This is a genomic window from Domibacillus iocasae (assembly GCF_001750285.1).
GTDB classification, from domain to species: Bacteria; Bacillota; Bacilli; order Bacillales; family Domibacillaceae; genus Domibacillus; species Domibacillus iocasae.
On record NZ_MAMP01000012.1, the window covers coordinates 57,672 to 171,218 of the forward strand.

129 protein-coding genes, 1 tRNA gene, 2 pseudogenes, 1 riboswitch and 1 other annotated feature (1 of these 134 cut by a window edge) are annotated in these 113,547 nt (G+C 41.0%); of the genes and pseudogenes, 82 read left to right on the top strand and 50 right to left on the bottom strand.

All coding sequences use genetic code 11. The features are described 5' to 3' along the window. Positions 1–212: 212 nt before the first annotated feature. A complete protein-coding gene (locus BA724_RS04770; protein ID WP_069937531.1) occupies positions 213–707 on the bottom strand; it encodes a L,D-transpeptidase family protein in 495 nt (164 codons plus the stop codon). A 719-nt stretch (positions 708–1,426) separates the two neighbouring features. Here BA724_RS04770 and BA724_RS18490 point away from each other — a divergent pair. Next, the gene (locus tag BA724_RS18490; protein ID WP_169818497.1) at positions 1,427–1,600 is read left to right on the top strand and encodes a hypothetical protein; all 174 of its coding nucleotides are present in this window, start codon (positions 1,427–1,429) and stop codon (positions 1,598–1,600) included. A gap of 228 nt (positions 1,601–1,828) precedes the next feature. Beyond that, positions 1,829–2,158 (top strand): hypothetical protein, encoded by a 330-nt coding sequence (locus tag BA724_RS04775; protein ID WP_245676147.1) that lies wholly within the window; start codon positions 1,829–1,831, stop codon positions 2,156–2,158. 237 nt (positions 2,159–2,395) lie between these two features. Here BA724_RS04775 and BA724_RS04780 read toward each other — a convergent pair whose 3' ends face one another. The 5 genes and pseudogenes from BA724_RS04780 to BA724_RS18500 form a co-directional block, all read right to left on the bottom strand. Continuing rightward, a complete protein-coding gene (locus BA724_RS04780) occupies positions 2,396–3,145 on the bottom strand; it encodes a TraR/DksA C4-type zinc finger protein (RefSeq protein ID WP_069937532.1) in 750 nt (249 codons plus the stop codon). A 323-nt stretch (positions 3,146–3,468) separates the two neighbouring features. Then, positions 3,469–3,817 (bottom strand): annotated as a pseudogene (locus BA724_RS17850) (cupin domain-containing protein); the annotation flags it as partial. A gap of 147 nt (positions 3,818–3,964) precedes the next feature. Beyond that, positions 3,965–4,132, bottom strand: coding sequence for a hypothetical protein (locus BA724_RS18495; RefSeq protein ID WP_169818498.1), 168 nt, complete (start codon positions 4,130–4,132; stop codon positions 3,965–3,967). Positions 4,133–4,398: 266 nt separating this feature from the next. Beyond that, positions 4,399–4,620: a DUF2188 domain-containing protein gene (locus BA724_RS04785; protein ID WP_069937533.1), complete on the bottom strand. Its 222-nt coding sequence runs from the start codon at positions 4,618–4,620 to the stop codon at positions 4,399–4,401. Positions 4,621–4,819: 199 nt separating this feature from the next. Beyond that, positions 4,820–4,978: a hypothetical protein gene (locus tag BA724_RS18500; protein WP_169818499.1), complete on the bottom strand. Its 159-nt coding sequence runs from the start codon at positions 4,976–4,978 to the stop codon at positions 4,820–4,822. A 119-nt stretch (positions 4,979–5,097) separates the two neighbouring features. Between BA724_RS18500 and BA724_RS04790 the strand changes: the two genes are divergently transcribed. From BA724_RS04790 to BA724_RS04810, 5 genes are all read left to right on the top strand, one after another. Continuing rightward, positions 5,098–5,400, top strand: a complete 303-nt coding sequence (locus BA724_RS04790) for an IDEAL domain-containing protein (RefSeq protein ID WP_069937534.1) — start codon at positions 5,098–5,100, stop codon at positions 5,398–5,400. Between the two features lie 300 nt (positions 5,401–5,700). Further along, positions 5,701–5,883 (top strand): hypothetical protein, encoded by a 183-nt coding sequence (locus BA724_RS04795; protein ID WP_069937535.1) that lies wholly within the window; start codon positions 5,701–5,703, stop codon positions 5,881–5,883. Between the two features lie 123 nt (positions 5,884–6,006). After that, on the top strand, positions 6,007–6,246 hold the full coding sequence (locus tag BA724_RS04800) for a WGxxGxxG family protein (RefSeq protein WP_069937536.1): 240 nt from the start codon (positions 6,007–6,009) through the stop codon (positions 6,244–6,246). Between the two features lie 148 nt (positions 6,247–6,394). Then, positions 6,395–7,021 (top strand): MBL fold metallo-hydrolase, encoded by a 627-nt coding sequence (locus BA724_RS04805; protein WP_069937852.1) that lies wholly within the window; start codon positions 6,395–6,397, stop codon positions 7,019–7,021. 46 nt (positions 7,022–7,067) lie between these two features. After that, complete coding sequence (locus tag BA724_RS04810; RefSeq protein WP_141719873.1) at positions 7,068–7,922, top strand: STAS domain-containing protein; 855 nt, start codon at positions 7,068–7,070, stop codon at positions 7,920–7,922. Positions 7,923–7,987: 65 nt separating this feature from the next. On the opposite strand, the gene BA724_RS04815 is transcribed toward BA724_RS04810, so the two are convergent. Continuing rightward, a tRNA-Tyr gene (locus BA724_RS04815) sits at positions 7,988–8,058 on the bottom strand. 133 nt (positions 8,059–8,191) lie between these two features. Then, positions 8,192–8,422 (bottom strand): hypothetical protein, encoded by a 231-nt coding sequence (locus BA724_RS04820; RefSeq protein WP_069937537.1) that lies wholly within the window; start codon positions 8,420–8,422, stop codon positions 8,192–8,194. Positions 8,423–8,570: 148 nt separating this feature from the next. Here BA724_RS04820 and BA724_RS04825 point away from each other — a divergent pair, with 148 nt between their 5' ends. From BA724_RS04825 to BA724_RS04835, 3 genes are read left to right on the top strand one after another with little or no spacing between them, the layout of a single operon-like run. Beyond that, the gene (locus BA724_RS04825) at positions 8,571–8,819 is read left to right on the top strand and encodes a spore coat associated protein CotJA (protein WP_069937538.1); all 249 of its coding nucleotides are present in this window, start codon (positions 8,571–8,573) and stop codon (positions 8,817–8,819) included. Continuing rightward, a complete protein-coding gene (locus BA724_RS04830) occupies positions 8,767–9,075 on the top strand; it encodes a spore coat protein CotJB (RefSeq protein WP_083256074.1) in 309 nt (102 codons plus the stop codon). Before BA724_RS04825 ends, BA724_RS04830 begins: the two co-directional genes overlap by 53 nt. Positions 9,076–9,099: 24 nt before the next feature. Continuing rightward, positions 9,100–9,669, top strand: a complete 570-nt coding sequence (locus BA724_RS04835) for a manganese catalase family protein (RefSeq protein ID WP_069937540.1) — start codon at positions 9,100–9,102, stop codon at positions 9,667–9,669. Between the two features lie 52 nt (positions 9,670–9,721). On the opposite strand, the gene BA724_RS17855 is transcribed toward BA724_RS04835, so the two are convergent. Continuing rightward, the gene (locus tag BA724_RS17855) at positions 9,722–9,823 is read right to left on the bottom strand and encodes a YjcZ family sporulation protein (RefSeq protein WP_141719874.1); all 102 of its coding nucleotides are present in this window, start codon (positions 9,821–9,823) and stop codon (positions 9,722–9,724) included. 146 nt (positions 9,824–9,969) lie between these two features. Here BA724_RS17855 and BA724_RS04840 point away from each other — a divergent pair, with 146 nt between their 5' ends. From BA724_RS04840 to BA724_RS17860, 4 genes are all read left to right on the top strand, one after another. After that, complete coding sequence (locus tag BA724_RS04840) at positions 9,970–10,560, top strand: YiiX/YebB-like N1pC/P60 family cysteine hydrolase (protein WP_069937541.1); 591 nt, start codon at positions 9,970–9,972, stop codon at positions 10,558–10,560. A gap of 269 nt (positions 10,561–10,829) precedes the next feature. Beyond that, positions 10,830–11,084, top strand: a complete 255-nt coding sequence (locus tag BA724_RS04845) for a hypothetical protein (RefSeq protein ID WP_069937542.1) — start codon at positions 10,830–10,832, stop codon at positions 11,082–11,084. 51 nt (positions 11,085–11,135) lie between these two features. Next, complete coding sequence (locus BA724_RS04850) at positions 11,136–11,336, top strand: hypothetical protein (RefSeq protein ID WP_069937543.1); 201 nt, start codon at positions 11,136–11,138, stop codon at positions 11,334–11,336. 162 nt (positions 11,337–11,498) lie between these two features. Further along, positions 11,499–11,843, top strand: coding sequence for a hypothetical protein (locus BA724_RS17860; RefSeq protein WP_083256076.1), 345 nt, complete (start codon positions 11,499–11,501; stop codon positions 11,841–11,843). Here the strand turns inward: BA724_RS17860 and BA724_RS04855 are convergent. Both BA724_RS04855 and BA724_RS04860 read right to left on the bottom strand, forming a co-directional pair. Beyond that, entirely contained in the window at positions 11,770–13,239 is a 1,470-nt protein-coding gene (locus BA724_RS04855; protein WP_069937544.1) for a recombinase family protein, read from the bottom strand. The two genes, BA724_RS17860 and BA724_RS04855, sit on opposite strands and share 74 nt — an antisense overlap. 366 nt (positions 13,240–13,605) lie before the next feature. Further along, a complete protein-coding gene (locus tag BA724_RS04860; protein WP_069937545.1) occupies positions 13,606–13,995 on the bottom strand; it encodes a hypothetical protein in 390 nt (129 codons plus the stop codon). A 244-nt stretch (positions 13,996–14,239) separates the two neighbouring features. On the opposite strand from BA724_RS04860, the gene BA724_RS18505 reads away from it, so the two are divergent. Beyond that, positions 14,240–14,398, top strand: coding sequence for a hypothetical protein (locus BA724_RS18505; RefSeq protein ID WP_169818500.1), 159 nt, complete (start codon positions 14,240–14,242; stop codon positions 14,396–14,398). Positions 14,399–15,632: 1,234 nt separating this feature from the next. On the opposite strand, the gene BA724_RS04865 is transcribed toward BA724_RS18505, so the two are convergent. Further along, positions 15,633–15,929, bottom strand: coding sequence for a spore coat protein (locus BA724_RS04865; protein WP_069937546.1), 297 nt, complete (start codon positions 15,927–15,929; stop codon positions 15,633–15,635). After that, entirely contained in the window at positions 15,926–16,132 is a 207-nt protein-coding gene (locus tag BA724_RS04870; protein ID WP_069937547.1) for a hypothetical protein, read from the bottom strand. The genes BA724_RS04865 and BA724_RS04870 overlap by 4 nt, the downstream gene beginning before the upstream one ends. Before the next feature lie 151 nt (positions 16,133–16,283). On the opposite strand from BA724_RS04870, the gene BA724_RS04875 reads away from it, so the two are divergent. The 11 genes from BA724_RS04875 to BA724_RS04925 all read left to right on the top strand — a co-directional run bounded on the left by BA724_RS04875 (position 16,284) and on the right by BA724_RS04925 (position 25,497). Then, positions 16,284–16,490: a spore coat protein gene (locus BA724_RS04875; protein ID WP_069937548.1), complete on the top strand. Its 207-nt coding sequence runs from the start codon at positions 16,284–16,286 to the stop codon at positions 16,488–16,490. An 18-nt stretch (positions 16,491–16,508) separates the two neighbouring features. Continuing rightward, on the top strand, positions 16,509–16,868 hold the full coding sequence (locus BA724_RS04880; protein WP_069937549.1) for a spore coat protein: 360 nt from the start codon (positions 16,509–16,511) through the stop codon (positions 16,866–16,868). Positions 16,869–16,897: 29 nt separating this feature from the next. Beyond that, complete coding sequence (locus BA724_RS04885) at positions 16,898–18,034, top strand: alcohol dehydrogenase catalytic domain-containing protein (protein ID WP_069937550.1); 1,137 nt, start codon at positions 16,898–16,900, stop codon at positions 18,032–18,034. A gap of 361 nt (positions 18,035–18,395) precedes the next feature. After that, positions 18,396–18,689 (top strand): Dabb family protein, encoded by a 294-nt coding sequence (locus tag BA724_RS04890; protein WP_069937551.1) that lies wholly within the window; start codon positions 18,396–18,398, stop codon positions 18,687–18,689. A gap of 67 nt (positions 18,690–18,756) precedes the next feature. Next, positions 18,757–19,521 (top strand): STAS domain-containing protein, encoded by a 765-nt coding sequence (locus BA724_RS04895; RefSeq protein WP_069937552.1) that lies wholly within the window; start codon positions 18,757–18,759, stop codon positions 19,519–19,521. Between the two features lie 87 nt (positions 19,522–19,608). After that, the gene (locus BA724_RS04900; RefSeq protein ID WP_069937553.1) at positions 19,609–20,088 is read left to right on the top strand and encodes a site-2 protease family protein; all 480 of its coding nucleotides are present in this window, start codon (positions 19,609–19,611) and stop codon (positions 20,086–20,088) included. A 138-nt stretch (positions 20,089–20,226) separates the two neighbouring features. Beyond that, the gene (locus BA724_RS04905; protein ID WP_069937554.1) at positions 20,227–21,414 is read left to right on the top strand and encodes a DNA polymerase IV; all 1,188 of its coding nucleotides are present in this window, start codon (positions 20,227–20,229) and stop codon (positions 21,412–21,414) included. A 95-nt stretch (positions 21,415–21,509) separates the two neighbouring features. Continuing rightward, positions 21,510–22,844, top strand: coding sequence for a D-serine ammonia-lyase (locus tag BA724_RS04910; RefSeq protein WP_069937555.1), 1,335 nt, complete (start codon positions 21,510–21,512; stop codon positions 22,842–22,844). A 63-nt stretch (positions 22,845–22,907) separates the two neighbouring features. Beyond that, complete coding sequence (locus BA724_RS04915) at positions 22,908–23,924, top strand: ABC transporter ATP-binding protein (RefSeq protein ID WP_069937556.1); 1,017 nt, start codon at positions 22,908–22,910, stop codon at positions 23,922–23,924. Beyond that, positions 23,917–24,708, top strand: coding sequence for an ABC transporter permease (locus BA724_RS04920; RefSeq protein ID WP_069937557.1), 792 nt, complete (start codon positions 23,917–23,919; stop codon positions 24,706–24,708). The genes BA724_RS04915 and BA724_RS04920 overlap by 8 nt, the downstream gene beginning before the upstream one ends. 3 nt (positions 24,709–24,711) lie before the next feature. Next, positions 24,712–25,497: an ABC transporter permease gene (locus tag BA724_RS04925; RefSeq protein ID WP_069937558.1), complete on the top strand. Its 786-nt coding sequence runs from the start codon at positions 24,712–24,714 to the stop codon at positions 25,495–25,497. A 41-nt stretch (positions 25,498–25,538) separates the two neighbouring features. Here the strand turns inward: BA724_RS04925 and BA724_RS04930 are convergent, their stop codons facing one another. The 3 genes from BA724_RS04930 to lexA all read right to left on the bottom strand — a co-directional run bounded on the left by BA724_RS04930 (position 25,539) and on the right by lexA (position 28,527). After that, positions 25,539–26,300: an SDR family NAD(P)-dependent oxidoreductase gene (locus BA724_RS04930; protein WP_069937559.1), complete on the bottom strand. Its 762-nt coding sequence runs from the start codon at positions 26,298–26,300 to the stop codon at positions 25,539–25,541. 350 nt (positions 26,301–26,650) lie between these two features. Beyond that, positions 26,651–27,466 carry a methyl-accepting chemotaxis protein gene (locus BA724_RS04935; RefSeq protein WP_069937560.1) on the bottom strand — a complete coding sequence of 272 codons (816 nt, stop codon included), beginning with the start codon at positions 27,464–27,466 and terminating at the stop codon, positions 26,651–26,653. 443 nt (positions 27,467–27,909) lie between these two features. Continuing rightward, positions 27,910–28,527 carry a transcriptional repressor LexA gene (gene lexA, locus BA724_RS04940; protein ID WP_069937561.1) on the bottom strand — a complete coding sequence of 206 codons (618 nt, stop codon included), beginning with the start codon at positions 28,525–28,527 and terminating at the stop codon, positions 27,910–27,912. 155 nt (positions 28,528–28,682) lie between these two features. On the opposite strand from lexA, the gene yneA reads away from it, so the two are divergent. The 5 genes from yneA (at position 28,683) to BA724_RS04965 (ending at position 32,438) form a co-directional block, all read left to right on the top strand. Next, complete coding sequence (gene yneA, locus BA724_RS04945; RefSeq protein ID WP_169818501.1) at positions 28,683–28,994, top strand: cell division suppressor protein YneA; 312 nt, start codon at positions 28,683–28,685, stop codon at positions 28,992–28,994. Between the two features lie 6 nt (positions 28,995–29,000). Further along, positions 29,001–29,657: a YneB family resolvase-like protein gene (locus BA724_RS04950; RefSeq protein ID WP_069937562.1), complete on the top strand. Its 657-nt coding sequence runs from the start codon at positions 29,001–29,003 to the stop codon at positions 29,655–29,657. 74 nt (positions 29,658–29,731) lie between these two features. Continuing rightward, positions 29,732–29,965, top strand: a complete 234-nt coding sequence (locus tag BA724_RS04955; RefSeq protein ID WP_069937563.1) for a DUF896 domain-containing protein — start codon at positions 29,732–29,734, stop codon at positions 29,963–29,965. A 120-nt stretch (positions 29,966–30,085) separates the two neighbouring features. Next, the gene (gene tkt / locus BA724_RS04960) at positions 30,086–32,089 is read left to right on the top strand and encodes a transketolase (RefSeq protein ID WP_069937564.1); all 2,004 of its coding nucleotides are present in this window, start codon (positions 30,086–30,088) and stop codon (positions 32,087–32,089) included. Positions 32,090–32,222: 133 nt separating this feature from the next. Further along, positions 32,223–32,438 carry a YneF family protein gene (locus BA724_RS04965; RefSeq protein ID WP_046178984.1) on the top strand — a complete coding sequence of 72 codons (216 nt, stop codon included), beginning with the start codon at positions 32,223–32,225 and terminating at the stop codon, positions 32,436–32,438. 536 nt (positions 32,439–32,974) lie between these two features. Here BA724_RS04965 and BA724_RS04975 read toward each other — a convergent pair. Continuing rightward, positions 32,975–33,769 carry a VLRF1 family aeRF1-type release factor gene (locus tag BA724_RS04975; RefSeq protein WP_069937566.1) on the bottom strand — a complete coding sequence of 265 codons (795 nt, stop codon included), beginning with the start codon at positions 33,767–33,769 and terminating at the stop codon, positions 32,975–32,977. 568 nt (positions 33,770–34,337) lie between these two features. On the opposite strand from BA724_RS04975, the gene BA724_RS04980 reads away from it, so the two are divergent. The 4 genes from BA724_RS04980 (at position 34,338) to BA724_RS04995 (ending at position 37,715) form a co-directional block, all read left to right on the top strand. After that, positions 34,338–34,766, top strand: a complete 429-nt coding sequence (locus BA724_RS04980; RefSeq protein WP_046179023.1) for an acyl-CoA thioesterase — start codon at positions 34,338–34,340, stop codon at positions 34,764–34,766. A gap of 264 nt (positions 34,767–35,030) precedes the next feature. Then, a complete protein-coding gene (locus tag BA724_RS04985) occupies positions 35,031–35,270 on the top strand; it encodes a hypothetical protein (protein ID WP_169818502.1) in 240 nt (79 codons plus the stop codon). Positions 35,271–36,372: 1,102 nt separating this feature from the next. Continuing rightward, positions 36,373–36,648, top strand: a complete 276-nt coding sequence (locus tag BA724_RS04990) for a YqhV family protein (RefSeq protein ID WP_211272212.1) — start codon at positions 36,373–36,375, stop codon at positions 36,646–36,648. Between the two features lie 542 nt (positions 36,649–37,190). Continuing rightward, a complete protein-coding gene (locus tag BA724_RS04995; RefSeq protein WP_069937569.1) occupies positions 37,191–37,715 on the top strand; it encodes a hypothetical protein in 525 nt (174 codons plus the stop codon). A gap of 27 nt (positions 37,716–37,742) precedes the next feature. Here BA724_RS04995 and BA724_RS05000 read toward each other — a convergent pair whose 3' ends face one another. Beyond that, entirely contained in the window at positions 37,743–37,922 is a 180-nt protein-coding gene (locus BA724_RS05000) for an aspartyl-phosphate phosphatase Spo0E family protein (protein WP_069937570.1), read from the bottom strand. Positions 37,923–38,095: 173 nt separating this feature from the next. Between BA724_RS05000 and BA724_RS05005 the strand changes: the two genes are divergently transcribed. Both BA724_RS05005 and BA724_RS05010 read left to right on the top strand, forming a co-directional pair. After that, a complete protein-coding gene (locus BA724_RS05005; protein ID WP_069937571.1) occupies positions 38,096–38,803 on the top strand; it encodes a cytochrome c biogenesis CcdA family protein in 708 nt (235 codons plus the stop codon). Between the two features lie 23 nt (positions 38,804–38,826). Beyond that, positions 38,827–39,330 (top strand): CcdC family protein, encoded by a 504-nt coding sequence (locus BA724_RS05010; protein WP_069937572.1) that lies wholly within the window; start codon positions 38,827–38,829, stop codon positions 39,328–39,330. Positions 39,331–39,352: 22 nt separating this feature from the next. Here the strand turns inward: BA724_RS05010 and BA724_RS05015 are convergent, their stop codons facing one another. Then, on the bottom strand, positions 39,353–39,778 hold the full coding sequence (locus BA724_RS05015) for a DUF2621 domain-containing protein (RefSeq protein WP_069937573.1): 426 nt from the start codon (positions 39,776–39,778) through the stop codon (positions 39,353–39,355). Between the two features lie 129 nt (positions 39,779–39,907). On the opposite strand from BA724_RS05015, the gene BA724_RS05020 reads away from it, so the two are divergent. From BA724_RS05020 to BA724_RS05040, 5 genes are all read left to right on the top strand, one after another. Beyond that, on the top strand, positions 39,908–41,029 hold the full coding sequence (locus tag BA724_RS05020; RefSeq protein ID WP_069937574.1) for an exonuclease SbcCD subunit D: 1,122 nt from the start codon (positions 39,908–39,910) through the stop codon (positions 41,027–41,029). Continuing rightward, positions 41,026–44,133, top strand: coding sequence for an AAA family ATPase (locus BA724_RS05025; RefSeq protein ID WP_069937575.1), 3,108 nt, complete (start codon positions 41,026–41,028; stop codon positions 44,131–44,133). The genes BA724_RS05020 and BA724_RS05025 overlap by 4 nt, the downstream gene beginning before the upstream one ends. Before the next feature lie 102 nt (positions 44,134–44,235). Then, complete coding sequence (locus BA724_RS05030) at positions 44,236–44,832, top strand: SCO family protein (protein ID WP_245676148.1); 597 nt, start codon at positions 44,236–44,238, stop codon at positions 44,830–44,832. Positions 44,833–45,000: 168 nt separating this feature from the next. After that, positions 45,001–45,180, top strand: a complete 180-nt coding sequence (locus BA724_RS05035; protein WP_069937576.1) for a hypothetical protein — start codon at positions 45,001–45,003, stop codon at positions 45,178–45,180. A 188-nt stretch (positions 45,181–45,368) separates the two neighbouring features. After that, entirely contained in the window at positions 45,369–46,595 is a 1,227-nt protein-coding gene (locus BA724_RS05040) for a PucR family transcriptional regulator (protein ID WP_069937577.1), read from the top strand. 10 nt (positions 46,596–46,605) lie between these two features. On the opposite strand, the gene BA724_RS05045 is transcribed toward BA724_RS05040, so the two are convergent. The 3 genes from BA724_RS05045 to BA724_RS05055 form a co-directional block, all read right to left on the bottom strand. Continuing rightward, positions 46,606–47,310, bottom strand: coding sequence for a L,D-transpeptidase family protein (locus BA724_RS05045; RefSeq protein WP_245676150.1), 705 nt, complete (start codon positions 47,308–47,310; stop codon positions 46,606–46,608). 63 nt (positions 47,311–47,373) lie between these two features. Further along, entirely contained in the window at positions 47,374–48,897 is a 1,524-nt protein-coding gene (locus BA724_RS05050; protein WP_069937578.1) for a solute symporter family protein, read from the bottom strand. Then, positions 48,894–49,244 (bottom strand): DUF485 domain-containing protein, encoded by a 351-nt coding sequence (locus BA724_RS05055; protein ID WP_069937579.1) that lies wholly within the window; start codon positions 49,242–49,244, stop codon positions 48,894–48,896. The genes BA724_RS05050 and BA724_RS05055 overlap by 4 nt, the downstream gene beginning before the upstream one ends. Before the next feature lie 219 nt (positions 49,245–49,463). On the opposite strand from BA724_RS05055, the gene BA724_RS05060 reads away from it, so the two are divergent. The 3 genes from BA724_RS05060 to BA724_RS05070 all read left to right on the top strand — a co-directional run bounded on the left by BA724_RS05060 (position 49,464) and on the right by BA724_RS05070 (position 53,293). Then, a complete protein-coding gene (locus BA724_RS05060; RefSeq protein ID WP_069937580.1) occupies positions 49,464–50,966 on the top strand; it encodes a hypothetical protein in 1,503 nt (500 codons plus the stop codon). A gap of 105 nt (positions 50,967–51,071) precedes the next feature. Then, entirely contained in the window at positions 51,072–52,583 is a 1,512-nt protein-coding gene (locus BA724_RS05065) for a glycine betaine uptake BCCT transporter (RefSeq protein ID WP_069937581.1), read from the top strand. A gap of 110 nt (positions 52,584–52,693) precedes the next feature. Beyond that, the gene (locus BA724_RS05070) at positions 52,694–53,293 is read left to right on the top strand and encodes a lytic transglycosylase domain-containing protein (protein WP_069937857.1); all 600 of its coding nucleotides are present in this window, start codon (positions 52,694–52,696) and stop codon (positions 53,291–53,293) included. Positions 53,294–53,381: 88 nt separating this feature from the next. On the opposite strand, the pseudogene BA724_RS19205 reads toward BA724_RS05070, so the two are convergent. Continuing rightward, positions 53,382–53,471: pseudogene (locus BA724_RS19205) on the bottom strand (L,D-transpeptidase); the annotation flags it as partial. A 291-nt stretch (positions 53,472–53,762) separates the two neighbouring features. Next, the gene (locus BA724_RS17865) at positions 53,763–53,867 is read right to left on the bottom strand and encodes a YjcZ family sporulation protein (RefSeq protein WP_083256080.1); all 105 of its coding nucleotides are present in this window, start codon (positions 53,865–53,867) and stop codon (positions 53,763–53,765) included. 533 nt (positions 53,868–54,400) lie between these two features. Here BA724_RS17865 and BA724_RS05075 point away from each other — a divergent pair. Continuing rightward, positions 54,401–55,243: an STAS domain-containing protein gene (locus BA724_RS05075; protein ID WP_069937582.1), complete on the top strand. Its 843-nt coding sequence runs from the start codon at positions 54,401–54,403 to the stop codon at positions 55,241–55,243. Positions 55,244–55,425: 182 nt separating this feature from the next. On the opposite strand, the gene BA724_RS05080 is transcribed toward BA724_RS05075, so the two are convergent. Further along, the gene (locus tag BA724_RS05080; RefSeq protein WP_069937583.1) at positions 55,426–55,713 is read right to left on the bottom strand and encodes a hypothetical protein; all 288 of its coding nucleotides are present in this window, start codon (positions 55,711–55,713) and stop codon (positions 55,426–55,428) included. 169 nt (positions 55,714–55,882) lie between these two features. Here BA724_RS05080 and BA724_RS05085 point away from each other — a divergent pair, with 169 nt between their 5' ends. The 4 genes from BA724_RS05085 to bluB all read left to right on the top strand — a co-directional run bounded on the left by BA724_RS05085 (position 55,883) and on the right by bluB (position 61,790). Continuing rightward, the gene (locus tag BA724_RS05085) at positions 55,883–56,824 is read left to right on the top strand and encodes a magnesium transporter CorA family protein (protein ID WP_069937584.1); all 942 of its coding nucleotides are present in this window, start codon (positions 55,883–55,885) and stop codon (positions 56,822–56,824) included. A 151-nt stretch (positions 56,825–56,975) separates the two neighbouring features. Beyond that, positions 56,976–59,702, top strand: a complete 2,727-nt coding sequence (gene acnA / locus BA724_RS05090; RefSeq protein WP_069937585.1) for an aconitate hydratase AcnA — start codon at positions 56,976–56,978, stop codon at positions 59,700–59,702. Positions 59,703–59,797: 95 nt separating this feature from the next. Next, positions 59,798–59,945, top strand: a riboswitch (cobalamin riboswitch). 155 nt (positions 59,946–60,100) lie between these two features. Next, complete coding sequence (cobT, locus tag BA724_RS05095; RefSeq protein ID WP_069937858.1) at positions 60,101–61,135, top strand: nicotinate-nucleotide--dimethylbenzimidazole phosphoribosyltransferase; 1,035 nt, start codon at positions 60,101–60,103, stop codon at positions 61,133–61,135. A 10-nt stretch (positions 61,136–61,145) separates the two neighbouring features. After that, positions 61,146–61,790: a 5,6-dimethylbenzimidazole synthase gene (gene bluB / locus BA724_RS05100; RefSeq protein ID WP_069937586.1), complete on the top strand. Its 645-nt coding sequence runs from the start codon at positions 61,146–61,148 to the stop codon at positions 61,788–61,790. Between the two features lie 35 nt (positions 61,791–61,825). Here bluB and ggt read toward each other — a convergent pair whose 3' ends face one another. From ggt to BA724_RS19120, 3 genes are read right to left on the bottom strand one after another with little or no spacing between them, the layout of a single operon-like run. Continuing rightward, entirely contained in the window at positions 61,826–63,511 is a 1,686-nt protein-coding gene (ggt, locus tag BA724_RS05105; RefSeq protein WP_069937587.1) for a gamma-glutamyltransferase, read from the bottom strand. Next, the gene (locus tag BA724_RS19115) at positions 63,512–64,108 is read right to left on the bottom strand and encodes a M20/M25/M40 family metallo-hydrolase (protein ID WP_342669986.1); all 597 of its coding nucleotides are present in this window, start codon (positions 64,106–64,108) and stop codon (positions 63,512–63,514) included. Then, entirely contained in the window at positions 64,072–64,665 is a 594-nt protein-coding gene (locus BA724_RS19120) for a M20/M25/M40 family metallo-hydrolase (protein WP_342669987.1), read from the bottom strand. The genes BA724_RS19115 and BA724_RS19120 overlap by 37 nt, the downstream gene beginning before the upstream one ends. A gap of 118 nt (positions 64,666–64,783) precedes the next feature. On the opposite strand from BA724_RS19120, the gene BA724_RS05115 reads away from it, so the two are divergent. Next, positions 64,784–65,206: an acyl-CoA thioesterase gene (locus BA724_RS05115; protein WP_069937588.1), complete on the top strand. Its 423-nt coding sequence runs from the start codon at positions 64,784–64,786 to the stop codon at positions 65,204–65,206. Further along, positions 65,206–65,511, top strand: coding sequence for a hypothetical protein (locus BA724_RS05120; RefSeq protein WP_069937589.1), 306 nt, complete (start codon positions 65,206–65,208; stop codon positions 65,509–65,511). The genes BA724_RS05115 and BA724_RS05120 overlap by 1 nt, the downstream gene beginning before the upstream one ends. On the opposite strand, the gene BA724_RS05125 is transcribed toward BA724_RS05120, so the two are convergent. Beyond that, positions 65,504–65,809, bottom strand: a complete 306-nt coding sequence (locus BA724_RS05125) for a HesB/YadR/YfhF family protein (RefSeq protein WP_069937590.1) — start codon at positions 65,807–65,809, stop codon at positions 65,504–65,506. The two genes, BA724_RS05120 and BA724_RS05125, sit on opposite strands and share 8 nt — an antisense overlap. Before the next feature lie 360 nt (positions 65,810–66,169). Between BA724_RS05125 and BA724_RS05130 the strand changes: the two genes are divergently transcribed. Beyond that, entirely contained in the window at positions 66,170–67,720 is a 1,551-nt protein-coding gene (locus tag BA724_RS05130; protein ID WP_069937591.1) for a flagellar assembly protein A, read from the top strand. Positions 67,721–67,730: 10 nt separating this feature from the next. On the opposite strand, the gene plsY is transcribed toward BA724_RS05130, so the two are convergent. After that, a complete protein-coding gene (gene plsY / locus BA724_RS05135; protein ID WP_069937592.1) occupies positions 67,731–68,348 on the bottom strand; it encodes a glycerol-3-phosphate 1-O-acyltransferase PlsY in 618 nt (205 codons plus the stop codon). A gap of 230 nt (positions 68,349–68,578) precedes the next feature. Here plsY and parE point away from each other — a divergent pair, with 230 nt between their 5' ends. The 5 genes from parE to BA724_RS05160 all read left to right on the top strand — a co-directional run bounded on the left by parE (position 68,579) and on the right by BA724_RS05160 (position 76,031). Continuing rightward, positions 68,579–70,555, top strand: a complete 1,977-nt coding sequence (gene parE, locus BA724_RS05140) for a DNA topoisomerase IV subunit B (RefSeq protein WP_069937593.1) — start codon at positions 68,579–68,581, stop codon at positions 70,553–70,555. Between the two features lie 3 nt (positions 70,556–70,558). After that, the gene (parC, locus tag BA724_RS05145) at positions 70,559–72,979 is read left to right on the top strand and encodes a DNA topoisomerase IV subunit A (RefSeq protein WP_069937594.1); all 2,421 of its coding nucleotides are present in this window, start codon (positions 70,559–70,561) and stop codon (positions 72,977–72,979) included. Between the two features lie 446 nt (positions 72,980–73,425). Then, the gene (gene mscL, locus BA724_RS05150) at positions 73,426–73,803 is read left to right on the top strand and encodes a large conductance mechanosensitive channel protein MscL (protein ID WP_069937595.1); all 378 of its coding nucleotides are present in this window, start codon (positions 73,426–73,428) and stop codon (positions 73,801–73,803) included. A 138-nt stretch (positions 73,804–73,941) separates the two neighbouring features. Further along, positions 73,942–74,814 (top strand): TetR/AcrR family transcriptional regulator, encoded by an 873-nt coding sequence (locus BA724_RS05155; RefSeq protein WP_069937596.1) that lies wholly within the window; start codon positions 73,942–73,944, stop codon positions 74,812–74,814. A 17-nt stretch (positions 74,815–74,831) separates the two neighbouring features. Then, on the top strand, positions 74,832–76,031 hold the full coding sequence (locus BA724_RS05160; RefSeq protein WP_069937597.1) for an MFS transporter: 1,200 nt from the start codon (positions 74,832–74,834) through the stop codon (positions 76,029–76,031). Between the two features lie 80 nt (positions 76,032–76,111). On the opposite strand, the gene BA724_RS05165 is transcribed toward BA724_RS05160, so the two are convergent. Continuing rightward, a complete protein-coding gene (locus tag BA724_RS05165; RefSeq protein WP_069937598.1) occupies positions 76,112–76,735 on the bottom strand; it encodes an HAD hydrolase-like protein in 624 nt (207 codons plus the stop codon). A 157-nt stretch (positions 76,736–76,892) separates the two neighbouring features. Between BA724_RS05165 and map the strand changes: the two genes are divergently transcribed. Beyond that, entirely contained in the window at positions 76,893–77,636 is a 744-nt protein-coding gene (map, locus tag BA724_RS05170) for a type I methionyl aminopeptidase (protein ID WP_069937599.1), read from the top strand. Positions 77,637–77,751: 115 nt separating this feature from the next. Next, positions 77,752–78,765, top strand: coding sequence for a metal ABC transporter solute-binding protein, Zn/Mn family (locus tag BA724_RS05175; RefSeq protein WP_069937600.1), 1,014 nt, complete (start codon positions 77,752–77,754; stop codon positions 78,763–78,765). A 20-nt stretch (positions 78,766–78,785) separates the two neighbouring features. On the opposite strand, the gene BA724_RS05180 is transcribed toward BA724_RS05175, so the two are convergent. Further along, the gene (locus tag BA724_RS05180; RefSeq protein ID WP_245676153.1) at positions 78,786–79,382 is read right to left on the bottom strand and encodes a YitT family protein; all 597 of its coding nucleotides are present in this window, start codon (positions 79,380–79,382) and stop codon (positions 78,786–78,788) included. 110 nt (positions 79,383–79,492) lie between these two features. On the opposite strand from BA724_RS05180, the gene BA724_RS05185 reads away from it, so the two are divergent. The 8 genes from BA724_RS05185 (at position 79,493) to BA724_RS18510 (ending at position 84,248) form a co-directional block, all read left to right on the top strand. After that, positions 79,493–80,869 (top strand): aldehyde dehydrogenase, encoded by a 1,377-nt coding sequence (locus tag BA724_RS05185; RefSeq protein WP_069937859.1) that lies wholly within the window; start codon positions 79,493–79,495, stop codon positions 80,867–80,869. Positions 80,870–80,929: 60 nt separating this feature from the next. Next, entirely contained in the window at positions 80,930–81,412 is a 483-nt protein-coding gene (locus BA724_RS05190; RefSeq protein WP_069937602.1) for a hypothetical protein, read from the top strand. Between the two features lie 148 nt (positions 81,413–81,560). Then, positions 81,561–81,761: a cold-shock protein CspD gene (gene cspD, locus BA724_RS05195; protein WP_046176144.1), complete on the top strand. Its 201-nt coding sequence runs from the start codon at positions 81,561–81,563 to the stop codon at positions 81,759–81,761. Positions 81,762–81,983: 222 nt separating this feature from the next. Next, the gene (locus tag BA724_RS05200; RefSeq protein WP_069937603.1) at positions 81,984–82,334 is read left to right on the top strand and encodes a hypothetical protein; all 351 of its coding nucleotides are present in this window, start codon (positions 81,984–81,986) and stop codon (positions 82,332–82,334) included. Positions 82,335–82,476: 142 nt separating this feature from the next. After that, on the top strand, positions 82,477–82,782 hold the full coding sequence (locus BA724_RS05205; protein ID WP_069937604.1) for a hypothetical protein: 306 nt from the start codon (positions 82,477–82,479) through the stop codon (positions 82,780–82,782). A 54-nt stretch (positions 82,783–82,836) separates the two neighbouring features. Further along, positions 82,837–83,469, top strand: coding sequence for a metal-dependent hydrolase (locus tag BA724_RS05210; protein ID WP_083256082.1), 633 nt, complete (start codon positions 82,837–82,839; stop codon positions 83,467–83,469). Positions 83,470–83,592: 123 nt separating this feature from the next. Continuing rightward, on the top strand, positions 83,593–83,997 hold the full coding sequence (locus tag BA724_RS05215; RefSeq protein WP_069937605.1) for a sporulation protein: 405 nt from the start codon (positions 83,593–83,595) through the stop codon (positions 83,995–83,997). 113 nt (positions 83,998–84,110) lie between these two features. After that, complete coding sequence (locus tag BA724_RS18510) at positions 84,111–84,248, top strand: hypothetical protein (RefSeq protein WP_169818503.1); 138 nt, start codon at positions 84,111–84,113, stop codon at positions 84,246–84,248. Positions 84,249–84,341: 93 nt separating this feature from the next. On the opposite strand, the gene BA724_RS05220 is transcribed toward BA724_RS18510, so the two are convergent. From BA724_RS05220 to yfkAB, 4 genes are read right to left on the bottom strand one after another with little or no spacing between them, the layout of a single operon-like run. Continuing rightward, positions 84,342–84,623, bottom strand: coding sequence for a DUF6509 family protein (locus BA724_RS05220; RefSeq protein ID WP_069937606.1), 282 nt, complete (start codon positions 84,621–84,623; stop codon positions 84,342–84,344). Positions 84,624–84,642: 19 nt separating this feature from the next. Then, positions 84,643–86,010 carry an aminotransferase-like domain-containing protein gene (locus tag BA724_RS05225; RefSeq protein ID WP_069937607.1) on the bottom strand — a complete coding sequence of 456 codons (1,368 nt, stop codon included), beginning with the start codon at positions 86,008–86,010 and terminating at the stop codon, positions 84,643–84,645. Then, on the bottom strand, positions 85,994–86,533 hold the full coding sequence (gene msrA, locus BA724_RS05230) for a peptide-methionine (S)-S-oxide reductase MsrA (protein ID WP_069937608.1): 540 nt from the start codon (positions 86,531–86,533) through the stop codon (positions 85,994–85,996). Before msrA ends, BA724_RS05225 begins: the two co-directional genes overlap by 17 nt. Next, on the bottom strand, positions 86,530–87,657 hold the full coding sequence (yfkAB, locus tag BA724_RS05235) for a radical SAM/CxCxxxxC motif protein YfkAB (protein ID WP_069937609.1): 1,128 nt from the start codon (positions 87,655–87,657) through the stop codon (positions 86,530–86,532). The genes msrA and yfkAB overlap by 4 nt, the downstream gene beginning before the upstream one ends. A 619-nt stretch (positions 87,658–88,276) precedes the next feature. Here yfkAB and BA724_RS05240 point away from each other — a divergent pair. Then, entirely contained in the window at positions 88,277–88,843 is a 567-nt protein-coding gene (locus tag BA724_RS05240; RefSeq protein ID WP_069937610.1) for a hypothetical protein, read from the top strand. Positions 88,844–88,944: 101 nt separating this feature from the next. Next, positions 88,945–89,274, top strand: a complete 330-nt coding sequence (locus BA724_RS05245) for a hypothetical protein (RefSeq protein ID WP_069937611.1) — start codon at positions 88,945–88,947, stop codon at positions 89,272–89,274. 33 nt (positions 89,275–89,307) lie between these two features. Here BA724_RS05245 and BA724_RS05250 read toward each other — a convergent pair whose 3' ends face one another. The 3 genes from BA724_RS05250 to BA724_RS05260 all read right to left on the bottom strand — a co-directional run bounded on the left by BA724_RS05250 (position 89,308) and on the right by BA724_RS05260 (position 92,595). Next, positions 89,308–90,549, bottom strand: coding sequence for a glutamate-5-semialdehyde dehydrogenase (locus BA724_RS05250; RefSeq protein WP_069937612.1), 1,242 nt, complete (start codon positions 90,547–90,549; stop codon positions 89,308–89,310). Between the two features lie 11 nt (positions 90,550–90,560). Next, the gene (gene proB / locus BA724_RS05255; protein WP_069937613.1) at positions 90,561–91,676 is read right to left on the bottom strand and encodes a glutamate 5-kinase; all 1,116 of its coding nucleotides are present in this window, start codon (positions 91,674–91,676) and stop codon (positions 90,561–90,563) included. Positions 91,677–91,720: 44 nt separating this feature from the next. Next, positions 91,721–91,928, bottom strand: a binding site (T-box leader). A 31-nt stretch (positions 91,929–91,959) separates the two neighbouring features. Continuing rightward, positions 91,960–92,595, bottom strand: coding sequence for an NUDIX hydrolase (locus BA724_RS05260; protein WP_069937614.1), 636 nt, complete (start codon positions 92,593–92,595; stop codon positions 91,960–91,962). 819 nt (positions 92,596–93,414) lie between these two features. On the opposite strand from BA724_RS05260, the gene BA724_RS05265 reads away from it, so the two are divergent. Then, a complete protein-coding gene (locus tag BA724_RS05265) occupies positions 93,415–94,500 on the top strand; it encodes a branched-chain amino acid aminotransferase (RefSeq protein WP_069937615.1) in 1,086 nt (361 codons plus the stop codon). Between the two features lie 92 nt (positions 94,501–94,592). Further along, a complete protein-coding gene (locus tag BA724_RS05270) occupies positions 94,593–95,513 on the top strand; it encodes an MBL fold metallo-hydrolase (RefSeq protein ID WP_069937616.1) in 921 nt (306 codons plus the stop codon). Positions 95,514–96,699: 1,186 nt separating this feature from the next. Here the strand turns inward: BA724_RS05270 and BA724_RS05275 are convergent. From BA724_RS05275 to BA724_RS05295, 5 genes are all read right to left on the bottom strand, one after another. After that, a complete protein-coding gene (locus tag BA724_RS05275) occupies positions 96,700–96,978 on the bottom strand; it encodes a hypothetical protein (protein ID WP_069937617.1) in 279 nt (92 codons plus the stop codon). 159 nt (positions 96,979–97,137) lie between these two features. After that, positions 97,138–98,289 (bottom strand): tyrosine-type recombinase/integrase, encoded by a 1,152-nt coding sequence (locus BA724_RS05280; RefSeq protein ID WP_069937618.1) that lies wholly within the window; start codon positions 98,287–98,289, stop codon positions 97,138–97,140. A gap of 797 nt (positions 98,290–99,086) precedes the next feature. Further along, positions 99,087–99,281 (bottom strand): alpha/beta-type small acid-soluble spore protein, encoded by a 195-nt coding sequence (locus BA724_RS05285; RefSeq protein ID WP_069937619.1) that lies wholly within the window; start codon positions 99,279–99,281, stop codon positions 99,087–99,089. Positions 99,282–99,867: 586 nt separating this feature from the next. After that, positions 99,868–100,707, bottom strand: a complete 840-nt coding sequence (locus tag BA724_RS05290; RefSeq protein WP_083256083.1) for an STAS domain-containing protein — start codon at positions 100,705–100,707, stop codon at positions 99,868–99,870. Between the two features lie 284 nt (positions 100,708–100,991). Beyond that, on the bottom strand, positions 100,992–101,363 hold the full coding sequence (locus BA724_RS05295; RefSeq protein WP_069937620.1) for a hypothetical protein: 372 nt from the start codon (positions 101,361–101,363) through the stop codon (positions 100,992–100,994). A 218-nt stretch (positions 101,364–101,581) separates the two neighbouring features. Between BA724_RS05295 and BA724_RS05300 the strand changes: the two genes are divergently transcribed. Continuing rightward, on the top strand, positions 101,582–101,794 hold the full coding sequence (locus BA724_RS05300) for a hypothetical protein (RefSeq protein WP_069937621.1): 213 nt from the start codon (positions 101,582–101,584) through the stop codon (positions 101,792–101,794). Between the two features lie 163 nt (positions 101,795–101,957). Here BA724_RS05300 and BA724_RS05305 read toward each other — a convergent pair whose 3' ends face one another. Next, positions 101,958–102,329: a DUF3221 domain-containing protein gene (locus BA724_RS05305; RefSeq protein ID WP_069937622.1), complete on the bottom strand. Its 372-nt coding sequence runs from the start codon at positions 102,327–102,329 to the stop codon at positions 101,958–101,960. A gap of 469 nt (positions 102,330–102,798) precedes the next feature. Between BA724_RS05305 and BA724_RS05310 the strand changes: the two genes are divergently transcribed. The 4 genes from BA724_RS05310 (at position 102,799) to BA724_RS05325 (ending at position 105,278) form a co-directional block, all read left to right on the top strand. Further along, positions 102,799–103,425, top strand: a complete 627-nt coding sequence (locus BA724_RS05310; RefSeq protein ID WP_069937623.1) for a DUF421 domain-containing protein — start codon at positions 102,799–102,801, stop codon at positions 103,423–103,425. A gap of 69 nt (positions 103,426–103,494) precedes the next feature. Next, positions 103,495–103,683, top strand: coding sequence for a hypothetical protein (locus tag BA724_RS18515; RefSeq protein ID WP_169818504.1), 189 nt, complete (start codon positions 103,495–103,497; stop codon positions 103,681–103,683). Between the two features lie 194 nt (positions 103,684–103,877). Further along, positions 103,878–104,123 (top strand): hypothetical protein, encoded by a 246-nt coding sequence (locus BA724_RS05315; RefSeq protein ID WP_141719876.1) that lies wholly within the window; start codon positions 103,878–103,880, stop codon positions 104,121–104,123. 585 nt (positions 104,124–104,708) lie between these two features. Continuing rightward, positions 104,709–105,278 (top strand): helix-turn-helix domain-containing protein, encoded by a 570-nt coding sequence (locus tag BA724_RS05325; RefSeq protein WP_069937626.1) that lies wholly within the window; start codon positions 104,709–104,711, stop codon positions 105,276–105,278. Positions 105,279–105,353: 75 nt separating this feature from the next. Here the strand turns inward: BA724_RS05325 and BA724_RS05330 are convergent, their stop codons facing one another. Both BA724_RS05330 and BA724_RS18520 read right to left on the bottom strand, forming a co-directional pair. Beyond that, positions 105,354–105,611 (bottom strand): hypothetical protein, encoded by a 258-nt coding sequence (locus tag BA724_RS05330; RefSeq protein ID WP_069937627.1) that lies wholly within the window; start codon positions 105,609–105,611, stop codon positions 105,354–105,356. Positions 105,612–106,135: 524 nt separating this feature from the next. Continuing rightward, the gene (locus tag BA724_RS18520) at positions 106,136–106,306 is read right to left on the bottom strand and encodes a DUF8096 family protein (protein WP_169818505.1); all 171 of its coding nucleotides are present in this window, start codon (positions 106,304–106,306) and stop codon (positions 106,136–106,138) included. A 120-nt stretch (positions 106,307–106,426) separates the two neighbouring features. On the opposite strand from BA724_RS18520, the gene BA724_RS05335 reads away from it, so the two are divergent. The 4 genes from BA724_RS05335 (at position 106,427) to uvsE (ending at position 109,380) form a co-directional block, all read left to right on the top strand. Next, a complete protein-coding gene (locus BA724_RS05335; protein ID WP_069937628.1) occupies positions 106,427–106,678 on the top strand; it encodes a hypothetical protein in 252 nt (83 codons plus the stop codon). A 627-nt stretch (positions 106,679–107,305) separates the two neighbouring features. Next, the gene (locus tag BA724_RS05340) at positions 107,306–108,121 is read left to right on the top strand and encodes an STAS domain-containing protein (RefSeq protein WP_069937629.1); all 816 of its coding nucleotides are present in this window, start codon (positions 107,306–107,308) and stop codon (positions 108,119–108,121) included. A gap of 38 nt (positions 108,122–108,159) precedes the next feature. Beyond that, on the top strand, positions 108,160–108,393 hold the full coding sequence (locus BA724_RS05345; protein ID WP_069937630.1) for a hypothetical protein: 234 nt from the start codon (positions 108,160–108,162) through the stop codon (positions 108,391–108,393). 108 nt (positions 108,394–108,501) lie between these two features. Beyond that, positions 108,502–109,380, top strand: coding sequence for a UV DNA damage repair endonuclease UvsE (gene uvsE / locus BA724_RS05350; RefSeq protein WP_069937631.1), 879 nt, complete (start codon positions 108,502–108,504; stop codon positions 109,378–109,380). Between the two features lie 166 nt (positions 109,381–109,546). Here the strand turns inward: uvsE and BA724_RS05355 are convergent, their stop codons facing one another. From BA724_RS05355 to nagA, 3 genes are read right to left on the bottom strand one after another with little or no spacing between them, the layout of a single operon-like run. Then, positions 109,547–110,269: a GntR family transcriptional regulator gene (locus tag BA724_RS05355; protein WP_069937632.1), complete on the bottom strand. Its 723-nt coding sequence runs from the start codon at positions 110,267–110,269 to the stop codon at positions 109,547–109,549. A gap of 13 nt (positions 110,270–110,282) precedes the next feature. Further along, positions 110,283–111,008, bottom strand: coding sequence for a glucosamine-6-phosphate deaminase (gene nagB, locus BA724_RS05360; RefSeq protein ID WP_069937633.1), 726 nt, complete (start codon positions 111,006–111,008; stop codon positions 110,283–110,285). Beyond that, a complete protein-coding gene (gene nagA, locus BA724_RS05365; protein ID WP_141719877.1) occupies positions 111,008–112,180 on the bottom strand; it encodes an N-acetylglucosamine-6-phosphate deacetylase in 1,173 nt (390 codons plus the stop codon). The genes nagB and nagA overlap by 1 nt, the downstream gene beginning before the upstream one ends. 219 nt (positions 112,181–112,399) lie before the next feature. Between nagA and nagE the strand changes: the two genes are divergently transcribed. Further along, on the top strand, positions 112,400–113,547 hold the 5' portion of the coding sequence (nagE, locus tag BA724_RS05370; protein WP_069937635.1) for an N-acetylglucosamine-specific PTS transporter subunit IIBC. 295 nt of this gene lie beyond the right edge of the window; only the first 1,148 of its 1,443 coding nucleotides appear in the window; it begins with the start codon at positions 112,400–112,402; its stop codon lies off the right edge, out of view.

A 113,547-nucleotide genomic window follows, 5' to 3' on the forward strand; every position in this document is an offset into this window, starting at 1 on the left:
AGAGAGCTTTATACGCTTAAGAATCTTTCCACTCATCAGCTTAAAATACTTTATTATATAAATGAATTTGCAAGTGATAGAAAATACCTGCTCGAAAAACTGCATTATGAACACATAGCCCGGTACTCAAACGAGTACCGGGCTATGTGTTGAATAGGAAAAAGACAAATAGAACCTGTTTCAAAAAGTCATATGAATCTAAGTTAAAAAAGCTACGGCCTGATGGAAACGAGGGTTCCGATCGGGATTGTTCTGGAAAGCTCTTCTACATCCTGATTATGCATGCGGACACAGCCTTTTGATACATATTTTCCAATCGATGACGGATCATTTGTGCCATGAATCCCATATCCTTTTTTAGATAAGCTCATCCACATCGTTCCATAAGGACCTCCTGGATTAGGGGCTTTATTAATAAGAATAAAATCTCCTCTAGGCGTTTCATGAAGCATTCTGCCAACCCCAACGGGATACACTTTCCTTGTCTGTCCCTGATAAAGTAAAGTCAGGGTTCTGTTTGAGAGGGAGATGTAAATGGAAAAAGGGATTGTGGATGGAGAAGGAAAGCCTGGAATAACAATTCGCTGTCCCACGTAAATCAGATTCGGTGTAAAGCCTGGATTGGCAGCAATAAGAGATGCTAAGGAAAGACGATAATCTCCAGCGATCGAGGAAAGCGTTTCACCGCGCTTAACTGTGTGGATCAAAGTAAACCTAAACCTCCTTTTTTACCTTAATACTCCATCTTATTCACGGCTGCTTTAAAATTGAAGGACAGATTAAAAAAACAGTATCCATGTTAATGTCAATATTAGCACTAATATAAAAGGGACAGTTTAAGCATTGTTTGAAATCGTCCAAAACGGACGCCTGCGTGATATATTTATAAACTGTTTTATTCATTAATTCAATATGATCTGATTTAAAAATGAAAACCGGTTAACTCACTTTTGGTGAGAGAACTTCTTTTTTTATATCAGATCCTGAATTTCTTCTTGAGCTTTTGATTGTTTTTTTGGGACAGCTCATATTCCGATTCCGAAAACCATTTAAATTTTATTAGCTTGAAAACGAATGGGTAAATGAAGATAACTTCTAAAACGGTTAAAATGATCCAGATAAAAAGCTCGGTTGACGACATATTGAGAAAACCTCCGTACGAATAAACCTTATTCTTTAGATAAATGTTAATGTACCCCGTATAAAGAAAAATAAACAAGCTTGCTTATTGAAAAGAAGAACGAAAACGACTCATTAAAAAGAGCAGCGAAACTCTGCACAGTGGATTTTAAATGCAGAATAAGCGGTTGGAATGTTAAAACGAAATCCGTATTTAATCGCGTATGATCAGGTTAGATAGGGGGAAAATATTTTCAAATCATGGCGGCTGTACAAAATGCCAGTCGTACCATTGGAGGGAATATAAATGGCCAATCGTAGAGCAATCGTTGAACAGCAGTGGACACAGGAAGAAATGAATACGTATTGTGAAAAGTTTGAAGAAAAACGACCAGCTTATTTAAGGAAAGCAGAACAAACGATGGATGGAAGATTCTCGTCACGGCGAAAGCGCGTAGTTCATTCAAACGGGAATCTCTAATGCTCTTCCTAAAACTAAAGCTCTTTTCAAGTATAAATAAAAAAAGCCGAGTAAGATCCTCGGCATACAAAGGCTGACATAGGAGTTGGAAGGATGAGTTCCTTATAACTCCAGCATGCCCATTTTCAGAAATAAATACACAAAAAAGATACTGGAAAATCCAGAAAAATTTTAAGTGCTCTGATACTCTTTTGAAGATAGCTTTTTATTTTTTAGGAGGGTTTTATCTTGAAGAGAGCCTTTAAAGTTTTATTTGGGTTAGTCATCGTTGTCGTTGCTTTAGGTGTTAGGCTTTATTATTTTGGAACTAAAATGGCTTCTGAAAAAGTAATGAACCAAGTAGCAGCACAGCTTGAAAATAGTGGAGAACTCGAGAATATCAAACAAAAAATTAATAGTGATCCTGAATTACAAAAATTCGTTACAGAGGGAGCAAATGTAGACAGCTCATCATTGCTATTTGAAACGAAAGAAGAAGCGACGAGGGAATTAGTTAAAAAATTTAGTCCAAGTGAATTACATGAAATTCGATCGAGTGTTCAAGGTGGCCTCACTTAAGAAAAGAAACAAGAATTAGTGAACATACTTGAAAGTAAACTAACTGAAGAAGAAATATTAACTTTAAAAGTTTTGGCTTATAAGGAACTCAATAAGTAACGTGGAGCATCCAGATGATCTTTTTTTGTGGGGAATTCATACGATTTCTAAAAAGTCATTATTAATTTGAATAAAAAACCAGCTGCTGCTTTTCCTAAGGTTACAGCTGGTTTTCAATCTTTTAAGTGTGTAATTGAATCAGTCTTTTTTGGTATATGGCTCTTTCTCAGCTGCAGGTAAGTCTCCAAAAGGTGTCATGAGATTTTCTGCGTCTAATACCTCTTCATAATTTTCATGTTCTGTAGAAGGATATATCTCCATTTTTTCACCAGTAATATCGGCTGCAGCAAAATTTTCGTAATCCTCCACATAACCTATATTTTCTTGAGATTCTACATACATATCCCCGTAATCCTCGGGCGGATTGGCAAAATCGGATGGAGATTCGGACGTTCCATATTGAGCGACTTCCTGCCAGGAATCCTCAGAATCATGGGCGACATTTTCATCTTTTACATCCATATCAAACCTTCCAAAAGGAGGAGCCAGGACACTTTCTTCAATCGGCCGGTCACGAGAAACATGCTGGTCTTGTGAATCCTTAACACAAAACAAAGTTGTTGGTACAGCTTCTAGACGTTCTACTGGAATTTCTTTTTTGCAGATCTTGCAAATGCCATATGTTCCATTTTGAATGGCTTCTAAGGCTGTATCGATATCCTGCAATTCAAATCTGGAGTGTTCATCCAACGCAATATCTTTTTCCCGCTCAAATAGCTCAGTTCCGATATCAGCCGGGTGATTGTCATAAACGGATAATTCTCTCGTGGAGTCAGACAAGCTTCTTGGTAATTGGAAGTGATCATTATCCTCAAAATGGGCTTCTAATTCCTTTTTTCTGTTGGTTAACTCTGTGCGAAAATCGGCTAATTGGGCTTTGTTCAGCATAAATTCAGTCCTTTACATTCCATTTTTAAGGTTTTGTACATCATGTTTATACCTAAATGGGAAAGCTATTCTTACGTAGGATTCCCAAAGAAGCTATTTTGACTCTTAGAAGAAAAATTTCCCGGTTTGTTTTTTTACGTATTATCACTACTCTTTTAACAGGCCAGGGCCTGCACTTAATAGATGAATTTATTTTTGCTTACTTTCCATATTGCGGATTACAGGGAATATAAGGTATTTGGTGGTATGGCTGAAGATATTGGGGCTGCTGGTGATGGTCATGTATAGATTGGTTAAGTGACTGTTTTTTTCTTTATTACAGTTGTGGCTATTTCATAATGCCACCAGCCCTGCGGAATGTTTCTACTTGCCCAGACGTAATAGCGTATTCTTGAATTTGCTTTGTGAAAGGAGTCGGCATCGAGACTGAAGCTGCACCGGAAACACAATAAACAAGTTCTGCTGCGTTTTGGTGATAGTGCGGTTCTACAACGTTTTGCGTATTGCGTACTCAGGAAAATGTCGAGTAGAGACACATTTTTTAAGCTATTTAGCTGCTGTACACCAAGAACATTAATATAATTTTTGCTATCTTGTTCTAAACAAGGGGCTTTTATTTACATCAAACGTAAATTGAGTGAATGGAGATGTGTAATCCAGATTGGAGTCCATAAATTCTTCCTCACTTCTTTATCGTAATGGTAAAAACAAACGTTAAAGGCATATTATGCCCTGATCATCCCCTTGGTGTTCGTCATGATTAAAACGTATTACTGTACGATTGTCCGAACAACAAATGAAAAAAGCGCCGGCAGCGCTTTATAAATGATCATTTTTCACTTTTCGTTTTAGGATTTTATTTTCTTGAGATGTATCATCAGATTCTATATCTAATTTTGATTCTTTTGGTAGGAAGATGATCGAAATGATAAAGCTTAAAGCTAATAGTGCACATAAAATCCAGCCGAAAGTGTCGATTGAAACCATGTATGAAACCTCCTACCGTATAGTGAACGTGTCTATCTAGTAAAAACAGAATATTTGTTTGTTAAGAGTGCAATAAAGTCCAAAAACGATGCCAGGCATTTACGAACTAGAAAGCCTGCGGGCAGTGGAAAACATGAAGCATCAATATTAACGTATGACAAATTTGATGGATTTAGAACTAGGTAAATAAAAAAAGAAGCCCCACGATAGCGGAGCTCCATTCGTATTTTGCTTTAAAAAAGATGTGCAGGCCTGTTTATCAAATTTTATCCTTTTGGTGGATAGGGGTCGTTTCCATAGCTGTCCTTTCCCCGAATCTGTCCATCTCGTCCATGTATAATCACTTCTGATTGCTGATTCTTTGCAAGCTCTTTTGCAAAGTCCTGAGCCTCTTTTTGTGTCTCGAATAGCTTGGTTGCCTTGGAATTACCGGTTCCTTTTACTTGCCATCCTTGTTCATGTTTTGAAACATGCTGGTCTTTGCCCATAACATTCATCTCCTTGCTTACAACAGTACTTTTTGCTTCAATACCAGCTCATTAGAAAGAAAAACATGTAATTGGGGAAGGACGAGACGAACATATGGCTGGCTTTAGCAGTGTTCGAATAAATATATCAGAAGTCTATTACAGCAATTCTTTACATACATTCAAATAATAAAAATAAAAAAGTGTTAGAAGCAATATCTTAATTTTTTCTTTTCATTCTCACATAACGATTTTTTGAAGAGCCATCATCGGATTCCGAAAACAATTTAGGTTTTCTCGATATAAAGACCAGGGAGCCAATGAAACAGACCATTAAAAAACCAGCCAAAAACCAGCCAAATAGTTCAATTGGCGCCATGTTGCAGAAAACCTCCTTAATTGTGGGATTTTAATTATAAATATACCCACTTTAAAGGAAAAAAAACATTATTTTCTTATTTCTGAGACGAAAGAAAAAATGAAAAGGAGGAAGTCATAATGGAAATGGGAGAGTGGAGAACAATCAAAATCGGCGATGTGACAGCCATTGGATATATAAGCAACATTCAAAGTTATAGCTGGCATGAAGAATGCATCGAGTTTACAAAAGTGGGCTGGATAATTGGCGATACAATTGAATGGCGTAAACCGACGCAGGGCATTTATGAAGCAAATCGGCTCAACCCTGCTGCTAAGTTGCTGAATCAATATCAGGATAAAACGACGCTCATTGATTTAGCCCTTTTAACAAAGGACAAGCAGTGGTTTGAAGAATTGACAAAGGAAGCGGTTATTTCGTGAAACAGCTGGCAAGTCGTTCAACAAAAAGAATGACCACTGTGTCCTTTCAAGACGAAAAAAAAGCCGGGGATTCCCCGGTATACAAAGACTGGCTGAAATAGGAGTAGAAGGGATGAAGATCCCGACGTCTATATCATGCCTATTCCAGAAAAAAATATACAAAAAAGTCAAAAAAATGTCCCTGGCCGCTAACATTATCCCTCGCTAATATTACTTTCATCTATCAGTAGGGGAAACAGAGGTCAAATAAAGAGGGAATTGTCTCTTTTAGTCGAATGTAAGGAATAAGGAGATGATGTAATGAAAATTAAAGTGAGTTACTCTCGCTTGGACTTTAATGGGATGCCAGAAGGCGGGCAACGTTATGAACAGGTAGAGATCGAGCCGGACTCAGATGATGGTGTGAGTATGCTGGTTAAAGAAGCGTTAAGCAAAAAATTGAACGTAAGTAAAGATAAATTAAAAGTGATAAGTATGTCGTGAATGTAAACCTTGATTTTTAAAAGCGCCAACTGTGGTGTTTTTTTTTGAAGATAGATAGGTGTGGATAATCGTTCTTTCAAGCGGGCACATTATGGAGTGACCATACAAAGGAGGTAGGTATTTATGTGTAAAAAAATACTTTATTCAATCTCTGTTCTCACTCTTGCTGTCATGCTGTATGGAATAAGCGCAAGCGCTCAAAGCAGCGGCGCCGATAATCATTCCATTATGGAGATGGCTCAAAATAATAATATGACAGACAACGCTGTTAATGCTGATGACGACGAGATGAATTGGGGATGGCTTGGTCTTCTTGGGTTACTCGGTCTTTTCGGATTAAAAAGACGGACCGATAGAAAATGATGATTCAGCATCCTTCGGGGTGCTTTTTCTTTGTCGGTCGATGAACTTTTAACGAGCTTTCGGCGTTGAGCATAAGCAATACTATACGACCTTGCTTGGATACACTATAATAAAAAAAGCTAAAACATAGAAATGGGGCAGAATAATGGTGGATTGGATACGACTGCCGGTCGGGCTGCTTCAAACGAATGCGTATGTTGTTTATAATAAAAAAGGACGTTGCTTAATCGTTGATCCAGGTGATGAAGAAAAGAAAATTCACCAGTTTGTTCAAAAGAAAAAGCTGAAGCCGCAGGCGGTTTTATTAACACATGCCCATTTTGATCATATAGGCGCGGTGGACATCCTTCGTGAACAGTATAGCATTCCGGCCTATATCCATCAAAAGGAAAAAAAGTGGCTGTCAAATCCGCTTTTGAACGGTTCTGAAAAATACGAAGATGTTGAGCCAGTGGTTATAAAGGGTGCGGATCATTTATTTTCAAAAGAAGAAAAGACGGCTATTGACGGGTTCACCTTTCATGTACTTGAAACGCCGGGTCACTCGCCGGGAAGTGTCAGCTTTTATTTTAAAGAATCAGGTCTGGTTATAGCCGGGGATACGCTGTTTAAAGGCGGTATCGGCCGAACGGACTTAAAGGGCGGTCAGGAAAAAGAGCTTTTAAAAAGCATTCGTGATAAGTTATTTTCATTACCAGAAGATACATATGTGCTGCCAGGTCACGATCAAGTCACAACGATTGGACAGGAAATCAAACATAACCCGTTTTTTTAATAAAAAGCGGGGTGATACATTTATAAATGGAAAAGGGGCAGGGGACGTGAAGGATGAACTAAAGTTATTGGGTGAGACGATTATGAGAAAAAAACAAGAGATTGCTAAATTGGTTCATCAGGAAAGAATGGCTGGAGTGCATATGTCCGAACAAGAAAAACGAGTATTCCAGACGCTTGAACAAAACATTCTAGACATTCGAACTGAGTTCATTGGACTGCTTGGGGAAGGGATACGTGACTATTCAAATTCTCAAACCTCATTTGAAAAAATAGAGAAATGGGGCAAAGAAACGGGTACTTACTTTTTTAACCTTGGGACACCTTTGGATGAAGCGCTGAAAGATACAAGTTATTATCGTGCAAATATATGGAAAGCAATGGAGAAAGATACGGTTGCGAAAAGTCTGTCTGCCGCCTCTGTTTTTAAGCTCGTTTCTATATTTGACCCATTGTTAGATCATGCTGTATACTACTTCAGCTTAACGTACGTTCAATCACATCAGAAGACACTTGAAAACGCAAAAAGTGCTTTTCTGGAAGTGTCGGTGCCTGTTGTGCCACTTTTAAAAGGAGTCGGTGTACTGCCATTAATCGGCAATATTGATACAGAACGGTCACGCTTATTAATGGAAAAAGCGTTAGAGCAGGCGATAGATTTAAAATTAACGCACCTTATTCTTGATGTTTCAGGCGTGCAAATTATTGATACAATGGTGGCGGATCAGCTTTTTAAGGTAATTGACGCGTTATCACTCATTGGAGTGGAAACCATTGTTACCGGCATCCGCCCTGAAGTCGCTCAAACGATGACGAGTCTCGGGTTAAATATCGATGGATTAAAGGTAAAAGCAAATTTACATCAGGCATTTCATGATATTCGATTACTGAAAAATAGATAACTCAGTGAGAAAAATAAGAAAGGAGCCTAGCACTTAGGCTCCTTTCTTATTTTTTGTCCAGTTAAAGGTGGTGCTCGGAATTGAACCGAGGATAAAGGTTTTACAGCCCAGCGCCTTACCGCTTGGCTATACCACCGTAATGTTTTATAAATCTAGTTTATTCATTAGATAAACCAAATATTCTCCCAGTTTACCATCTTTTTAAAATAAGCAGGAGTATACTGAAAAAAACGCCTGCATTATATTAGCGGGCGTTTATATTTTTTATTTTAACCGTGCGATGGGTCGTTTTCTCTTTTATGAGCCTGTTCAATTTGTTTGCTGATCGGCGAATGTTCGATAACGGCTTGTGCTTGCTCTGGCGTCATTCCCCGCACTTTTTGCAGCCAATTGGCCATGTGCTGCTTTTCATCTTCAAATTCATCAAGCTCAAGCCGTCTTGTTCTTTCTTCTGTTGAAATTAAGTAGTCTTCGTAAAGACGCTGATAATCAATATTCATATAGAATCGCTCCTTTTTGTATGCTGTACCCTTAAAGCAATCAAAGAAAAACCACTTTTCTTTGGTTTTTAAATAGGGTCCCTTCTATACATATTGAGCAGAAAGGAACATACACATAGACAATGAACAATGGATAGGGGGAGAAAATGTGAACAGCCAGCCACCACCTTTTACAAATGTAAAGTCATATGTTCCATTCCGTGGCCCATGCGACCCATGCCCGCCGATCGGCCGTAAATACTTCAGTACGCCGCCTAGTTTGTATTTAGGATTTCAGCCGCCGGGCCTGCCGCAATTTTCACCTGCAGATGCACTAAGAAAAGGAACGCTTTGGAAAGTGTTTTATGATTATTATGATAATCCATATCGGAAAGGGGCGGGGAAACCCCGTGGATAAACCATATCCGAACGATTACTATAAGCAGCTGGAAGAAATTCAAGCCGCCGACTTTGTTTTAGTGGAATTAACCTTATATTTAGATACCCATCCAGATGATGGACAGGCTATTGGGCAATATAATCAGTTTGCTCAGTATAGCAAGCAGTTGAAACGAGCTTTTGAATCTCAATTTGGCCCATTGCAGCAAGGCAGTTTGAATTCTTCGCCAAACGTTTGGGAATGGAGCAAATCTCCTTGGCCCTGGCAAATCTAAAAAAGTTGAAAAGGTGGAAATGGAATGTGGACGTATGAGAAAAAACTGCAATACCCGGTAAAAGTGAGTACGTGCAATCCCACACTGGCGAAATATTTAATGGAACAGTATGGGGGAGCGGATGGGGAACTGGCAGCCGCGCTTCGTTATATGAATCAGCGCTATACCATTCCCGATAAGGTGATTGGGGTTCTTAATGACATAGCGACGGAAGAGTTTGCCCATTTGGAAATGATTGCAACAATGATTTATAAGCTGACAAAAGATGCAACGCCGCAGCAGCTTCGTGACGCGGGTTTGGCTGAGCATTATGTCAGCCATGACAGTGCCCTTTTTTACAACAATGCAGCAGGCGTACCGTTCACCGCCGCTTATATTCAGGCAAAAGGAGATCCGATCGCTGATTTGTATGAAGATATCGCCGCAGAAGAAAAAGCGAGAGCGACCTATCAATGGCTTATCGACGTTTCTGACGATCCAGACTTAAATGACTCCCTTCGCTTTTTGAGAGAGCGGGAAGTTGTTCATTCCCAGCGCTTTCGGGAAGCCGTAGAGATATTGAAAGACGAGCGAGACCAGAAAAAAGTATTTTAATGAACAAAGACCAGAGCGCTTGAGCGGCTCTGGTTTTATTTTGTGAAAAAAGTTAAATGAACGACGTCCCGATGATGACCAGGAGAATAAACAAAACGACAACGAGTACAGATCCAGATCCGTATCCCCCGCCGGTTTCTTCTTTACAACTCACTTTTTCCACTTCTTACACGTCAGTGTATGCCAAAAGAAAATGCTTCTTGGACTAATTGGCAAGAAAAGCGAAGTGCCTTCAATAACGACTTAGAAAACAAAGCATATTGTATAAATGACGGGGTTGTTTTTAGAGGAGGATGGGAAGTGAAGACAAAAAAGTTTCAAGGAATCGTCCAGGTTCAGTATGAACAAGCGAGACAAAGTATTCAAACCGGCGACCTTTTGTTTTGCAGCGGAACGTATTTAATTAGCGAGCTTATTAAAAAAGCCTCTAATTCTTTTATGAGCCATGTCGCTTTTTTGTTTGAATGGAACGGCCGGGTTCTCGTATTTGAAAGTGTGGAGAGCGCCGGCGTTCGTATTATCCCGCTATCGCATTACGTGACGAACTATAATAATACAGGAAGAAAGTATAAAGGTGCGCTTTATTTGGCACGTCATGAAACATTAATTGATTCTTCTTTTGACAGGACTCTTTTACAAAATATGATCGGAAAAGCTATTGGCTCTCTTAACCGAAACTACGATCAAACAGAGTTGATCCGGATTTTAACAAGAATCAGCCTTGGGGTTGGCCGGCATAAAGAAAATGAAGCGTATATTTGTTCAGAATTTGTTGACCAATGTTTTAGGCAAATTGGCATTCGATTTCCTCGTACTGAAGCGGGGTTTGTCTATCCAGAACATATCGCCGCAGACCCACACGTTTATCCGATGTTTGAAATCGTCCCATGATGTTCAGTTGAAAGCAAAAAAGCAATTGTCAGCACACTCGCCCCATAAACACATAAATACAAAAAATCACGCCGCTTTGTTCTAATCAAAAAAATCCGCTCCTTCTTAAAAAAATAAACAAGCAGCATTAGTATAAATCAATTCAGAAATTAAATTCATTGTTAATACATTATGTGCAAAATTCAAATATTTTTTTGGAAAACAGGCATATAATAAAACAAAAACGGGAAAAGAATGAATACTGAAAAGGAAAAAGGAAGTGACCAGTCATGCAAGTGGAAAAGCGGGCATTACACATATTAGCTAAGATGAAAAATGGTATAAAACCAGAGCAGGGCAGTGTGGACCTTGAAGCGTTCGGAGAAGCACTGCATTTCCTCGATTCCAACAATCTTGCTACAGGCATTACAGTAAACCGTTCTGGTGAAGGAAAAGAAATCGTTGGATACTCTATTGAAGAAGAATATTCCGTTACTGTATCCGGCTATGAATTTCTCGAGAAAAATGTTGGACAAGAAGAATAAACAAAGAATCAGGCGGCATACTCTTTTACGAACAAATTAGGAGGCATTCGGATGAAAAAAGTATTGGTTGAACTATCATTTGATGAAGCGGTACATCCTCATATCGAGTCTACTGTAATAAGCGCACTAAAAGATCTTGGCGTTGAAGTGAAAATGATGCCAGTGGATGAAAAAGTAAATAAAAATAAACAAGTCCGAGCGCATTCGGACAGCTTGTCGGCCGGGGCAGGTGGAATGGTTTCACCGGAATAGGCAAAAAGGTGTTGTCTCCAGTCAGGTATGTTTGATGGAAACAGCACCTTTTTTTATGTGAAAAATCCAGAAAGAAATTTAAATTCAATGCTAAAAACAAGCGCACACAAGCGGACATATGCATCTAATATAAATAGTAGTGGCGGCGAGGAGGGGGGACACATGCTCAAACCTGGTGACTGGGTCATGATTGCGAATGGCCAGGAACGGATTATCGGATTTATCCGCGATTTTTCCAGACTGAGGAATGAAGTTTACATTGTACAGGTCTCTACTTATTTAGACAAACGAATAACAGCCATGAAACCGGCGCTTGAAGTTGTTGAAAGCAAAAAAATTATGGCAGTTGGATTAACTCTTGCGAAAGAAGATTGGGATGCAATGATTGATCTCCCTATGACAGGTAAAAGCATATATCCCCTTGTCAGTCCCGTTATTTTGCACGAACGAACCAAAACTGTTTTGATGTACCCGGCCCATAAGAAGATTCTTCATTGGCATCAATGACAATTTCGGAAAAGATGGACGTGATTAATTGCTTGCGTTCTTCATCCTCGGCAATGTCCCAGACGGATTTAAAATGATAAATCAGATTTTCTAATTCTTGAGTGGAGAGCTCAGCCACATTTTCCGTCTCTGATTGTTTGTTTAATTCAGCAGTTACATTTTTTTCTTGTGTTTTCAAAACAGATAGCTGATTATTCAATTCTTCAATATCAATGAGGTCGTTGATGAACATTAATTTGTATTTGTCGATTGCTTTTCTTATTTTATCAAGTTCATTAGCGGCAGCCTTTGCGTTATCATCTAAATCAACAATTCGCTTTGTCTGCGACTTTGAAAACCAGCTTTTTGTCAAGTCATCGAATACTCGTATTAATTCTTCTGCTAATCTGCTTTCCTTTATTTGAGGCATCGTACAGCTTTTCATTTTCACTTTGTTCGAACAGCGATAATATTTCGTTTTCGTTATTTCCCCATTCTTTTCTTTATATTTGTAAGCAGTACCGGTCATAGAAGCGCCACACTTGCCGCAGCGCAACACAGAGGTAAAGTAATACTTGCCAGTCGATGCTTTGCCGCTATTATGTTTTCTGCGATCAAGTATTTTCTGAATTTCCCAAAATGCTTCTTCCGTAATAATAGGCTCAATGTGATCACTCTTAAATGTTCGCTGGTCTTCTAAGGACTGATACGTTTTTCCGCTGCCGTCATTATAGCGGAAAATTCCTATATAAACAGGATTTCTGAGAATATAGTGCACAGAAAAACCGCTCCAATGGAAACCTTTCTTCGTACGGCAGCCTTCCTGGTTTAATGCACTGGCTATACTCTCCATTCCTTTCGTTTTCCCCATCTTGAATATTTTTTTAATAATATCCGCTTCATTTTTGATTACTTGAAGAGACTGCCCATCGAATGCATAGCCATAAGGAATGACGCCGCCCGTCCATTCGCCCAAGCTCGCTTTTTTTAACATGCCGAATTTAACACGCTCAGCAAGGTTTTCGCGTTCCCATTGCGCTAATGCTGCCACAAGCGTAATAAATAAACGGCCAATCGCGGTTGTCGTATCATAAACTTCTGTCGCTGACTTAAACTTAACGTTGTGCTCATCAAAAATTTTAAGAAGCTTGTATAGGTCAATGACCGAACGCGTGAGACGATCGAGACGATAAACCAGGACCACTTCAAATAACCCACCTTTTAAATCCGTCAGCATTCGCTGTAATTGCTCCCGCTTTAAATCCTTCGCTGACCGGCCCTCATCCCGATAGATCTTTACAATTTCCCAGTCTTGCGACATTGCATAGGCGCGCAGCCTTTCTTCCTGCGCAGCGAGTGAATACCCGTGCTGCGCTTGCTCTTCTGTAGATACTCGTATATAAAGAGCAGATTTCATTCGTTTCACCTCACTATCAAGCACTCCCTAACACATAGTAGTACCCAATGCCTCACGATATACAATTTCTTTATATTTACGTCCTGAATCTAGGCCGATATAAGCTGACGGAATATAAAATACCAAAAGCAAAAGGTGGGCTTTTGTATAGCTCATGTGACTGCTCGTTTCCAATTTGTACTTATGGGAATATGGGTTCTTTTTGAACGTATAAATAAACAAATCAAAGGGGAAGGTTAAAGTGAAAAATTACCAATTAAAAACCTGTCCTTTAAAGAGACAGGCGTAATTAGTTCTGATGTTTAAAAAACATATATAAATATTACGTTTGAAAGTTGAGGGAGAGAATTTCATTATTACATCATTTTATGGGCCGAAATAGCACTTTTCAAGGTTCCTTGAAGGTCGCATATTGTCGATCTCTACTTCTTTTTCGATATAATCCCAAATGACTCCCCGATAACAGCGCACAGTGAGCATTAATCCATCGATTCCTATTCCATAATGAACAGATCCTTCAGATGTTTGCATAGCCCATTCGGCTACCTGATCAGCGACATCAGCATCATCTTCGGATAAAGTCGCTGTCCCAATCAAAACAATTAACTGTGCCCGCCATTTAGTAATCGTATTATCAACGAGACCACTTTCATTAAGAAAAGAAGTATATCGTTTATTCAGCTTCTTGCTAATTTCTGATGATACCTCTAGGCTTTTATCTTTTAATAGCTGGCCCACCGTTTTTGAAAATAGCATAATGGCAAATCGCCTTTCTATTTAGCCGATTTTATTTAGTCCTTACGCTTTATAATAATTAGTTTTGCTGAGGAAAATGTACTGAAGAATGAGACAACTTATTACAAGTGAGAAACTGGAGCTTATGTACATCAAATATTTTTTGCAAAGGACGCTGTTGTTTCAGCAATGAAGAAAGAAGTCAGCTAAGCAGGCATATTATTAAGACAGCCTACAAATTTCAACTGTGAAAGGCGGTAATCTGATGGAAAAGCCTATTTTTGAACCGATTGACTTTACACCTGAAAAAGCAGAGCGAGTAAAAGCAGTCCTCGAAAAAATTCTTTCTCGTCATACCGGGACACAGGTAGTGATCACCAGCTATGAAATAACGCCTCGTAAAAATAATCAGCAATCGATTTAGCCAGCACAGGATAGACGCAAAAGTGATAAAAAAGCGAAGCATTTTGGATATTTGATGTAACGCAAACAATTGTTTTAACAATGAAAGGAATGTGTCTTTTGGGAATCGACTGAATTTGCCAGGATGTATGGGACTGGTACAGAGAAGATGAAAAAAATAATACCTGCTGGCCAGAGCAGACGTTCATATAAAGCATATCTAATTAACATGATAACAAAGCATTCATGCTGATGGGCGCTTCGTTGCTCATCAACGGCGATCGGAAGGGGCTTCCCTGGTCCCCTGGGTTCCGGTTGCAGTTGGGCTATCTGCCGTTGAAAGAAGATGAGTAAAAAAGAAAAAACCAATATATTTCTATATTGGCTGTTAACATTGGACTAATGCTTCACTCAAAAGCTGAATGTCACTTTGAATTAATTTTTTAATGTTCGAATCATTACATTTGTAATAATCATCTATTAGGCGGACGAGTTCAGCAGATAGAATGACGGTCAATTCTTCCAGAATAAACACTCCTTTTGAGTATTTTATCTTAGTTCAAATGTATTATACATGAAGTTGTATGTTGCTTTCTAGAAAAACACGAAAAAATTGAAAACCTAAAGCCATATATATGCAATTTATATAAGTTGAAAAAAGATTCTTACTTTAGAAAACAGGCATTGTTTAGGCTGGTGCGTTTCGTGTAGATGCAAGGATGATCACCGATTTGTTCTAGGATCAGTTCTTCCAACTGACACCTTATTTTTACAGGCAGGGGTCGGTTACCCGGGTGGCAGAAGGAAAAATGATAAGATCAACTTATATAGGTTTAAAGGCTCGAAAAACATAATTAACAGCCGGGCAACAATAATTTAGCATAAGGGGATATAGGAAGAAGTGAAAGGTTATTCGGTTTACGAATAAGAGTGTAACGACGGAACAATTGAGCAGTGCAAAGGAGATGTAGGGATTTACAAAACAAAAAAGCCATCGGAAAGATGGCTTTGAGAAAGTGGAGACAATATTCCAGCAAGAAAGGAAGCAAAATGCGCCTAAACCTGCAGCTGGTCCCTGAAATTATATTCATTAATGACTCCAAATTTTACAATATATACTTGCAAGGCTGCCTTAGCAGCCTTGGGGCGGCATGGTGAAAGTAAATGATGAAAAGTGTTGAAAAAAAATCTGAGAGAATCCTGCTTGAGCAGAATTCTCTTTTTTGATGCGTCAAAATAGGTATAGCTGCCATTGTTTAATCTACAAGATCCTGGCTTGTCTGTGCAGCAGCAGTATCGATTTTCGCCTGCTCATCTAAGTTGTAAGGATGATAATATCCTTTTTCAACCATATACTTGCTGATGCTTTCATGGGTTGAAATGGCAGCCATCAGCTGCTCACGTAGGGCAGACCGCAATTCAGGGGTTGCGGCTTCTGTGAGCGCAAATGCCGTAGTTTTCACACCGGATTTAGCAGAGATCAAAAAGTCAGATGCAATAACTTGATCCGTCAAGCCGCTCATTCCTGCCATGTTTTTAAATAAATCATTCATTGGTTTGCTACCCCTCCTGGTAAAAATTGCTTCAGCTGCTGAAGCTGATGCTGGCCTGATTGTGCATCTGCATCAAGCAGTGCTTTTAATTCCGGGTCCTGTGCCAGCGTACTCATTGTGAAAGATTTTGTTGTACATATGCTTTTAAAAACGACTAATTCATGGACCTCCAGCGTTTCATGCTGTCCTAAGCTGTTTCTCATGTTGATCACCCCTTCAGTTATTCATGTACGCTTCTTATTCTGGCTTTTTGCTTTCCGCTTATTCAACAATTAGCTAATTTCGTTTTATAAGAATAAAACGGGAAAGTAAAAGGAAAAATAAATATTGTGACTAACTATGGGGGTGATAAACATGGACCAAAACGGGCTGGCTTTTCATGAAACAATGGAGCTGCATGAAATGGTGAACTTTAAAACCATCTGTTTGCTGCAGTCAAAATTAATGCAGGGTGCCTGCTTTGACAGCGATTTAAAAATGATGATGGAAAAAGATGCACAGCAGTCGATTCATCAGATGAATGAATTATTAGAGCTTTATAAAGGAGCCAGAGCATTTTAATTTTTGGAGGTGGAAAACGTGAACGATTATTTAGATCCGATTAACTCAGTAGGAATGCCGGAACTTGCTGATTCTGCCATTGCGCTTCAGTTTTTGCTGTCTGTTAAAAATGGAGTAAGAAACTGTGCCGTGGCAATAACGGAATCAGCTACGCCGGAAGTCCGGTCAGTACTTATAAAGCATCTGGAGCAGGGTATTGATCTTCATGGCGAAGTAACAGAATTAATGCTGCATAAAGGCTGGCTCCATCCATATGACGTAGACAAACAGGTTCAAATGGATATTAAGTCCGCCGAAACAGCCGTGGATATTGCCCGGCTGCCGCTCTTCCCGAACAACACAAATCGAAAAGGGTTATTTCCAACCCCGCCTAAATAAACATAACTATCGTGGAGGAGGTTTAACAAATGAAAGCTGTCACATTTCAAGGCGTAAAAGAAGTGGTTGTAAAAGAAGTAAAAGCGCCCACTATTCAAAAACCGGATGATATTATCGTCAAGCCTACATTAACGGCGATTTGTGGATCAGATCTGCATTTGATTCACGGCATGATCCCGAATCTTCAAGAAGACTACATCATCGGGCATGAACCGATGGGCGTCGTAGAAGAAGTCGGTCCAGATGTTACAAAAGTGAAAAAAGGGGACCGTGTTATTATTCCGTTTAATATAAGCTGCGGGGAATGCTGGTTTTGTAAGCATGAGCTTGAAAGCCAATGCGACAATTCCAACGACAATGGCGACATGGGTGCTTATTTTGGGTATACCGGCACGACAGGAGGATATCCAGGCGGACAGGCAGAATACATGCGCGTTCCATATGGGAATTTCACACCGTTTAAAATTCCGGAAAACAGTGAGGTCGAGGATGAAAAGCTCGTCCTGCTCGCAGACGCCGCTTCAACCGCACATTGGAGTGTTGATAATTCTGGTTTAAAAGAAGGCGATACAGCGATTATCCTTGGCTGCGGACCGGTGGGACTGCTTGCTCAAAAGTTTGCCTGGTTAAAAGGAGCAAAACGCGTCATTGCGGTTGATTATGTCGGGTACCGTCTTGAACATGCAAAGAGAACAAACAAAGTGGAAATTGTGAACTTTGAAGACGAGCAAAATATTGGCAATCATCTGAAAGAAATGACAAGCGGCGGTGCAGATGTAGTCATTGACTGCGTTGGAATGAGTGGAAAAATGACACCAATCGAATTTCTTGCGACCGGCATGAAGCTTCACGGCGGTGCTATGGGCGGTCTTGTTATCGCCAGTCAGGCTGTTCGAAAAGGCGGCACCGTTCAAGTAACCGGTGTGTATGGGGGTGCGTACAATGGATTTCCAATGGGGGATATCTTCCAGCGAAATGTTAACGTACGAACAGGACAGGCGCCCGTGATCCACCGCATGCCTTATTTGTATCAGCTGATCGCGGAAGGAAAAGTAGATCCGAGCGATGTTGTTACGCATATTTTGCCGCTTGATGAAGCAAAAAAAGGTTATGAAATGTTTGATACAAGAACACACGATTGTATAAAAGTTGTCTTAAAACCTTAGAATAAATAAAGAAGCGGTTCCTCAGGGGTACCGCTTCTTTCAGCTTGTAACTGTCAAAAGTTAGTTGGATCGATTGCGAACATACGGTTACTTAACATGTGAAAATAGGAAGCTCCGAATATTCAACTTCATTTAAAAAACAAAACCTACATAATAAATCCCCTGATACTAAACGAAGTCACCAATATTTATTTGAAATAATGCCTGCTTTTCACTAGGTTAGCACTTGCCATTATGACGGATGATGAACAATGGTTTCGTCAATTATCGAAAAGAAAACCGGAATAAATGAACAAATATTTACCACTGGACGTAAAAATGATATATTCAATTATATCGATTTATGAAAAGAGGACATAAGATGATTGACCATATCGTACTTGTTAAATTTGCAGAGACAACGACTGTTGAACAGCTCGAAGAAGTGACTAAGCGGTTTAAAGCGCTTGAGAAGCACCTTGATGGTGTCATTGACATTCAAGCAGGCATTAATTTTTCTGAAAAAAATCAAGGCTATCAAGTTGTCTTAACAACGCGCTTTGAAAATAAAGCTGCACTCGACGCATACGGGCCGCATCCTGAACATCAAGCGGTGGCCGCTTTTATCCGGGAAGTGGGCCGTCTCGACAGCATCGTCATTGATATCGAAATTTAACCATAGGACTCCTTGAGCGCTCAGGGAGTCTTTTTTAATAATGATTACATAGAGAAGGTGGAAACATATGAATGCTTTAGGCCACATTCCTGAACACGTATCGGCTATTCATGTACTCAATAGCGTTGGAGAGAACATTTTGATTGCGGATACAACATATACGATCCAATGGATGAATGCAAATGCTGCAAATTTGTTGTCCATCATTGCGCCATTGTACGGCTTAACGAGGGCTGATGACATAATCGGCATGAATATGGACCACTTTCACGCATCGCCAAAACGGCAGCAAGCAGTGATGAAGTCACTACAAGACAGCCACCGGACGCGCATTACAATTAAAGATCGAATCGTAACAGACATTGTTATAACACCGATGAGAGATGGGCAGGGACATATAAATGGCTATATTGTCCTGCTGACGGATGTCACGACAAAAGCGGAAGAAGAAGCGGAAAAAGAAAAACTGATTCATGCCCTCTCCGTTCCAATTCTTCACATTTGGGAAAAAACCATCTCGTTACCGTTAATTGGCGAATTTGACACGGAACGTGCGGACCGGATGATTATCTCAGTTCTGGAAGAATGTACACAGCATCGTATTCAGTATGTGCTACTGGATTTAAGTGGTCTATTCATAGCGGATGATGCGATTCATCACCATATTCAAAAATTGACGAACTGTCTCCAGTTAATTGGAGCGGAATGCATTATGACGGGCATTAAACCGCAATTGGCACAGGCGGTTGGCCGGCTTGAACAGCATATTCAGACGTTTCAAACGGCTCACGCAGGACTTCAATATATTATTCAAAATAAAAAGAGATATTAAGATTATTTCATTATGATGACGGACGTTTTAATACGGACAGATGAGGTAAACTCCTTACGAATATGATTTTAAAAAGGAGTTTTCAGCATGTTTAATTTAAGCGATATGGGTACATTCATGTGGGCGTTTTTTATAACTCTTCCGTTGACGCTGCTCATTCATACAGGTGGACATGCCTTCTTTGCGTATTTGTTCGGCAGTAAAACATCGTTAATTATTGGCCGCGGAGGCAAGCTTTTTCAATTGAAAAACATTGAAATCCGTAAACTGTATTTTATTGATTCTGCTTGTCAGTACGATCAGTTGAGAAGTGAACGACGGTGGAAGCACGCTCTTATTTACGCAGGCGGTCCCCTCTTTAATATTTTGTCTATTTTGATTGTCAATGGCTTGATTCAAGCTAGTATTCTTCCGGCACATATGTTTTTCTATCAGTTTGTTTATTTTTCGGTCTACCTTGTGTTTTTTGCTCTCCTTCCAGTAGAATATGGAGAGGAAAAACCGAGTGACGGAAAAGCGATTTATGACGTATTAAAGTTTGGGAAAGTGTATAAAGAATTTGATTAAAAACAAACTCCACGGCGGCAGCTATGGGGTTTGTTTTTTTGTTAAATTGGTATTGCCAGATTGGCTGAATAACGATAAAGGGAGAAGGAATGGTAAAATAAAAATAACGATTTTTAACACTTACTTGGAGGTGAAAACATGGAAAGTTTTTACCCGAAAAATGGTCGTGTTATTCTCCATATTGATGCAAATGCATTTTTTGCCAGCGTGGAAATGGCGGAAAATCCGGCATTGAAAAATAAGCCGGTGATTATCTCGGGAAACCCGGAAGAACGAAAAGGCATCGTTGTCGCTGCTAATTATTTGTGCAAGGCCAAAGGAGTATACACAACGATGGCGCTGCGGGAAGCGTTGAAGCACGTGCCGGAAGCGGTTGTGATCAAGCCAAATCATACGGTCTATAAAGAATACTCGAAGCAAATTTTTGCGTATTTAGAAGAAATTTCTCCGTTGATTGAATATGCGTCCATCGATGAAGCATATCTCGATATTACAGCGTGTGCGCATCTTGGCTCTCCGATCGATATTGCGATGAAAATTCAGCAAGAAATAGTAAAACGATTGGATATTCCTCTTTCAATCGGAATTGCTCCGAATAAATTTTTAGCTAAAATGGCGAGTGATATGAAAAAACCTCTTGGACTTACGGTGTTAAGAAAAAGGGATGTAGAACGTGTCCTTTGGAATAAGCCAGTGGTGGAAGCGCATGGGATTGGCGAAAAAACAGCCGCAAAATTGCACGAGCATGGGATTGTAACAATGGGGGATCTGGCGAAAGTAGATGTAAAAAAAGTTCAGGCCATTATGGGCGTGCGGGGTGTCCGGATGAGGGAACGTGTAAACGGCATCGATAACCGTCCTGTGGATCCGGAAGCAAATACATCTTATAAAAGCATCGGCAACTCGACCACTTTTCCGACAAACATCGCCGAGCCGGCTGCTATTCGTGTTAAGCTGCGCGCATTGTCCCGTTCGGTCAGTGCACGAATGAAACAGAAAAAAGCAGTTTCGCGGACGATTCAAGTGATGATTCGCTACGATGATTTTAAAACCGTTACAAGGAGCCAGACACTGCACCGGGACATTCAGGAAGAAGCGGATCTTTTTGTTGCCGCTGAAAGGATTTTTTTCAAACATTGGAACGGCGAACCGGTCAGGCTCCTTGGGATAACAGCGCAAAATGCTGTAGATAAACGGACACAAACGACCCAAATGGACTTGTTTTCCTTTCAAGAAGAAGCAGATAAACTGGAGCCGCTTTTCACAGCTGTTGAAACATTAAAGAGAAAATTTGGCGACAGTATTATAAAAAAAGGGCTTGAATAGTGAAAAAGTTATTTATATAAGTTGATCTAATGTTAAAAGATCAAGCAGCCGGATAGTATGGGCTGCTATTTTCTTTATAATGAAGAAAATAGAATATGAAAGGAAGAAACAATTTGGACCTCAGCCTGCTTGCACAAAAATACCCAATCATTCAGGAATTGCAAAAAAAGCAAAACACAATATGGATCAACACAAATATAAAAGAGAACAGCCACTCACTTTTTTCTAAAAAAGATGTACAGGAGGCAGAAAACCGAATGCAGCGGTTCGCGCCTTATCTTAAAAAAGCATTTCCGGAGCTTGAAAAAACAAACGGAATCATTGAGTCAACTGTTTTTTCTATCCCTCAAATGAAGAAATGGCTTGAACATATGTCTAATCAAAAAATTGAAGGAGAGTTATTGCTGAAGGCAGACAATGCGCTGCCTATATCAGGATCGATCAAAGCACGCGGCGGCATTTATGAAGTTTTAACATACGCCGAACAACTTGCAATAGAAAACGGGCTGATTACTGAACAGGATCATTACAGTGCTTTTGCTGATCAGGTATTTAAAAAGCTGTTTTCATCTCACCACATTATTGTTGGTTCTACTGGTAATTTAGGCCTCAGCATTGGCATTATGAGCGCCGAGATGGGATTCAATGCGACTGTTCATATGTCTGCGGACGCGAAAGAGTGGAAAAAAGCGCTGCTTCGCGAAAAAGGAGCCATCGTTGTTGAACATAAAGCAGATTATGAGAAAGCGGTCGCTCAAGGAAGAGAAGAAGCAATGCAGGACCCGAAAGCTTACTTTGTCGACGATGAGCATTCGCATACGTTATTTTTAGGCTACGCAGTGGCAGGGCTTCGATTGAAGGAGCAGCTTGATGAGGCAGGTGTTGTGGTGGGTGAAGACCATCCGCTTTATGTATATTTGCCATGCGGGATTGGTGGTGGACCGGGCGGCGTTGCGTTTGGTCTTCAGCTCGTTTTTGGTCCGCATGCTTATTGTTTTTTTGCCGAACCGGTGGAGAGTCCATGTATGCTGCTTGGTCTTGCCACGGGCCTGCATAATCAAATTTCGGTGCAGGATATTGGTTTAACGAATCAAACAGAAGCGGACGGTCTAGCAGTTGGACGCGCGTCCGGATTTGTCGGGAAACTTGTTGAACCGTTTTTAGCCGGCAGCTATACGGTGGGCGATGATCAATTGTTTGCTATGCTAAGCGGTCTTGCTGAATCTGAAAATATAAAGCTCGAACCGTCCGCTCTGGCGGGCATGATTGGGCCGACGCTGTTTGCCGGTCAGAAAAAAGTGAAAGGCCGGCCGATTCATCTCGTTTGGGCTACGGGTGGAAGTATGGTGCCAAATGGGATTATGGAACAATATATAAAAAAAGGCCGCACCACTCCAACAGCATGTTTCCACCCAATGCGAGAAAAATAATTTGTGTCCCTGTATAGTCTCCGGTAAACTATTGAAGGTGAAAACAAAGAGGAGACGTGTATCGTGGAAAATATGATTGAAGTAAAAGAGCTGCGAAAAGAGTTTAAATCGCATTCAAGCCGTTCGGGACTTAAGGGTGCGTTTCGTGATTTATTAACGCGTAATTATAAAGTGGTTCCGGCTGTAAAGGACATTTCGTTTTCAGTGAAAAGAGGCGAAATGGTCGGCTACATCGGAGAAAATGGAGCTGGAAAGTCAACGAGCATAAAGATGCTGACGGGTATTTTGACGCCAACATCGGGAACCGTTCGCGTAAATGGGATGGATCCGCATAAAGAACGTGAGGAGTTTGTCCGCTCGATCGGGGTTGTATTCGGCCAGCGCTCACAGCTTTGGTGGGATATTGCTGTTCAAGAATCGTTTCGTCTGTTGAAAAAGGTGTATAACGTCCCAGATGATGTGTATCATGCGCACATGAACCATGTGATTGAATCGCTTGATATTGCTCCGCTGCTCGACAAGCCGGTTCGTAAGCTGTCGCTTGGCCAGCGCATGCGGTGTGAGCTCGCGGCCGCATTATTGCACAATCCGCCGCTTTTGTTTTTAGATGAGCCGACAATTGGGCTGGATGTGCTCGTAAAGCTGAAAATTCGGAAGTTCTTAAAAGAAATAAATGCAAAGTATAACACAACGGTGCTGCTCACGACACACGATTTGAGTGACATTGAAGCGCTTTGTGAACGTGTTGTGATGCTTGATGAGGGGCAGATAATTTATGATGGACAGCTTAGCAGCCTGCGGTCAAATTGGGGAGAAGGCAAGCAAATTGAGTTTCAGTTTGCAGATACAGCTGTAACAAAAGAAATTCTTCAACCGCTGTTAGCAGAAATGGATGCCGCCTGGACACCAGGTGACCGCGAAAATGTCTGGATTGCAAACGTGCTTAACGAAGAACACGTGATTTCAGAAGTCATTGGGCGAGTCGTTGCTGCGCATAAAATTACCGATTTGAAAGTCCATGAAATATCCATTGAAGATATTATCCGTAATATTTATGAAGAAGGCATGACAAATGGGTAAGTATATTGAAATGATTCGCATCCGCTTTTTAATGATGCTTGCATACCGTACCAATTATTATAGCGGCATTTTAATTTACAGCATTAATATTGGCGCTTATTATTTTCTTTGGAATGCGATTTATGGAGACAAAGGATCGATTGAAGGCATGAGCGCACTGCAAATGAATTCTTATATTTCCATTGCCTGGATGGCGCGGGCGTTTTATTTTAATAATATCGACCGGGAAATTGCGCAGGAAATTAAAGAAGGTAAAGTAGCAGTAGAGTTGATTCGTCCATATAACTATTTGCTGATGAAGACAATGCAGGGGCTTGGTGAAGGCATTTTCCGCCTGTCGTTTTTCTCTGTTCCGGGGATGGTCATTGTGGCGCTCATTTTTCCGATTGCTTTTTCAACGAATCCGACAACGTGGCTGCTTTTTGCCGTTGCACTCATATTTAGTTTTTTGATTAACATGCAAATCAATTTACTGACAGGAATTTTAACTTTTTTCTTCTATAACAATACAGGACTTATTCGGGCGAAGCGGGTCGTGATTGACTTGTTTTCAGGCCTATTGTTGCCAATTAGCTTTTTTCCAGGCTGGGCACAGCAAATAATGAGTTTTTTGCCATTTCAAGGAATAAGTTACGTGCCGAGTATGATTTTTACGGAAAGCTTCAGCGGATCTGAAATCATAAATGCGGTGCTGTTTCAAGTTGTCTGGGTGTTCATTTTGATCCTCCCGATTCAAATTCTGTGGCTGATCGCCAGAAAACAGCTTGTTGTACAGGGGGGATAAGGCATGAAATATATACAGCTCTTTTTTCAATACGCGGCACAATATATGAAAACACGTCTCACGTACCGGACCGATATGGTTGTGGAAATTTTGTCAGATTTAATGTCGCAGGCCGTTAATTTTGTTTTTATTTTGCTTGTCTTTGGGCATACGACGATGATCAGTGGCTGGTCACGTGAGGAAATTATTTTTATTTACGGTTTTTTCCTTGTGCCGTTCGCCATATTCGGTGCGTTTTTTAACATTTGGGACTTTAATGAGCGATACATCGTCAAAGGGGAAATGGACCGGATTTTAACCCGTCCGATCCACAGCCTTTTTCAAATTGTGCTGGAGCGGATGGAGCTTGAATCGCTTTTTGGCGTTATTACGGGCATTGCGGTCATGTTATATGCGGGAAGCCTTCTTGATCTACAGATAGCCTGGTACGACCCGTTTGTCTTTGTATTGCTTGTGCTGGGCGGTGCGCTCGTATATGCATCCATTTTTGTATTGATAGCCAGTATCAGTTTTTGGTCGGACAGTCCAACGAGTATTATGCCAATGATGTATAACATCGGAAACTACGGCCGTTATCCAGTTAATATTTACAACAATGTTATTCGTTTTGTGCTTACATGGATTTTGCCGTTTGCGTTCGTCGGTGTTTATCCGGCTGCGTATTTTTTAGGGCGTGAAGACTGGTATATGTACGCTTTTTTAACACCAGTCATTGGCCTTGTCTTTTTTGCGTTTTCCATTTTTATGTGGAACGTAGGGGTCACAAAATATCGTGGTGCAGGGAATTAAAGAATAAAAAGCCAGTCCACAAATGGGCTGGCTTTTTACTATTACGTCCGGATAAAGGATTTCACAACTTTTGCGGTTGTGCTGCGTGGCAGCAGTTTTGACGCGAAAGCACCGGCTTTGTTTCTGTTGCCAGTGATTACGACGCGTTTTCCTTGTAACAGTCCATTGACTGCTTCTTTGGCAACCTGGGCAGCCGGCATGGCCTGGCTGAACATTTTTGTCTCTTCAACGCTGGCAACTGTTCCAAAGTTCGTCTTTGTTGCTCCAGGGCACAAAGCGGTCACCGTTATGTTGGTATGCACCAATTCTTCCGCAAGCGCTTCAGAAAGTGACAGAACGAACGCTTTCGTCGCGAAATAAACAGCCATCATCGGACCGGGCTGAAATGCAGCCATGCTTGCAACATTTAAAATCCGGCCGGAATTTCGCTCAAGCATGCCTAGCAAAAAGAGGTGAGTCAATTCCGTTAACGCTGTCATATTCAGCTGCATCATTTCTGTTTGCTTTTCAAGGCTTAATTCAGCAAACGAACCGAGCAGCCCAAAGCCGGCATTGTTGATCAAAACATCTACTTGAATGCCGAGCCGGTCAAGCTCTTCAGCCACTTCTTTTGGCGCTCCTGGCTTGCTTAAATCCTTCGCCATTATTTTCATTTCCGTATTTGGGTATGAATCCGCGAATGCTTCTAACTTGTCTTTGCTTCGCGCGACAATGACAAGATTGTATTCGGCTTCGGCAAAGATTTTGGCAAACTCAAGGCCAAGCCCGCTTGAAGCACCAGTAATTAAAGCTGTTTTATTCAAGTTGTTCAGCTCCTTTTCTTCTATAATATAACAATAAAAGAAGTACGGAGATTTTGCAAAAAAGAGCTGAAATGTATGATGAGTGGGAATTGATTCATTAAAAACAGATAAACAAATATAATGTTGACAATGGATAAAAAAAAGCGTAATATTCATTATGCGATGAGCTCGTTTGCGTAAGACGGACAGACATTCCTTTTTATGAGGAACATGTTGTGGAGCATGGTCTGGACGCCGCAAATTTCGAGAAAACCCTGCCAGCTGGCAGGGTTTTTTATTTTTTTGAAACGTTCTCACAGCTTGTTTTTATAAAAAGCTTCCCCGTTATATACTAAAAAGACGATTTATCATTAAAGTGCACTTATTTTTGATAAGTCATCGGCCGTTTTATTAATTCTTTCATATGTTGCATTTAATTCTTGCATACTTGCATTATGTTCTTGAGTAAACGCAGCGATTTGGCTTGTTGATTCATTCATCTGGTCAATGGCTTTTTTTATGACGTCAAGCTGTTTTTCAATTTCCACGGTCCGTTTACTGCTGTTATCAGCCATTTTACGGATTTCATTTGCCACAACAGAAAAACCCCGGCCATGCTCTCCGGATCTGGCTGCTTCAATGGCTGCATTAATTCCTAAAATATTAGACTGTACCGCGACTTCTTTAACAAGAGAGAGAATCGTTCCAATACTCGCAACATCCTGTTTGATCGCTTCTGACTGTTCGGATAATTGCTGAAGCCGTGTGGAAACATCAGAGGATGCATCAGTCATTTCTTCAGTCATTGCAGACATTTTCTGTACCGCTGATGCCAATTCAGTTGCACTGCTCCTTAACGTAGCTACTTTTTGATGCGATATAAGCGCGCTTAAAACGCCAATTATTTCATTCCCATCAAAAATCGGCTGAGTGATCGAGATATATGGAAATCCAAAATTTTCAGGTCCGTTTTCTTCACGTCGAGGTTTGCCGTCTTTTAATGTTTTAAAGGAAGGTACGCTATCAGGAAATTTTTTACCAATTTCACCTTTTATATCAATCGTTTTTCCAGGCAGATATTGCACATATTCTCCTTCTGTATTCCCGAGCAGCAGACACGCATCTTCCGGGTATGTACTTTGAAACATTGGCATTGTCTCTTTTATTTGCTGTAATGTTGGATGCACCGAAAACCTCTCCTTAATGCTGTTAGTATGGTTCTTTTATACTATAATAAAGTTAAAATAATGAAAACGCTACCAATTTATAATATATAAGAAAAAACAATCAAATTTTATAAGTGGAATCGAAAAAATTTAAAATAGGCAGCCTATTTAAATTAAAAAGATCGTTTCTTTTAAGTGTGTTTAAGGGGGATTTTGGATGTTAAAGCAAGGGTAATTCCCTAAATAGGTATACTGGCAAACCCTGTTAACATGCAGTCATTATTTAAATTTTAACAGACGCATAAATAATGTGATGTTCTGCTATCACTTAAGGGCACCGAAAAAACATCCACTTAAAAACAGAGGCTGCTCAAAAGCCGGTTTTCACTGGTTTTGAGACAGCCTCTGTTTTTGTTGAAGATTTTTTTCATGTAGCGCATACACGTTACATAGGATAGACAAGCTTAATGAACTTCACGGTATACACCAATGACTTTTCCTAAAATCGTCACGTTCGGAAGCAATATTGGATCCATCGAGGAGTTTTCAGGCTGAAGACGAATATGATCCGCTTCTTTATAAAATCTTTTTACCGTCGCTTCATCATCTTCTGTCATCGCGACAACAATGTCTCCATTTTTTGCTGTTTGCTGTTGTCTGACTACAACATAGTCACCGTTTAAAATGCCTGCTTCGCGCATGCTTTCTCCAACGATTTCAAGCATGAAAACATGCTCATCCGGCGGTGCAAGACGCTCTGGGAGAGGGAAATACTCTTCCACATTTTCAATCGCTGTAATGGGAATACCGGCTGTAACTTTGCCGACGACCGGCACATTAACAGGGTGCTGTTTCGGCACAGAGCTGTCCGTATCTAAAATCTCAATGGCCCGTGGTTTCGTTGGATCCCGGCGAATATAATTTTTCGCTTCAAGGCGGGCAAGGTGGCCGTGGACTGTTGAACTTGATGCAAGCCCGACTGCTTCCCCAATTTCCCGCACAGACGGTGGATAGCCTTTTCGACGAACCTCATCTTTGATGAAATCGAGAATATCCTGCTGGCGTTTTGATAATTTAGTCAATTTTCTACACCTCTCTTATTTAATATTTACGTACAGTATAACATGTGTTCTGAAATTTAACAAACGTAAGTTCGAATTTTCTCTTGACTGAAACAATCGTTCGCCTTACAATGAAATTATATCACGAACGGGTATTCGAAGAAAGGGTGTTCTTAGTGGAGAAAGCAAAAAACTATTCTTTTATGTTATTATTAGCGGTAATGATCGCATCAGCAGCCTTATATTTTAGTTTTGCAGGCTCAGACGAAACAGTTTATCAGGCCATAAAAGTAGCAAAAGGCGATTCACTTTGGAGTTTAGCTGAGGATTATCAAGAACTACATAAAATGGATCAAATTGAGTTTATTAAATGGGTACAAGATGAAAATAATTTAATTACAACTAAAATAGTGCCGGGGGAAGAATTGACCATTCCAGTGCCTGCTGTAACATCTGACAGCAGTCTTCAATTGGCAGACGGGGAATGATACTAAATGAAAAAAGCGGTTATTTACTGCCGTGTCAGCACGGAAAAAGAAGCGCAGGAATCGTCGCTTGAGCGCCAGGAAGAAGAGCTCCTGGTTCTTTCTTATTTGAAGGGATTTGAGCCGGTGTGTGTAATCCGGGATCGGGCCAGCGGGTATGAGTTGAATCGTCCCGGAATGCTTGAATTGCTTGATCTTATTAAACAAGAAAATATTGAGGCTGTTTTGATTCAAGACGAAACCCGGATTGGACGGGGAAATGCTAAGATCGCCCTTGTTCATTGTTTATTTAAAGAGGGCGTTTCGGTTTTCAGCATAGCGGATGACGGAGAGATGCAATTGTCTGAATCCGATTCAATGGTTTTGCAAATTGTCAGCATGGTAGAAGAATACCAGCGCAAAATCCATAATTTAAAAATTAAGCGCGGCATGAAACGGGCAGTAGAAAAAGGTTATCGTCCGGAGAAAAATTTAAAAAACAAGGGCAATGAAAATGGCCGGAGCCGGAAAGAAGTCCCAACAACGGAAATCGTCCGTCTTCGTGAAAATGGTCTTACATATGAAGAAATAGCAGCAACCCTGCGCGGATTCGGTTATGAAATTTCACGTGCAACCGTTCACCGGCGTTACATAGAGTACATAGAAAGTGAATCCGGTACTATATAAGCTTTTTTCTTGTCAGACTCTGTACATTTCTGTACGATAGCGATAAATGAGTAAGGGAAAGGAGCAGAAGGAAAATGTTATCATCTGAAAAGATTGCACGTATAAATGAGTTGGCAAAAAAAGCGAAACAATCATCATTGTCAGACGAAGAGTTGCAAGAGCAAACGGCACTTCGCCAGGAGTATTTGAAGGTCTTCCGAACTTCTATGCGAGATACAGTCGAGCATGTTCGCGTCTTTGATCCGACTGGCGAAGAGGTTACACCGAAAAAAGTACGCGATATTCAAAAACGAAGAAAAATGAATTGAACCAGAAAGTGGAGGCAGTAAAAGCTGTCTCTTTTTCACATTGTTCTGTATTTTTGTTGTATATTCCGTCAAAGACCTTTAATATAGAGTGGTAAATCCCCTTTCGAAAGGATGAATCTCATGTTTGACAAAACAGATCAGCTTGCGGTTACAACAATCCGCACGCTATCCATCGATGCAATTGAAAAAGCGAACTCCGGCCACCCGGGTTTGCCAATGGGTGCAGCTCCAATGGCGTATGCCCTCTGGACAAAAGTAATGAATCACAATCCGAAAAATCCACAATGGTTTAACCGGGATCGATTCGTACTTTCAGCTGGTCACGGTTCCATGCTTTTATACAGCTTGCTTCACCTTGCCGGCTATGATCTTTCACTTGATGAAATCAAAAATTTCCGTCAATGGGGAAGTAAAACACCGGGTCATCCGGAGTATAAGCATACAGACGGTGTAGAAGCGACGACAGGTCCTCTTGGACAAGGAATTGCAATGGCTGTTGGTATGGCAATGGCAGAACGCCATTTGGCATCTGTATACAACAAAGATGGACATGAAGTTATCGGCCACCATACATACGCGTTATGCGGAGATGGTGATTTAATGGAAGGTGTGGCATCTGAAGCGGCATCGCTTGCAGCGCACTTGAAACTAAGCCGTCTTGTTGTTCTTTATGATTCCAATGATATTTCCTTGGATGGCGAACTTGATAAGTCATTCTCGGAAAGTGTGGAAGGCCGCTTTAAAGCATATGGCTGGAACTACATTCGCGTAGAGGACGGAAACGATCTTGATGAAGTATTAAACGCGCTTGAAAACGCAAAACAAAGTGATGACGCTCCAACGATTGTTGAAGTGAAAACAGTCATTGGCTACGGCTCGCCAAACAAATCCGGTAAATCCGCTTCTCACGGTGCACCGCTTGGTGAAGACGAAATGAAATTAACAAAAGAATATTACAAATGGACATTTGACAAAGACTTCCACGTGCCGGACGAAGTATATAGTCGTTTTGAAGAAGAAGCGGTCAATCGCGGTGCTGAAGCACAAGCACAGTGGGACAAATTGTTTGCTTCTTACAAAGAAAATCATCCCGAATTAGCCGCTCAGCTCCAAAAAGCAATCAACGGTGAATTGCCGGATGGCTGGGAAGATGCTCTTCCTGTATATGAAGAAGGAACATCAGATGCAACACGTAATACGTCTGGTGAGGCACTAAACGCGATTGCTAAAGCAGTTCCAACTTTCCTTGGGGGCTCAGCGGATTTGGCGGGCTCCAACAAAACATCCATTAAAAATACAGCTGATTTTATGCCAGACAGCTATGAAGGCCGCAACATCTGGTTTGGTGTCCGCGAATTTGCAATGGGTGCAGCGATGAACGGAATGGCGCTTCACGGAGGACTTCAAGTGTTCGGCGGCACGTTCTTCGTCTTTTCGGATTACTTGCGTCCGGCGATTCGTTTAGCTGCGTTGATGGGGCTTCCAGTCACATACGTCTTTACACACGACAGTATCGCTGTTGGTGAAGATGGACCGACACATGAGCCGGTTGAACAGCTTTCCGCGTTCCGCGGTATGCCAAACTTGTCTGTTATTCGTCCTGCAGACGGAAACGAAACAGCAGCAGCTTGGAAATTGGCACTCACAAGCAAATCAACGCCAACAGCTCTTGTGTTGACACGTCAAAACTTGGCCGTTCTTCCAGGTTCAAAAGAGCAGGCGCATGAAGGTGTTGAAAAAGGTGCTTACACAGTTGTAAAAGCAGAAAAAACACCGGATGTACTTCTTTTGGCAACAGGTTCAGAAGTCGGTCTTGCTGTAGAAGCGCAAAAAGTGCTTCAAGGTGAAGGTATTCATGCGAATGTTGTCAGCATTCCGTCATTTGACCGTTTTGAACAGCAGGATGCAGCGTACAAAGAGTCTGTTCTTCCGAAGTCAGTGAAAAAACGTCTTGGCATTGAAGTCGGCTCTTCATTCGGCTGGCATAAATATACAGGAGATGAAGGGGACATTTTGGCTATTGATCAATTTGGCGCCTCAGCACCTGGGGATATTGTTATGAAAGAGTATGGCTTTACTGTTGAAAATGTTGTATCGCGTGTAAAAGTACTGTTAGAAAAATAAAATGTTTTCAGTCCGGAGCCTCGGTTCCGGATTTTTTTACGCCATCATTCCGCAAAAATTTACAGGCTCTTATTGTATAATCGTGAATGGTTTAGTACACTTTGAATAGACAACTTGAAGGAGGAACACGTTTATGTTTTGGTATGTGCTTACGGCTGTCCTGGCACTCGCTGCCGGCATCGCTATCGGCTTTTTCATCGCACGCCGTTACATGATGGATTACTTAAAAAAGAATCCGCCAATTAACGAGCAAATGCTGCGTATGATGATGATGCAAATGGGAATGAAACCATCACAAAAGAAAATCAATCAAATGATGGCACAAATGAATAAACAGCAGGATAAATAAGTCCTTGCTGTATAAGGGTTTAAAGCGATTTTTCCCTGTTCATTTATTCAAACAGAAGGGTGAAAGGTTAATCTTTCCTCACTGTTTTTGCATTTATTTGGTTTATTTTCCTTGTAAATAACAATAACCACCTTTTCTTGTGAAAGATTAACCAAGGAAGGTGGTTTTTTTATGGAATTAGAAGATGTAATTATAGAGCCATTTCAGCAAGGCATGGCAATCAGCTTCGCACAAAACTGGTTGTATACCGTGTTTTCGGTCGTACTAAATAACACTGGCATATTTAAGTTTTGCTTAATCCAACGAAAGAGGGCTTTAATGGAGCAGTGCGTTTCATACCCGTCGGCGGCCACTTCAACGGATACATTTCGCAAACTCGTCACAACGCGAATAAATGGTTCCAAGCCGGCACGTCATATCTCGCGTACCGTTTTATTTCTTTTGAGGCAGGGGCTTCAACGATTTAATACCAGACAATTTCACATTTTCTTTGATAAGGAGTATTTTCCAAAGTTAAGACAAATGTAAAAGCATTTTTATTTTTCTAACACTTGATTTATCACTTCACTCGGTTTGCTGTTATTTAGATTTTTGTAAATGCAGCTTGCCGGTTTTTCTCGTAAGGTTTCAGCAAAAGCGATTGCCAATTCGGTTTCTCCCGCTACATGGATTTCTACCCAACCTCTTTCTTTCTTTAATCGTTCTACGTTTGTTCCCATGCTTTTAAAGAACCTTTGCAAATTTTCTTTAAGCCGGGACTCTAAAAAGTCTACTTTACTACTCCCAATTACATGTCGACCACCGGGATCCATGTCCTTCTTTTTCCCCCACTCTTCAAGGTTAGGGTCGAAGCTGTAAGAAAAATCTTCTTTGACCAATCCCATTACAGTATCCAATATTCGAACTTCCCCGAAGCTTGGTAAAATAATTCCTGCTTCTGGATAGGCTTTGTGCATGTATTCCAATTGTTCTAAAACCGGATGATCTTCCCAATGAAAGCTTGATTTAACAGGAACTTGCACATAATGAACCGACCATAATTCTGGATTCTCTGAAGCGAAAATAACGACTCCTTTGCGCAAATCATCCTTATTATCATCGATTTCTTTTAATACTTTTTTCTTAACTTTTTTAAATAATTTCAATTCATTTTCATTTTTTGAATCTGTTAAATACTTATCTAAATCCTTTAAGCCGTTCTTTAAATGAATTTCCCATGCACCGTTTAGCTGGTCTGGATCAGCCGGGTTGGTGTTTAAATAAACACTCAATACACCGCGTTCACCACTGTGATATTCTTTTAAGGTCTGGAGTTCTTTGTTTAGAGTCATAAATTTATTTTACCTCCTCAAATTTCTTTACAGTACTAGCCTGCCCTTCGAGTACCAAATATAAAACTAAGTCTTAGTCACAGGTATGGTGTTTATTAAAAATGTCTACAGATGAGCTGCAGGCTGGGAAGTGGATTAATCCGGCTGTCTTTTTTGAAGCAAACAGCGGCGATCTTTTCATTTAACCAAAAAAATAACCCGCTATTGAGTCGAGCGCTCTGGTGGGTTATTCCACGGTATTGCTGATCATCTCTTATGGGAAGCCTGCTATTATCAGGCCGGTTCGATGTTAGCGCATCGGAGCGGCTTTTTCAATTTATCAATCGTACCAAGCTGAGTGTTTTACCTGGTTTTTATTAGTAATAAGAGCAGGGTATTTAGCTTTTTGATTAAACAATAAGGGGAATCTTTATGAAAATTTATTTTCGAAGCATAAATGATATGAATAGAAACTAATACTGTTCTTTCATAAAGCCAATTTTAATAAAAAAAACAAAACCTATGCTATTATTTTAAGAAGTGTCGAACAAGAATTATCATTCAGAAGGAAATGAGTGGGATGGCTAATATGTATATTGCAACTGAAGAAATTCAATTTTCATATGCTGATACCGATATGATGGGTGTTGTTTATCATGCAAACTACATAAAATGGTTTGAACTAGGTAGAACAAAACTTATAGAGGATATTGGATACAACTACTTAGACATGGAAAAAGCGGGATATTACGCACCAGTGCACAACCTTGAAGTTACATACAAGAAACCTATAAAGCTTGGAGATAAAGCCTTTGTCAAGACATGGGTGGAAAAAAATCATGCATTAAGAGCTGCCTATGGTTTTCAAATTGTCAACGGTGAAGGTGACATCTGCGCGGAAGGAACTACTACGCATATCATCGTAAAAAAGGAAAACGGTGATTTCAAACCCGTTAGATTCAGTAAGGCATTTCCTGAGTGGTTTCAAAAATATGAAGAAATTAAAAGGAAAGTCTAGCAAAGACAGGAATGTTTATAAAACCATTCAGCAACGTCCCAATAATTCAACGGTTGCTTGGTCGTACGTTTCCTTCAAGCAACAACCCGCCATTATGAAGAAAGGCAAAGAAGGATAGGTAGCCACTCTTTGAATAAACACAGTAAAAGCAGCCGAGGTTTTAGATTTTTCTGGCACTAAATTTAAATCTGATTTAATCGTAAGATCTAGGGAAATTAACGAAGGATTGAAAGGAAGTACACAATAATGAAGCAGGTAGTTACAATGGAAGAATACATGAAAATGTGGGATAAAACTTTCCAGATTGAATCTCCAGAAACGTTTCTCTTAAAGTGGAATTGCGTAAGTTGTGAAAAGGAAAATAGAGAAAAAGCTTCTGAATTTACTCAGATTGCAAATTTTGCTCTTTCGCATTGTTATAACTGTTGTAGCAGCAATATTATTGAGCTGAAAACTAAATCAATGATCATCATTGAGTACAATACGAAGGAAGCCAATCAATAAAACAATTAGTTTAATCTAATAAAAAGTTGACACATAAAGCGGAGTAAATCTAATAATGGTTTGATTTCTAAGTAAATGGTTAAACCTTTATCGCTATTTTTACGTCATTTCGGTTTGTTTTCTTTGTAAATAACCACCACCACCTTTTCCTTGTTAAGTGATTAACTAGAGGAGGTGGTTTTTTTATGGAGTCAAAGGATATTCACAGCATGAATAGAAGCGAGAACTATGAGAAAGCCTGCAACAAAGCAACTTCGCCATCTTTTGGCGGAATGTCGTCTTTAGATCGGGGGAATAAGAACTTTGACTTTTAAATATCGGAGTCTAAAAATTTCTTCATGTTCCCTCGCTTATAAGACAACATAAGGGATATTATTAGAAATGATGTAGTGATTCTGGCGCCTCGAACTCACATAGCAACCCTTTCTTTTCTACTTGCTTTTTCAATTCTTCGGCAAAGGCAATGGAAGGATTAGTAGTAAATCGTACGGGCTTTTCCGCCAGCTCATATATCTCCTTTAAAGAGCGTGGTTCTAATCTTTCTGCACTATATCATTCTACTTGCAGTGCTTTAGCTATTATTAAATGGAAATATTTTTCAGTTTCAGTCGAACAGCTATTTACATTGATGAAGTGCTGCATTCAATCTTCCCATTGTTCCTTTGTTGAAACTAATTCAGTTCGCATGATATGTTGAAATGCATGACAGTTCCTGCAAATGGGTTGTAGATCGATCAAATGGCACATTTTAAAGGATTTTGAAACATTCAAAATGCTCCATGTTTCGGACTATTCAACGTACTAAAAAGCAAGAAACAAAGCTATTGGTGCCATGTTAGCCGAAAAAGTATATGCTGAGCTGAAGTTACTGCTAAAAAGCTTAGACTGTGAATTGCCAAGCGTACTATTATATCTGTTACCTGCATATAGGTAAGTAAGAAGAAACGAGGCAAAGCATTGCGTTCTGTGACACTGTCCTGGGACAGGCCTTAGGTCGTTCGAGATCTAAAAACATTTGATTCAAGGTTCCGTCTTTTATAAAGGGAAAATAATTCTGCTAATGCAGGAAATGATTAGCAGGCAGAGGATGCTGGGTGATAATATGATCATTATTATTGAAAAAGCCCTTCTTTTCATGATTACGCTGCGACTTATTTCAGGAAGCATTGAAATCACCGCTGCGCTGTTGATGGTCAAGTTTAATGATTTAGAAAAAGCCTTTTATATTAATAGCCTGCTTGCATTAGTAGGCCCCGTAATCTTGATTTTGACGACGGGAATTGGCTTATATGGGCTTGCGGGAAAAATGCCTTTAACAAAAAGCATTGGTCTTGTATGTGGAATCTTGCTTATTCTTTATAGTTTACGTTCTAAATGAGCAAGAGGACTGGGTATTAGAATAAACAAAATCCGCTCAATCATTCTAAGCATTGAGCGGCAAGTTAAATAAAATATTATTTTTTACAGTATGGATATAATGAATCGGTTCGAATGCAGACAAATAATCGGTTCGATTGCTAAAGAAAAGGTCATTTATCGCAGTGGGGGGTAAAATTATGTTTTGCACAATTATCCTCCCATATAAATAAAAATAAAATATTGATCGAAATTATGGTTTTGTACTCTTGTGGTCAAGTACAAAGCTATTGTGTGAAAAAATTCTAATTCAGGGAAAGGGTGCTTTAGTTTAAGAAAAAGCCGAATTTAATTCAGCTCTTTCATGCTCCGGGCGTTTCATAACTCAGAATTTTTAACAATGTTTTTGAGAAAAGGCATTCAAAGGTTTCATAGATATGGGTGGGATACATAATGAAATTAAAGAAAAAACCGTTTTCAGAGAAAAAGGTTTTTTCTTTTTTTAAGAGTAATTGATTAGGGTTGGGGTACATATAACTATTAGAGAAAGGGAGGGTCAGCAAAATGAAAAAACGTTTCTTGTCTTTATTTATTCTTCCGTTTATGTTGATCAGCGCAAGTGTCCCGGTACTAGCATCTGAGTATGAAGACGAATTAACAGGTACTCCTTATGAAATATTAGAAAAAGAAGGGATTTCCTTAAAACATTATATTGTGACATTTAAATCCTCTGAAATTGAAAAAGGCTATTACCGGGCAACCGCCAGTAATGGTGAAACGATACGCTTTAAGTCAACGGATGTTGAAATCGAATTATCTGTAGGCGACCGTGTCCGGACTTACTGGGAAGATGGCGACTTTAATATTGCCGAGTATGTAAAACCGGAAAAGGTGGTTTATAAGATTAATCGTGTATGGTACGAACATGGACAAATGAACTTTGAAGGAACGAGCCCGAAGTCAGGCGACATTGTTTTTACCGATGAAAATATATTTGGCAAGGAAATCATGACCGGGGATAAAGTTGTCGCGGAATTTGACCAAATGTTCATCGAAAACGGTTTAATAGGTGTTTATAAGAAAAAATAAAAAAACTGTCCAATGCGGGCAGTTTTTTTATTTTACTTGCACTTTTTTTAAGCTTTGAATGTGAAGTTCATCATATAAATTTAAAAGCCGGTCTAGTTCCTGGCTGTATTCAATGGCAAGAGGGGAAGTAAGCCCGTTTTCAAAAGCCACATTAAGTAGTTCAGTCCGCTTCGCTTCAATAATGTCGAGCAGCGTTTCTTTATTCACAGCGGACCACCCTTTCCATCGTTTAGTAAAGCTTTACACTGTCTAGTATAACCAATCATTTACTTATTTTCAAAAAAATTTGTCGTTTTTTTCACTTTTTTCTGTTCACATATATGTCAAAGTGCAAAATGGCCCGTTTCTGTTACAATGGGAAGGGAAAGGATGTTGAATTCATGACCGATTTAAATGTTTTTCTGGCATTTGGTGCAGGATTTTTAAGTTTTATTTCTCCGTGCTGCCTGCCTTTGTATCCTGCTTTTTTATCTTATATTACCGGCATGAGTGTGAATGAGCTAAAAAACGACAATGCGATGCTTCAAAAAAGAAGTATGCTTCATACGCTCTTTTTCTTATTAGGCTTTTCTCTTGTATTTATTTTGCTTGGCTTTGGCTCATCTTTTATTGGCCAATTTTTAAAAGAGTGGGACGACCTTATTCGCCAGCTGGGCGCCATTTTTATTATCTTTTTCGGATTAGTCGTGACAGGTATATTACAGCCGAAATTTATGATGTCTGAAAAGCGGGTCGAGTTTAAACATCGTCCGGTTGGATACGTTGGATCAGCGTTAATTGGCTTGGCATTTGGAGCAGGCTGGACACCTTGTACTGGTCCTATTTTGCTTGCGGTTATTTATATGGCCGGCACGAATCCGGACTCTGCTATGCTTTATATGATTGCGTACACTCTCGGTTTTGCCATTCCATTTTTTGTTTTATCTTTTTTTATTGGCCGTATGAAATGGATACGTACGCACAGTGCAAAGATTGTAAAAATCGGCGGGTATGTTATGATAGGAATGGGTATTATCCTGTTTTTTGATTGGATGACAAAGATCATTATGATCCTCACACCGTTATTCGGCGGGTTTACCGGCTTTTAATTTGCACTAAAGGAATGATCAATATGGATTGGATCGTTGCGGCATCATCCGTGGCGGCTGTTTTAATGGGAATTGCGGCTTTAGTTGTCCGAATGAAAGCGGCTAAAAAACCGACCTCGACTAAAAAAATTATTATGCCGCCCCTTTTTATGAGCACAGGTGCGCTCATGTTTTTATTCCCAATGTTTCGGGTAACCGGACTTGAATTGCTGGAAGCAGCGGCTGTAGGGTGCCTTTTTTCATTTTTACTTATTAAAACATCAAATTTTGAAATACGCGGCCAGGACATTTATTTGAAACGGTCAAAAGCGTTTCCGGTCATTTTAATGACGCTGCTCGTCGTCCGAATCGTTGGCAAACTTGTTTTATCCACCTCCATCGATGTAGGGGAACTCGGCGGCATGTTTTTTATTCTCGCATTTGCGATGATTCTTCCGTGGCGGGTAGCGATGTACAAAAAATATAATGTGCTAAAACGCCAGCTTCCGGGTCGTGCCGGAGCTATAACCGAAAAAACAGCCTTTTAAGTGAAGGCTGTTTTTTATTGTATTAAAATAAATGGATGTATGGTGTGACATCGATTTTCATTTCATCGAGTTTTTTTCGTAAGAATTTGTGATCTCTTTTTGGTGTTGCCATAATATAGCCGCGGATAATTAAATCGACGGAAATACGGCGGGCTTTTTCTTTCAAAGCGAGTTCACCGATTTTACCGGCAATTTTATGGCGGGCCACATCACGGAACAATTCCGGAACCGGGCTGACCAATTCCTCAAGCATATTTTTTTCTTCAGACCCCCATAATTTCCGTGTTTTATCTACATAATATTCTTCCCAGTCCATGTCCGACCGGCCATCTTGTTTCGGCATTTTCTTTAAAAATTTCCGGAACATAAAAAATCCGCCAATCGCAAACAATCCTACAAGAATAAACGTCCAGGCGACGATAAAGTATGAAAACCAGCCTTCAAGCATGCTGCAACCCCCGTTATGATGTCTTCTTTGCTTTCATTATACCAAACAGAAGAAGACTTGTTGATTCTTTTCAATATGCTGTTCATTTGATATGATCGGAACATACATACGTACTAGGAGGAAACCGAAATGAAATTTATTCATACGGCTGACTGGCATCTCGGTAAAATGGTGCATGGCATTTCAATGATTGAGGATCAACGCTTTATGCTGCAAAAGCTGATTCGATTAATTGAGCAGGAGCAGCCGGACGCACTCGTTATCGCAGGTGATTTGTATGATCGGTCGGTTCCGCCGGCGTCTGCTGTAAATTTGCTGAATGAAACACTTTTTACGGTTAATGTTGAAATGAATATTCCGATTGTCGCGATTTCCGGCAACCATGACAGTGCGGACCGGCTGGCGTTTGGCTCAACGTGGTTCCGGCAAAATCGTTTTTATCTTGCCGGAAAAATAGAAAAAGAGATGTTTTGTCCCGTTATTGAAGGCGTTCACTTTCACTGTCTTCCTTACGCGGAACCCGGTGTGATCCGGCATTTATTTGGTGATGACTCTGTGCATACCCACCACGATGCAATGAATGTATTGACAGGCCGGTTAAGTGAAAAGATGGATTCGGACGGCATTCATATTGCGGTTGGCCATGCGTTTGTGACAGGGGGCGAAACGAGTGATTCTGAACGCATTTTATCTGTAGGGGGAACAGGGAATGTTGGAGCTGAGCTGTTTGCACCCTTTCAGTATACGGCCCTTGGGCACCTTCACAATCCGCAGGCGATTCAGCACCCGTCCGTTCAATACGCGGGGTCGCTGCTTAAATATTCTTTTTCTGAAGCGGCCCATACAAAAAGTGTGTCTATTGTGGAAATCGATGCCCAAAAGCACGTATCTATCAAAAAAGAAACATTAAAGCCAGTGCGTGAAATGAAGGTAATGACCGGATTTTTTGATGAATTAATGGAAGTTGAGCCCTCTGATGACTATATAAAGATAATGTTAAAAGATGAAGGAGCACTCATCGATCCAATGGCAAAGCTGAAACATAGATTTCCAAATATCCTTCACCTTGAAAAAGCATCTGCCGCACCAACTGCCTTTGAAACGACGGCTTCAGGGAGAAAACGCCAAAATGAGCTGGAGCTTTTTCAGGAATTTTACACCGGTATGACTGGCCTTCCTTTTTCAATAGAAAAAAAGGCGTATATGACGTCAGTAATGGAAGAAGCAAAAAAGGAGGATAACCGCTCATGAAGCCAGTCAAGTTAACAATGACAGCATTTGGTCCATACGCAGGCCAGCAGGTTATTGATTTTTCAGAGCTCGAAAATCGAAAAATGTTTGTCATTTCCGGGAAAACAGGGTCGGGGAAAACGACGATTTTCGATGCCATCAGTTTTGCTATGTACGGGAAGCCGAGTGGGGACCACCGGAGTGCTTCAGATATGAGAAGCCAATTTGCCGATCCAAAACAAATGACGGAAGTCTCTCTTTTGTTTCAATTAAAGGGACGAACGTTTTTTATTCGGCGGACACCGCAGCAGGAAAAGCTGAAAGCGCGGGGTGGTGGAATGACAATGGCAGCGGCGACGGCTGAGCTGTACGAAAAAAAGGCTGACGGAAGTGAGGAACTCCTCGCGGCAAATGTTCGAGATACGGATGAAAAAATGAATGAATTAATTGGGCTCGAGGCAAATCAATTCAGACGAATTTTAATGATTCCACAGGGGGAATTTCAAAAGCTGTTAATGGCTGGGAGCCAGGAAAAAGAAAAGATTTTGCAAAAGCTTTTTCAAACGTCCTTTTATAAACGCGTGGAAGATGTACTGAAAGAAAAATCCGATGCGCTTAAAAAAGAAGCTGGAAAAGCGGCCGACCAGCAAATCGCTCTTTTAAAAAGTCTTCCGGCATATTCATTGGACATGAGTGTGTTGCTTGAGCAGGAAGCCATTCAAAAAGACGCCATCCTGCCGCAGCTGGACGTGGACTTATCTGAAATGAACGAGCAGTATGACTCGTTGCAGCAACGCGTAAAAGCTATAAGCAGCCGCCGTGATTCATTATTAGGTGAACGAGAGCGGGGGCTGGCTCGAAATGCCCAGTTTGACCGATTAGAGAAAGCTTTACAAGAAAAAGAACAGCTCAATGAAAAAAAAGAAGAGATTGAAACACTTCAATCTCAAATGAACCGGGCAGAACGGGCGGAAAAGCTGCTTTCCTATGAAATAATTGAACAAAAAGCGCGTCAAGCGGCCCAAGCGGCTATGAACCGCCGAAATGAAGCAGAAAAAGCGGTGCATGAAGCTGTCCGGTTATTTGAAAAGGCGAATGAACAGCTTAAGAAAGAACAAGAGTTGCAGCCAGCTCGTGATGAATTAGCGAAACAGCTGCAAAAGCTTCATTCCATTAAAGAGGACGTTTATGCGTATCGAAGTGCAGAAGAGGAAACGAAACAAGGCCAAGAACACTTAGAAAAAGCAAAACAAGCCGGTATTCATTTATTGAAAAAGACGCAAGAAATGTCCAGCAATGAACAGGAAGCAGAGCAGTTGCTTCAAGGTTTGCAGTCTTCGAAAGAAACGTATTTAGAAACGGGGTATCTGATCGAAAAATTGAGGGCGCTGCTTGATCAATTCGAAGAGCTGACTGCTGCCCGAAATGTATTGAAAGAACAAGAAAAAGCAGAGGATGCAGCACGGCACCAGGCTGAAAAAACGGCTGCAAATGCTGCTGCCGCATTAGAACAATTACGGCATATCCGGATCGAATGGAATAAAGGGCAGTCGGCCATGCTTGCCCGCCAGTTGAAAGAAGGAGAGCCCTGTTCGGTATGCGGCGCTGTTCATCATCCAGATCCGGCTAAAGCAGATAGCTCTCAAATATCGGAACAAAGGCTTGAGGAAGCTGAAAAAAAAGCGGAGTGCTGCCATCAGGAAAACCGGCAGGCAGAGCAGGAATGGACAGAAGCCCGTTTTTCTTTGAAAAGCGCGCGAGATACAGTAGAGAAGTTAGAAAAGAAACTGCCCGCAGATTTCGGGGTGGAAGAAGCCCTTGGCCGTTTAAAGCAAGCCGAAAAAAATCGCAGACAGGCCGAACAAAATATGGTCAAAAAAGAAAAACTGGAACAGCAGCTTCTTTCTATCAAACAGCAAAAACAACGGCTTACCGTTCAACTGGACCAAAATAGAATAGAAGAAATGAATGCCAATACAGCATTTATTCAATCAAGAAGTACGTTGCAGCGGCTTGAACAAGCCATCCCGGAACGGATGCGGAGCAGTGATTATTTTGTAAAAGAGCTTGAGCGGCTTGAGAAAGAAACAACTCGTCTTCAAAATCAATATGAACAAGCTATGGAAGCCGTTCAAAAAGCAAATACAGCGTGGCGGACAGCTGATTCTGTTTTCAATGAGCGTATGCAGGCTGTAGACGGGGCGGAGTCTGCGCTCAATGAAGCAAATTTTGCTTTTCTTCAAAAGCGCGAAGAAGCCGATTTTGATTCCGTTGAACTTTATAAAGAGGCGAAACAACTCATTGAATCGCTTGCTAGAATGAAAGAAAGGGTAAAGGCATACGAACAAAAGCAGCGCGATCTTCTTTTACTCATAACGGAACTGAAAGCGGCTCTTGATGGAGGCGTTCGGACAAACATTGCAAAGCTGGACGAAGAAATTTCTATGTTGAATGAAGAACTTACCCGCTGGACGGATCAAGCCGCTTCATTGATGGCACAAATAAAAGAATCCATTCGTATTCGTGGAGCCGTTGAAGAAATAGCCGGTCAAATGGCGCAAGCCGAAGAAGCATACCGGCTTGCGGGTCATTTATATGAAGTCGCACACGGGAAAAATGAGCTGAAAGTCACCTTTGAACGATATGTGCTCGCTTCTTTTCTGGAAGAGATCCTTTCTGCGGCCAATACGCGGTTAGCGTTGATGACGAATGGCCGGTTTTTGCTTGAGCGGTTAACAGAGCGGTCGAAAGGAAATGCACAAAGCGGGCTGGACTTGCTTGTGTTTGATCACTATACTGGTGCGAGCCGTCACGTTAAAACATTGTCCGGGGGAGAAAGCTTTAAAGCCGCTCTCGCGCTGGCGCTCGGGTTAGCTGAAGTGGTTCAAAACTATGCGGGCGGCGTATCGCTTGAGACGATGTTTGTTGATGAAGGATTTGGAACCCTTGATCCTGAATCGCTGGATCAGGCGGTTGAAACATTAATGGATATTCAAGCAGATGGCCGTCTCGTCGGCATTATTTCTCATGTACCGGAGCTGAAAGAGCGAATTGATGCACGGCTTGAAGTAGGGCAGTCTAGCACCGGAAGCAAAGCGAAATTTGTTTTCACGGGAGAGCGATAAAAAAACGTTCATAAATTATTCACGATAAACAAATGAAGAACGTTGAGAAATGAGCCCGCTTCCTCTAACATAAAGATATAAAAGCTGTTTGGAGGGAATTTTTTGACATCATTTCGATCTATTTTTATTTCAGTAACCATACTTTTTATGCTGTCTGCATGCAGTAACAGTGATTTTCAAGGGAATATGGACGTAGAAGTCCAAAACTTTACAAATACAAATCAAAATAGTGAAAAAGTCAGCTTAGCGGATCTGAAAGGAAAGGTATGGCTGGCGAACTTTATTTTCACAAACTGCACAACAGTTTGTCCACCGATGACTCGGAACATGAGTGAGGTGCAGGATAAGCTGAATGAGGAGGGGATAGAGGATTACGAAATTGTTTCATTTAGTGTAGATCCAACCCGTGATACTCCAGAAGCGCTGAAAGAATATATTTCCCACTATGAAGCGGATGAAACCAACTGGCACCTGTTAACAGGCTATACAGAGGAGGAGATCGGTACATTCGCGGAGAAAAGCTTTCAAGCAATCGCTATTCCAGACCCAAATTCGGATCAATTTGTCCATGGAACAAGCTTCTATTTAGTCGATCAACAAGGGAAAGCCGTTAAAAGCTATCAAGGAACTAAACAGGGCAGCGAAGATGTTCCATACGATGAAATTGTTCAAGATGTAAAGCAATTATCAAAGCAATGAAATAGGTGGAACTCCGGATGAAAATCCGGAGTTTTTCGTAAAGCAAGTCTTGACTTTTATGGGATTTACAAAAAATTAATATTGATTCTATTGCAGAATAATGGATTAATGTGTAAAATGAATATACAGATATTTATCTGAATAATCTAATTTAAGGGGTGAATAAACATGAACTATGGCTTGTATAAGTTTGGCTCAACAAGCAGCGTCAAGTGTGAGTGTGGATGGGAAGGGCAGCGGGCGGAACTCCGAAGCGCCATGGTCGTGCTCGAACAAACAAAGTGTGGCTCCATTTTTGATGCGGAAGACGTTTATATTTGCCCAAAATGCGGTTCGAGAAAATATTAATCCCTCATTCTTACGTCAAAAATCCTTCTAATTTGAGCCTATCTTTCGAGAAGTCCCTTCACCGATAAAAGTCAAATGCCGCATCAATAAGCGGGTTCCGTTCAATGGAGCCCGCTTTTCCTAATTTTTTTTACAAGTGATCAATCGGCGATTATAATAAACGTAACCTATTGCACCGGAGGAACGATATGTCGAACGATAAATCACATTATTTTGCCCATGAATATGAATCAATCGAAATGCTGGCGGACCGAATTAGCGAGGCGCTCCTTTGTCCCATTACGATAGAAGATGCCAATCATCAAATTATCGCCTACAGCCGTCATGAAGGAGAAATTGATCCGGTTCGGATTGCAACGATCATGAGGCGGAGAGTGCCGGAACATGTAATTAACAGCTTATGGAAAAGTGGTGCGATTCCAACACTTTTTGACACAGAAGAGCCCGTCATTATCCCGGCGATTGACCAAGTGTCTCTCGGTGAGCGTGTTGCCATCTCTGTCCGGAAACAGGATAAAGTGATCGGTTTTATTTGGGCTCAGTCTGGCGCGCATTTTTCAGATGAACAAATAGCGATTTTAAAAGAAGCGGCAAAAGCGGTCAAAAATCAGCTGCTGCAGCATGAAAAACGAAAACGTGCCGCAGAAGAAAGCCATCAAGAATTTTTCTGGAAATTATTAACGGGTCATTTTGCCACCCGAAATGAAGTGGAGCAGTCGAATAAAACGTACGGACTATCGTTAACAGGAAGCTTGTTAGTGATTCTGTTTGATTTTAGCCGTTCGATTGACCGAACGCTTGAAAGGCAAATTGATTATTTGGCTGAAACGCTTCAACAGCTGTCATGCATTGCCCGTACCTATGACGGTGAGCAGCTTGTTATGTTGATCAGATTTAAAGAAATGGATGACTTGGACTCCGTCAGCAGCTACATTGACGATTTCATTGCCAAATCAGCAGAACGTCTTGGTATAACGCCTGCAGGCGCAGCCGGTACAACCGTTCAAAATCCGCTGCGTGTACAGGACAGCTATCAGGAAGCGCTCCATGTTTTTAAAATGAAGCAGCTCTTTTCTACAATCGAACTGCCTCATTGTTTTGACAAACTAGGCATTTTCCAATCGATTGAACAATTCCGTGATATCCGCTTAGGAAAAAGAAATGCGGTTATTGACGCGCTGGATGCATACGACGAGACGCATAACGCAAACATGGCTGAGTCGATTTATATGTTTCTCGCGCATGACGGTAATATAAATGATGCAGCCAAGGTTATGCACGTTCACCCAAACACACTCGCATATCGGCTTAAGCGAATTAGCGAAATTACCGGATTTAACAGCAAAGACATGAACGAAAAAACAATTTTGTATATCGATCTGCTAATCCGGCGTATGGATCATTCGCTATTATAATTGGAACTGTTTAGGGAGATGAGTTTTTTAAATCAGACCGAATCGAGTCTGGTGTGCCAATGACGATTTTCGGTGATTGGACCGGGTCCAGCCACTTCATTAAAGCGATTAAATGAGATTCACTAAGGGCAAGACAGCCAGCTGTCGGTGTAGTGCTTGTGCGCCAGCGGTGAAGAAAAATGGCGCTGCCGGCATTTTTGACAATCGGATTTTCGTTGTAGCGAATGACAATGGCGTGTTTATACAATTCATGATTCAGGCGTTCGAACGATTTCCAGCGTGATGCCGGATTGCCACGGTAATAAATCCATTTGTTATAGTCAGCAGATTTTGGATCATCAACCCAATAGTGAAACTGATTTGTGGCGGTATAACTCGTACGGACGCCGGCTGGTTTTTTCCCGTAGCCGAACATTCGGCCAATTTCGTACATGCCGGTTGGCGTCGCGCCGTCACCTTCTTTTTTGGTGAATGAAAGACCGCTTTTACCCGTTACAGCGGGATAGGTCTTGATAAACTTCCACTTATTTCCGGTTTTTTCGTAAAGACGGATGTTGGCTTTTAAAGACTTGGTGCTTCCTGCCGCAATGATGACTTGCTTGCTGTCTTTTACATGTAAAAGAGCTTCTGCATATGGATCTGCTGCATGCGGGGCTGCCGGAAAGAGTGTGGCGGCTAGAAGAATACATAAACTTGCTGCAAGAATTCTACGCAACCAAATAACCTCCTTTTCTAGTAAGATAAAAAAGCAGACGGACCATTCCGTCTGCTCCTCTTTTTATTTTAACCCAGTATTAGCTTTCACTGCTACCTCTGCGTATTTGCGTTCATCTGCTTTTGCAGAAACGACAGATCCGATATAACCCGCAATGAAGCCTGCCGGTACGGAAATAATCGCTGGATTTGTTAATGGAAACAGTGCTGTTCCTGTTAAAATAGCTGTACCTTCAGGACTCCAAATATTCGGGCTCAATGCAACGAGCACAAGAGCAGTAACTAATCCTGTTACCATTGCAGCGAGAGCACCCGTTGTATTAAAACGCTTCCAATAGATCGTGTAAATAATGACTGGCAAGTTGGCGCTTGCTGCGATACAAAATGCAAGCGATACAAGGAAGGCAACGTTCATCGATTGTGCACCTAAAGCCAAAATAATCGAGAAGACGGATACAGCAATGGAAGCAAAGCGGGCTGCCTTCATTTGTTCTTTTTCCGTAACCTTGCCTTTTTTAATAATTTGTCCGTAAATATCATGGGCAAAAGCGGAGGCACCCGATAAGACGAGACCGGCTACAACTGCTAAAATAGTGGCAAAAGCAACAGCGGATACAAATGACATAAGCAAGTCACCACCAAGTGCCTGAGCGAGAAGCGGAGCGGCCATGTTCCCAGCTGCATTCGCTGCTATAATGTCTTCAGATCCCACAAAAGCAGCAGCACCAAAACCAAGGAAAATGGTTAAGATATAAAATATTCCTACGATCCAAGTTGCGTAAACAACAGAACTGCGGGCTGTTTTTGCGTCTTTTACTGTAAAGAAACGCATAAGAATGTGCGGCAGCCCTGCTGTTCCAAATACAAGCGCGATCATCATTGACATCGTATCAATGCCATTTGTGTATTTAACACCGGGATTAAGGAATGCTTCGCCGGCAGGTGTAACAGACTTCATGTCGCTGAACATTTTAAAAATATTAAAATCAAATTTCATTAAAACAAGGAATGAGATAATAATTGTTCCAATCATTAATAGAACAGCTTTAATAATTTGTACCCAGCTTGTGGCAGCCATTCCGCCCCACAAAACATAGGTAGTCATCATAATGCCTACAAGCAAAACAGCGATCCAATAATCGATGCCAAGCAGAAGCTGAATGAGTGCACCGGCCCCAACAAGCTGGGCAATCATATAAAATAAAACGATTGTTAATGTGCTGACGGCTGCGGCTCCCCGAATTTTTTGCTGATTGAACCGGGCAGTAATCATGTCGGCGAGTGTATATTTACCGAGGTTGCGAAGGGGCTCAGCCACAATATATAAAACAACCAGGTAAGCAACGAGATACCCGATACTATAGAAAAATCCGTCAAATCCATTTAAAGCGATGGCTCCGGCAATACCAAGAAAAGAGGCGGCTGAAAGGTAATCACCAGCGATTGCGATCCCGTTTTGCCAACCGGTCAGTCCGCCGCCTGCAGTGTAAAATTCGCTGGCTGAGTTTGTCCGCTTGGAAGCAAGATATGTAACATAAAGAGTTAATCCGACAATTGCGGCGAAGAAAAAGAGTCCAGCAATACTCATAGACGATCACCTTCCGATTTGTTGTGTTTAGTTAAAACTTGATCTGCTTCTGTGTCAAATTGATTTGCTTTTTTGACGTACATCATGCATAGCGTCCATGTCATAATAAACTGTGCCAGGGCAAATATCCATACCCACGAGATGTCGCCAATCGCTGGCTTGTTTAAAACGGTGGAAAATGAAGTTAAGAGCGGCAGTGTAAAGTAAAACAATAAGAAAAAGACAGTAACCGGAAGTAAAAAATTGTTCTTCTTTCTGACCAGTGACTTAAACTCTGGGCTGGCTGCAATCGTTTCATAATCATGATTCCGCTGCGGCTGTACAACATGTTCGACTTTCTGCTCCATAATAGATCTCCCCTAGGTCGTAATCAATTCTGTAATCGCTTTCAATTCAGAATTGTACCTTTATTCTAAAAAAACAATCACGGATTAGCAACTATTTTCGATAAAAAAGTGAATTTTTTGTGAAAAAAGACTAATTGGTCAGAAAAATAGTCTTTCATTTTCTTTCCAGTCTATTTCGTGTACAATCAAAAAAAAAGACACCAAATGGAGCGGATCAACATGACGGAAATAAAATCGGTTGGAGTGGCTGTATCGAGTTTAACGGGTGAGAGGCTCCGGATTATTCATGCTATTCTTTACTCAATTCAAGCAAAGGAACTGCTTACATTAAAAGCGAAAAGCCGTTTTTCAAAAGAAGAGACCGTCCCTTATTTTAAAGCGATCGCCGATGAAATGAAAAAGCGAAGCAGCATTCCGGACTCTGTTTTGCAGCTGGATGTATTTATCGCTTTATCTAAATTGATGAAATTGCCGGCTGCACGCTTAAGCGAAAAAGAAAAAGTAATGGCATATGCGGCAGAGATGAGCAATAAGTGGTTTGAGAAAAAAGTGAAAAAAGATCCATCCGCTGAAGAGCAGTTTGAAGCATCTCTCTTGTCAAATAAATTAGAGTTTATGCTTCATTATGAATACGTGCAGCTACTGGAACGGTTTTTGAAAAATGAAAAAGTAAATGAAGAAAAAGAACCGCTGCAAGAAAACATCCGGCGTTATTGGGGGCAGCTTCCAGACTATAAAAAAGTGCAGATTTTTGAGCACTTGAAAATAAGCCATGATGCCTCATTTGATGAGATCATTGCAGAAACAGGTACAGCATCGCTTCTCTTTGAAATTGGGACACGCTCAGGCTTCGACATGTATCGCCGCATCTTCCCGTCTATCCATAAAGATGTGCCGCCGGGCCTGCCAAAAGAATTATGGATTCTTCACCCCGATGCTTTATTTACAACAGATGCGGCGATCAAAACCTTATTATCAGGAAGCTGGTCGTTACCGGCAGCCATGCTGCTTTTGTATATACCAGATGAAAATGCTCAACCGATTGATGAATCGGTTTTGGCCTCTGAGTGGACAACGAGAGAATCTGCTTATCTGTTGCTGCTGAGACAAATAAATGAACTGAAAATAGAGCAGCAAAAAGAAGAAAAAAACATTGCTCAACTTAAGAAAGAGCGTGCTTTAGCGGAAAGTGCTGAAGAACGTGCGCGTGCTATTTACCATAATTTGCGCGAACGATTGATTGTGCTGTTAAAAACAGATGATGCCCGCCCGTATTTAGGAGATGTAAGTATAACCAATACACGTTTAAGGGAAAAATTATCGCGGGTAACCGCAAAAATAGAAGCGAACAAATCAAAAACAGGTGTATTAAAAGTGACCGGTGCATGGCTCTCGAATGCTTATTGGCAGACAGAAAAAAACACATTAGAAAAAAAACTTCAAACCTCTTACGAAAAAATGGCAGATGAAGTAATGGAAAAGTATCCATATTATGAAGCTGATTTAATTGGGGAGTTAACAGCAGCGCGTACAACCGCAAACGGCTGGCAGTTCGAAAGCAGTCGGCTCAGAAAAAAAGAAGAAGAAGCATTAAAATCTTTATCGGAAATGAAAAGTGAAGAGCTGAAACTGCGTGAAAAAGCGGCGGAATCCGCTTCCAAAACACCAGGTTTAAAACAGCTGGACGCTGAAAAAGTACTTGCTGAGAGTCCTATCGCTTGATAGGACTCTTTACTTTTGATACCTTATTAAAGGTGTCTCAAAAAGAAACGCGACATTATAACTATTTTATTTTGCAATGGATGCATAATATGGAAGGGGAAATGTATGAAAAAAATATCAACCGTTTTTTGGTGGACCGCGGCATTAGTCATGGCTGCCACAGTGTTTGGAGCGGCCGCTCCTGAATCATTCGGTGCAGTGACGGCGAATGTGCAAGGATTTATTACGTCCGCATTTGGGTGGTACTATTTGATTTTAGTATCTGTTGTTGTTTTATTCTGTCTTGTACTTGTATTTAGTCCAATCGGTCAAATTCGACTAGGACAGCCGGGTGAAAAGCCAGAATACTCGACTGCCACATGGTTTGCGATGCTGTTTAGCGCTGGGATGGGAATTGGTCTCGTCTTTTGGGGTGCGGCTGAACCGCTTAGCCATTACGCGATTTCAAGTCCGCTTTCAGAACCAGGAACAGATGCAGCGCTTCGGGAATCATTGAGATATTCGTTTTTCCATTGGGGTCTCCATGCATGGGCCATTTATGCAGTCGTGGCATTAGCGCTTGCATATTCCCAGTTTAGAAAAGGAGAACCGGGACTGATCAGTCGAACATTGAAGCCGGTACTCGGAAAGTATGCTGAAGGATGGATTGGCACAGTCATTGATGTGATTGCTGTTTTTGCCACTGTTGTTGGGGTTGCCACAACGCTTGGCTTTGGCGCAGCACAAATTAATGGCGGTCTTTCGTATTTGTTCGGGGTACCTGTTTCATTTACAGTACAGCTTATAATTATTGCGGTTGTAACTGTTTTGTTCATCATGTCCGCCCTGTCCGGACTGGGTAAAGGGATTAAGATTTTAAGCAACGCAAACATGGTCCTAGCGATTGTATTGCTTGTTTTAATGCTGTTTCTTGGACCAACCATGTTTATTTTAAATATGTTTACAGATACAATCGGTTCATATTTGCAAAACATCATGCAGATGAGTTTTCAAATTGCGCCGCTTAATGAAGAGCACAACAGCTGGATTAACGGCTGGACGATTTTCTACTGGGCATGGTGGATTTCCTGGGCGCCATTTGTCGGCGTATTTATCGCCCGGGTATCCCGCGGACGGACCGTACGGGAATTTTTAATTGGTGTCCTGCTTATGCCTTCATTGGTGAGCTTTTTCTGGTTTGCAGTGTTTGGTGCATCCGCCATGAATCTTCAAATGGAAGGCGCAGCAGACTTAACACAATATGCGACAGAAGAAGTATTGTTCGCTGTATTTGATGAGCTGCCACTGTCGCAATTACTATCCGTGGTTGCCATTTTGCTTGTTTCTACTTTCTTTATTACATCAGCGGACTCTGCTACTTTTGTGCTCGGCATGCAAACAACGTATGGATCGTTGACACCGCCAAACAATGTAAAAGTCACATGGGGCATTTTCCAATCGCTTATTGCGGTTGTGCTTTTATACAGTGGCGGACTGCAGGCGCTTCAAAATGCAGCCATTGCTGCAGCGTTTCCATTTTCAGTTATCATGATTTTAATGATGGTTTCTCTTTATAAGGCATTTTTACTAGAACGAAAAGAAATGCGCAAAAAAGACGGGCGGAGACCGCTCACATAATGATTATAAATCCCTCATCGTTTCCCGGTGGGGGATTTATTTTGCTTGAAGTTTTGTTCGGTCTTTTCTATGATGGGTTAAGCACGAGCATTAAAGGAGTTAAAAATATCATGGCAAAAAAAAGAAGAAAACTGAAGAAACGGGCATACGGCTGTCTGGCGGTTCCATTTTTATTTGCAGCCGTTCTTTTGCTGGCCGTTTTTTCAATGACGGACAAAACACCGAAATTCCTGCAGTCTAAATCGATCCCTGAAGAGTACATTCCCATTTATAAAGCTGCAGCATCAGAGTATGGAATTCAATGGGAGCTTCTTGCGGCGCATCACCGGGTAGAAACAAAATTCTCTACGATGGATCCGATGATTTCTCCGGTTGGCGCAGAAGGGCCGATGCAGTTTATGCCATGTACATTTGTCGGATGGGAACACCCGACATGCAGCGGTCTTGGTGAAGGTGATATTCCTGAAGCGGAAAAAACAGATCCGAATGTGATTGCAACATACGGGGGGTATGGGGTAGATGCAAACGGAGACGGCAAAGCAGACCCGTTTAATTTAGAAGATGCTGTTTACAGTGCAGCGCATTATTTAAGCGAAAATGGGGCAGCGGATGGTGACGTTGAACGGGCGATTTTTGCGTATAACAAAAGCGATCAATATGTGACGGACATCTTATATTACGTAGATGAGTACACAAAACAGGAACAATAATAAAATCCGCCGGGTGCCCGGCGGATTTTATTATTGTTCTCAGACTGTTGACAAAATCTTCTTTCATAAAAGAAAAGTTTATACAAAGTGAGACATTCTTGCCAATTGAAGCTGTATTATTTGTTCCATGGATACCGTAATGAGGTTTTGACAATCCCATCCAAAGCACTCTAAAAGGACTTTGATGGCTTAATTAACATTTTGATTAACTGAGTCAGGGTAAGAACAACAGGGACTGCAATGACGGCATCCCAAAAATTAATATGTATTGTGGGGAAATCCATTAAGGTATCATGCTGGTTTTTCGTGTTTTATTCAGAATACGCACATTATGCGTAGTAAGTAGGAAGAAACATGAAAGGAATAAAAAAGGACTGTATGTATGTTATACAGTCGCTCTATGTTTAGCAAGGAGGTAAAGAAAACTGAGTTAATTCAAAAACGTTTTAAGGATAGGTATTAGCATTTATCAATACCCGCCTCCTACGTAAGACGCACCGATGATGATTAACAGAATAAACAAAACAACAACCAGTGCAAAGCCAGATCCATATCCACCTTTATGTTCAGACATAATTAACACCTCCTTCTTAAATATACTATGAAAAAGGACAGATGAATCTTGTGCGAATGGCCTTGCCCGAATAAAAAAGTATGATCTGGAATAAGGATGCGGGCGGCGTTTCATTCATTTGGTAATTATACTTTCCAGTTTAAGTGTGAGTGCCGAAAGCGTTCATAATGATAATCATTCCGTCACCGAGACGGCTCAAAATAACAATGTGACTGATAACGTTGCTGATGAGGACGATGATGACGCCATAGATTGAGGTTGGCTTGCCCTTGCAGGTTTAAAAAGACGAGATGACAGAAAATAGTGATCAAAAAGCATCCTGCGGGGTGCTTTTTTGCTCCAAAACGAACAAAAGTTAAAGAAGGGAGAGTGAGAGTTTTTTCTCCTGTAATGAATGAATCTCTTCACAGGCTGAGGAAAGAAGAATTGCGGCGCCAAGCTTTAGATGAAGCTGAAACATAGCTGATTTCTCCTCAATAGGTTAGAATAAACAGTAAAATATAATTTTAGATTAGCCGTAGGGAGGCATTAAGGTGTATAGGAATAAAGAACTGCATGAATTCCTTTTAGAAAAAGCTTGGGAACTGACTGAAGATTGGTATGAATCGTTAGATAAAAGTGAGCCTTTTGGGGTTTATTCCAATACTGACCCTGAAGCTGTTAAATTATTAAAAAAACAAAATTATGAACTTCATGTACAGTTCTTTCAATTGTTTGTTCAAGAAGAATCAATGTTCATACAGGATTTTGAAGATTGGATAATTAGGGTTGCGAACGACGGGCAGCATTTAGCAACGCCTACTCATTCTATGTTAAGAGAGTTTTTTAGAGTTCGGGGGAAATACTTAGATTATATAAAAGAGTTTGTCTCTCTAAATAGGGGGAAGTATTCACAAGAAGTGATTGATTTATGGAACGAAAAAGTTTTTGAGACTATGGATAAGGTCGTCATCTGGTTTATGGAAGAGCATTATAAGTTTTCAACACAAAGATTGCAATGCCAACAGGAAATGATTAATGAATTAAGCTCACCTGTTATCACTCTTAATAAAAACATAGCATTACTTCCACTGGTTGGAGACATCGATACAGCACGTGCAAAATTTATACTCGAAAATACGTTAGAACAGTGTTCTCAAAAAAGAGTGACTCATCTCCTTATCGATTTATCCGGTGTAGTTATGATTGATACGATGGTAGCCCATCAAATCTTTCAAGTAATCGATGCGTTGAGTTTAATTGGAGTAAAAACGACTCTCTCAGGAGTACGGCCAGAAATAGCGCAGACCGCTATTCAACTTGGACTTCGTTTTGATAACGTATCGATTACATCTACGCTCTCCAAGGCTATAAGTTCTTCTTCTATAAATGGTTAACATCTTTTATAATCCAGCAGGCCATGATTTTTTGAAATATATAGAAGAAAAAGTGCAAAAGAGTCCGGGTGAGGGACTCTTTTTTGAGCATCTATTCAAACTTTAAATGTCGCTCCCACGTCGTCCCAAAAAAACTGGGAAGAAATACAGGGTTTTTAATAAAATTGAATTTATTCTACAACCTACTGTTCTTTTTTATTATAGTAGTCGACAGCGAACTGAGCGCCTTCTTCGACCATCTTGTTGTCCGCAATATCGTCCGGATGAGGATTGCCCGCTTTTTGAACAGGGAATTTTTCATCCGATGGAATCGATTCACCATTTAACTTTTTCTTTGCCTGTGACATCCAGCCATCAAATTTTGACCGATTTTCTTCTTTGGAAAGCCACCATGCGGCTGCACCGGCTCCAACGAGAAGATAGCCAAGCCCGCCATTTTTTTGTTTTTTATTTACATGATTGTTGTACATAAAAAAAATCCTCCTTCATAGCTGCCAAAAAAGGCGCTTGCTTGAAAATAGTTTACCCGCGTTTTTTCTATTCAAAACATAGATGGATTAAAAATAAAACGGTTTGAAAGCAATGAAAAAGGGTAAGGATGATGTGTTAGAGAGAAATAATAAGGAGGGGTGCAGCTGCATGGAACATTCATTTCACTCTTCGCAATGGAAATGGAAAGAATTTGATATAAAAAATGATGCGCAGGCAAAAGAGCTCGCCAAAAAGCATCATACATGCAAAAAATGGGTTAGGGATGTACAGAAGAATGACACTAATTCTCTTGAAATGTATACAGGAATGCCTGACGAAGAAGTGCTTTGGGGCTCACTTGTTTATTTACAGCACGCAGACGAAAAAGACAATCGGCATGTTTTCCATTTTTATTTGACGCGCGATCAAATGATCACAGCTAATTTAGACTTATCGAAGCTAGATTATGCAAACGTGAAAGCGATGAAAGAAAAAATGCACCATTCTGAAACACCGATAGAAGGATTCTTTGTGTTAATCGGGGAGATCATGGCACATTTTTTAATAGAAATCGATACATTTGAAGTGAAACTGCGGGATTTATTGTGGGGGATAAAAGAAAGAAACAATACGAGTATTTTGGATCGGGCGGCTAATACAGATCACGAATTGCTAATTTGGAAAAACCTTATCATTCCAATGATGGAAATTCGGATGGCAGTGGAAGAGGCGTTTGGTGACGAAGTGATAGAAGGCAGACAATTTAAACGGACGAAACGGCGAATAGAGCGTGCAAGGTCGCTTATACGTGAATATGAGGAAGAAATCGATGCGCTGCTGGATCTTGAAAATGTTGTATCGACACACCGCGGAAATGAAATTATGAAAACACTCACGGTTATCACGACGTTATTCACACCGGTTATGGCTCTCGGCGCGATCTGGGGCATGAACTTCAAGCATATGCCGGAACTCGAATGGAAATACGGTTATTTATTTTCAGGTGTGTTAATTGGATTGTGTACAGTGGCGCTTTATATTTTCCTGAAGAAAAAAGGCTGGATGGGAGATATTCTGGCTGTCCGCAGCAAAAAATCATTTTTTAAGTGATTCGTTTTTCTTATGGACAGTGATAAATTTCTTGTTATTTACTTATATCGGTGGATGTAATAAGATAAAAGGTGTGGAAATTAGAACAAAATAAAAAACTAGTTTTCTAATTGTCTTACATTACATATTCAACTTAAGAGGGGGAACCGAAATGGCAACAAATGATGTCTTTAACGCCCGCGCAAGTTTTGACCTGAATGGTAAGCGCTACAATTACTACCGTCTGGCAGCACTTGAAGAAGCGGGTACGGCGAATGTTTCACGCCTGCCATATTCGATTAAAGTATTGCTAGAATCTGTACTCCGTCAATTCGACGGTTATGTGATCAAAAAAGAACATGTTGAAAATTTGGCGAAATGGGGCGCGGATGCAGATGCGGAAGCAGAAGTTCCATTCAAGCCTTCACGCGTTATTTTGCAGGATTTTACAGGGGTTCCAGTTGTCGTTGACTTAGCTTCTCTTCGTAAAGCGATGGCTGATATCGGCGGCGACCCACAAGTGATCAACCCGGAAATTCCGGTTGACCTTGTTATTGACCACTCCGTACAAGTAGATGCTTACGGTACGCCAGAAGCGCTGGAGCGCAATATGGAGCTTGAATTTGACCGTAATGCAGAACGTTATGAGTTTTTAAGCTGGGCGCAAAAAGCGTTTGACAATTATCGTGCTGTTCCGCCGGCAACAGGTATCGTTCACCAAGTAAACTTAGAATACTTAGCGAACGTTGTTCATGCGGTTGAAACAGAAAACGGCGAATTCGACGCGTATCCGGATACATTAGTCGGAACGGATTCTCATACAACAATGATTAACGGCATCGGCGTACTTGGCTGGGGCGTTGGCGGTATTGAAGCGGAAGCAGGTATGCTTGGACAGCCTTCCTATTTCCCAATCCCGGAAGTTGTCGGTGTAAAATTAACTGGAGAACTGCCTGACGGTGCAACAGCAACAGACTTGGCGCTTAAAGTAACACAAGTTCTTCGTCAAACAGGTGTTGTTGGTAAATTTGTTGAGTTCTTTGGTGCAGGCGTTGCTTCACTTCCACTTGCAGATCGTGCAACAATTGCGAATATGGCACCTGAGTATGGCGCAACTTGCGGATTCTTCCCAGTTGATGCAGAAGCACTTGATTATATGCGCTTAACAGGCCGTGAAGAAGGCCATATTCAAGTTGTGGAACAATACTTGAAAGAAAACGACATGTTCTTCACGCCGGCAAATGAAGATCCTATTTACACAGAAGTCGTTGAACTGGACCTTGCTGAAATTGAGCCAAACTTGTCCGGACCGAAACGTCCACAAGACTTGGTTCCGCTCTCTCAAATGCAAAAGTCATTCCAGGATGCAGTTAGTGCGCCTCAAGGCAATCATGGCTTTGGACTAACAGCAGAGGAGCTTGACAGAACAACAACAGTTACATTTACTGATGGTGAAAAAGTTGAAATGAAAACAGGTGCAATTGGCATTGCGGCGATCACATCTTGCACAAATACATCAAACCCATACGTTCTTCTTGCAGCTGGCCTTGTTGCCAAAAAAGCGGTTGAACTTGGTCTTGAAGTGCCGAAGTACGTGAAAACATCATTGGCACCAGGCTCAAAAGTTGTAACAGGCTACCTTCGTGATTCCGGTCTTCTTCCTTATATGGAAAAAATAGGTTTCAATGTTGTTGGCTATGGCTGTACAACATGTATCGGGAACTCAGGTCCGATGAAAGAAGAAATTGAAAAAGCGATTATTGATTCTGATCTTCTTGTTACATCTGTTCTTTCAGGTAACCGTAACTTTGAAGGCCGTATTCATCCGCTTGTTAAAGGAAACTACCTTGCGTCACCTCCGCTTGTTGTCGCATACGCACTTGCAGGGAACGTAAACGTGGATCTTCAAAACGAGCCAATCGGCAAAGGAAAAGATGGACAGGATGTATTCTTCAAAGATATCTGGCCTGGAACAGAAGAAGTAAAAGAAGCGGTTAAACGAACAGTAACACCTGAATTGTTCCGCAAAGAATATGATCAAGTATTCAACAGCAATGCGAAATGGAATCAAATTCAAACGAGCAATGAGGCTCTTTACAGTTGGAATGAGGATTCAACGTATATTGCGAATCCAACATTCTTCCAGGAACTTTCAACAAATCCAGAGCCGATCCAGGCGCTTACTGGACTTCGCGTAATGGGTAAATTCGGTGATTCTGTCACAACGGATCATATTTCTCCAGCAGGTGCAATCGGCAAAGATACACCGGCAGGGAAATACTTGCGTGAAAAAGGCGTTGAGCCGCGTGACTTTAACTCATATGGTTCCCGCCGTGGCAACCATGAAGTGATGATGCGCGGTACATTCGCCAATATCCGGATACGCAACCAGATTGCACCGGGTACAGAAGGCGGCTTTACAACATTCTGGCCTACCGGCGAAGTAATGCCGATTTATGATGCATGCATGAAGTATCAAGAGCAAGGTACTGGCCTTGTTGTACTTGCAGGTAAAGACTACGGAATGGGTTCTTCACGTGACTGGGCTGCTAAAGGAACAAATCTCCTTGGCGTTAAAACAGTCATTGCAGAGAGCTATGAGCGTATTCACCGTTCAAATCTTGTTATGATGGGCGTGCTCCCACTTCAATTCAAGTTGGGTGATAATGCAACAACACTTGGTTTAACAGGTGAAGAAACATTTGAAGTAGCAATTACTGATAACGTAAAACCACGTGAAGTTGTGAAAGTAACAGCGACAGCTAAAGATGGCAAGAAAACAGAATTTGATGCGCTTGTTCGTTTCGATTCTGAAGTTGACGTTGATTACTACCGTCACGGTGGTATTTTGCAAATGGTCCTTCGCGGCAAACTGCAAAGTGTAAATGCAAATAACTAATAACTTGGATGAAGCCGGTTCCTGATAAATGGAACCGGCTTTTTTTCATGATGCAGTTGCTATTCAAATATGATTATAGTTTAATGATACATATAAATGAATAATTATTTATAAGTGCTCGAAACGAAATTGTGGAGAGATAATAGGGAATCCGGTGTAAATCCGGAGCAGCCCCCGCTACTGTAAAAGCATGTTCTTTAAACTTGCTTAAGCCAGGAAACCTGCTTATAAATAGATACGTCTAAAATTCTTCGGCGGGAAGAAAAGGATTTAAAAAACTTTTTATCGTTTATTGATAAAGAGCTTATTTAAAAAACCTTAACTTCACGAGTTAAGGTTTTTTATATATTTATGTATATGTTAGAAAGGATGTTTTTACATTGACAGGAAATAGTTTGCTGGCTGTACCTATACCGAAAAGGCATGAAAAAACCGGTGAAGAAGTTCAGAAATACATAAATTCACTGACAAAACCTCAAGGCAGTCTTGGCAGGCTGGAAGAACTGGCCGTTGAACTTTCAAAAATGACCGGAGAAGTATTTCCTGTCATTTCACCCCCTGGGGTGATTATATTTGCTGCCGATCATGGAATTGCATCTGAAGGCATTTCTGCTTATCCACAAGAGGTTACTGTTCAAATGGTTCGGAATTTTTTGAATGGCGGAGCTGCGATCAATGTTTTCAGCAGGTCTATTTGTGCAAAGATGTGTGTGGTGGATATTGGAATGACCAGTGATATTGAGCATGAACAACTAAAGGTAAAAAAAGTTCGGTATGGAACCGCTAATTTTTTTAATGAAAACGCAATGAGCCGTGATGAAGCAATGAAAGCACTAGAAGCTGGATATGAGCAGGCAGCAAAAATGATCAGCGGTGGTGTTAAATGTCTCATTCCTGGAGAAATGGGTATTGGCAATACAACAGCAAGCAGTGCAGTAACAGCAGCCATCAGCGGCGTCAGTGTAGAAAAACTCGTTGGTGTGGGAACCGGCATTGAAAAAGAAAAAATCAAGTATAAACAACGGATTATTCAACAGGCTCTCGAAAAAAGAAAACCGAAAGCAGATGATCCTATTGATGTTTTATCGAAAGTGGGCGGTTTGGAGATCGCCGCGATGGCAGGTGCAATGCTTGCATCGGCAGCAAATAGAACACCTATTCTTGTAGATGGCTTTATTGCTGCGACCGCTGCATTAGTAGCCAAACAGATTTCCAATAACGTGACAGATTATATGATTATGGGACACTGCTCAGTTGAGCCTGGCCATAAAATAATAATGGATTTATTAGGGAAAAAACCACTTCTTGATCTCCAAATGAGGCTGGGCGAAGGGTCAGGAGCTGCTGTTGCTTTTCCGATTCTCCAATCTGCTGTTTTAATGCTAAAGGAAATGGCCACGTTTGAATCAGCCCAAATATCTGACAGAGAGTAGTGGAGTTTATATGTTTACGAATGAAGAGAAGCAGGCAATCTATAAAGTTATATTTTCAAGAAGGGATGTACGAACTTTTTTGCCCAATCCAGTGGATGAGTCAGCTGTAAAAAGAATACTGGAAGCAGCCCACCATGCGCCCTCTGTTGGATTCATGCAGCCGTGGAATTTTATTTTGATCAATGAAAATGACCTAAAACAAAAGCTGGCATGGGCAGCAGATAAAGAACGAAGAGCACTGGCGATCCATTATGAAGATGATGAGCGGTCGTCCGCATTTTTAAAATTAAAAATTGAAGGATTAAAAGAAGCGCCATTATCGATTTGCGTTACGTCCGATCCGTCAAGAGGCGGATCACACGTATTAGGAAGAAATTCGATACCGGAAACAGATATGATGTCGACCGCATGCGCCATTCAAAATATGTGGTTGGCTTCCTGTGCAGAAGGATTAGCAATGGGGTGGGTCAGCTTTTATAAAAAAACAGATATAAGGGACATATTAGGAATTCCTCACCATGTTGATCCAGTTGCATTAATTTCAATAGGATACACAGATCTATATCCGAAGGAGCCTATTTTAGAAACGGCAAAATGGAGAAGAAGAAAGGAACTGGATCAGTTAGTTTATTATAATAAGTGGGGAGAATCATAAAAAAAGATTTCCGGCTTTTTACCGGAAATCTTTTTTTATTTATATTTAGTGTCCGTTGCCATAGGAATGCCGGGACGGGAAGAGTCACTGCCGCCAAATAGTTCTCCAGTATCCGGATTGATTAAAACAGCCTGCACATTGCCGATTGAGAGAGCAATGGAGTCAAATTGAAAATTCATTTTCTCAAGCGTCTGTTTAACTGATTCCGGAATGCCCTCTTCCTGCCAAATAAGCGGTCCAGTACCATTATAAATCCGAGGCTCTTCAATCGCATCTTTTACATCCATTCCATAATCTAATATATGAATCATCGTTTGCATAACGGATGTAGGAATTGTCGGCCCGCCAGGTGATCCGAGTGTTAAAACAGGTTTACCGTCTTTAAAAACAATGGTGGGTGTTTTCATGCTCACAGGGTATTTCCCTGGTTCGACTGAATTAATTCCAGCCGGGTCTGGGTCAAAGTCGGTCATATCATTGTTTAATAAAAACCCATAGCCCGGCACCATAATACCAGAGCCGAAAAAGTGTTCTAACGAAGAAGTACAGGCAGCGATGTTGCCTTCTTCATCAACCGCAATAAAGTGGGTGGTATCCGGGCCGGGGTCAGTCGTGCCGGCATTTTTGTGATGAGGCTGCTTGTCATCGTATTCCCACGGGTTGCCTTCTGTGATGTCTTCATTTCTAAATTCAAAATTAATGAGTTTTACTCTGTCGTCTAAATACTGTTCGGTTAAAAGTCCATTTAATGGGATGTCATAAAAGGCGGGATCACCCATAAAAGCAAGTTTATCAGCCGTCATAATCCGCATTACTTCTGCAAAAAGATAATATTTTTCCCATGAATGAATGTCATATTGAGCAATATCTAATTTTTCAAGCAGCTTTAGCATGTAAAGAAGGGAAAAGCCGCCGCCATTTGGAGGAGCGGGGACAGCCACTGTATAATCCTTGTACGTTCCGCTAATTGCTTCTGATACTGTTGCTTCATATGAAAGCAAATCTTCTTTTTTCATGAATCCATCAAATGATTGAACGATTTCGATTATTTTATCGGCAATTTCTCCACGATAAAATACGTCCGCTCCTTTTTCCTGCAAAAGTTTAAGTGTTTTTGTCAGTTCTTTATTAACGACAATTTCTCCTTCTGTAAGAGGAACACCCTCCGGAAAAAAGAATTTTTTTGCTTCTTTGCCCAGACGGTCGCTAAACCGCTCTAAGCCTGTATTCCATGTTAAATTTACACGTACGCCCTTTTCAGAAAGCTGTACAGCCGGTTCCATCACATCGGCCCAAGGCATCGTACCGAATTCTGTTAATGCTTTTTCCATTCCTTTTAAGATACCAGGTACCGCAACAGCTGTGCCTGGGGTTGAGCGCTCTAAAAAAGGAATAACGTCTTGACGTTCATCAACAAATACATTTTTATGTGCTTTTTTAGGTGAAATTGAATGTCCGTTTACAACAAATGTTTTCTTTTTCTTCGCGTCATAGTACATAATAAAACCACTCGCTGCGAGTCCGGTATTAAACGGCTCCGCTACAGCAAGCGCAAATTGCATAGCTACAAGTGCGTCCATCGCATTTCCGCCTTTTGATAAAATATCAGCGCCAATGGCTGATGATTCTTCGGTCGCACTTGCAGTCATACCCTTTTTTCCATGGGCGCGCTGTTCATGTAAATCGCTTTGCTGATTTTTCCAAATATGATCCATTGTCATTTAGTTGTCCTCCGTCTTTTGCTGAGATAGTCTTTCAATTGTTTTGGCGAGTAAAGCAGTCCGTTCAATGAGTGAATCGATAACCGTATATTCGTCTGTTTCGCTGTGTGAAAATTCACCAACCGGTCCCATTCCATCAATGGTTGGAATGCCTTCTTCCGCCGTAAATGAGGCATCAGACGCACCGCCGGTAGATTCTCCATGGATCGTTAACCCTACTTGTTTGCCTATATCTTTTACCTCTTTAAGAAGCCGTTTCGATTTTTTTGTTTCTTCCATTGGTGGGCGGGAAATTCTTCCATATACTTCCGTATCGGTTCCATGAACTGTGTCTTCCTCAGCAATAGAGTATATATCTTTTACCACTTCGTCTGCCTGCTGCTTATTTTTTACACGCACGTCGATAACGGCTTCTGCTTCTGGTGACACCGTATTGGCAGATGTTCCTCCGTCAATTAATCCTACATTAACAGAAAGGCCATTTTTATGATCATTTAATTGCTGTAACTTAATAATTTTATGTGCAATTTCTTCAATGGCGCTTCGTCCAATTTCTGGTTCTACCCCGGCATGGGCACTTTTGCCGGACACGCGCATCGTAAAACGGCCAACCCCTTTGCGGGAGGTGACCACGCCCTCGTTTGGCCGTCCGCATTCAACGACCAGGCTGTATTTTTTTTATCTGCTGCTTCTTTGATTAATGCTTTAGAAGAAGGAGAGCCGATTTCCTCATCGCTGTTAAAAAGAATTTGCACGTTATGAAGAGCGGATGACCCTATTTCCTTGAGCGCTTTCATTGCGTATAGCACTTGAACATGACTTGCTTTTTCATCATTCACGCCGGGACCATACGCTTTGTCCCCAATGATTTCGAATGGACGGTTTTCCGTTTCTCCATCCGGAAAAACAGTATCCATATGGGCGATAATTAAAATACCGGGCTGTTTGGCGTGTGGGGATGTGATGCTTAAATGGTTTCCGTATTCTTTTTCACGGTGAACACCGACGGACATCCCTATCTCTTCAAATTCCTGTTGAAGAGCCTCACCAATCTTGTCAACGCCCTGTTTATCATAGGAGTTGCTGTCTATATTGACCAGCTTCTCCAGAAGTGTAATCATATTTTCTTTTTCCTGCTTTAAATACGTAATCAAAAACTATTCCTCCTTGTGATTCTTTTTTATGTTTACCCGAAAAAACAAAATACATAAACGTACGTACAAATATGGTAAAATAGAAATAGAATTCGTCTTAATTAAAGGAGTTTTTATTTTGTTTATTTCTGAAACACAAATAGAGGTCCGCTATGCAGAAACAGATGCGATGCAAGTTGTGTATCACGGCCAGTATGTTGTCTGGTTTGAAATCGGCAGGACCCGGTTGATTAAAGATTTAGGGTTTCATTACGCGGATATGGAAAAAGCGGGATTTGTTTCGCCGGTAACGGATATTCAGCTGTCTTATAAACGCCCGTTTCGATATGGGGAAATGGCAACCATCCGCACGTGGATTCAATCACACAGCGGCATTCGCACGACTTATGCGTATGAAATTGTTAATGAAACAGGCGACGTATGTGTAATTGGTTCAAGCGTCCACACAGTTGTCAATAAAGAAACATTCCGACCGGTGAAATTTAAAAAAGAATTTCCGGAATGGCACGCTGTATATGAGAAAGAAAAACAGGGTCAATAATGGCGTTTGGATTAAAACGGATGGATGTTGAAAAGTGGAAAAAAGAAATGGCACAGGGTGAGATTTCTTTTTTAACCCATTATTGGCAGGACGACCGCTTTCCGCATTGCCGGACGGTTACAAAAGCGGGATGCCTTGATGTGGAAAAATTAATAAGCTGGGGCAGACAATATGATTTAAAGCCGGAATGGATTGATATGCGCAATCCATCCCGGCCTCATTTTGATTTGCTTGGTGAGAAGCAGCTCCTCATTTTAAAGCATGAAAAGCTTTTTCATCATATTGAACGATTTAATCTTAAGTAGCCCCTGTTTCTTTTATGTAGTTGTAATCAGGTTCTTGCAGCTTATTGTTAAATCCTACCTTGAGGTGGTGGCCGTCAAAATACCAGACATCTTTTTCTTCCACGAAATACGTAATGTCATCATACACGGCGGTGACAGCCGGTTCCACCGGCTCGTCTTTTGCCACACCAAGCGAAAAACCTTCATGAAGCGGACTTGACCCGCCGTACCGTACGTAAAAGCGGACAGAATCACCTTTTTCCGCCTGCATTTCTTCTTTGAACCATTTTTTTGCTTGGTTCGTGACATCGATTTTCACACCGGATCACTCCATTCTTTTTTCATAGTGTAGCATGGAAACGGGCGTACTCAAAATAGTTCATAACAATGTGAGGAAAGAAGGCCTTCTCATGGATCAATCAATTGTTGTAAAAGGAAATCTGCCTAAAGGCGGGGAAGTATACGCTGACGTCATATAAAAGTAAAGTCCTCGAGTTCTGAAAAACAATATTGAAAACGAATGAAACCGTTATCATTGGAGTTGATGAAGCGTTCGGGGAAACGGTTATTATTATTGTGGACAAACGCCGTCATCAATTTATCTGAAAAGAGTACGGTGTCAAAGCAAAATTAACACTGAATGGATGCTTAATTATACGATAAAACGGGGTGGGAAAAGATGGATCATGTAGAAGCCGTTATTCAAAAAGAAATGTGTACCGTGATAATAGCAGCGGATTTCATGGAGGCCAGTCTTCACTATCAGCCGGGGAAGGAAGAAGGAGGTTCGTCCGTAAACGTTATTTCTTCTTCTGACGTACAACAAATGTTAAATGAAGTGGGGGTTGAATATGGGATTGACCTGCATGCGATTGAACAGGCGCTTCTCTCACAGGATGAAATAGTCCAAAAGGTCGCTTCTGGTAAAGCTGCAGTACCGGGAAAAGATGGATCATTAACGTTTTTCACTGATTACTCAGCAGGTTTAATGCCGCCGAAGCTGGACTGGAGCGGTATGGCCGATTTCCGGGAAATACAAGTGATTCCGGAAATAAAAGAAGGAAGCCTCATTGCCAGGAAAAACAGTCCTGTACCAGGCAGAGACGGACGGACGGTAACGGGAAGAGTGATTGCAGCCCCTTTAGTAAAAGAAGTGACCGTGCAATGCGGGACAGGGGTATATGAAAAAGAAAACCAAATTTTCGCTTCCTTTTCCGGCCGGCTTTCTGTTGACAAAAGAGTGAATAAATACATGTTAGACGTATCAAAACAGTTTATTCATCGGGGTTCTGTTGATCTTTCTTCTGGGAACATCCGGTTTCAAGGAGATATTGAAGTGCAGGGAAACGTCGAAAACGCAATGAGAGTTGAAGCGGCAGGAGATATTAGCGTGCAAGGCCAATTATCTGGCGCAGTGATCATTGCGGGAAAATCTGTTTCTGTGCGGCAAAACGTCTTTTCATCAACTATTTCATGTGGAAAAATGGTTGAATCAACTAGTACATTAACGAATACATTATCGGGATGTTTGCCTTCTATTATTGAATTTGCTGAAAAGCTGGACCGTTTTTTAGCCCAATTGAAAAACAGAGGACAGGCAATTGGTACGCACGCAGCGGCTCAGGCGCTAATGGAGAGAAACTTTCCTAAGCTTCCCGCAGCGATTAAACAATTTGCTTATGAAACAGCTCAAACCGGCCAATCAGTAAAAAAAGAATGGTCAGAGCTCGCAAATAAACTGTATCGATTATTTATTATGAAATCTGTAACAGGCATCCAGGTTGAACTTCTGAAAGAAGCAGTAAATCAGGCCCTGTTTCTTCAGTCATTTTATCAGGCGGAAGAAGATGAGCAGGAATTGTTCGTTTCGATCCCCTATGCGGTGAACAGTGACATTGTGTCAAATAAGCATATCTACATTACTGGTCAAGGTATTTTTAATTCAACATTAAAAGCAGGCGGATGCGTGGAAGTGTCGGGCTGTGTAAAAGGCGGGTCTGTTTATGCGGACACGTTTATTAAAATAAAAGAAGCCGGTTCTGAAAGCGGAGTCAAAACAACGCTTAGCGTTCAGGAAACCGGCAGAATTGAACTTTCGAAAGTACATCCTGAAGTAACCGCTCACTTTGGTATGAAGCAGATCACCTTTTATCATACAGAAGGACCGGTTTCTTTATTTATCGGAGAAGACGGCCGTATAAAAAAAACCGGCTTAACACTCAACTGTTAAGCCGGTTTCTTTACTTGCTTTTGCCGGAAGACACCTTTGGTTCGGTCCCATTACGTAGACGGACAATATTAGCCCGATGACGGTAGATAACGAAAAAGGCCAGAGCGACAACGACAGCAAAAAAAGGGTAATCTTTTTCATAAATCGTATGAACGACAGCGTAAATAAACGCTGCAACAGCCGCAGAAACAGACGCTACGGAGACGTACTTTGTGATCAAAAGAATGCTCACAAAAATTGTGGCTAAAAGCAGGAAAAATAAAGGGCTGTATGCAAGTAATACACCTGCAGAAGTTGCTACTGCTTTACCTCCTCTAAATCCGGCAAATAGTGGAAACATATGGCCGATGACCGCAAAAAGACCTGCTAAAAGCGGGTGGATACCCGTAACGACCCCTTGCAAATGAAGTGAAATAGGGATTAAAGTAGCGGCGGTTCCTTTTAAAATATCAGCTGCTGTCACGAAAGCACCTGCTTTTTTGCCGAGTACACGGAACGAATTAGTCGCACCTAAATTACCGCTTCCATGCTCGCGGATATCAATGCCGAAAAACGCTCTCCCTGCAATCAGGCCGGATGGAATTGAACCTAGAAGGTACGCGATGATTAAAATAAGTGCTGGAATCAATTTCTCATTCTCCCTTTTTGTATTGTATAATCATGTCCATGACATTCTTATTCATTTTACCATGGGGATCAGAATGGCGGGAAAATTATTTCGGTTGATTCTCACCGAAAAGTGACGTACGCTTTAAAACGGCATCGATAAACGTATTGGAGAACGCTTGACTTTTATGATATGATAGTTAGGAACATACGTTTTATGTACGGGTGTTGGAAAGAGAGGGGACTTAGTTCATGGCGGATGCAACAAAAAAATCAGTATACAATGATGACTCTATCCAGATTCTCGAAGGGCTTGAAGCTGTTCGAAAACGTCCGGGGATGTATATAGGATCAACAGATGGCCGTGGGCTTCACCATTTAGTGTATGAAATCGTTGACAACTCGGTCGATGAAGCGCTTGGCGGACACGGAACTGAGATCAACGTGATTATTCATGAAGACAATGCAATTAGTGTTCGTGACTACGGACGGGGCATGCCGACTGGAATGCATCGAACAGGCAAACCAACAACAGAAGTAATTTTGACGGTTCTTCACGCCGGCGGAAAGTTTGGCCAGGGCGGCTATAAAACGAGCGGCGGCTTACATGGGGTTGGAGCTTCTGTTGTGAATGCTTTGTCAGAGTCGTTAATTGTCACGATTTGGCGGGAGGGATTTCAGTATGAACAGCGTTTTGAACATGGTGGAAAGGCGGTTACAACGCTTGAGAAAAAAGGAAAAGCGAAATCAACCGGTACACAAATTTACTTTAAGCCGGATGAAACGATTTTCTCGACAACTGTTTTTCAGTTCGACACGTTAAGTGAACGGTTGAGGGAATCAGCTTTTTTATTAAAAGGCTTAAAAATTACACTTGAAGATAAACGAAAAGACCGTGAACAAAAAGAAGAATATTTTTTTGAAAACGGCATAGAAGAATTCGTTAAATATTTAAATGAAGAAAAAGATACGCTTCATCCCGTTGCTTTTTTTGAAGGTACTCAAAACGAAATTGAAGCGGAATTTGCGTTTCAGTTTAACGATGGTTTTTCTGAAAATGTCCTGTCGTTTGTCAATAACGTCCGCACAAAAGACGGCGGTACGCATGAAGCAGGCGCGCGGGCGGCCATGACGCGTACATTCAATGAATATGCTCGTAAAAGCAATTTAATAAAAGAAAAAGATAAAAACTTAGAAGGAACCGATATTCGGGAAGGGCTGACCGCTATTGTTTCTGTTCGGGTGCCAGAACACCTTTTGCAGTTTGAAGGACAGACAAAAGGAAAACTCGGAACAGGAGAAGCCCGATCCGCTGTTGATCAAATCGTATCGGAAAAATTACTTTATTTCCTGGAGGAAAACCCGGATGTAAGTGCCCTGCTCATAAAAAAAGCAGTAAAAGCTGCACAAGCGCGTGAAGCAGCCCGTAAAGCACGTGAAGACGCCCGTAACGGAAAAAAGCGCAAAAAGGGAGAATCCATTTTGTCAGGAAAACTGACACCGGCCCAGTCACGCAACCCGGAACGAAATGAGCTGTATCTGGTCGAAGGTGATTCAGCCGGCGGCTCCGCAAAGCAGGGGCGCGATCGGAAATTCCAGGCGGTATTGCCACTGCGTGGGAAAGTAATCAATACCGAAAAAGCCAAGCTTGCCGATATTTTTAAAAATGAAGAAATTAATACAATTATTCATGCGATCGGTGCGGGTGTAGGTCCGGATTGTGTTGTGGGTGACGCTAATTACGACAAAGTGATTATTATGACCGATGCTGATACAGATGGAGCCCATATTCAAGTTTTGCTTCTTACCTTTTTCTATCGATATATGAAGCCGCTTATTGACAGCGGTAAAATATATATTGCCATGCCGCCGCTTTTTAAAGTGTCAAAGGGAACAGGGAAAAAAGAAGTGGCCGAATATGTTTGGACAGAGCGGGAGCTGGATGTTTTGCTGAAAAAAATGGGCAAAGGCACAACTATTCAGCGCTATAAAGGGCTGGGTGAAATGAACGCGGATCAATTGTGGGAAACAACGATGGACCCTGAAACGAGAACACTGATTCGTGTGACGATTGATGATGCAGCGCGCGCAGAGCGGCGGGTCACTGTTCTAATGGGGGATAAAGTTGAACCACGCAGAAAGTGGATTGAATCAAACGTTGCGTTCGGGTTGGAAGAAGAAGCGGCGCTCTTAGAAAACGAGCAGTTGTCCGGCAGCAGGGAGGAATAAGCAGTGGAAAAGGAACATATTCAAGAATTGCCGCTTGAGGACGTCATTGGCGACCGATTTGGCCGGTATAGTAAATACATTATTCAAGAACGGGCGCTTCCGGATGCACGGGATGGATTAAAGCCGGTGCAGCGCCGGATTTTATTTTCAATGCATACAGAAGGCAATACGCACCAAAAGCCGTTTCGAAAAGCGGCAAAAACCGTTGGGAACGTTATTGGTAATTACCATCCTCACGGTGATTCATCTGTTTATGACGCGATGGTCCGGTTAAGCCAAAGCTGGAAAATGCGGACACCGCTTATTGAAATGCATGGCAATAACGGATCAGTCGATGGCGATCCGCCTGCTGCCATGCGGTATACAGAAACAAGACTGTCCGCCATCGCCGGCGAATTATTAACGGATATTGAAAAAAGAACGGTTGATTTTATTCCGAACTTTGATGAAACGACAAACGAACCTGTTGTTTTGCCAGCGAGGTTTCCGAATTTACTTGTGAATGGGTCAACAGGAATCTCGGCGGGGTATGCGACTGAAATTCCACCGCACCGGCTCGATGAAGTCATTGATGCCGTAATCATGCGAATGGAAAAACCAGAATGTACGGTTGAAGACTTAATGACTGTATTATCTGGACCCGACTTTCCAACGGGCGGCATTATTCAAGGAATTGACGGCATTGAAAAAGCGTATAAGACCGGAAAAGGGAAAATTATCATTCGCGGCAAGGCAGAGATTGAAGAAGTGCGTGGCGGACGCCAGCGTATCGTCATTACGGAAATACCGTATGAAATTAATAAAGCATCACTTGTAAAGAAAATGGATGATTTACGTGTCGACCGAAAACTGGACAGCATTGCTGAGGTTCGTGATGAAACAGATCGGACCGGTCTTCGTGTGGTCATTGATTTGAAAAAAGAAGCAGATGCTGAACTTATTTTGAATTATTTATATAAAGCGACAGATTTGCAGGTAGCTTATAATTTTAATATGGTCGCCATTTACAACAAGCGGCCGGTTTTAATGGGGCTTCACCGTTTGCTTGACGCATACATCGAACATCGGAAAGAGGTCGTGACAAACCGGTCCGCTTATGATCTTGAAAAAGCAAAAGCCCGGCACCATATTGTGGCAGGGCTTATGAAAGCTTTATCGATTTTAGATGAGGTTATTGCCTGCATTCGCTCATCAAAAGATAAACAGGACGCAAAAAATCGGCTGGTAGAGCAGTTTGAATTTACGGAAGAACAGGCAGAAGCGATCGTTACCCTCCAGCTTTACCGTTTGACGAATACGGACATAACAGCGCTTAAAAAAGAATCTGCTGAGCTTGAAAAAACGATTGGGCAGCTGCAGGCGATTTTAGAAAGTGCCAAAAAGCTTGAATCTGTCATCAAACGCGAGTTGAAAGACATGAAAAAAATGTATGCGACAGAGCGCCGAACAGTCATCGAAGCAGAAATTCAGGAAATTAAAATTGACCAAAAAGCGATGATCCCAAGTGAAGATGTTCTCGTTTCCGTCACACGTGAAGGATACATTAAACGGACCGGCCTGCGTTCATATTCGGCATCTGGCGGCCTGCCCGCTATGAAAGAGTCTGACGGTCTTTTATTTAAGCAGGAAATGAACACGACCGATGTCCTGCTCGTGTTTACGAATAAAGGCAGCTATTTACATTTGCCTGTGCATGAATTGCCGGACATTCGCTGGAAAGAAGCCGGACAGCACGCATCAGGCATTGTCAGTGGATTTAAAGATGAATCAATCATCGCAGCATTTTCAGTCCGCGATTTTTCAACACGGCAATTTATTTTGCTTGCGACAAAAAGCGGCATGATCAAACGAACCGAGCTTGCACAGTTTAACGTGCAGCGCTACTCACGTCCGTTAACTGCAATGAACGTCAAAGGCGATGATGAGGTGTGTGCGGCAGCCTTAACAGACGGCGGCAGCGACGTTCTGATGATCACCCATTATGGTTATGGGCTGCGGTTTGCAGAAGAAGAAGTACCGGTTGTCGGCCCACGTGCCGCCGGGGTAAAAGGCAATAGTTTAAAAGAAAATGATTATACAGTCGCTGTGATCACATCAAGCACAGAAGGCGCTCATTTCATTGCGGTAACGAATCGCGGATCCGCGAAGCGCGGCGGATTTGATCAATTTGAACGAACGTCACGTGCTAAGCGGGGCGTCGTACTAGTAAGGGAATTGAAAACAAACCCACATCGCATCATTGGTGCAGCACGCCTGGATGAGAGCCGTGATTATTACGTGCGCATGAAAAAAGGCGCTGATGTAAAAATAAATGTGAATGCTTTAAAGAAAGTAGACCGCTACTCGAACGGTTCTTTCGTTGTCGATGAAAAAGAACAAGGAGCGGTTCAAATGCTTCTTCTCACTGAAAAAGAATCAGAATAAAAAAAAGCTTCACGGTCGAAATGACGTGAAGCTTTTTCCATTTAGACCCTATCGAAAATATTGGTGAAGTGAGATACTCAGGTCTTAGCCGAAAAGAATAAAGATAAAAGAAGCAGGCAATAACAATATTTTTAATGCATTATGTGAAAAATTCAAAATAGTACAAAAAAAGAAAACAACCTAATATAATAAGAAGATGAAGGTTATATTTTGAAGAGGAGGAAAGAGTATGCAATGGATAGCCGGATTGCTGTATATATTCGTTTACACGGTTCCTGTTTTTTTCATCACGTTGTTTATAAAACTCTTTAAATCCGAACAAAAGTCGAATCGTCGCACGAAGGAAGAGAAGGACTCCTTTCATGAAAAGTAGCTTGTTGTTATCGCTGGAATGTTTTTCAGGTAAGCTTTAGTGATATAGTAAAAAGAAAAAGGAAGGTAAAAAGATGCTGAAAGAGTTTAAGGAGTTTGCTATGCGCGGCAACGTTATTGACCTGGCTGTCGGGGTCATTCTTGGTGCAGCATTTGGCAAGATTGTTTCATCACTTGTGGGAGATATTATTATGCCGTTGATTGGTCTATTAGTCGGCGGGGTTGATTTTTCAGGTTTGTCCTTTACATTTGGTAACGCAGTTGTAAAATACGGAGTGTTTATTCAGACCGTTATTGATTTTGTTATTATTGCGTTTTCTATCTTTTTATTTATTAGATTATTTAACAAAATGTATACGCGCGAGAAAAAAGAAGAAGCTCCTCCTTCTTTGACAAAAGAAGAAGAATTATTGACGGAAATTCGTGACCTGTTAAAATCCCAAAAGCTATAAATGTTTGCCCGGACAAATGTCCGGGTGCTTTTTTTGTTTTTATTTCGATAGACGAAACAATTTTCGTGTATTCTATCTATGTGTATGCTATGATTGACTTAGTGGTCAAATAAAAAACTGTTCGGTTGGTGTTGAAGAATGAATGAGACAAAGAAAAAAATTTTACTGGCAGCTATGAAGTTGTTTTCAAAAACGAGCTTTCATCAAACATCGATGCAGCAAATTGCCGATGTGTGCAGTTTATCAAAAGGCAGCTTATATACACATTTTAAGTCAAAGGAAGCATTGCTTTCCGATATATTTACGTATTATTACCAAATGCTTCACGATCAAATCGCTGCGGCAAAAGAAGAAGCGGATAGCCTTCAAGAAGATTTCATCCGTGAAATCGCGATCCGCACGCGGCATTATTGTGCATTTCAAGAATTTTTTATGATGCAGCTGAAAGAAATTCGCGGTCTTGAGAATTCGTCTTTAAATGAGTTCGTCCGCCGCGAAAATCTTTATTTAATGAAAAGGACGGAGCAGCGGATTATTGACATATATGGAGATGAAATTCGTCCTTTTGCAGCTGACTTAACGGCTTCCCTAAAAGGGCTTATGATTTCATATTTAAGGGAAATTGTTGAAAAAGAGTCACGGTATGATTTTGACCTGCTGGCTTTTTATTTGTTTCAGCAGATCGATACTTCCGCCAAATGGATGATTGATCAAAATCCGGAACCTTTTTTTAGTTCGTATTTGGACAAACTAGAGGGGCCGAATCGAACCGCAGCCCACCATCCGCTTCATTTTATTAAAAAGTTAAAAGAACTCACTGCACGAGAAGAGGTCCCCGCTATTGCCATTGATTCAATTGCTATTTTGGAAAAAGAATTGCTGGAATTAAAACCACGTGAAGCGATTTTAAATGGAATGCTGTTTAATTTAAAAGGCATTCCATCAATGAAATTAGCTGCGGAAGAATTAGAACAGGCTGTACAAAAAATGCCTGAGACGATTCATCTATAAAAGAAAGAAGGATTTACATGTCAAGACAGCAAATACAGCAATTTCCGCTATTAATTTTAATGATGAACATGTTTATCGTCATGACTGGAATTGGGCTTGTTATCCCAATTATGCCGACGATCATTCATGAGTTTGGGGCAGGCGGGAAAACATTCGGCTTTCTTATTGCGACATTTGCGTTTGCCCAGTTTTTATTTTCACCGCTTGCTGGGGATTTATCAGACCGGTACGGACGGAAAAAATCGATCATTTTCGGTCTTATTTTGTTTTCACTTGCTCAATTTTTGTTCGCATTTTCTAATCATTTAGCGCTATTATATGTATCGCGTATGATCGGTGGTATTGGTGGGGCATTTATGATTCCATCAATGATGGCATTTGTGGCGGATATTACGACAGTGGAAACGCGCGCAAAAGGAATGGGCCGCCTTGGGGCAGCAATGTCTTTCGGCTTCGTTGTTGGACCAGGCGTCGGCGGATTTTTAGCTGCATTCGGCTTGCGTGCTCCTTTTATCATTGCTGGAACAGTTGCGTTAATCGCAGCGGTCATGTCCGTATTCTTTTTGAAAGAACCGGTAAAAGAAGAAGCAAAAACACGGTCAAAACAAAGAGACTCGCTTGTAAAGCAGCTGGCTCTTTCCATGAAAAAGCCTTATTTTATTCTGCTCGTTATGATGTTCACATTGTCATTCGGGCTTGCGAACTACCAAGCAACAATTAGTTTGTTTACAGATCAAAAATTCGGCTTCAGCCCATCGGATATTTCTATTTTGATGGTTGTGGGCGGTTTGGTTGGCGTTATCGTACAGGCCTTTGTGCTCGATCGAGTGTTAGAGCGTTTTGGGGAAGTAGGGGTTATGAATACAATGCTTGTTGTTGCGGCTCTATCGATGATCAGCATTTTGTTTGCGACTGGTTTTATATCGGTATTGCTTATTTCGGCAGTGTTCTTTACTGCAGCGTCCTTATTACGTCCAGCCATCAACACAATTATTTCGAAAATGGCCGGTAATGAGCAGGGGTTTGCTGCCGGCATGAATAACGCCTACATGAGTATTGGAAATATGATCGGTCCTGCACTTGCTGGCATGTTATTTGATGTCAACATGGGGCTTCCGTATATTTTTGGTGCGATCATTATTGTCGTTACGCTGATGATTTGTATTCGCTGGGCAAGAGGGAGAAAGCGTCAGAACGTCCCTAGTTCGGTGCACTAAAAACCCGGACGCGAACCCACACTGTATTTATGTCTTTTAAATGGAAAAACCCCCGCGTAATCAAAAGCGGGGGCTTTTCATTATGCTCTTAAGGCAAAATCAACGACGTCATCCGGTACAGCTGCTTTTGAGGTTTCGCCGGAGATAAGAGACTCATGATCATATCCCCACGAAGCCCAAACGGCACGAAGCCCTGTTTTTGCACAAGCATCAATGTCGCGCTGCTCATCACCGACATAAAAAACCTCTTCCTGTGAATAATCGTATTGTTTTAATAACTTTTTGATCATTTTATCTTTGCTGAAAATGTATTTGGACGATAAAATGTCATGGACATAATCAACCCCATTCGACTTTAAACAATGATCAATGATATCTGTTGCATTAGATGAAATAATGGCAATATGAATACCACGGCTGCTTAGTTCATCAAGCATTTGTTTAATGCCGGGGAACAGCGGAAGAGAGGCTTTTGATTCGCGTATAAAACGGTACAGTTTCGGAGCGGCAAATGGGATGCTGCGCATCGGGAAATTTAAATGGCGGCAGCGTTCAGGAATACTCATTTTCTTTAAATCATCGAGTTCTTCAACGGCAACTTGATTGTAGCCTTCTTTTTCAGCAAAATCGTTGTATGCTTTTACAAACACTTGAATAGAATCAGAAATGGTGCCATCAAAATCAAATATGACACATTTTATCATCAAAATCACTCCTTCGGTTGGGAAAGCGTTGGCTCATGTATAATACTATTTTATCACCAGAAAGCTGTGTCAAACATGGAAAACACAAAATTTCAACACAATCTTAACATTCTGCTATAATGAGTAATGGAAAATTAAAAGTGAAGGAATGGACATAATGATTGTAAAAACTGATGAAGAACTTCAGGCATTAAAAAAAATCGGCAAAATTGTCGCTGTTATTCGGGATGAAATGCGCAGTTTTACGAAGCCCGGCATTACAACAAAAGAAATCGATGAACTTGGCGGCCGCTTGTTTGCAGAGCATGGGGCGGTATCAGGGCCAAAAGGCGAATATGACTTCCCAGGTTTTACATGTATTAGTGTCAACGACGAGGTCGCTCATGGCATTCCCGGCGGCCGTGTCATTCAAGAAGGAGATCTTGTCAATATCGACGTTTCTGGCTCATTGGATGGCTACTTTGCAGATACCGGTATTTCGTTTGTTATAGGCGAAGGAGAACCTGTTTTAACAAAGCTGTGTGAAGCGGCTGAACAAGCTTTTGAACGGGGTTTGCTGAAAATTAAAGCAGGCACTAAGCAAAATCAAATCGGGAAAGCGGTAGCAAACGAAGCGCGGCGCAATGGTTTTTCTGTCATTAAAAATTTAACAGGGCACGGTATAGGTAAATCACTTCATGAAGCGCCGGACCATATTTTGAATTATTTTGATCCGTGGGATAATGCTCTTTTAAAGGAAGGAATGGTCATTGCTTTTGAACCCTTCATTTCTGAAAAAGCAGATATGATCAAAGAATCAGGTGATGGCTGGACGTTTAAAACACCGGATGGCAGCCGTGTAGCACAAATTGAGCATACTGTTGTGGTTACGAGAGATGAGCCAATTATTTTAACAAAATAATCAACAAGCATTCACCATTTTGGTGGATGCTTGTTTAAATCGTAACAATTACTGTTTACAAATCGTAATGATTACTATATTATAAGAAGTACAATCAATTTTGGAGGACATAAACGTGAAAAAATGGACATTAGCAGCTGCAAGCCTGTCATTGGCACTTGCAGCGTGCAATAACAATGAAAAGGAAGCATCGAATGAAGCAGAATCATCAGGCGATAATGCAGTAACAGTGTACACGACCATTTATCCGCTTGAATATTTTACAGAACGAATTGGCGGTGACACAGTAGAAGTGGAAAGCATGGTACCGGCAGGGGCGGATGAACATACATACGAGCCTACGTCGAAAACGATGCTGGATCTTGCAGAAGCCGATTTGTTTTTGTCTAACGGTCTTGGACTTGAGCCGTTTGTAGAGAAAGTGGAAGAAACCCTTTCAGCAGAAGATGTTAAAATGGTCAGTGTTGGAGAAAAAGTAGATATCGAAGCAGCCCATGAACACGAGCATGGAACAGAAGAAACGGGTGAGGAAACACACACTGAAGAAGAGCATACTGAGGAAGAGCATGATCATGAAGCGGAAGAAGATAACCACGATCACGGTGGCGTTGATCCCCATATTTGGATTGACCCATTGTTAGCAGGGCAAATGGCCGAAGTGGTCAAAAATGAGCTTGTGGCACTAAATCCTGATGAAGAAGCGTTATACACTGAAAATTACGAAACGCTCAGCAAAGAACTTGAGCAGCTTGATAAAGATTTTCACGCAATGGCGGATGCAGCAGCGCATAAAGAGATTCTTGTCTCTCATGCAGCTTATGGTTATTGGGAAAAGTCATACGGCATTGAACAGCTTAGTGTAGCCGGACTATCACCGACGGATGAACCGTCCCAGAAAGAATTGAAAGAATTGGCTGATACAGCGGTGGAACATGGCATCCGCTACGTGATTTTTGAGCAAAATATTACACCGAAAATTGCGGAAGTGATCCAAAAGGAAATTGGAGCTGAGTCTCTACGCCTTCATAACTTAGCTACATTAACAGAAGAGGATCTAGCGGCCGGGGAAGATTATATGTCAATTATGAAACAAAATATCGAGACTCTTAAGACTGCGATGAACGAATAAGAAAAGCCGCTTTCCTGAAGCTATTGCTTCGGAAGCGGCTTTTTGCGCATGCTATTGACAGGAAAGGACTGAATAAAATCAATAACGCGTGATGCAATCCATTGACAAACAATCGCATAAAGAATCGTTTTTATATCGACAACAAGTCCGGTCGCAATTAAGATCGTTGTATTCATATAAAAAAGAGACCGGCCGGGCGGCCAATTGCGCCATTTTGACAGAATTAAGGCAGCGATATCCATTCCGCCGGAGGAAGCACCTGATTTAAACAAAATGCCAAGCCCGATGCCGAAAAAAAGCGCGCCGGCTGGAAGGTCTGTCCAAATTCTTCCTAAGGGAAACAGGAAAAAAGGCATTAAAAAGTCAATAACCATCGCTGCAATGGTCACGCAATACATGGTACCGGCGGCTGTTTTCAAGCCGAGACATTTAAACGCCAGCACAATCATCACAGCATTAACACCCCAGATCGATGCTGCATAGGGGGTATGGAATAGATGATTCATCATAATACTGATGCCGGCTGCCCCGCCGGATGAAATGGCATGTGGAAATAAAAAAATCGACATCGCGGCTGCCTGAAGACAAGCACCGGCTGTCCAAAACCATACTTTCACGAACGTCACCTCTATTTGTCATCATAACGTATTTAACATTGAAAATGAAGGGGCATTTTTGACGCTCTATTTCACGACTGTTAAAATAAAGGAAATACATAGTGGAGATGATGAACGTGAACGTCACTGAAATGATCCATGCACAGCAGGAATTTTTTGATTCGGGCACGACTCGCAGCGTTGAGTGGCGAATTAACCGGTTAAAAGAATTAAAACAAGCAATTAAGGAACGTGAAGACCAAATAATCAAAGCGCTTTATCTTGATTTAAGAAAAAATAAATTTGAAGCGTATACAACGGAAATCGCTTTTTTGTATGAGAGCATCCGTTTCATGATACGGCATTTACCGGAATGGGCGGCTGCTGAGAAAGTGAAAACCCCTGTACATCAACAGCCGGCGGAAAGCTATATCCTGCCGGAACCATACGGCAGCGTTCTTATTATTGGGCCATTTAATTATCCGTTTCAGCTTGTCATTGAACCGCTTATCGGTGCGATAGCGGCAGGCAATACAGCAATTGTTAAGCCGTCAGAAAGTACGCCTCATACATCATCTCTATTAAAGGTACTAATCGAAGAAACGTTTGATCCAGCGTTTATCGGTGTGCAGGAAGGCGGAAAAGAAACCGTCACCGCTTTGCTCGAGGCACCATTCGATTATATCTTTTTTACAGGAAGTGCCAAAACGGCAAAAGTCGTTATGGGAGCGGCAGCCAGGCAATTAACCCCTGTGACATTGGAGTTGGGTGGAAAGAGTCCCGTGTTTGTTGATTATTCCGCTGATTTAAAGCAGGCAGCCCGCCGCATTGCCTGGGGAAAATTCTCCAATGCCGGCCAGACATGTATTGCACCGGATTACGTTCTCATCCATCAAAATGTGAAAGAATCCTTTTTAAAAGAATTAACACTCGCTGTATATGATTTTTATGGGCAAAATCCACAGAGCAGCTCGGATTTTGGACGTGTTGTGAATGAACAGCAATTTGACCGGTTGCAGGCAATGCTGTCTAAAACAGCCGGCACTCTCATAAAGGGCGGCGAAACAGACCAGAAAGATTTATTTATAGCGCCGACGATTGTCGAAACTGGCTGGGATGATGCCTTAATGGAAGAGGAAATTTTCGGTCCGATTTTGCCAGTGCTCTCTTATACAGAACTAGATCAGGCCATAAAGCGGGTGAAAAAGCTGCCGAAAGCCCTTGCTCTTTACGTTTTCACGAAAGAAAAAGCGATGGAAGAAAAAGTGATCTCTTCAATCCAATTTGGTGGAGCAAGCATTAACGATACGCTTGTTCATGTATCAAGTCCGCATCTGCCATTTGGCGGTGTTGGGCCTTCGGGGATGAATGCATATCATGGAAAAGCAAGTTTCGAGCTTTTTTCACATAAAAAAAGCATTTTGCGTAAAAAATCGTCGTTTCTGTCAAACTTTCTTTATCCTCCGTATGAAGACCGTGTAAATATTATCCGGAAAGTCTTACGGTAGGCAGGGAAACAAGTCTTTGAAGTGGAATGTATATATAAAGAAGAACGGGAGGGAGAATACGTGCCGATCAGCCTTGACCGACTAAAAGTACCAGATGAATTTGTGTTAACACAAGAAGAAGTAATAGAAGCGGTGACGGATTATTTCATAAAACATGGCTGGACTGTTCAAATAGAAGCAGCATCTGGCGGACATGACCTTGTCGCAGACAAACAAGAATGGAACGCTTATATAAAGTGTAAAGGATCACGCGGGAAACGCCAGCAGGAAGGTATGGTGTATGATAACACACAGCTGCGCGGAAACACAGGGGATCAAATCGAAAAATTGATTCGTGCGCAGGGAGAAGCCGAAAATCCAAGCCTGTTTATTATGGCGAATCCGGGTCTTGACCGCATGAAATGGGTGGTCTCAAAACTGGAGACCGGTCTTGATAAATTGGATATCATTCGTATGTGGATCTACCCGGATCGTACAATAAAATGGGACATTCCGGCACACCTTTTACGTATTGCGAGAAAATTGGGAATTGAGAAAAATTGAGAGATTGCGGTTGCATGCAAAAAAAAAAGATGATATAGTAAAGACAGTTGTTCGTTCGTTTCAAACGAATCACATTATGTGTTTCATCTTGAAATAGTAGCAAACAGCAAGAAAAGATTTGCGCATCAAGCGCATGGGAGGACATAACATGCTAGAAGGTAAAGTGAAATGGTTTAATGCAGAAAAAGGCTTCGGTTTTATCGAAGTTGAAGGACAGGACGATGTATTCGTTCATTTCTCAGCTATTCAAGGCGAAGGCTACAAATCACTTGAAGAAGGCCAAAACGTGACATTTGAAGTGGTTGAAGGACCACGTGGCCCACAAGCTGCTAACGTAGAAAAACACTAATTCTGATTAAAACCATAACAGGTGAAGCTGACGCTTCACCTGTTTTTCATTTTTATCTCTCTTATTTTGAGAATGCATAATTTGCAAACGCTGTCAATGATTAATCAATTATTTGTCACAAAAAAACAATATTTTCATGTTGAAAACAAGTGTTTTTTCGAAAAAAACGAGTAAAATAAGGGATGGTCAATAAATGAATGAAGAAAGATCAGGAGGATGATTATGATCTATGTTGCTGCAGCAGCGGTTATTGTTGTTGTCGGAATGGTAATAGCGAGCCGGTTAGTGCCAGGTCATAAAGTGGAAGAAGGCGTACTCGTTGTGAAAACAGGCGACCTGGAGACATCTATTCCCACGAACGAAATTATTGAAGTGTTTGAAATGGATGAAATGTCAAAGAATGCGTCTTTTTTTGAAAAATATATTGTTCGTCCGTATGTAAAAAAAGAGCGAGTAGCGGTTTATACCCGCTCAAATGTATCCTACTTTTTTATATTGCGTAACCCGGATCGTCTTATTAAAGCTGTAAAAGCGCAAAATCCGAAAGTGTATATTAAAGCAAAAGTTATTTAAAACGGACCTAGCTCCGTTTTTTTTTGGATTTTAATATATAAACGATAATTTAATTATGTAAACTTAAAGAAGCTTGTTTACAAATGAAAGAGAAGCTGTTATTTTATAGTAGTTACGATGAATAAAAAAGGGGTTATCAATCATGGCGGCAATCTTTACAGAAAGTCAGGCAGCAGCGGTTGTGACAGAATTATCATATTGCTGGAAAAAAAATAGCGTTAAAATAGAAGACGGATACTTAAAAAGCACAGGAATGATAACGAATACCCGTATACCGTTAAAACATCTGGATACCGTTGTATACTCATACAACCCCAAAAAACCCGCAATTGTACCCGTGTTGAAAATGATCGGCAGAGGTGCGGTTTTATGTGAAATGGAAATTTCAGCGGAACATATTGAAGCTGTACAAGATTGGATGCTCCGTGCGATTGAAAATGCAGAATGATGTACAGCCGCCTTTGATTGGGCGGCTTTTTGCGTGAAGAAGAAAGGATTGAGGATGTTGAAAGGAACTTCACATATGATGATTGGCGCAGCGACTGGAATTGGTGTAGCAGTGTGGACGCAATCACCTCCAATAAATACGGCACTTTTTGTCTGTATTGGTGCTGTCACTGCTTTGGTTCCAGACCTTGATGTAAACGGAAAGCTTGCCAACAAGATTACTATTGAAAAAAAATGGCTTGTTTTATTTTTTACAGTAGCCGGTTTATTGCTGGCGCTTTACAGCTATTTTATGTTATTTGGGATGAAACAAGCATCGGGATTTATTCTCAGTGTTGGTTTACTGCTTTTGCCAAGGCTGTTCATTAAACAGAGAATGATGCTTTTTTTAACAGGAGCGCTCGTTCTCTACACAGGCTGGTATATAAATGAAAGCTGGATTATGTACATAGGACTTTTCATTTTATTTGCTTCACTCGTTTCACACCGAACATGGACGCATTCAATTATTGGGATCTTGTTTTTTTATTTCGTCGCGGCTGAAATTGAGCGGGTTTACCCAATCGACGGCCTTCTTACCGTTCTAGTTTTAAGCTATATGTCCCATTTATTGGCTGATATGAAAATGCTTCCGGCCAATAAAAAAGGAACTAAGTTTTTTTATCCGCTGTGGAAAAAAGAATTTTAAGTTGAATATATAAAAATCTTAATCCTAATACATTATGTGCAAAAATCAAACTAAAAGTTCTAAATAAAGTCATAAACATAAAAAATTAGGGAATAAATTAAAAAACAAAAGGAGGATTTATTTATGTGGAAAGAGTTTTTTTCGAGTATTGGCATCGATAGTGTAAAAGTAGATACGATCTTGGAAAAACAGACCGCTGCACCAGGTGAAACAGTAAAGGGGCGGATTCTTCTAGAAGGCGGGCAGGCAGATGAGCCAATTGAAAAGATTCAAGTCCTGCTTTATTTACAATACGAAGAAGTACAAGAATACAGTGATTTTTCCTGGCACGATAAACACATAGAAGAAGTGAATATTGAATTAAACCGAAACATAAAATCAGGAGAGAAGGAAACGATTCCATTTTCAATAAAATTGCCTGAGAACAGTCCAAAAACAAATGATAAGCATAAGTGGTATATCCGGACAAAAGTGTTTGTTGATCAAGCAGTTGATCCGGAAGATGAAGACCAAATAATCGTTCAGTAAAAGCAGAATTTTTTCTGCTTTTTTTATTTGAAAATGTTTGACAAAGTAAGTTTTCTGTTATATATTAATTTCATAAAATAAAAATTGTTATATAACAGAAAGGGATGGGCAAAATGGAATTGCATCGGGAAGCTTATGAATATTACAAACAAATGTGTGAGGGTTTTGGAATGAAAAGTATTCCATTTTATCGGTTTATGCATAATTTAACAGAAGAACAAATTGAATTGTATATTCAAAAAGCCATTTAAACAAGAAAGGACTGATTGTTACGCAAACAGCTATTAAAGGTGCCATTTAAAAACCCCGTCAGCGAAAATATTGCGGACGGGGTTTACATGTGCTTATTTTAAATGGGCAGCGCAGTATTCACGGACGAGTTCGATTTCATCTTCTTCAAGTTCAAAATCCAGTACACTGTCATCTGCACGGTTATGCAAAAATAAGCCGGCTATTTTTTGTTCAGATTCTGTTACCGCGTACAACACCCGGATGTAAAGGCCTTCTGGTGAATACAATTCATCTTCCTTGTCAACAGCTGCAAAAAGGTGGTACTCATACCGGTCTCCTTCTAAAATACCAAATGGATCATCCATTTTCTCGAGTGTATGGTCTGTAATTATCATGTTTTGTTTCCTCCTCTGCTTATTTAGATAATGCAATAATCCATTTCTTCATCCGTTTAATTCCTTCTTCAAATTGATCAGGGCGGGCATATCCAAAAGATAATCGGATTGCGCGTGACGTCCCTTCTGTATAAATACTGCCCGGATGAAATAAAATACCTTCATTTAATGCTTCTGTATATAATTCTTTTAATGAAATGTTTTGATTCAGACGGAGCCAAATAAAAAATCCGCCGCTTGGTATCGTCCATTCTGCGACATCTGACAAGTGCCGTTGCAGTGAAGCAGAGGCTGCCTTACGTCGTTTTAGTAATTCTTGACGGACATATTTAAGGTGGTGTTCATAAAGACCTCCACCAAGCCATTCAGCCGCCACGCGCTGTGATAAAGAACTCGTTCCATAATCGGCCTGCATTTTTACATTGGATAATCGCTCAACAACCGAATCAGAACCGGCAATCCAGCCGATACGAAGACCAGGGCTTAACGTTTTCGACAAGCTGCCAATATAAAGAACATTTCCTGAACTGTCCATTGATTTAAGAGAAGGCGGCGGCGGCGCATCCAGCCATAAGTCACGGTAAATGTCATCTTCAATAATAGGCAGCCGATTTGAATTGCAATAAGCAAGGATCTCTTTTCTTCTTGTTTCACTCATTAAAATGCCGGTCGGATTATGAAAACATGGAATGGTATAAAGTGCTCCATTTTGCCCGGCGTTCCAGACGGTTTGCAATGATTCCGCCAGCAGCCCATCAGTATCCATTTGAATGCCCTGAAGTGACATGCCCAGTGATTGAAAGGTATGAATCGAGTACAAATAAGAAGGTTTTTCAAGCAAAATAGATGAACCGTGCGCAAGCAGGCCGGAAGCGATTAATTGCAAGCCTTGCATCGCACCGGAAACAATTAAAATAGACGATGGCGCAACAGGGGTTCCCTGCCTTGTCATATAGTCGGCAATCGCTTCACGAAGCGGTTCATACCCGCTTCGTTCTTCATACCCAAGCGAATTGATTTTTCCCGACAGCCGGCTGAGCACCTCATTTAAATAATTTTCTGGAAATACATCTTCTGCAAGCTCTCCCTTGCTTAAATCAATAATGCCGGAAGCGGCTTTATGGGGCGCTGTTTTATCGACAGAAGGCAATGAAGCAAGAAGCGACCATGTATCGTTAGCCACAATTGTACCTTTCCCCATGACCCCTTCAATAATCCCATCTTTCTTTAACTGTTCAAGTGCGGCCACAATCGTGCTTCGATTAACAGAAAAATCTTCTGCCAAAACACGCTGGCTCGGAATTTTCATGCCAGGGGTCCACTTTCCAAGAGCGATTTGTTCTTTAATCCAGCCAGCGACTGTATCTGTTTTAACGCTTTTCTTCATGATTCATCCAGTGCCTGGTTAAAAATTCATCCCGTCCGGACTGTTGCCGGTCTTCTTCATATTCTTGCTTGTGAGTGTAATAAAAATTCTGGTGATAATCCTCTGCCGGATAAAAAGGGCCCGCCGGCAAAATTGGGGTAACGACGGTCTTCTTAAATAACCTGCTGTCCGACAGCTTTTGTTTTGAACGCTCTGCCGCTTTTTTCTGATCAGGTGTTGTATAAAAAATAACAGCACGGTATGAATCACCGCGATCCTGAAACTGCCCTTCATCATCAGTCGGGTCAATTTGCTGCCAGTAAATATCGAGGATTTGATGGTAGGAAATAACATCGGCATCATATGTTATTTCGACCGCTTCCTTGTGTCCGGTGCTGCCGGCTTTTACTTGCTCATACGTTGGGTCTTCAATATGACCGCCTGTATAACCAGAGATAACCGATTCAACGCCATTCCATTGGTCAAACGGTTTTACCATGCACCAAAAGCAGCCGCCAGCGAATACCGCTGTTTCTTTTTTCATCGCTGAACTTCCTTTCTTTCTGCAAATGCTTTTCGTTGTGTAAAGTCTGCATTAGGATAGTACGCCTTTTTAACGAGCAAATTTGGACCAAGACACCGAACTGATGAACAATGACAGTCAATTTCTTTTGCAAGGGGAGACCGGTTCCAGATGTCAAAGGATTCTTGCAGCGTATTGGTTTGAATATTGCCGAGAGACGGAGCATCGGCAAAATCTGTTACAATCACATCGCCGGAAAAAATATTTACATTTAAGCGTGAACGGCCATCGGGATCATTACGGACTGTCACGAGTCGTTCATTTTGCAGACGGAAGACAAGCTCACGATCCCGTTCATCCGGGCTGCATGCAAAAAACGGCAGCGTTCCAAAGAGCATCCACACATTCGGATCGCGCACATCAAGAAGCTGATGGATGGCCTCACGTGTTTCATCAAGGCTTAAAGATTCAAGTGCGCTGGCGAAATCACTCGGGTACATCGGATGAACTTCATGGCGGGCACATTTCATTTCGCTGACAATTTGCTGATGAATGTGTGTAAGGTGAGGCAGTGTCCGCTTATTCAGCATCGTTTCAGCTGATACCATCACACCTGCTTCCGACAAAATCCGGCTATTTTCAATCATCCGGTTAAATAATTGTTCTCGCTGGCTATAGGATGGTTTTCGATCCATATTGGCAAACCCGGCTTCCACAAAATCATCAACAGTGCCCCAGTTGTGAGAAATGTGAAGGACATCAAGGTAAGGAGCAATGTCTTCATAACGCCTGGCGTCAATCGTTAAATTGGAATTCATTTGCGTGTAGACACCGCGACCGTATGCATATTGTAAAAGCGGTCGTACGTACTGCTGAACCGATTTTTTTGACAGCATTGGTTCGCCGCCTGTAATGCTTAATGCACGGAGATCCGGGATTTCGTCAAGGCGCGATAACAAGAGCGACAGAGGCAACGCATCAGGATCTTTCGTTTGCAGCGTATAACCGACCGCACAATGCTCGCATCGCATATTACAAAGCGTCGTCGTTGTAAACTCAATATTGGACAGCCTGGCATCACCGACCTGATCGATATCTATGTAACTTTCCCACGGATCAAATGCAGGCGAAATCATTTTTTTCATTCAAAACACCTCTTTATCTTTCAACAAGTTATTATACCGCTTTTTAAAGGAAATGAAAAAAGAAAGATGAATCAGACTGTAGACAAAGCTAGAAAGCAGACTGATTGAAAACAGTTGTCGCTCTAAAAATACCGCTGGGTGGGAAGTGGAGTGCCTTTTTGGGGATCATGAGCATTCACGCACGGAAAGTAACGCCGAAAGCGAGCGTTTGTCAACAGCCGAGAATTTACAATTCTATAGAAAATATTCACATATTATTCATATTCATTTCGTAGAATAAAAATAGGAGAAAAATTTATTCCTTAAAACATGGAAGAGGTGTTTGAATGGTCAAAAAAAGAGTTAGTGTCTTAATTTACCGAACTGAACGCAAAAGAATATGGCTTTATGTTGATAAAACAAGCAAACTGTTAAGCATGACCCCGTTCAGGTTCCAAGGACAGATTGACTCTATTTTTGCACCATTTCAAAAAACATATCGACCTGACCCACCTTGACTGGCAGGACCTTCGAAATAGTGAAAATCATTCATTTCTTGTTCGTTTTTGCCATATTGCTTTTCTTCAAAAGAAAAAACAAGTATGATGTGGGATAACAACATGTAAGGAGGAAGTACATAATGAAGAAGGTAACAGGCTTGATAGGTGCTGCAATACTTGCTGGGGGATTGCTTGCCGGCTGTTCATCAGATTCTGAAAATGCGGCACCTGAAGAAGATACAGTAGAAGAAACGACAGTACCGGCAGAAACAGAAGAAACACAAGAAGCAGAACAAACGGCTGAAGATGCAGCTGGCAGCGGATCGGAATCAACAGAAAATGCTGCTGAAGAAGTAGATGAAGCAACACAAGATGCTCAGGACAGCCTTGGAGAAGCGGCAGATGCAGTCGAAGAAGAAGCAGCTGACATGGGTGAAACAGTCGAAGAAGGCGCGAATGATGTACAAGAGAGCATTGAAAAAGAAACAGAAGAATCATCGGTTGAAGGGACAGAAGCAACTGGTACATTCAATGGCCTGGCCGATCCACATACCGTTGAAATTGAAGTAGACGGTGTTCCAAATGCATATCAAGTAGAAGCCGGCAGTGAGATGATGGAGAAATTTGAAGCGATGGAAGCCGGGGCTAGTGTAACATTCGTTTATGCGGAAAACGGCGAACAGCTCGTTATTAATGAGGTAAAATAAAAGATAACAAGGCGTATCGTGTATTGATGCGCTTTTTTCGTTTAAAAGATCGGAAAATGGGAATAAAAAACTATACGTAAAGGGCTTAGGGGGATGCAGGCATGAATACATCTGGAATGCTGCGTGGTTATTTAGCCAAAGTAATGGATCAGGAAAGCTTTTTTTTTCATGTTATTAACTGCATGGAAAAACAGCTGACGGATTGGGACAATGACACTATACTTTTATTCAACTGGGAAGAGCAATCAGAGAATGTATCTGGTTTTTTTATAATTGATGGTTTTTCTCACTCTTTTGTTTTAAATAAACAAACATTAAGGCAGCTTCAGAACCAGTCACCTTACGCACTGGATCGAGTGCTTTGGGAATCGCTTATCCAAGACGGTTTGATCTTAAAAAAAAGCAACTATATTGATAAAGCGTTTATGTAAAAAGCGTGTGGGAAATAATTCCCACACGCTTTTTTAATGCCGTATTTGTCCCGAACCCCGTACGAGTGACTTTACGGTTGTGATCGCTTTTAATCCCATTGGGCCGCGGGCATGAAGCTTTTGCGTACTAATGCCAATTTCAGCGCCATAGCCGAATTGTTCCCCGTCTGTAAAACGAGTAGAAGCATTTCGGTATAAAACGGCCGCATCAATGCCTCGGAAGAATAAATCCGCATGCTCATCATTTTCTGTTACGATCGCTTCGGAATGCTTTGTACCGTAGCGGTTTATATGAGAAACGGCTTCCCGCGTATCTCCAACGAGCCTAGCAGATAGTGTCATTGCTAAGTATTCCTGTCCCCAGTCTTCTTCAGAAGCAGGAATGATGTTATTATACAAACGGGTTAACTCTTCATCTCCCCGCACTTCTACACCAGCAGCCTGAAGGACGGACATTAATTCCTGCTGGTACGGCCAATCACGGTGGATCAAAAGGCTTTCCGCTGCATTGCACACAGATGGACGGTGCGTTTTTGCATTTAATGCAATGTTTATGGCCATTTCTTTTTCGGCCGATTCATCGATAAAAATATGGCAATTGCCAACGCCTGTCTCAAGAACAGGAACAGTAGACTGTTCGATAACAGATTGAATTAATCCAGCGCCCCCGCGTGGAATGAGCACGTCTAAATAATCATTTAGCTTAAACATTTCTGATGCAGTCGCCCGGCTTGTATCCTCTAAAAGCTGGAGCGCGTCTGTTGGAAGTGATGATTGATCAAGGGCCTGCTTCATAACAGCAGTCAGCGCTTTATTGGAATGAAGAGCGGATGTGCTTCCGCGTAATAATACGGCATTGCCTGCTTTTAAACAAAGTGTAGCAGCGTCTACGGTCACATTTGGACGAGCTTCATACACCATGCCAACAACTCCAAGCGGTACGCGGATTGTTTCAATATTCAGGCCGTGTTCGGTTGTCCATGCTTCAACAACTTCGCCAATCGGATCATCTAATTTTGTCAGCTGGCGAACAGCATCTGCGATTGCAGAAATGCGTTCTTCCGTCAGCTGGAGGCGATCAAGCAAAGAATCGGTAAAACCAGCTGCGCGTCCGGCAGCCATATCCTGCTCATTAGCAGTTAAAATAGCGGGTGTTTGTTCAATCAAAGCATCTGCAATAAGCAGAAGCGCATCATTTTTTTCTTTCGTGGATTTCATCGCTATATCGAAAGATGCTTGTTTTAAAAGCGTCGCTTTTTGTAAAAGTTCATTCATTTTTTCCACTCCTAGCCTTTATTTTTTAATGTGACCCAGTTATCACGATGAATCACTTCCGCCCGTTCGTTAATGGAATACGCTTTTGCTTCAGGACCCGGCAGCCCTTTCACTTTTTCAAGATCAATAGAGGAATAAAAAACTTGTCCGCGTCCGAGAAGATCGCCGTTTGTATTGCGAACGTCTACTACATCCAGTGCGTCGAATAAACCGTTGACAGCGATGATGCCAACAGGAAGGAGACTTTTCCCGCCTTTTAGAATGGCTTTTTCTGCTCCGGCATCAACGGCAATCATTCCAGATGGTTTAGCGTGGTGGGCGAGCCACTGCTTTTTTCGCTGCATATGCTGTTGCATCGGTGCTCCGATATACGTCCCATCGCCTTTGCCTTCGAGAATATCAAGAAGCTTGCGCTCGCCAAATCCATTGCCGATAAAAACCGAAACACCAAGAGATTGGGCTTTATCTGCTGCGAGCAGCTTCGATTTCATACCGCCGGTGCCAACTGATGAGCCGCTTCCGCCGGCTGCTTCGAGCATCTCGTCTGAAATAATGGGGACAAAATTAAACCGCTTCGCACCTGGATTTGTTTTCGGATTGCTGTCATAAAGACCGTTAATATCAGTTAAAATAACGAGCCCATCTGCCTGCAAAAAACCGCTGACGAGCGCCGACAGCATATCATTGTCTCCATAAGTCAACTCTTCAATTGAAATGGAGTCATTTTCATTAATAATCGGTACCGCACCGCGATTTAAAAGTTCGGTCATCGATGTATAAAAATTTTGAAACCGTCCTTTTGAGTAAAAATCACCTTTTGTCAAAAGCATTTGCGCAGCAGTTATGCCTTTTGGTGACAAGTGGGAAATATAGCGCTGAATTAATAAACTTTGCCCGACGGCGGCAGATGCCTGGCGGGCAGCCATTACTTTCGGGCGGGATGGGTAACCGAGGGCCCGGAAGCCGGCTGCCACCGCACCGGATGAAACGACAATGACTTCATGCCCCTGCTGTTTCATGGCCGCGATAGCCGATGTGTGATCCGCAATCTTTTCGTCGACGATGTTTCCGATGTCATCTGTTAACGAACTGCTGCCGATTTTCACGACAATACGTTGTTTTTTCATAAGTATTCATTCCTTTTCAATAAAAAAAGCACACCGAATCGTCCATAAAGGACGGGTATGCTTTCCGTGGTACCACCTTTTTTGACGCAAAACTGCGCCCACTTTGCATCTGTAACGGGGAAAAACCGGCTTATGTTTTCATAAGCAATGTTTACTAGGGCAGGTTCAATGGTGCTTTCCGCGGGGGTCTTTCAGCCAGTGAACCCCTTCTCTGATACGGATACATGTCATTTACTGATCCCATCATTTTATCAATATTCTACTTTATTATCGTATATTCTGACTATTTGTCAAGAGCAGGTGGGTGTTCCCGGATCACATCAAGAAAATGTTTAAGAATTCGGGCGGTTAATCCCCAGATGATTCGGTTTTCATAGAAATAAAAATATTCCTCCATTGATTTTGTCTGCCAGTTGTAATCTTTACCGCGGGCAATTAAATGAAATGGGAAATTTTCTTCCGGCTCAGGACGCAGTTGAACGTAGTGAATATCGGGATCTGCTTTCAATAAAAAATCAAGCGGCACGGTAAATATTTCATCGACTTCAGCCTCGTTCAAATTTATTTCGGACAAGTCAACCAGTCCTGCATAGGCATAAATAATGGTACCGAACGGAGAGAGCATAAAGTCGAGAGGGAAAAGAAGGTGAATATTCTCTTCCGGAACGCCAAGTTCTTCGCGCGCTTCCCGAATTGCCGCAAATTCAGGATCTGGATCCTCAAGATCTATTTTACCGCCGGGAAAACAAATTTCACCGGGCTGCCGCCGCATAAACAGGGAGCGGACTTCAAATAAAACATGAAGGCCATCTTCTTTTTGAACGAGCGGAAGCAGTAATGAAAATTTAGAGAGATTTTCACTGCCCAGTATATCAGGGGTTCGATGTGAAAAAAGGAATTTTAGTTCATCAATATTCATGCAACCAGCTCCAGATTTTTTCTTTTATTATAGTAGATTTACATGATTTAAAAAAGTCGGATACGGTGAGAGGAAGGGATCTATGATAACTTATAATGTATACACACTTTTTATAGTTTTTGATCAGCTGTTATTCAATTCTTTTCTTGATATGGTTTTTCTGAATTTGCATGGTCAGTGACTTAATTGAATTCATTAACTGCCAGTTTCTTGGGTAAAAATCTAGATTTTCAGTAGCTTAAATAGAAATTTTGTAGCTGAAACTAACTTTATTAACAATGTGCAAAATTCAAAAAATAAAAATAAAAACATCAAAAATTATGATCTTAGATTCTAGACAAAGTCAACAGTTGCTTTTCAATAAAACACCTGATGAAAATAATAATATTTCAGGTAATTAACTTTGTTTTTTTTACCTAGGGCTAATAGGTAAAACAGGCCAGTCTTCACTTTATAGGAATCCGGCAAATATGAGCATATAAAATTCTCTTTTGCTCAGCTATTTTTTTGGAAGAATAACGGCAACAATAGGCTGAATAACTATGTAATAACAATTGATAAAATGTACCAGCCTTGAGTAAACAAGCTTGTATTCATTAAATCATCATGCTAAAAGAAGTGATGAAAATATTTAAAAAAAGAAATTTAGTCTTCTGCTTTTAAAAATAGCGCTTTATTTGTATTTATAATAAGTAACTAAAGTAGATGGTGAAAAAAATTGATTTTACAGTGTGAAAATATTCAAAAAAATTGTATGATAGAAGAAGTACATACATCAGCGCTTGCTGACGAATTTTTACACATGAGGAGTCCTGGAAGATGACACAAGAATTGACCGTACAATTAGCTGACCAAAAAAGAGAAAAACCCGATCAGGCAAATCTCGGGTTTGGCCGTATTTTTACCGATCATATGTTTATGATGGATTATACGGAAGGAAAAGGATGGCATGATGCGCGCATCACTCCGTATCAGCCGATTACCCTCGATCCGTCGGCTATGGTGTTCCATTACGGACAGACGGTATTCGAAGGGATGAAAGCTTATTTAACGAAAGAAGGCCGCGTATTTTTATTCCGTCCCGAAAAAAATATGGAGCGTCTAAACCGCTCAAACGACCGTCTCTGCATTCCGCAGATCGATGGTGACTTTGTCATCGAAGGATTAAAGCAGCTGATCAAGGTTGATCAGGAATGGATTCCAACAGCTGAAGGCACATCTTTATACATTCGTCCATTTATTATTGCGACAGAACCGTTTTTAGGCGTGGCGCCGTCGAAAAATTACATTTTTATGGCTATTATGTCACCGGTTGGCTTGTATTATAAAGAGGGGATCGCCCCGGTTAAAATTTTGGTTGAAAACGAATTTGTCCGCGCAGTAAAAGGCGGTACGGGTGAAGCGAAAACGGGTGGAAACTATGCATCCAGTTTGAAAGGGCAGGAAGTGGCAGCTCAAAAAAACTATTCGCAAGTGCTCTGGCTTGATGGTGTGGAGAAAAAATATATCGAAGAAGTCGGCAGCATGAATGTCTTTTTTAAAATCGATGGTGAAGTTGTCACGCCAGCATTAAATGGAAGTATTTTGCATGGCGTCACGCGTGATTCTGTCATTCAACTGCTTAAGCATTGGAATGTTCCAGTCGCCGAGCGTCGTGTTTCTATTGATGAAATTGCTGAAGCATACCGTAATGGAAAGCTGGAAGAAGCATTTGGCACAGGAACAGCAGCGGTTATTTCCCCAATTGGTGAGTTTTTATGGGGTGAGGAAAAAATGGTGCTGAATGGCGGCCAAACAGGTGAATTATCAAAACGTATTTACGACACGATTACAGGCATTCAAAAAGGTGCCGAAAAAGATGAGTTTGGCTGGATTACGGAAGTGCCGGTTTCAGAATTAAAATAATGATGAGTCAAAGGCGTCGCGGTGTCATGCTGAGACGCCTTTGTGGCTCACACTCTATGAGCCATTATTTTTCATTTAAAACGAGGTGGAAAATGTCAGCGGTTTCATTAGGATATGATTTATCATTGATTGACTTGCATGATTCGGGGTTTTCAAGACGGACTGGTTCGTATGTTTTTCATGAATCAAAAAAAGCGATTATTGAAACGAGTGCAAGCCCCTCTGTCCCTTATTTACTTGACGGATTAAAAGAACTTGAAATATCACCGGAGGAAATTGAATATGTGATTGTTACCCATATTCATCTGGATCATTCAGGCGGTGCGGGGTTGTTTTTACAGTCGTGTCCAAATGCAAAGCTAGTTGTCCACCCAAAAGGCGCACGTCACTTGGCGGATCCAAGCCGGTTAATCGCAAGTGCGAAAAGGGTGTATGGTGATCAGTTTGATAACCTGTTTGATCCAATTGTGCCGGTCCCCAAAGAACGGATTATCGAGATGGAGGATGGAGGGAAATTGGACCTTGGCGGAAGGGAATTGACATTTATTCATACGCCTGGACATGCCAATCATCACTTTTCCATTTATGATAAAAAATCTAATGGGATTTTCACTGGTGATACGGCGGGCATCCAATATGCACAGCTGACGGATGAAGCTTTTCCATTTTATTTGCCAACAACATCACCAAATCAATTTAACCCGGATGAAATGAAAAAATCCATCCAAAAAATGATGGTCTTTCAACCTGAACGTATTTATTTTGGCCATTACGGAATGACAGAAGATCCGAAAACTGCCATCGATATGGTACTAGAATGGCTGGATGTTTTTATGGAGACAGCGGAAGGAATTACGGATGCCGGTGAACTGGCGATCTTATTATATTCAAGAGCACAACAGTATTTGTTTCAAAACGGCATAGATGATGACCACCCTGTATATGATATTCTCCGTATAGATTTTCCTGTTTGTTCACAGGGGATTATTCTTTATAAGGAATTGAATACGTAATGCAGAAAGTGAATCGGCAGTTCGAGATAAGTCTTTACACATTTGGAGATTTTGGACCCGATCCGTTCACAGGAAAAGTTATCAGCCCCAGTCAGCGATTTAAAGAAGTGTTGGCTGCGGATTGCCCAAATAACGAAGCAAATTAAAATGACAAGTGTGACAACCGCTTTAAGCACTGGTGACCCAATGCGGTTGTTTGAAGATTAGCCACACTCGATATCATTTTGAAGGGACGGGCTGAAATTATTGTTAGCCGGGAAGCGTTTGTAGAATCATCCCCACTTTTTGGATTTGATTTACACCACTATGAAATGAAGGCCTATCTTGGACTGGACGGTTTCATCTGCCTTACAAAATGTTCAAATTGCCCCTTGTCCCGTTCAGCAAAAGCTGCTAATCTGAGTTAGAGTTGGGAAAACGAAAGAAAGTGCTGTAAGAGCTGGAAAGTTTGGCACTGGAGTAGCACTGGCTATTTTGGGTGGTGAGCCGAGAAGATTTAAGCCGCTTGTTGATATATATATATCGAAATGCCGCCATGAATGAAGGACACGAACATCGCGGTTACGGGACATAGGTATTTTTCAAAAACGACTCATATTCCATTTAACAAAGTAGCAGAAAGTATCGAATTATTGGCAAGAGAAATGAATAAATAGCCTGCATAAAAAAGCCAGCGAATTTTCGCTGGCTTTTTTATGCAGAGAAACAAGAAAATGATGCTTGCATCGAAATGAACTATGACCCGTCTTTTGCATTCTCGATGCACGAGAATGCGAATCTCAAGCACGCTTAAAAATGAATATTTATTAAATGATCATGTATCCGGTCTTCCTGAATTCTCTGTACGTATAAATTTGTAATTTGAATAAGCTCGGATAAGCGTATGCCAAGTGTTAACAGTAAAAAAATTATCAGGCGATTGCGCGCTTTCAATTGTTTATCATTTTTATCTTTTTTTTACAGTTTTTTCGAAGCGATCGATAATAAGTTTTGCTTCAGCGGAAGACAACTCACGCATTTCAGTCCGGTTTTCGCTTGAATGTGACACGTGGCCTTTTTGAATGAGCGGCTTTTGAATCCAGATGGACAGCCGTGTTCCATAAAAGTGGGTGTTAAAGCAGAATTCAAGAAAATGTAAAAAAATCCAATTCTCAAAGTAGACTTTTGAGTTTATATGACTGTATCATCAAACGGTTATAATCGAAAAACCAATATTTCGAAAGGTAAAAGAGTGGGCAGCAAGAAACGATAGCAATGTTTTCGCATCACTCCGGTAAGCCTTTATTAGATGAGGGGCAAACGTCTGGTTTTCTTTTAAAATTCCTATCGCAAAAAAATATTCCAAAAATTCTTCATCGGTACAATGCACCAATATTAATTTGCGCTCTTCATCAAGCAGATGCTGTTTGGATTGAAGCAGCTGCAAATAAGCGTCTTGTAAAGATAAAATCGCCTGCGTATTCATTGGATTTTTTTATTTACAGTAATTATATTATGTATAGTAAAGATAATATATCCTTATCTGTATATAAAAATAGAACCCTTATTTATAAAGGGTTTCTAGCGTTTTTTATCGTTATTTTTTATTTCGGGTGACCAAAAGGGGACTGAAGTGTAAAAAACATTAAAAGATGCTCATTAATTTTGTAACAGCTTCCTGCTCGTTTTCCTTCGTTAAATGTGAGTATGTGTCCATGGTTAATGTAATCGTGCTGTGACCCAGTCGCTCTTGAATAACTTTGATATTCACGCCGTTCGATAATAAAAGGGAAGCGTGAGTGTGACGCAGGTCATGGAATCGAATTCGCTTTAGTCCATGTTTCTCTGTAAACTCTATAAAGTATTTCAAAAAAGTCTGTGGAAGGTGCGGATATCCGTCTGGGCGGCAAAAGATTAAATCCATCCCTTCGATGCCTCTCCATTCGGAACCATAGGCCATTCGAATTTTCTTTACTTCATTGATGTATTTGCGTAATTCTTTCATGTAATCATCTGGCATAGGGATGATACGTGTTTTCTTGTTTTTCGGATCGCCTAGGTAATAAATATCTTTTTTCGTGTCATGAACCAGCGTATGCTTCACTGTAATGGTATTGTCCGCAAAATTCACGTTTTCCATCGTCAAGCCTAAAATTTCTCCAAGGCGCATACCGGAAAGAACAGCCGTTTTTACAGCCATTCGATGCTTCGGCATGGCGTCTTCCAGCATCTCAAATAGTCGCTTCACCTCATTTATATCGTAAAACAGCATTTCTTTCTTTTGTTGCTTTTTCTTTTTGACTGTCTTTGCCACATTCTCCGGCATTAGGTCCCACTCAACCATTTTTTGCAGCATCAGCTGGTTCACCCGCATCTTGTAATCGGCAGACTTCACATCATCTTCTGTTAAATGGTTCATAAATTCGACGATATGGAATTTCTTTAAGTCATTTAGCTTCATTTCTCCGAAAAAGTCTAATGCCGCCTGGATATTTTGCTGATATGCCTTTTGTGATTGAAAAGAGAGGTGTGACACATGATTTTCAAGCCACAATGCAACAGCTTCTCTGTATTTAAGATTATTCGTATCAATCGGGCTGCTAGTCGCTACTTCAATCTCAAACTCAGTGATTGCCTTCTTAATGGTGCGAGGGGAAAGTGTTTTGAGAGAAACAGTCTTCTTGCGCCGGATCCGTTTGCCTCGCTTATCATAACCTAACTCAACGGTTATCTTTATGCGAGGAAGTTCTGACTTATCGTCCGGGTTTTTCTTATCTAAGACAATATAACTCGACATAAAGCACGCTCCTTTCTTTTTGAGTAAAGGTTCTTGTTAGTTTTATTTTACCTTATTTTGATGGAAAATCCGTCATAAATCAAAATATTCCAGACTTGATGAAAGAAGCGTTATTTCACCTCGTTTTAAGCTTTCATGAAAAGTGAGGAGTATTCAATTCGCTGGAGAATACAAAAAGTTTTTTCAGCGTCCATTATTCAAGGAAGGTCATACATACTTATATAATGAAAGATAAATCAAAAGTCTTTTTGGGAATATACGTTCTCTAAAGTATATAACAGCGCACGCCAATAAGAAAAGGGAAATGAATAAAAAAATTGTCACCAATAGATAAAACGGCTAATAAGGCTAATGATGAGTGAAATTAGGCGATGTTAAACAATACTATTGATAATTCACTAAAAAGAAAAAGAACCTTTGATTAAAGATCCTTTTGTTAATATATGTAGGAAGAACATATCTAAAGCGGGATTTTCGTGGGTCCGCATAACCGCCTTTTATTTGGTGTCCAAGAGAGCAAACAATCACAATGGCTGCAAAGAGAAGGGTTAGTTTTTTGAATTTAAAACTCTTCTTTCTATATTTTTTTATTTCAAAGAGTACACCTATCTACCTCTTTATTCAATAAACTTTTTAATGATCTCAGAAAAACGTCACAAATATCTGAAAACTACGTCTGTTCCTTTCTAATGCAATGGCTAAATCCGAAAATATCCTTCTAAAAAAGGCGCTGCAAAATTAAAAACACCCCTTCAGATCGAAGGGATGTCTTCTTGCTTTTGAGTTTTACGTGTTTCCTAACGGCGAGACAATTGCTGTTCCGCCATTTGTACAAGACGCTTCGTGATCTCACCGCCGACAGAACCGTTTTCACGTGCTGTTGTATCCGCACCTAGCTGAACACCAAATTCAGAAGCAATTTCGTACTTCATTTGGTCAATAGCCTGCTGGGCACCTGGAGCCAATAGTCGATTGCGGTTGCTGCTTGACATGATTAATCACTCCTTCATAGGTGTTTGAATCGTCTTGCCTTAACAGTATGGGTCGTTTCAACGCCTCTCATACGGGCAACTTAATCAAACAGAGCATTTTTTTAGAAAGACTTTGTTGACCGATAATGTTGATTAAAACCAAAGATTAAAACGTTATTTCTCCAGTGAATAAGCCGAATAAAAGAAATGCTAAAACAAAAGCCAGGAATGAAAGTAAAAGTTTATTTTTTAGTCTTATTGCACTCATTTGGTTATTAAGTTATCCATCTAGCCAAAGGCTGACATAGTGAGCAAAACAGTTATTACTGTTGCAAGTATATTGACAAAGCTAAATGGTTTGCGGCATGGGTTCAACAAAGTAAAAGTTGAGAGCAATAAGTGCATTAAATAAGAAGAATTAATAAATAAAAAACTTAAGGTAGGGCATGTATAAATAACCTCTATTCTTCAGATATCTTATGTCTAATTTATAGTCTTTCTTGAAAGGTAACAAGGAACTTATACTCAACAGTTCGTCCCAAAACAAAAAAACGAGTGAAAGACAATTCTTCACTCGTGCTTGTAAATTACTTTTTGATTCAGAAAATCAAAGGCTCTCCACTCGTAAACTTTTCAAAGCTTTTTGCAGAGAGGAATAGACGGGGATATCTGAAGTGTTGACATTGACGCCTAAGTTAATCATGGTTTGGGCAATCTCGGGTCTGATCCCGGTCAGTAATGCTTTAATCCCTAAAAGAGAAAGAGCGTTTATGACTTTGAATATTCGATCTGCTACCATGGTATCGATGATTGGAACGCCTGATAAATCTATAACGATATATTCTAAAGACAATTCACTGCTTTTTGTCAAGGCTTTATCCATTAGTTCCTGTGCTCTTTTCGTGTCAATGTCTCCGATTAAAGGAAGAACGCCGATAGCCTCATCTACTTTAATGACAGGTATTGATAATTCCAGTGCGACTGCTTCTGCAGCATTGATACGGGTAAGGAATTTTCTTGTATAAGACAGGCTAAGCCAGTGAACAGCCCGGTCCACAACGGCATCAAACCGTGAAAGGATCTCATAAAATTGATCAAAGGATAAATCGTATTTAACGGCTTCATCTTTAATGATAAGACCGATTAGGTTCCGATAATCCCGTACTTCATCAAGGGCAATATCCAAGGGCAGATTTAGATTCACCAGAGTATCGACAGCTTCGTTTCCCCATCCCCTCAAAATACTGAATGTGACGTCCATATCTCTTGAAATAGAATAAGCGTAAATTTCAACAAGATTTTTACGCCAACTTTTTAAATGTTTTTCGATGTTTGCATGGACTTGATTGCTGTCCAGATTAGCTTTTTCATTAATCAACTGGTCCCGTAGACTCAATATTTTGTTCGAGATGTCACCAACATAATGATCGTTTAAATATAGACTCAAATAGAGCTGCCTCCTAACCTTTTCGAATTATTTTACCACAATAAAAAAGTTCAAGAAAATAATACTCAACATCAGACCGAAACTGTGTAATTAAAAAACTCCTCTGAAATTTCAAAGGAGTTAATATAAAGAGCTTTTAATTTATTAATTTATCGATAACAGCTGATTCCATGGGACAGTTGAAAAAATACATTAAGAAATTCGAATCAAGATGATAGGTCCTATCAGACACATACTATGTAATATAGTGAAGTTCTTGTCGAAAGAGGAAAAATCTCTGTTCGTTATTTCCCGTTACTTAAAGCCTCACAGATGATTTGAGCATCTTTCGTAAGCCATCGTTGGGTCTCTGGTAAATTAAATAATTGTTCATGCTCACTGTAAGTCAGTTTAGCGTTGGGGAAGTTCATATCCCGCACATATTGATTCATTCTTTGTATAGTACGTTTCTGATCCAGAGAAAGAATATCGACATCAGATGTTTGATTTATATCACGGATTATTTTAATAAGTTGTTGAGCATTCTCATTTAAAAGTGAGTAATTTTGAGGTTCTGTTACCCGCATCCATTCTTTGTTTATCCTAGAGCGAGCAGTAGCAAAATCATTTTTGTCACAAGCTTGATTAATATTATAAATAACAGATTCTATTCTCATAGTTCACCTCTTCAAGATATAAGCATACTCAAAAATTTTAGTTAAAAAGACCTAAATTGTCAATATTAAAAGATATAGTTTAATAATTATAGCCACTAATAAATTTATAATTTGGATTTTCTGACAAAAAATGATGAATGGTTTAAAGAATTAATAGGAGGAAAACCAAAATGGCATACCGTGGAGCAGTAATTGAGCAGCAGTAGACGAAAGAAGAAATGGATGCTTACTGGGCAGAACGGATCGAAGGCAAGCGCTCAGCTCATGTAAAGAAAGCGGAACAAGATGATGCGCTGCGCTTTTCGAAGAATATTGAGCGAAAGGGAAACGTGCTGAGTCTGACAAGGCCAAACAAGCAGCAATATGAGAGATATGTTAAACAGGGGCTGACAGAACAGGACATCATTAATCGGTATCGGTATCCTCAGTAGTTGCCGGCAGCCTGGCTACAGGAAGCGAAGAAGCGGTGGGAAATTGCATAAAAAGAGCCAGGCAAGAGCCTGACTAAGAAATGGTTGACTTATGGAGTTGAGTTATAAAAACAACAGTACCAGTATGAACTACTTAATAAAAATTTATACAAAAAATGCTTAATTATTGTTCTTCTAAAGGCTCAACTTTAATAGCTATTCCTTTTGGGGGATCAGAATACATTAAAGCCGAACGCATTGTAACTGTTACTTGTTGTCCCTTTTTCAGGTTAGATAGTACACCTTTATCAATATCTGTAACATAGAAAACAATGCCATCTCTATCAGAGGCTGGCTCTATAGCAGGAGTTACCCAAATAGATTCAGAATCTGCCCATTGTATATAGCCAGTTCTTTCAGAAAGTTTGTCATGTGGATCAGAGCTTTCTTCTGACACATTGTCCGGTGGTGGAGTTGTTTCTTCATTTGGCTCATTGCACGCTCCTAAAAAGAGCAACGGAAGTGATAAGGCAATGAAGCCCGTTTTTAGTTTCAATTTAATTCCTCCTTTTGTATTTTGTTGTAAGGAGGAGAGTATTAATAAGCAACCAAAAAAGAAAAAAGCCAGAGAAGCTCCCCGGTTCTTTAAAATATTGCTCGCGACTTTATTTTAACAGACTGGGGGCGGTCCGGGGTGGAAAAATCAACATTAGATATAAAAATGACAACAGAGATTGATTCTTTGATGAAACAAAATTGTACGTGGTGAAAGATGTCCGGCTCGTAAGCCATAAATTATCCGATTATGGCCAGGCTATGTCGTTACGATGGGCGGTCGAGTAGATCGTTTAGAGACGAATACAAAAAGGAAGATTTAATTTTAAATTGTTTAATGCATTCTTCCAAAACTTCTTTAATTTTATTTTTTATTTGATTGAAGGAAATTTAAATGTAACTTTTTCCTAAGTTACATAATTAAATGAAACCAACGGATAATAACAAAAAAATAAACGGAGTGATAAAAGTTGCCGGATTTTTTAAACGATATACCCTCTTTGCCGTATCCATTAAAGATCCTGCTGTTGCTGTTTGCTGGGATTATTCTTCTTCGCACTGCCGGGAAGAAGTCACTGTCTTCTATGACTGTTGCAGAAGCTGTGATGAGGATTGCAGTAGGTACAATCATCATTGGACCTTTAGCATTAAAAACAGAGTGGGAAGCCATTTATGGAGGCACTTTATTTATCATAGGAATAGTCTTATTAATGAAAATGCAAATATGGTTCCCGAAAACAAGAGAGATGCTTATAGGCGTACCATCTGTATTAATTAAAGATGGAAAGATGCGGCTGGATGAGTTAAGAAAAGCCAGAATGACAACTGATGAGTTAGAAGTCGCGCTTCGCCAGCAAAAAATCGGAAGTATCGAAGACGTAGAGCTGGCTATATTAGAATCTAATGGACAATTATCGACTACTCTAAAGCCAGGTAAAGCTCCTGCCACAAAAGAGGATATAGAAAAAATAGTATCCCTCTTAGTTGGAAATGGAATTCTTTCTTCTTCAGAAAATAAATCTTCTTCAACACCGCCATTATTTAAAGAAGTTTACGAAGAGGCGAAGGATGAAGATTTTAAGCCCGAAGAACAATGAGTTAAAGTACTGTGTAGGTAAGAAGGAAAGTTTTAATAGATAGCCTAACGGAAAAACCGAGGGCACTGAATGAACGCACAAGCTGCGTTTATTTGGTGCTCTTTTTTGTTGTTTCAGCAGCGCCTGTCGTTGCAACCAATCTACAATTTAACCGCTATTTTTGCAACCGAGGAGCGATGGGATGAAAACGATGAAAGAGCAGCTGCAACAATGGGTCAAGAAAAAACAGTCCGCCAGACAGCCAGAGAAGCTCACTGAACGGGATTTAAGGAATTTGATGAGCGAGCGACGCGGCAAAGGCGGCACCTGCAAATAAAGGAGGACTGGACATGCGAAAGCTTATTTACGAATATAAACAGTCGTTACGTACGTTAAAGGAAGTGAAAGCTGCTATTGAAGCAAAACCGGAATTGTCAGAGTAAGATATACAGGATAAAACGCTTATTAACAGCATGATCAGTGAAAAGGAGTTTGCTCTTCAATGGATGGTATCCGGCCGGAATCCTGACGCAAGGCGAGGGACACATCGGAAAGGGGTTTATACGTTAGATCCAAAGCTTATTGAAGCTGTGGTGCCTAATAAAATGTTTGAAGAAGAAAGAAAAATTACAGCTGATGAGCAATGGTTGCTGGATGATGTGCTTGTTGATTTAACTGAGCAGGGATGGAATTTTTTATTTTCTCTCAAGAAAAATTGATTAAAAGTGTGGATTTCTGCAAAAATGCGTTACCCCGCAAAAAAATGCGCTATCCCGCAATTTTTTTTCGGTGACTCAAAAACATTAGTATATTATGATGAAACAGGTCTTTTCGACATTATTCGATATGATTTAATTTATCAAATTATTAATAATAAACGTAAGAGCGCAAAGTCGCGGTCTAATGTTTTATGGGTTATGAAAGCTGGGATATCAAATAGGGCTTTAAATCTGTATTGGGAACAAGAACCGGTTAAGGTAGGGTGAAATATGCGGAGCGATATAGAGAAACTAAAAGTGAACGTTGAAAAGTTTTTTTGTTATTACAAAATTATCCGGATGACTCTGAGTCGACTTTAGTATTTGTAATATTTTTACAAAGTTTTTTAAGGGCCATCACCTGTACAGAAGTGTTGCCAACTATGACATTGACAAAAGAACATAAGCCAACTATTTTTCATACAATGAAAAAGCTTTCAGAAAAAGACAGTATGCTAGCAATTCTGATGGGCTTATCGATGGATCTTCCGAAGCAGAAAACAGGCTTTAATCTATTTACAAAAGTAAAGAGGTAGGACGGTAAAGATGGGACGAAAATGGACAGACGAAGACGTTTCCTTTTTACAGAAACGTGTTGGCAGCTGCTCCTTATCAGCTATAGCCAAACAGCTTAAGCGAAGTGAGGCTGCAGTTTTATTGAAATTGAAGAAATTGGGTCTAGGAAACACTAAGAATGCTACTGGTCTCTTAACTGGCAGTGAGCTGGCTGAAGCTTTAAATGTAGACAGGAAAACTATACATTATTGGGTTCAGTTTCACGGACTTGAAGCGACATCGCGTATCACGTGTTATGAGCGGAAATTTTGTCTAATTGACGTGAATTCTTTCTGGAAATGGGCTGAACAAAACCAGGAGAAGGTCAATTTCAGCATTATCGAAAAGCATGCACTGCCTCCTGAGCCAGAGTGGGTAGATGAAGCCCGTAAGATAGATACAGGTAAGACAAATAAGGCATATAGACGTTGGACAACAAAAGAAATTGAACTCCTTTTAAAGTGGAGAAAAGAAGGGAGAAGTCTCAAAGAGATTGCTGCAGAGCTGGGGCGAAGTAAAATTAGCGTTGAGCGTCGTTATGCACGTTGCAAAAATAATTGAGGAGCGGAAGAACAGCAGCCTTATTCCTGTTTCATGAAAAGGCTCTTTTTTCTTTGCTCAAAAACAAAGAACCTATTAATCTAAATCAATAGGTTCTTCAGTAACATTTAAAGCAATTTTTACAATAATAACGTTTCGAAAATTAACTTCAGAATCAATCATAAAATCATCTGGGAGAGTAAATACGGACTTTAAAAATCCAGAAGCATGTACAGGGGATTTGAAATGGGTACAGTCTAATATATTACTCGTCGTGTGAATAGATCCACCTCCTTTAAAAGGGATCCTTAAATATTCGTCTCCAGATTTTAATACATAAGTTATTTTTCCCATTAGTCGCTCCTTCCTTTTTTATAAAATGTTAATATTCATAAAAGCATATTAAATACCCACTTTAGGTTGTGAAAAAACTCTTTTTTTGTCGTACGGATGCCGTATATATGACAGATAAAAAAATAAAACCCCGTCACATGACAGGGTTAAATAATTTTCTTTATACCGCAATTACGGTATTCACGGTGAAAGACCTCACAGGTGCCGTGAGGTCTTTAAAACTTGGTTAAGTACCGCAGTCGTAATATGCACCTATTTAAAATATGCCCAGTAGGTAAGCTCTTGAAACTTTTCTTTCTTAAATTGATTAGTATGATAAGAAAGAAAGTAGGAAACTATCTCCTTTTATCGAATTTATTTTTAAAGAAAGGGGATGGTTAGGTGGAAAAGGATATAGTAAAAAATTTAGTGGAAAAAGGTTTTGAAGTCGTAGACTTTGTAGATATACGCGACCCAAACCATTCATTTGAAGAAATTTAAATGAATTAATTCCTAAACGATAAAAACCCTGCCAGCTGACAAGGTTAAATTATTTTCTTCATGACACAGTTACGGCACTTGCGTAAAAAAACAGCATTTTTAATCGAGCTCTTAAATTGAGCGTTGTCGCAGTTATCACAACGGCCGCTTTTAATGTCCGGGTACTCACGGATGTTATAGGTGATGCTTAAATCGATTTCTTGTTTCGTTCCCATGCTGCACACTCCTTTGAAGTCACTTGAACATGATAACAGAATTTATGCTGGCAGAATGCAGGTAAATTTTTATTCTCTTAGGGGAATATAAAAATTAAAGTTGAAAGGAGAGTAAACGAAATGGGAACTGAAAGAGATCCGGGCACTGAAAATTGCGTTGGTGAGCTTAGCCAGCACGAAAGAGATGTTTATCGCTTCATGAGAGATCAGTACGACAGAACGATGAATTATGGTGCTGATGACGACGCTGAAGTTCAAGATCCTCAAATCACCGCAATCGTCAGCCGTGAATTCAATATTTCTGCAGAAGAGGCCAGAAATATTTATACGAGTGTCGAAACAAAAATTGCTGATTTTCTAAGGAAACAATAAGAAGAAAGATAAGCGCCCATTGCGGTGCTTTTTTCTTTGCCCAAAAACAATCTCGGAGGTGGTGATGATGTGAAGTGGTAAACTGGGAAGATATCAGAGCAGAATGGGAAACAACCAAGATCCACGCTTGCTGCATTAGCGGAAAAGCATGATATAAAATCGGCACCTTAAAAGCAGGAAAAGCCGTGAAGGATGGTCCAGGAATCCATCGAAAAAGGATGCAACCAAAAGTGAAAAGGTTGCAACCATTAAACAGAAGGATGCAATCAAAAAAAGCACGGCGGACAATCAGGCAACAAGGAAAATCCAAAGCCAGCTACTAAATTTCCAAAACGCAACAAAGCAGCTGAGAAGCACGGACTGTTCTCGAAGTTTCTCCCCGACGAAGTAAAAAAGATCATGGACGCGATGACCGATCTTTCCGCTGTGATTTAATATGGAAGCAGATACAGATCCAGTTTGCCGCGATCATCCGCGCTCAGCAGATTATGTGGGTAAATGATAAAGGAGATAAGAGATGGAAATATTGCATAAAGAAAAAGTAACTCAAATTAAAACCATTACTTGTACTTAGTTTGTTTGTATAGGATATAATTTGATTTATTAAAGAATTAAGGGTGTGAAAATGTGACTGCAGTCTCTGAGTTTACTGACTACTTAAATAAGAATACAGAATTATTAGCTGTTGAAATTGTTGATGCTGTTCTTGATAAAATGAAATTAGAAATTCCAGAATGGGAAAAAGAACAAGCGATTAAGATGTACATAGAATTTATAGGATTTTTAGCAAGACGCCTTAATGGAAACGAAGAAATAGCATCTGAAGACTTGATATTGTGGAGCAGGGGAAATGGTGAACGTGCAGCGTCTTCAGGGGAGAGAATTTCAGAAATTATTGTTCGTTATCCACCTACCCGAATGATTCTTACTGAAATGATGATCCAACTGGCTGTGAAGTATACTTTTTCCGTAAAAGAAATTTCTTTAGTCATTAATGAAATGAACTTAATGCTTGATATAAGTATTAATGAAACGATTTTTGCTTTTGAACGTCGTAATGATAAGATTTTGCAGGATACTCAAAGAGAAATGGAAAAATTGTCTGCACCTATTGTACCTATTCGAGATGGGATAGCAATCCTGCCTTTGATTGGAAAGATTGATTTTTATAGAGCAGAGTATCTTTCTCAAAATGTGGTACCCAGAATTGCTGAGTTAGATATTGACTATCTGATTGTTGATTTTTCTGGTATTTTGGATATCGACCTAGAAATCGCTCAGTATCTCTATACTATTGAGAGCGTTCTTCGACTGATAGGAATCCAAACCATTGTAACGGGCCTTCGCCCAAGCTTGGCTCAAACGGTTGTGCGAGGGGGAATTGATATGTCAAATATAAAGACTTTTGCCCATCTTAAACAAGCCCTCGAAAGTATAAAGTAACTTAGCTTCTATTTGAATGTGAATCTGATTAATATAATTTGCTCAAAAACTTCTTTACGAACGGCGAAAAGATTCAAAAAGGAGCGGTCCGGGATAACTTCGAAGAGAATAAAAAAAATCGTGATTTTTGGGCAGCACGAGAAAGCTTTGATACCACTATTCGCTCATACAACTGGCGGACTGATCGTTACGAGTTTGAAGTGGATGAAGAAAAGGTCCGGGAAGCAATTGAGGATTATTTAGCCATTTTTATTCAAATGGCGGGGCGCTGAATTGTTTCGGGGCATTGTCACGGATCGAGTGTTCATGTATATTGAAGCGGTTGACTCATTTAAAAACAGGGAAAAGATGAGGAGAAATCGGTGGAAAGGAGACTGAATATGAGAATTGGCTACGCCTGTATCAATATGACCATGCCTTCTAAGTTTAAAACGTGCCGGTTGAAAACGGTCGAGCTGGAAGGGATGCAAAAAGTAAAAGAACTCACACTTCATAATTTAAATGAAACACTACAGGTCATAAAGTGGAACATTGCACACGATATTTATTTTTACCGTATGAGCAGCAACCTTGTGCCGCTCGGGACGCATCCGATTATGACATGGGCATGGGCAGAGGATGAAGATGTCCGCTATATTACGGATCAAATCAAAGAGCTAGTTGCAGCTTATAAGCTTCGTTTATCTGTTCATCCCGGACAGTACACGCTTATTAATTCACCTAATGAAGAGGTCGTCCGCAAATCCATTTTGGATTTAATTCATCATCAAGAGTTGCTGGCGCTTACGGGAGGAACAGATATGATTTTGCATGTTGGCGGTGCATATGGAGATAAAGAAGCTGCGAAAAAGCGCTTCGTTTCTGCTTACAAGCTGCTTCCAGACACTATTAAAAATGTGATGCGAATCGAAAACGACGATAAAATTTTCACGATTGACGATGTGCTGGATATTTGTGAACAAACAGGTGCGGCCGCTTGTTTTGATATTCATCACCACGTATGTCATCATGAAGAAGAAACCGATATTAAAAATGTGATGCACAGGGCAATAACCACATGGGAAAAGATCGGCATTCCGCCGAAAATGCACATTAGCTCCGGAAAAACGGGAAAAACAGACCGGGCACACTATTCATACATTTTAGAAGAGGACTGGCATTATTTTATGAAACATCTGCCGGATCTTTCTGTTGATGTAATGGTGGAGGCGAAAATGAAAGAACAAGCAGTATTACAATTAAGAGAGAGAACCGAATAAAAAAGCGCTCATCCGAAAATGGAAGGGCGCTTTTAACGTAACAATTGTTTTGAATATAATCAGCTATCCAATCGCCTGCAAGCTTGCCTGCTTTGCTTGTTTTTGTGCGGTCTCCACCAGCATATTTACTGCCTGTTGAACATATTGTAAATACATCCTGTCCTCTTTACCGGTTAATATCGATCGTGAATTTGTAGCGGTCGGCTCGGTAAGATGATTTCACGTACTCAAGTGGCGTCCCATCTTTTAAAAAGGTATCTCGTTCAATCAATAAAACGGGCGCCCCTTTGTGGACGAGCAGATGCGGCCGTTCTGTTTCGTTTACAATAGCTGCTTCAATCGATTGAATGGCGTGGCCAATCGCAAGCCCAAGCTCCTCTTCGATGTAATGGTAAAGGGACGCGGCGGTAATGGTTTCAGTCAGTCCTTTTACCAGGTTCGCGGAAATATAAACGGTTTCGAGTGCCATCGGAACATCGTCTGCCAGCCGAATTCGCTTAATTTCATAAACCGGTGTATGTTCTTTTAAAGCAAGCCTTTCGGCGACTTTTGCATCCGCTGGAATGATTTCAAAGGCAAGCAGTGTATTGGCAGGGGTCATCCCGCGCGCTTTCATATCTTCTGTGAAACTTGTTAGTCCAGAAAGCTTTTGTTCAAGCTTCTGTTCCGCCACAAACGTGCCGCGTCCTTTTTGGCGATACAACAGCCCTTCGTTCACAAGATTGGTGATCGCCTGCCGAACCGTCATCCGGCTCACATCAAGCAGCTCTGCATATTCGCGCTCAGAAGGAAGTAAATTGCCCGGTGTCAGTTCACCGTTTTCAATTTGCCGGCGGATAGAATGCTCCAGCTGAAAATAAATCGGCATAGGAGAGTGTTTATCAATCATCGTGTTCTTCCTTTCACGTAAATATTGAGAGCGCTTCATCATCTGCTATTATTGTAACATGAGGATGATGATGCAGCGCAGACGCAGGAAAGTCTTCCGAAATTTCCCCTGACAATAGCTGATGGACAGCTGCTGCTTTTTTCGTGCCCGAAGCTAGCAGCAAAATCTCGCTGCTTTTCATAATAGAAGCAATGCCCATTGTGATCGCCTGCTTTGGTACATCTTCAATCGAGTGAAAGAACCGGGCATTTACCTGGCGGGTTGAATGGGCTAATGTTGTAATGTGAGTCGTTTGATTAAACGAGGTGCCTGGTTCATTAAACCCGATATGCCCATTTTGTCCGATCCCGAGTACTTGCACGTCAATGCCTTTTTCATCAATGATGGATTCATAGCGTGCACATTCTTTTTGTAAGTCTGCTGCTTCTCCATTCGGAAGATAGCTGTTGGATAAAGGAATGTCCAGGTGGCGAAAAAGGTTTTCTGTCATAAATGAGTGGTAGCTGTTCGGGTTTGAAGCAGGCAGGCCGATGTACTCATCTAAATTGATCGTTGTAACATGCTGAAAAGATGTTCCATGTTTCCTGCGATCGAGAATTAATTGTTCGTACAATCCTTTTGGTGTGGAGCCAGTTGCCAGGCCAAGGGTAAGGATTGGGTTCTGTTTTATCTTCTTTAATAAAAATTCAGCTGCTCTTTTGCTCATTTCTTCGTAGTCAGGTACTTGAATAATCTTCATCATTTTGTCTCCTTTTGAAACGCGATCATGCCGCGGCAAATCGTTTTTTGAACACGGAGCTCCTTGTCGTAAATGACAATGTCTGCATCTTTTCCGACTGTGATGCTGCCTTTCCGGTCATATAAATGGGCTTGCTTTGCAGGATTTTCTGCGGTCATTTTTATAATGTCCTGCACGGTGCAGCCTGTGAATTCTCTCATGTTTTGAATCGCTTTTTGCATCGATAGTGTACTGCCGGCAAGTGTTCCATCACGAAGAATGGCTTTTCCATTTGTGACGCTCACAGCTTGGCCGCCTAATTCGTATTCCCCGTCCGGCAGCCCTTTTGCGCGCATGGAATCCGTAATAAGAACGGTACGCTCAGCTGTTTTTTGGTTAAATGCAAGCAGGACCATACGCGGGTGAATATGAATGCCATCTACAATCATTTCTGTATACAGCTGATCATGAAGTAAAGCGCCGCCGACCGTTCCTGGTTCGCGGTGGTGCATACTACGCATGCCGTTATATAAATGAGTGATATGTGTTAAGCCGGATTTTGCTGCTTCATCAAGCTGTTCAAATGTTGAGTCCGTATGACCGGCCGAAGCGGTTATATGTAAATCGGCTAAAAACGATACAAGTTCTAAGCCATTTTGTTCCTCCGGTGCCAAAGTGACCAGCCTGATTTTTTCTCCGGAGAGTGTGTGCCAGCTTTTAAAGAGGGACACATCTGGTTTTAATATAGCGTCGCGCGGCTGTGCGCCAGGGTGTTTTTTTGAAATGAACGGACCCTCTAAATGAATACCGGCAATCTCTGCTGTTCCCGGTGTCTGCTCATAAGAAGCAATGCAGCTAAGTGCTTTTTCAATAACTTCTCTTTGCTGTGTCATGGTCGTCGCTAAAAAAGTGGTTGTTCCTTCTGAAGGGAGATAAGCCGCCATTTTATGAAGAGAATCAAGAGACGCATCCATTACATCCGCGCCCGCTGCACCGTGAATATGAATATCAATGGCCCCTGGTAAAATGAGCAATTCATCCGAAACGGTTATGACTTCGACCGATTCGTACTGTGGACGTTGTGACATGGGTCCTGCTTCAGCAATTTTGCCATTCGTTATACGGATAAAACCGGGTGTGAACACCTCGTTTTCTGCATAAACCGAGCCGCCTTCCATAATATAGTCGTTCATTGTAAAACACCTCATTTTTTCTTTGTGTTGTGACCAGTTTAACGAAAAAAAATCTAGTTGTCTATACCAATTTTAAGTGATTGTTAAAAATTTATCGGGTTTTTAAACTTGAATATTTTTTAATCGGTATAGACAACTATACTTAATATTGATAAGGTACTTTTAACGAAAACGTTTTATGATTGTTTTTTATATTATTTTTTAGGAGGAATGGTGAGTATGATGAAATATTTGCAAAGTATTGGCCGTTCGTTAATGCTGCCTGTAGCCGTTTTGCCAGCTGCCGCAATATTAATGGGAATTGGCTACTGGATTGATCCGACTGGCTGGGGGGCGGACAATGCAGCGGCGGCATTTTTAATTAAAGCGGGTTCTTCGATTATTGATAACATGGCCATTCTTTTTGCAGTGGGAGTCGCCCTGGGCATGTCGAAGGATAAAGATGGATCGGCAGCATTAAGCGGGCTCGTTGCTTATCTTGTTGTGACCACGCTTTTGTCAACCGATTCGGTCGCGATGCTTCAAGGGACGGATCCTGAAAATGTTAATGCAGCATTTGAAAAAATCGGCAATCAGTTTGTTGGTATTTTATCCGGAATTGTTGCTTCTATTATGTACAACCGGTTCAGCCACGTACAGCTGCATGACGCGCTAGCTTTTTTCAGTGGAAAGCGGCTCGTGCCGATTATGACCGCGGTTTCCATGCTCGTTATTTCTGGCATTTTATTTTTCGTTTGGCCGGTTATTTTTACAGGGCTTGTTTCATTCGGTACAGCGATCAGTAAGCTCGATTTTGTCGGTGCAGGCCTGTACGGATTTTTCAACCGGCTGCTCATTCCAACGGGTTTGCACCATGCACTCAACTCCGTTTTCTGGTTTGATGTCGCCGGCATTAATGATATCGGCAACTTTTGGGCTGGAACAGGGGAAAAAGGAGTAACTGGGATGTATCAGGCAGGCTTTTTCCCTGTGATGATGTTCGGTCTGCCGGCTGCGGCGCTCGCCATGTACCATACAGCCAAAACAAAACGGAAAAAACAAGCCGCATCACTGCTGCTTGCAGCGGGATTTGCTTCCTTTTTCACGGGTGTAACAGAGCCTTTGGAATTCTCTTTTATGTTTTTAGCACCCGCACTTTACGTTGTACACGCGGCACTAACCGGTCTTTCGCTCGCTGTAGCGTCATTCTTTCATTGGACAGCCGGATTCGGGTTTAGTGCGGGAATGGTGGATTTCGTGTTAAGTTCAAGGCTGCCGCTTGCGAATATGCCGTATATGCTGCTTATCCAAGGACTTGTCGTTGGACTCATTTATTATGTATTGTTCCGATTTTTGATCCGAAAATTTAATTTAAAAACACCGGGAAG

Bases quoted from the DNA above. Each gene is read 5' to 3' on its own strand.
- BA724_RS18490 (WP_169818497.1), top strand. From the start codon at position 1,427: ATGGCCAATCGTAGAGCAATCGTTGAACAGCAGTGGACACAGGAAGAA.
- BA724_RS04780 (WP_069937532.1), bottom strand. From the start codon at position 3,145: ATGCTGAACAAAGCCCAATTAGCCGATTTTCGCACAGAGTTAACCAAC.
- BA724_RS18495 (WP_169818498.1), bottom strand. From the start codon at position 4,132: ATGGTTTCAATCGACACTTTCGGCTGGATTTTATGTGCACTATTAGCT.
- BA724_RS04785 (WP_069937533.1), bottom strand. From the start codon at position 4,620: ATGGGCAAAGACCAGCATGTTTCAAAACATGAACAAGGATGGCAAGTA.
- BA724_RS18500 (WP_169818499.1), bottom strand. From the start codon at position 4,978: ATGGCGCCAATTGAACTATTTGGCTGGTTTTTGGCTGGTTTTTTAATG.
- BA724_RS04790 (WP_069937534.1), top strand. From the start codon at position 5,098: ATGGAAATGGGAGAGTGGAGAACAATCAAAATCGGCGATGTGACAGCC.
- BA724_RS04795 (WP_069937535.1), top strand. From the start codon at position 5,701: ATGAAAATTAAAGTGAGTTACTCTCGCTTGGACTTTAATGGGATGCCA.
- BA724_RS04800 (WP_069937536.1), top strand. From the start codon at position 6,007: ATGTGTAAAAAAATACTTTATTCAATCTCTGTTCTCACTCTTGCTGTC.
- BA724_RS04820 (WP_069937537.1), bottom strand. From the start codon at position 8,422: ATGAATATTGATTATCAGCGTCTTTACGAAGACTACTTAATTTCAACA.
- BA724_RS04830 (WP_083256074.1), top strand. From the start codon at position 8,767: ATGATTATTATGATAATCCATATCGGAAAGGGGCGGGGAAACCCCGTG.
- BA724_RS04835 (WP_069937540.1), top strand. From the start codon at position 9,100: ATGTGGACGTATGAGAAAAAACTGCAATACCCGGTAAAAGTGAGTACG.
- BA724_RS04845 (WP_069937542.1), top strand. From the start codon at position 10,830: ATGCAAGTGGAAAAGCGGGCATTACACATATTAGCTAAGATGAAAAAT.
- BA724_RS04850 (WP_069937543.1), top strand. From the start codon at position 11,136: ATGAAAAAAGTATTGGTTGAACTATCATTTGATGAAGCGGTACATCCT.
- BA724_RS17860 (WP_083256076.1), top strand. From the start codon at position 11,499: ATGCTCAAACCTGGTGACTGGGTCATGATTGCGAATGGCCAGGAACGG.
- BA724_RS04855 (WP_069937544.1), bottom strand. From the start codon at position 13,239: ATGAAATCTGCTCTTTATATACGAGTATCTACAGAAGAGCAAGCGCAG.
- BA724_RS04860 (WP_069937545.1), bottom strand. From the start codon at position 13,995: ATGCTATTTTCAAAAACGGTGGGCCAGCTATTAAAAGATAAAAGCCTA.
- BA724_RS18505 (WP_169818500.1), top strand. From the start codon at position 14,240: ATGGAAAAGCCTATTTTTGAACCGATTGACTTTACACCTGAAAAAGCA.
- BA724_RS04865 (WP_069937546.1), bottom strand. From the start codon at position 15,929: ATGAATGATTTATTTAAAAACATGGCAGGAATGAGCGGCTTGACGGAT.
- BA724_RS04870 (WP_069937547.1), bottom strand. From the start codon at position 16,132: ATGAGAAACAGCTTAGGACAGCATGAAACGCTGGAGGTCCATGAATTA.
- BA724_RS04875 (WP_069937548.1), top strand. From the start codon at position 16,284: ATGGACCAAAACGGGCTGGCTTTTCATGAAACAATGGAGCTGCATGAA.
- BA724_RS04885 (WP_069937550.1), top strand. From the start codon at position 16,898: ATGAAAGCTGTCACATTTCAAGGCGTAAAAGAAGTGGTTGTAAAAGAA.
- BA724_RS04890 (WP_069937551.1), top strand. From the start codon at position 18,396: ATGATTGACCATATCGTACTTGTTAAATTTGCAGAGACAACGACTGTT.
- BA724_RS04895 (WP_069937552.1), top strand. From the start codon at position 18,757: ATGAATGCTTTAGGCCACATTCCTGAACACGTATCGGCTATTCATGTA.
- BA724_RS04900 (WP_069937553.1), top strand. From the start codon at position 19,609: ATGTTTAATTTAAGCGATATGGGTACATTCATGTGGGCGTTTTTTATA.
- BA724_RS04905 (WP_069937554.1), top strand. From the start codon at position 20,227: ATGGAAAGTTTTTACCCGAAAAATGGTCGTGTTATTCTCCATATTGAT.
- BA724_RS04910 (WP_069937555.1), top strand. From the start codon at position 21,510: ATGAAAGGAAGAAACAATTTGGACCTCAGCCTGCTTGCACAAAAATAC.
- BA724_RS04920 (WP_069937557.1), top strand. From the start codon at position 23,917: ATGGGTAAGTATATTGAAATGATTCGCATCCGCTTTTTAATGATGCTT.
- BA724_RS04925 (WP_069937558.1), top strand. From the start codon at position 24,712: ATGAAATATATACAGCTCTTTTTTCAATACGCGGCACAATATATGAAA.
- BA724_RS04950 (WP_069937562.1), top strand. From the start codon at position 29,001: ATGAAAAAAGCGGTTATTTACTGCCGTGTCAGCACGGAAAAAGAAGCG.
- BA724_RS04955 (WP_069937563.1), top strand. From the start codon at position 29,732: ATGTTATCATCTGAAAAGATTGCACGTATAAATGAGTTGGCAAAAAAA.
- tkt (WP_069937564.1), top strand. From the start codon at position 30,086: ATGTTTGACAAAACAGATCAGCTTGCGGTTACAACAATCCGCACGCTA.
- BA724_RS04965 (WP_046178984.1), top strand. From the start codon at position 32,223: ATGTTTTGGTATGTGCTTACGGCTGTCCTGGCACTCGCTGCCGGCATC.
- BA724_RS04975 (WP_069937566.1), bottom strand. From the start codon at position 33,769: ATGACTCTAAACAAAGAACTCCAGACCTTAAAAGAATATCACAGTGGT.
- BA724_RS04980 (WP_046179023.1), top strand. From the start codon at position 34,338: ATGTATATTGCAACTGAAGAAATTCAATTTTCATATGCTGATACCGAT.
- BA724_RS04985 (WP_169818502.1), top strand. From the start codon at position 35,031: ATGGAAGAATACATGAAAATGTGGGATAAAACTTTCCAGATTGAATCT.
- BA724_RS04990 (WP_211272212.1), top strand. From the start codon at position 36,373: ATGATCATTATTATTGAAAAAGCCCTTCTTTTCATGATTACGCTGCGA.
- BA724_RS04995 (WP_069937569.1), top strand. From the start codon at position 37,191: ATGAAAAAACGTTTCTTGTCTTTATTTATTCTTCCGTTTATGTTGATC.
- BA724_RS05005 (WP_069937571.1), top strand. From the start codon at position 38,096: ATGACCGATTTAAATGTTTTTCTGGCATTTGGTGCAGGATTTTTAAGT.
- BA724_RS05010 (WP_069937572.1), top strand. From the start codon at position 38,827: ATGGATTGGATCGTTGCGGCATCATCCGTGGCGGCTGTTTTAATGGGA.
- BA724_RS05015 (WP_069937573.1), bottom strand. From the start codon at position 39,778: ATGCTTGAAGGCTGGTTTTCATACTTTATCGTCGCCTGGACGTTTATT.
- BA724_RS05020 (WP_069937574.1), top strand. From the start codon at position 39,908: ATGAAATTTATTCATACGGCTGACTGGCATCTCGGTAAAATGGTGCAT.
- BA724_RS05025 (WP_069937575.1), top strand. From the start codon at position 41,026: ATGAAGCCAGTCAAGTTAACAATGACAGCATTTGGTCCATACGCAGGC.
- BA724_RS05035 (WP_069937576.1), top strand. From the start codon at position 45,001: ATGAACTATGGCTTGTATAAGTTTGGCTCAACAAGCAGCGTCAAGTGT.
- BA724_RS05040 (WP_069937577.1), top strand. From the start codon at position 45,369: ATGTCGAACGATAAATCACATTATTTTGCCCATGAATATGAATCAATC.
- BA724_RS05050 (WP_069937578.1), bottom strand. From the start codon at position 48,897: ATGAGTATTGCTGGACTCTTTTTCTTCGCCGCAATTGTCGGATTAACT.
- BA724_RS05055 (WP_069937579.1), bottom strand. From the start codon at position 49,244: ATGGAGCAGAAAGTCGAACATGTTGTACAGCCGCAGCGGAATCATGAT.
- BA724_RS05060 (WP_069937580.1), top strand. From the start codon at position 49,464: ATGACGGAAATAAAATCGGTTGGAGTGGCTGTATCGAGTTTAACGGGT.
- BA724_RS05065 (WP_069937581.1), top strand. From the start codon at position 51,072: ATGAAAAAAATATCAACCGTTTTTTGGTGGACCGCGGCATTAGTCATG.
- BA724_RS05070 (WP_069937857.1), top strand. From the start codon at position 52,694: ATGGCAAAAAAAAGAAGAAAACTGAAGAAACGGGCATACGGCTGTCTG.
- BA724_RS17865 (WP_083256080.1), bottom strand. From the start codon at position 53,867: ATGTCTGAACATAAAGGTGGATATGGATCTGGCTTTGCACTGGTTGTT.
- BA724_RS05080 (WP_069937583.1), bottom strand. From the start codon at position 55,713: ATGTACAACAATCATGTAAATAAAAAACAAAAAAATGGCGGGCTTGGC.
- BA724_RS05085 (WP_069937584.1), top strand. From the start codon at position 55,883: ATGGAACATTCATTTCACTCTTCGCAATGGAAATGGAAAGAATTTGAT.
- acnA (WP_069937585.1), top strand. From the start codon at position 56,976: ATGGCAACAAATGATGTCTTTAACGCCCGCGCAAGTTTTGACCTGAAT.
- bluB (WP_069937586.1), top strand. From the start codon at position 61,146: ATGTTTACGAATGAAGAGAAGCAGGCAATCTATAAAGTTATATTTTCA.
- ggt (WP_069937587.1), bottom strand. From the start codon at position 63,511: ATGACAATGGATCATATTTGGAAAAATCAGCAAAGCGATTTACATGAA.
- BA724_RS19115 (WP_342669986.1), bottom strand. From the start codon at position 64,108: ATGCGCGTGTCCGGCAAAAGTGCCCATGCCGGGGTAGAACCAGAAATT.
- BA724_RS05120 (WP_069937589.1), top strand. From the start codon at position 65,206: ATGGCGTTTGGATTAAAACGGATGGATGTTGAAAAGTGGAAAAAAGAA.
- BA724_RS05130 (WP_069937591.1), top strand. From the start codon at position 66,170: ATGGATCATGTAGAAGCCGTTATTCAAAAAGAAATGTGTACCGTGATA.
- parE (WP_069937593.1), top strand. From the start codon at position 68,579: ATGGCGGATGCAACAAAAAAATCAGTATACAATGATGACTCTATCCAG.
- mscL (WP_069937595.1), top strand. From the start codon at position 73,426: ATGCTGAAAGAGTTTAAGGAGTTTGCTATGCGCGGCAACGTTATTGAC.
- BA724_RS05155 (WP_069937596.1), top strand. From the start codon at position 73,942: ATGAATGAGACAAAGAAAAAAATTTTACTGGCAGCTATGAAGTTGTTT.
- BA724_RS05160 (WP_069937597.1), top strand. From the start codon at position 74,832: ATGTCAAGACAGCAAATACAGCAATTTCCGCTATTAATTTTAATGATG.
- BA724_RS05165 (WP_069937598.1), bottom strand. From the start codon at position 76,735: ATGATAAAATGTGTCATATTTGATTTTGATGGCACCATTTCTGATTCT.
- map (WP_069937599.1), top strand. From the start codon at position 76,893: ATGATTGTAAAAACTGATGAAGAACTTCAGGCATTAAAAAAAATCGGC.
- BA724_RS05185 (WP_069937859.1), top strand. From the start codon at position 79,493: ATGAACGTGAACGTCACTGAAATGATCCATGCACAGCAGGAATTTTTT.
- cspD (WP_046176144.1), top strand. From the start codon at position 81,561: ATGCTAGAAGGTAAAGTGAAATGGTTTAATGCAGAAAAAGGCTTCGGT.
- BA724_RS05200 (WP_069937603.1), top strand. From the start codon at position 81,984: ATGATCTATGTTGCTGCAGCAGCGGTTATTGTTGTTGTCGGAATGGTA.
- BA724_RS05205 (WP_069937604.1), top strand. From the start codon at position 82,477: ATGGCGGCAATCTTTACAGAAAGTCAGGCAGCAGCGGTTGTGACAGAA.
- BA724_RS05210 (WP_083256082.1), top strand. From the start codon at position 82,837: ATGTTGAAAGGAACTTCACATATGATGATTGGCGCAGCGACTGGAATT.
- BA724_RS05215 (WP_069937605.1), top strand. From the start codon at position 83,593: ATGTGGAAAGAGTTTTTTTCGAGTATTGGCATCGATAGTGTAAAAGTA.
- BA724_RS18510 (WP_169818503.1), top strand. From the start codon at position 84,111: ATGGAATTGCATCGGGAAGCTTATGAATATTACAAACAAATGTGTGAG.
- BA724_RS05220 (WP_069937606.1), bottom strand. From the start codon at position 84,623: ATGATAATTACAGACCATACACTCGAGAAAATGGATGATCCATTTGGT.
- BA724_RS05225 (WP_069937607.1), bottom strand. From the start codon at position 86,010: ATGAAGAAAAGCGTTAAAACAGATACAGTCGCTGGCTGGATTAAAGAA.
- msrA (WP_069937608.1), bottom strand. From the start codon at position 86,533: ATGAAAAAAGAAACAGCGGTATTCGCTGGCGGCTGCTTTTGGTGCATG.
- yfkAB (WP_069937609.1), bottom strand. From the start codon at position 87,657: ATGAAAAAAATGATTTCGCCTGCATTTGATCCGTGGGAAAGTTACATA.
- BA724_RS05240 (WP_069937610.1), top strand. From the start codon at position 88,277: ATGAAGAAGGTAACAGGCTTGATAGGTGCTGCAATACTTGCTGGGGGA.
- BA724_RS05245 (WP_069937611.1), top strand. From the start codon at position 88,945: ATGAATACATCTGGAATGCTGCGTGGTTATTTAGCCAAAGTAATGGAT.
- BA724_RS05250 (WP_069937612.1), bottom strand. From the start codon at position 90,549: ATGAATGAACTTTTACAAAAAGCGACGCTTTTAAAACAAGCATCTTTC.
- proB (WP_069937613.1), bottom strand. From the start codon at position 91,676: ATGAAAAAACAACGTATTGTCGTGAAAATCGGCAGCAGTTCGTTAACA.
- BA724_RS05260 (WP_069937614.1), bottom strand. From the start codon at position 92,595: ATGAATATTGATGAACTAAAATTCCTTTTTTCACATCGAACCCCTGAT.
- BA724_RS05265 (WP_069937615.1), top strand. From the start codon at position 93,415: ATGACACAAGAATTGACCGTACAATTAGCTGACCAAAAAAGAGAAAAA.
- BA724_RS05270 (WP_069937616.1), top strand. From the start codon at position 94,593: ATGTCAGCGGTTTCATTAGGATATGATTTATCATTGATTGACTTGCAT.
- BA724_RS05275 (WP_069937617.1), bottom strand. From the start codon at position 96,978: ATGAATACGCAGGCGATTTTATCTTTACAAGACGCTTATTTGCAGCTG.
- BA724_RS05280 (WP_069937618.1), bottom strand. From the start codon at position 98,289: ATGTCGAGTTATATTGTCTTAGATAAGAAAAACCCGGACGATAAGTCA.
- BA724_RS05285 (WP_069937619.1), bottom strand. From the start codon at position 99,281: ATGTCAAGCAGCAACCGCAATCGACTATTGGCTCCAGGTGCCCAGCAG.
- BA724_RS05295 (WP_069937620.1), bottom strand. From the start codon at position 101,363: ATGAGAATAGAATCTGTTATTTATAATATTAATCAAGCTTGTGACAAA.
- BA724_RS05300 (WP_069937621.1), top strand. From the start codon at position 101,582: ATGGATGCTTACTGGGCAGAACGGATCGAAGGCAAGCGCTCAGCTCAT.
- BA724_RS18515 (WP_169818504.1), top strand. From the start codon at position 103,495: ATGAACGCACAAGCTGCGTTTATTTGGTGCTCTTTTTTGTTGTTTCAG.
- BA724_RS05315 (WP_141719876.1), top strand. From the start codon at position 103,878: ATGATCAGTGAAAAGGAGTTTGCTCTTCAATGGATGGTATCCGGCCGG.
- BA724_RS05325 (WP_069937626.1), top strand. From the start codon at position 104,709: ATGGGACGAAAATGGACAGACGAAGACGTTTCCTTTTTACAGAAACGT.
- BA724_RS05330 (WP_069937627.1), bottom strand. From the start codon at position 105,611: ATGGGAAAAATAACTTATGTATTAAAATCTGGAGACGAATATTTAAGG.
- BA724_RS18520 (WP_169818505.1), bottom strand. From the start codon at position 106,306: ATGGGAACGAAACAAGAAATCGATTTAAGCATCACCTATAACATCCGT.
- BA724_RS05335 (WP_069937628.1), top strand. From the start codon at position 106,427: ATGGGAACTGAAAGAGATCCGGGCACTGAAAATTGCGTTGGTGAGCTT.
- uvsE (WP_069937631.1), top strand. From the start codon at position 108,502: ATGAGAATTGGCTACGCCTGTATCAATATGACCATGCCTTCTAAGTTT.
- BA724_RS05355 (WP_069937632.1), bottom strand. From the start codon at position 110,269: ATGATTGATAAACACTCTCCTATGCCGATTTATTTTCAGCTGGAGCAT.
- nagB (WP_069937633.1), bottom strand. From the start codon at position 111,008: ATGAAGATTATTCAAGTACCTGACTACGAAGAAATGAGCAAAAGAGCA.
- nagA (WP_141719877.1), bottom strand. From the start codon at position 112,180: ATGAACGACTATATTATGGAAGGCGGCTCGGTTTATGCAGAAAACGAG.